This window comes from Mesorhizobium sp. CNPSo 4689 (assembly GCF_057784325.1).
In genome coordinates this window covers 1-108,277 of sequence record NZ_JBWLUZ010000018.1, presented here as the reverse complement: position 1 = coordinate 108,277, position 108,277 = coordinate 1, and the positions used below count along the sequence as shown (strand labels likewise).

The 108,277-nt window shown below is 61.5% G+C and carries 84 protein-coding genes, 2 tRNA genes and 5 pseudogenes; 34 read left to right on the top strand and 57 right to left on the bottom strand.

Features of this window, described 5'->3' with window-relative positions; all coding sequences use genetic code 11:
* From AC04SI_RS21530 to AC04SI_RS21515, 4 genes and pseudogenes are all read right to left on the bottom strand, one after another.
* Positions 1-1,393, bottom strand: a pseudogene (locus tag AC04SI_RS21530) (OmpA family protein); the annotation flags it as partial.
* Positions 1,394-1,400: 7 nt separating this feature from the next.
* The gene (locus AC04SI_RS21525; RefSeq protein WP_404282345.1) at positions 1,401-2,066 is read right to left on the bottom strand and encodes a hypothetical protein; all 666 of its coding nucleotides are present in this window, start codon (positions 2,064-2,066) and stop codon (positions 1,401-1,403) included.
* A 561-nt stretch (positions 2,067-2,627) separates the two neighbouring features.
* A complete protein-coding gene (locus AC04SI_RS21520) occupies positions 2,628-2,966 on the bottom strand; it encodes a hypothetical protein (protein ID WP_488474835.1) in 339 nt (112 codons plus the stop codon).
* Between the two features lie 46 nt (positions 2,967-3,012).
* The gene (locus AC04SI_RS21515) at positions 3,013-5,226 is read right to left on the bottom strand and encodes a mechanosensitive ion channel family protein (protein WP_404282343.1); all 2,214 of its coding nucleotides are present in this window, start codon (positions 5,224-5,226) and stop codon (positions 3,013-3,015) included.
* A 633-nt stretch (positions 5,227-5,859) separates the two neighbouring features.
* Here AC04SI_RS21515 and AC04SI_RS21510 point away from each other — a divergent pair.
* A complete protein-coding gene (locus tag AC04SI_RS21510; RefSeq protein WP_488474834.1) occupies positions 5,860-8,709 on the top strand; it encodes a trifunctional glycosyltransferase/class I SAM-dependent methyltransferase/polysaccharide deacetylase in 2,850 nt (949 codons plus the stop codon).
* A gap of 247 nt (positions 8,710-8,956) precedes the next feature.
* Here the strand turns inward: AC04SI_RS21510 and AC04SI_RS21505 are convergent, their stop codons facing one another.
* From AC04SI_RS21505 to AC04SI_RS21495, 3 genes are all read right to left on the bottom strand, one after another.
* Positions 8,957-9,637 (bottom strand): peroxiredoxin-like family protein, encoded by a 681-nt coding sequence (locus tag AC04SI_RS21505; RefSeq protein WP_120018102.1) that lies wholly within the window; start codon positions 9,635-9,637, stop codon positions 8,957-8,959.
* 18 nt (positions 9,638-9,655) lie between these two features.
* The gene (locus AC04SI_RS21500) at positions 9,656-12,955 is read right to left on the bottom strand and encodes an ATP-binding protein (protein ID WP_404282339.1); all 3,300 of its coding nucleotides are present in this window, start codon (positions 12,953-12,955) and stop codon (positions 9,656-9,658) included.
* A 513-nt stretch (positions 12,956-13,468) separates the two neighbouring features.
* Positions 13,469-14,851, bottom strand: coding sequence for an adenylate/guanylate cyclase domain-containing protein (locus tag AC04SI_RS21495; RefSeq protein WP_404282337.1), 1,383 nt, complete (start codon positions 14,849-14,851; stop codon positions 13,469-13,471).
* A 413-nt stretch (positions 14,852-15,264) separates the two neighbouring features.
* On the opposite strand from AC04SI_RS21495, the gene AC04SI_RS21490 reads away from it, so the two are divergent.
* Entirely contained in the window at positions 15,265-16,362 is a 1,098-nt protein-coding gene (locus tag AC04SI_RS21490; RefSeq protein ID WP_404282335.1) for a branched-chain amino acid ABC transporter substrate-binding protein, read from the top strand.
* Positions 16,363-16,443: 81 nt separating this feature from the next.
* Complete coding sequence (locus AC04SI_RS21485; RefSeq protein WP_404282356.1) at positions 16,444-18,912, top strand: adenylate/guanylate cyclase domain-containing protein; 2,469 nt, start codon at positions 16,444-16,446, stop codon at positions 18,910-18,912.
* A 17-nt stretch (positions 18,913-18,929) separates the two neighbouring features.
* Here the strand turns inward: AC04SI_RS21485 and AC04SI_RS21480 are convergent, their stop codons facing one another.
* The 3 genes from AC04SI_RS21480 to AC04SI_RS21470 form a co-directional block, all read right to left on the bottom strand.
* Positions 18,930-20,315, bottom strand: a complete 1,386-nt coding sequence (locus AC04SI_RS21480; protein ID WP_404282333.1) for a hypothetical protein — start codon at positions 20,313-20,315, stop codon at positions 18,930-18,932.
* The gene (locus AC04SI_RS21475; RefSeq protein ID WP_404282331.1) at positions 20,315-20,830 is read right to left on the bottom strand and encodes a GNAT family N-acetyltransferase; all 516 of its coding nucleotides are present in this window, start codon (positions 20,828-20,830) and stop codon (positions 20,315-20,317) included. Before AC04SI_RS21475 ends, AC04SI_RS21480 begins: the two co-directional genes overlap by 1 nt.
* 74 nt (positions 20,831-20,904) lie before the next feature.
* Positions 20,905-21,756, bottom strand: coding sequence for a hypothetical protein (locus AC04SI_RS21470; RefSeq protein WP_404282330.1), 852 nt, complete (start codon positions 21,754-21,756; stop codon positions 20,905-20,907).
* Positions 21,757-21,931: 175 nt separating this feature from the next.
* Between AC04SI_RS21470 and AC04SI_RS21465 the strand changes: the two are divergent.
* Positions 21,932-23,345 (top strand): annotated as a pseudogene (locus tag AC04SI_RS21465) (DUF5939 domain-containing protein).
* 37 nt (positions 23,346-23,382) lie between these two features.
* On the opposite strand, the gene AC04SI_RS21460 reads toward AC04SI_RS21465, so the two are convergent.
* The 8 genes from AC04SI_RS21460 to AC04SI_RS21425 form a co-directional block, all read right to left on the bottom strand.
* Positions 23,383-23,862, bottom strand: a complete 480-nt coding sequence (locus tag AC04SI_RS21460) for a class I SAM-dependent methyltransferase (RefSeq protein ID WP_404282326.1) — start codon at positions 23,860-23,862, stop codon at positions 23,383-23,385.
* Between the two features lie 211 nt (positions 23,863-24,073).
* The gene (locus tag AC04SI_RS21455) at positions 24,074-25,255 is read right to left on the bottom strand and encodes an ABC transporter permease (RefSeq protein WP_404282324.1); all 1,182 of its coding nucleotides are present in this window, start codon (positions 25,253-25,255) and stop codon (positions 24,074-24,076) included.
* Positions 25,252-26,250 carry an ABC transporter permease gene (locus tag AC04SI_RS21450; protein ID WP_404282322.1) on the bottom strand — a complete coding sequence of 333 codons (999 nt, stop codon included), beginning with the start codon at positions 26,248-26,250 and terminating at the stop codon, positions 25,252-25,254. The genes AC04SI_RS21455 and AC04SI_RS21450 overlap by 4 nt, the downstream gene beginning before the upstream one ends.
* Positions 26,251-26,252: 2 nt before the next feature.
* Positions 26,253-28,151: an ABC transporter substrate-binding protein gene (locus AC04SI_RS21445; protein WP_404282320.1), complete on the bottom strand. Its 1,899-nt coding sequence runs from the start codon at positions 28,149-28,151 to the stop codon at positions 26,253-26,255.
* Positions 28,148-30,043, bottom strand: a complete 1,896-nt coding sequence (locus AC04SI_RS21440; protein ID WP_404282318.1) for an ABC transporter ATP-binding protein — start codon at positions 30,041-30,043, stop codon at positions 28,148-28,150. The genes AC04SI_RS21445 and AC04SI_RS21440 overlap by 4 nt, the downstream gene beginning before the upstream one ends.
* Positions 30,044-30,199: 156 nt before the next feature.
* Positions 30,200-31,537: an adenylate/guanylate cyclase domain-containing protein gene (locus AC04SI_RS21435; RefSeq protein WP_488474837.1), complete on the bottom strand. Its 1,338-nt coding sequence runs from the start codon at positions 31,535-31,537 to the stop codon at positions 30,200-30,202.
* Between the two features lie 233 nt (positions 31,538-31,770).
* Positions 31,771-33,114, bottom strand: a complete 1,344-nt coding sequence (locus AC04SI_RS21430; RefSeq protein ID WP_404282316.1) for a nucleotide sugar dehydrogenase — start codon at positions 33,112-33,114, stop codon at positions 31,771-31,773.
* Positions 33,115-33,199: 85 nt separating this feature from the next.
* Positions 33,200-34,378, bottom strand: a complete 1,179-nt coding sequence (locus tag AC04SI_RS21425; protein ID WP_404282315.1) for a DUF3095 domain-containing protein — start codon at positions 34,376-34,378, stop codon at positions 33,200-33,202.
* A gap of 74 nt (positions 34,379-34,452) precedes the next feature.
* On the opposite strand from AC04SI_RS21425, the gene AC04SI_RS21420 reads away from it, so the two are divergent.
* Both AC04SI_RS21420 and AC04SI_RS21415 read left to right on the top strand, forming a co-directional pair.
* The gene (locus tag AC04SI_RS21420; RefSeq protein ID WP_404282313.1) at positions 34,453-35,541 is read left to right on the top strand and encodes a glycosyltransferase family 4 protein; all 1,089 of its coding nucleotides are present in this window, start codon (positions 34,453-34,455) and stop codon (positions 35,539-35,541) included.
* Positions 35,538-36,302 carry a polysaccharide deacetylase family protein gene (locus AC04SI_RS21415; protein WP_404282311.1) on the top strand — a complete coding sequence of 255 codons (765 nt, stop codon included), beginning with the start codon at positions 35,538-35,540 and terminating at the stop codon, positions 36,300-36,302. The genes AC04SI_RS21420 and AC04SI_RS21415 overlap by 4 nt, the downstream gene beginning before the upstream one ends.
* A 1-nt stretch (position 36,303) precedes the next feature.
* Here AC04SI_RS21415 and AC04SI_RS21410 read toward each other — a convergent pair whose 3' ends face one another.
* The 4 genes from AC04SI_RS21410 to AC04SI_RS21395 form a co-directional block, all read right to left on the bottom strand.
* A complete protein-coding gene (locus AC04SI_RS21410) occupies positions 36,304-37,158 on the bottom strand; it encodes an MBL fold metallo-hydrolase (protein ID WP_488474833.1) in 855 nt (284 codons plus the stop codon).
* Between the two features lie 75 nt (positions 37,159-37,233).
* Positions 37,234-37,683, bottom strand: a complete 450-nt coding sequence (locus AC04SI_RS21405) for a cyclic nucleotide-binding domain-containing protein (RefSeq protein WP_488474832.1) — start codon at positions 37,681-37,683, stop codon at positions 37,234-37,236.
* Between the two features lie 32 nt (positions 37,684-37,715).
* On the bottom strand, positions 37,716-40,430 hold the full coding sequence (locus tag AC04SI_RS21400) for an ABC transporter transmembrane domain-containing protein (protein WP_404282305.1): 2,715 nt from the start codon (positions 40,428-40,430) through the stop codon (positions 37,716-37,718).
* A gap of 17 nt (positions 40,431-40,447) precedes the next feature.
* Positions 40,448-40,711, bottom strand: a complete 264-nt coding sequence (locus AC04SI_RS21395) for a hypothetical protein (RefSeq protein ID WP_404282303.1) — start codon at positions 40,709-40,711, stop codon at positions 40,448-40,450.
* Positions 40,712-40,791: 80 nt separating this feature from the next.
* Between AC04SI_RS21395 and AC04SI_RS21390 the strand changes: the two genes are divergently transcribed.
* The gene (locus AC04SI_RS21390; RefSeq protein WP_404282302.1) at positions 40,792-41,466 is read left to right on the top strand and encodes a class I SAM-dependent methyltransferase; all 675 of its coding nucleotides are present in this window, start codon (positions 40,792-40,794) and stop codon (positions 41,464-41,466) included.
* A gap of 90 nt (positions 41,467-41,556) precedes the next feature.
* Here AC04SI_RS21390 and AC04SI_RS21385 read toward each other — a convergent pair whose 3' ends face one another.
* The 4 genes from AC04SI_RS21385 to AC04SI_RS21370 all read right to left on the bottom strand — a co-directional run bounded on the left by AC04SI_RS21385 (position 41,557) and on the right by AC04SI_RS21370 (position 47,288).
* Positions 41,557-42,699 carry a glycosyltransferase family protein gene (locus tag AC04SI_RS21385; protein ID WP_404282301.1) on the bottom strand — a complete coding sequence of 381 codons (1,143 nt, stop codon included), beginning with the start codon at positions 42,697-42,699 and terminating at the stop codon, positions 41,557-41,559.
* Complete coding sequence (locus AC04SI_RS21380; protein ID WP_488474831.1) at positions 42,696-43,940, bottom strand: glycosyltransferase; 1,245 nt, start codon at positions 43,938-43,940, stop codon at positions 42,696-42,698. The genes AC04SI_RS21385 and AC04SI_RS21380 overlap by 4 nt, the downstream gene beginning before the upstream one ends.
* Before the next feature lies 1 nt (position 43,941).
* Positions 43,942-45,156 (bottom strand): glycosyltransferase family protein, encoded by a 1,215-nt coding sequence (locus tag AC04SI_RS21375; protein ID WP_404282297.1) that lies wholly within the window; start codon positions 45,154-45,156, stop codon positions 43,942-43,944.
* A gap of 395 nt (positions 45,157-45,551) precedes the next feature.
* Positions 45,552-47,288 (bottom strand): adenylate/guanylate cyclase domain-containing protein, encoded by a 1,737-nt coding sequence (locus AC04SI_RS21370; RefSeq protein WP_404282295.1) that lies wholly within the window; start codon positions 47,286-47,288, stop codon positions 45,552-45,554.
* Between the two features lie 327 nt (positions 47,289-47,615).
* Between AC04SI_RS21370 and AC04SI_RS21365 the strand changes: the two genes are divergently transcribed.
* Both AC04SI_RS21365 and AC04SI_RS21360 read left to right on the top strand, forming a co-directional pair.
* Positions 47,616-48,503, top strand: coding sequence for a metal-dependent phosphohydrolase (locus tag AC04SI_RS21365; RefSeq protein ID WP_488474830.1), 888 nt, complete (start codon positions 47,616-47,618; stop codon positions 48,501-48,503).
* A gap of 711 nt (positions 48,504-49,214) precedes the next feature.
* The gene (locus tag AC04SI_RS21360; RefSeq protein WP_488474829.1) at positions 49,215-49,850 is read left to right on the top strand and encodes a hypothetical protein; all 636 of its coding nucleotides are present in this window, start codon (positions 49,215-49,217) and stop codon (positions 49,848-49,850) included.
* A 69-nt stretch (positions 49,851-49,919) separates the two neighbouring features.
* Here AC04SI_RS21360 and groL read toward each other — a convergent pair whose 3' ends face one another.
* The 3 genes from groL to AC04SI_RS21345 form a co-directional block, all read right to left on the bottom strand.
* Positions 49,920-51,566 carry a chaperonin GroEL gene (groL, locus tag AC04SI_RS21355; RefSeq protein ID WP_404282290.1) on the bottom strand — a complete coding sequence of 549 codons (1,647 nt, stop codon included), beginning with the start codon at positions 51,564-51,566 and terminating at the stop codon, positions 49,920-49,922.
* An 18-nt stretch (positions 51,567-51,584) separates the two neighbouring features.
* Positions 51,585-52,892, bottom strand: coding sequence for a 5-aminolevulinate synthase (hemA, locus tag AC04SI_RS21350; RefSeq protein WP_404282352.1), 1,308 nt, complete (start codon positions 52,890-52,892; stop codon positions 51,585-51,587).
* A gap of 105 nt (positions 52,893-52,997) precedes the next feature.
* Complete coding sequence (locus tag AC04SI_RS21345; protein WP_404282288.1) at positions 52,998-53,612, bottom strand: SCO family protein; 615 nt, start codon at positions 53,610-53,612, stop codon at positions 52,998-53,000.
* Positions 53,613-53,796: 184 nt separating this feature from the next.
* Here AC04SI_RS21345 and AC04SI_RS21340 point away from each other — a divergent pair, with 184 nt between their 5' ends.
* The 8 genes from AC04SI_RS21340 (at position 53,797) to AC04SI_RS21305 (ending at position 63,123) form a co-directional block, all read left to right on the top strand.
* On the top strand, positions 53,797-54,513 hold the full coding sequence (locus tag AC04SI_RS21340; protein WP_404282286.1) for a hypothetical protein: 717 nt from the start codon (positions 53,797-53,799) through the stop codon (positions 54,511-54,513).
* A gap of 90 nt (positions 54,514-54,603) precedes the next feature.
* A complete protein-coding gene (locus tag AC04SI_RS21335) occupies positions 54,604-55,740 on the top strand; it encodes a metallophosphoesterase family protein (RefSeq protein ID WP_404282284.1) in 1,137 nt (378 codons plus the stop codon).
* 22 nt (positions 55,741-55,762) lie between these two features.
* On the top strand, positions 55,763-56,233 hold the full coding sequence (locus AC04SI_RS21330) for a c-type cytochrome (RefSeq protein WP_488474828.1): 471 nt from the start codon (positions 55,763-55,765) through the stop codon (positions 56,231-56,233).
* A gap of 152 nt (positions 56,234-56,385) precedes the next feature.
* Complete coding sequence (locus AC04SI_RS21325; protein WP_404282280.1) at positions 56,386-57,822, top strand: cbb3-type cytochrome c oxidase subunit I; 1,437 nt, start codon at positions 56,386-56,388, stop codon at positions 57,820-57,822.
* A complete protein-coding gene (locus tag AC04SI_RS21320; protein WP_404282278.1) occupies positions 57,819-59,504 on the top strand; it encodes a cbb3-type cytochrome c oxidase subunit II in 1,686 nt (561 codons plus the stop codon). Before AC04SI_RS21325 ends, AC04SI_RS21320 begins: the two co-directional genes overlap by 4 nt.
* 3 nt (positions 59,505-59,507) lie before the next feature.
* A complete protein-coding gene (locus tag AC04SI_RS21315; RefSeq protein ID WP_404282276.1) occupies positions 59,508-59,684 on the top strand; it encodes a hypothetical protein in 177 nt (58 codons plus the stop codon).
* Positions 59,685-60,211: 527 nt separating this feature from the next.
* Positions 60,212-60,940, top strand: coding sequence for a sulfite exporter TauE/SafE family protein (locus AC04SI_RS21310; protein WP_404282274.1), 729 nt, complete (start codon positions 60,212-60,214; stop codon positions 60,938-60,940).
* Positions 60,937-63,123 carry a heavy metal translocating P-type ATPase gene (locus tag AC04SI_RS21305; RefSeq protein WP_404282272.1) on the top strand — a complete coding sequence of 729 codons (2,187 nt, stop codon included), beginning with the start codon at positions 60,937-60,939 and terminating at the stop codon, positions 63,121-63,123. The genes AC04SI_RS21310 and AC04SI_RS21305 overlap by 4 nt, the downstream gene beginning before the upstream one ends.
* 9 nt (positions 63,124-63,132) lie before the next feature.
* Here the strand turns inward: AC04SI_RS21305 and AC04SI_RS21300 are convergent, their stop codons facing one another.
* The 4 genes from AC04SI_RS21300 to AC04SI_RS21285 all read right to left on the bottom strand — a co-directional run bounded on the left by AC04SI_RS21300 (position 63,133) and on the right by AC04SI_RS21285 (position 65,600).
* Positions 63,133-64,401, bottom strand: coding sequence for an FAD-dependent oxidoreductase (locus AC04SI_RS21300; protein ID WP_404282270.1), 1,269 nt, complete (start codon positions 64,399-64,401; stop codon positions 63,133-63,135).
* Positions 64,398-64,715 carry a c-type cytochrome gene (locus AC04SI_RS21295; RefSeq protein WP_404282351.1) on the bottom strand — a complete coding sequence of 106 codons (318 nt, stop codon included), beginning with the start codon at positions 64,713-64,715 and terminating at the stop codon, positions 64,398-64,400. Before AC04SI_RS21295 ends, AC04SI_RS21300 begins: the two co-directional genes overlap by 4 nt.
* A gap of 94 nt (positions 64,716-64,809) precedes the next feature.
* Entirely contained in the window at positions 64,810-65,136 is a 327-nt protein-coding gene (gene soxZ / locus AC04SI_RS21290; protein WP_488474827.1) for a thiosulfate oxidation carrier complex protein SoxZ, read from the bottom strand.
* A gap of 17 nt (positions 65,137-65,153) precedes the next feature.
* A complete protein-coding gene (locus AC04SI_RS21285; protein WP_488474826.1) occupies positions 65,154-65,600 on the bottom strand; it encodes a thiosulfate oxidation carrier protein SoxY in 447 nt (148 codons plus the stop codon).
* 326 nt (positions 65,601-65,926) lie between these two features.
* Here AC04SI_RS21285 and AC04SI_RS21280 point away from each other — a divergent pair, with 326 nt between their 5' ends.
* The 4 genes and pseudogenes from AC04SI_RS21280 to AC04SI_RS21265 all read left to right on the top strand — a co-directional run bounded on the left by AC04SI_RS21280 (position 65,927) and on the right by AC04SI_RS21265 (position 69,573).
* Entirely contained in the window at positions 65,927-66,484 is a 558-nt protein-coding gene (locus AC04SI_RS21280) for a tetratricopeptide repeat protein (protein WP_404282264.1), read from the top strand.
* A gap of 213 nt (positions 66,485-66,697) precedes the next feature.
* A pseudogene (gene ccmE, locus AC04SI_RS21275) lies at positions 66,698-67,068 on the top strand (cytochrome c maturation protein CcmE).
* A gap of 35 nt (positions 67,069-67,103) precedes the next feature.
* Positions 67,104-69,095, top strand: coding sequence for a heme lyase CcmF/NrfE family subunit (locus AC04SI_RS21270; RefSeq protein WP_404282261.1), 1,992 nt, complete (start codon positions 67,104-67,106; stop codon positions 69,093-69,095).
* A pseudogene (locus tag AC04SI_RS21265) lies at positions 69,092-69,573 on the top strand (cytochrome c-type biogenesis protein). The gene AC04SI_RS21270 and the pseudogene AC04SI_RS21265 overlap by 4 nt, the downstream one beginning before the upstream one ends.
* A 950-nt stretch (positions 69,574-70,523) precedes the next feature.
* On the opposite strand, the gene AC04SI_RS21260 reads toward AC04SI_RS21265, so the two are convergent.
* From AC04SI_RS21260 to AC04SI_RS21210, 11 genes are all read right to left on the bottom strand, one after another.
* The gene (locus AC04SI_RS21260; protein ID WP_488474825.1) at positions 70,524-72,776 is read right to left on the bottom strand and encodes a hypothetical protein; all 2,253 of its coding nucleotides are present in this window, start codon (positions 72,774-72,776) and stop codon (positions 70,524-70,526) included.
* A gap of 1,151 nt (positions 72,777-73,927) precedes the next feature.
* Complete coding sequence (locus AC04SI_RS21255) at positions 73,928-74,302, bottom strand: hypothetical protein (protein WP_404282257.1); 375 nt, start codon at positions 74,300-74,302, stop codon at positions 73,928-73,930.
* 95 nt (positions 74,303-74,397) lie between these two features.
* On the bottom strand, positions 74,398-75,228 hold the full coding sequence (locus AC04SI_RS21250; protein ID WP_404282255.1) for a HEPN domain-containing protein: 831 nt from the start codon (positions 75,226-75,228) through the stop codon (positions 74,398-74,400).
* A 2-nt stretch (positions 75,229-75,230) separates the two neighbouring features.
* On the bottom strand, positions 75,231-75,368 hold the full coding sequence (locus AC04SI_RS21245) for a hypothetical protein (RefSeq protein WP_404282253.1): 138 nt from the start codon (positions 75,366-75,368) through the stop codon (positions 75,231-75,233).
* Between the two features lie 18 nt (positions 75,369-75,386).
* On the bottom strand, positions 75,387-76,013 hold the full coding sequence (locus tag AC04SI_RS21240) for a thermonuclease family protein (protein WP_488474824.1): 627 nt from the start codon (positions 76,011-76,013) through the stop codon (positions 75,387-75,389).
* Positions 76,014-76,181: 168 nt separating this feature from the next.
* Positions 76,182-77,231, bottom strand: coding sequence for an ABC transporter permease (locus AC04SI_RS21235; protein WP_404282250.1), 1,050 nt, complete (start codon positions 77,229-77,231; stop codon positions 76,182-76,184).
* Between the two features lie 11 nt (positions 77,232-77,242).
* Complete coding sequence (locus tag AC04SI_RS21230) at positions 77,243-78,772, bottom strand: sugar ABC transporter ATP-binding protein (RefSeq protein WP_404282248.1); 1,530 nt, start codon at positions 78,770-78,772, stop codon at positions 77,243-77,245.
* A gap of 113 nt (positions 78,773-78,885) precedes the next feature.
* The gene (locus AC04SI_RS21225; RefSeq protein WP_404282246.1) at positions 78,886-79,845 is read right to left on the bottom strand and encodes a substrate-binding domain-containing protein; all 960 of its coding nucleotides are present in this window, start codon (positions 79,843-79,845) and stop codon (positions 78,886-78,888) included.
* A gap of 633 nt (positions 79,846-80,478) precedes the next feature.
* Positions 80,479-80,574: transfer RNA gene (locus tag AC04SI_RS21220), tRNA-Glu, on the bottom strand.
* Positions 80,575-80,673: 99 nt separating this feature from the next.
* Positions 80,674-80,750: transfer RNA gene (locus AC04SI_RS21215), tRNA-Arg, on the bottom strand.
* A gap of 186 nt (positions 80,751-80,936) precedes the next feature.
* Positions 80,937-82,100, bottom strand: coding sequence for a M20 aminoacylase family protein (locus AC04SI_RS21210; protein WP_436247149.1), 1,164 nt, complete (start codon positions 82,098-82,100; stop codon positions 80,937-80,939).
* Between the two features lie 214 nt (positions 82,101-82,314).
* On the opposite strand from AC04SI_RS21210, the gene AC04SI_RS21205 reads away from it, so the two are divergent.
* On the top strand, positions 82,315-83,481 hold the full coding sequence (locus AC04SI_RS21205; RefSeq protein ID WP_404282242.1) for a D-alanyl-D-alanine carboxypeptidase family protein: 1,167 nt from the start codon (positions 82,315-82,317) through the stop codon (positions 83,479-83,481).
* 3 nt (positions 83,482-83,484) lie between these two features.
* Positions 83,485-84,603, top strand: a complete 1,119-nt coding sequence (locus tag AC04SI_RS21200) for a CobW family GTP-binding protein (protein WP_404282240.1) — start codon at positions 83,485-83,487, stop codon at positions 84,601-84,603.
* A 17-nt stretch (positions 84,604-84,620) separates the two neighbouring features.
* Here AC04SI_RS21200 and AC04SI_RS21195 read toward each other — a convergent pair whose 3' ends face one another.
* From AC04SI_RS21195 to AC04SI_RS21175, 5 genes are all read right to left on the bottom strand, one after another.
* Positions 84,621-84,896, bottom strand: a complete 276-nt coding sequence (locus AC04SI_RS21195; RefSeq protein WP_404282238.1) for a sulfurtransferase TusA family protein — start codon at positions 84,894-84,896, stop codon at positions 84,621-84,623.
* 51 nt (positions 84,897-84,947) lie between these two features.
* The gene (locus tag AC04SI_RS21190) at positions 84,948-86,243 is read right to left on the bottom strand and encodes a L,D-transpeptidase family protein (RefSeq protein ID WP_488474823.1); all 1,296 of its coding nucleotides are present in this window, start codon (positions 86,241-86,243) and stop codon (positions 84,948-84,950) included.
* Positions 86,244-86,456: 213 nt separating this feature from the next.
* On the bottom strand, positions 86,457-87,407 hold the full coding sequence (locus AC04SI_RS21185) for an acetyl-CoA carboxylase carboxyltransferase subunit alpha (protein WP_192182431.1): 951 nt from the start codon (positions 87,405-87,407) through the stop codon (positions 86,457-86,459).
* Between the two features lie 100 nt (positions 87,408-87,507).
* Entirely contained in the window at positions 87,508-88,425 is a 918-nt protein-coding gene (locus AC04SI_RS21180; protein ID WP_404282234.1) for a site-specific tyrosine recombinase XerD, read from the bottom strand.
* 27 nt (positions 88,426-88,452) lie between these two features.
* Entirely contained in the window at positions 88,453-88,605 is a 153-nt protein-coding gene (locus tag AC04SI_RS21175) for a histidine kinase (protein ID WP_404282349.1), read from the bottom strand.
* Positions 88,606-88,767: 162 nt separating this feature from the next.
* On the opposite strand from AC04SI_RS21175, the gene AC04SI_RS21170 reads away from it, so the two are divergent.
* The 3 genes from AC04SI_RS21170 to AC04SI_RS21160 are packed head-to-tail and all read left to right on the top strand — an operon-like array spanning position 88,768 to position 91,420.
* Positions 88,768-89,379: a shikimate kinase gene (locus tag AC04SI_RS21170; protein WP_404282232.1), complete on the top strand. Its 612-nt coding sequence runs from the start codon at positions 88,768-88,770 to the stop codon at positions 89,377-89,379.
* Positions 89,376-90,527 (top strand): 3-dehydroquinate synthase, encoded by a 1,152-nt coding sequence (gene aroB, locus AC04SI_RS21165; RefSeq protein WP_404282230.1) that lies wholly within the window; start codon positions 89,376-89,378, stop codon positions 90,525-90,527. The genes AC04SI_RS21170 and aroB overlap by 4 nt, the downstream gene beginning before the upstream one ends.
* Positions 90,527-91,420 carry an HlyC/CorC family transporter gene (locus AC04SI_RS21160; protein WP_488474836.1) on the top strand — a complete coding sequence of 298 codons (894 nt, stop codon included), beginning with the start codon at positions 90,527-90,529 and terminating at the stop codon, positions 91,418-91,420. Before aroB ends, AC04SI_RS21160 begins: the two co-directional genes overlap by 1 nt.
* A gap of 64 nt (positions 91,421-91,484) precedes the next feature.
* Here AC04SI_RS21160 and AC04SI_RS21155 read toward each other — a convergent pair whose 3' ends face one another.
* Genes AC04SI_RS21155 through AC04SI_RS21145 form a run of 3 tightly spaced genes read right to left on the bottom strand, consistent with a single transcriptional unit; the run spans position 91,485 to position 96,323 of the window.
* Positions 91,485-93,035, bottom strand: a complete 1,551-nt coding sequence (locus tag AC04SI_RS21155) for a SpoVR family protein (RefSeq protein ID WP_404282228.1) — start codon at positions 93,033-93,035, stop codon at positions 91,485-91,487.
* Positions 93,036-93,044: 9 nt separating this feature from the next.
* Positions 93,045-94,355, bottom strand: a complete 1,311-nt coding sequence (locus tag AC04SI_RS21150; protein ID WP_404282226.1) for a YeaH/YhbH family protein — start codon at positions 94,353-94,355, stop codon at positions 93,045-93,047.
* Between the two features lie 18 nt (positions 94,356-94,373).
* Positions 94,374-96,323: a PrkA family serine protein kinase gene (locus AC04SI_RS21145; protein ID WP_404282224.1), complete on the bottom strand. Its 1,950-nt coding sequence runs from the start codon at positions 96,321-96,323 to the stop codon at positions 94,374-94,376.
* A 294-nt stretch (positions 96,324-96,617) separates the two neighbouring features.
* On the opposite strand from AC04SI_RS21145, the gene AC04SI_RS21140 reads away from it, so the two are divergent.
* Positions 96,618-98,168 carry an acetolactate synthase large subunit gene (locus tag AC04SI_RS21140; RefSeq protein ID WP_488474822.1) on the top strand — a complete coding sequence of 517 codons (1,551 nt, stop codon included), beginning with the start codon at positions 96,618-96,620 and terminating at the stop codon, positions 98,166-98,168.
* Between the two features lie 62 nt (positions 98,169-98,230).
* Here the strand turns inward: AC04SI_RS21140 and AC04SI_RS21135 are convergent, their stop codons facing one another.
* The gene (locus AC04SI_RS21135; RefSeq protein WP_404282222.1) at positions 98,231-98,533 is read right to left on the bottom strand and encodes a BolA family protein; all 303 of its coding nucleotides are present in this window, start codon (positions 98,531-98,533) and stop codon (positions 98,231-98,233) included.
* Positions 98,534-98,764: 231 nt separating this feature from the next.
* Between AC04SI_RS21135 and AC04SI_RS21130 the strand changes: the two genes are divergently transcribed.
* The 4 genes from AC04SI_RS21130 (at position 98,765) to AC04SI_RS21115 (ending at position 103,433) form a co-directional block, all read left to right on the top strand.
* Positions 98,765-99,394 carry a J domain-containing protein gene (locus tag AC04SI_RS21130; RefSeq protein ID WP_040582048.1) on the top strand — a complete coding sequence of 210 codons (630 nt, stop codon included), beginning with the start codon at positions 98,765-98,767 and terminating at the stop codon, positions 99,392-99,394.
* 123 nt (positions 99,395-99,517) lie between these two features.
* Complete coding sequence (cobS, locus tag AC04SI_RS21125) at positions 99,518-100,504, top strand: cobaltochelatase subunit CobS (RefSeq protein ID WP_006200247.1); 987 nt, start codon at positions 99,518-99,520, stop codon at positions 100,502-100,504.
* 11 nt (positions 100,505-100,515) lie between these two features.
* Positions 100,516-102,414 carry a cobaltochelatase subunit CobT gene (gene cobT / locus AC04SI_RS21120; RefSeq protein WP_488474821.1) on the top strand — a complete coding sequence of 633 codons (1,899 nt, stop codon included), beginning with the start codon at positions 100,516-100,518 and terminating at the stop codon, positions 102,412-102,414.
* On the top strand, positions 102,411-103,433 hold the full coding sequence (locus tag AC04SI_RS21115; protein ID WP_404282217.1) for an esterase-like activity of phytase family protein: 1,023 nt from the start codon (positions 102,411-102,413) through the stop codon (positions 103,431-103,433). Before cobT ends, AC04SI_RS21115 begins: the two co-directional genes overlap by 4 nt.
* 42 nt (positions 103,434-103,475) lie before the next feature.
* Here AC04SI_RS21115 and AC04SI_RS21110 read toward each other — a convergent pair whose 3' ends face one another.
* The 3 genes from AC04SI_RS21110 to rpmB all read right to left on the bottom strand — a co-directional run bounded on the left by AC04SI_RS21110 (position 103,476) and on the right by rpmB (position 105,291).
* Positions 103,476-104,150 carry a spermidine synthase family protein gene (locus tag AC04SI_RS21110; protein ID WP_404282215.1) on the bottom strand — a complete coding sequence of 225 codons (675 nt, stop codon included), beginning with the start codon at positions 104,148-104,150 and terminating at the stop codon, positions 103,476-103,478.
* A gap of 28 nt (positions 104,151-104,178) precedes the next feature.
* Entirely contained in the window at positions 104,179-104,859 is a 681-nt protein-coding gene (locus tag AC04SI_RS21105) for a queuosine precursor transporter (RefSeq protein ID WP_404282213.1), read from the bottom strand.
* Positions 104,860-104,994: 135 nt separating this feature from the next.
* Positions 104,995-105,291 (bottom strand): 50S ribosomal protein L28, encoded by a 297-nt coding sequence (gene rpmB, locus AC04SI_RS21100; RefSeq protein ID WP_192182457.1) that lies wholly within the window; start codon positions 105,289-105,291, stop codon positions 104,995-104,997.
* 249 nt (positions 105,292-105,540) lie between these two features.
* On the opposite strand from rpmB, the gene AC04SI_RS21095 reads away from it, so the two are divergent.
* From AC04SI_RS21095 to AC04SI_RS21085, 3 genes are read left to right on the top strand one after another with little or no spacing between them, the layout of a single operon-like run.
* Entirely contained in the window at positions 105,541-106,329 is a 789-nt protein-coding gene (locus AC04SI_RS21095) for a DUF3108 domain-containing protein (RefSeq protein ID WP_404282211.1), read from the top strand.
* Between the two features lie 29 nt (positions 106,330-106,358).
* Positions 106,359-107,246: an aromatic amino acid exporter YddG gene (yddG, locus tag AC04SI_RS21090; RefSeq protein WP_404282209.1), complete on the top strand. Its 888-nt coding sequence runs from the start codon at positions 106,359-106,361 to the stop codon at positions 107,244-107,246.
* Positions 107,243-107,917 carry a lysoplasmalogenase family protein gene (locus AC04SI_RS21085; RefSeq protein ID WP_404282207.1) on the top strand — a complete coding sequence of 225 codons (675 nt, stop codon included), beginning with the start codon at positions 107,243-107,245 and terminating at the stop codon, positions 107,915-107,917. The genes yddG and AC04SI_RS21085 overlap by 4 nt, the downstream gene beginning before the upstream one ends.
* A gap of 115 nt (positions 107,918-108,032) precedes the next feature.
* Here the strand turns inward: AC04SI_RS21085 and AC04SI_RS21080 are convergent.
* A pseudogene (locus tag AC04SI_RS21080) lies at positions 108,033-108,277 on the bottom strand (IS5-like element ISNeu3 family transposase); the annotation flags it as partial.

Here is a 108,277-nt window from a genome sequence, read left to right as displayed (position 1 = left end):
CGGCGGCCCGCGCCCGGTCGATCCACGTGGCAGTAGCCTCACCCTCGGCAACGATGCGATCATCGACGATCGAAAGTCGTACTGAATCCGGCGGAGCCAGCGACGCCGTCAGCCGCTTCAACACGAACTCCGGCTCAAGGCTCTGATAGAATTGCCACTGTGAATGAACGCGAGCGGGATCGACCTGCGTTCCGGACAACAGCGACTGCGGGTCGGCGGAAAGCGGGTCTCTCAGGCCGGCAATATAGAATTGGCCATCGCGCACCTTTTGTTCGGCAACGATGATGCCCGGCTGGGTCCCCAATCGCGACACATAGGCCTGCCAGCGCTGCCCGGATTGCCAGGAAAGAAAAAACCAACCCCCTGCCGCAATCAAAACCAGCAGGACGGCGGCCATCACCAGCCACGGAAATCCCTGGTTTGAGTCCTCCTGCTTCAGTTCAACGCAGGTCTGCAACTGCGTCTCTACGCCGATCAACTGCGAACTGTCGCCGTCAAACTGCTCTAAAGCCTGTGAGCATTCATCATGGATGCGAAGCAACACATCGCGAACTATTTCATGTAATTCCTCTGGCGGATTCCCCCGGATCACCGCAACCAAGGTCGCAAACGGTCCAACTTCTGACCAGAGACGAAGCTCCCCAAAGCGGATAGTGTCCAGGCCGCTCTGTTCTTTCTCGTTAAATGAGTCTTTTACAAAATCTTGAATTGCACTAAGCATCGAAGAAATGAGTTGAGGGTCTTCGCTAGTTGCATTATCAGCTGTTACATGCGCTATCAAAAGCCCGGAATTGCGGTGAATGAGAAAGACATGTTCTACACGATACACAAGAGAATGCTTAAGAACAACCTCAGAGAAGCTTGCGCCTGTTCTCCAAGATTCAAATCTCCACTTTAGTCCATGCCAGGTAAATATATGTCTTAAAGTTTCATTCAGCGACTGAAAGGTCTGGTCGATCTTTTCCCCGATCGACTTGCGAATTGCCGGCAGAAATACCGGGTACAATATATCAGTAAGCGTACGCGGGCTCCTCTGGATGGACCGTTGCACAGCCCTCTCGACAGCTGGCGCAAGGGCCTCGCCGAGTTGCGCATGAGGCGCACGTGCGGCAGCACTGGGAAGAACGCCCCCCACTGCAGCCGCAAGCTGCTCAGGTTCATCGAGCAGGTCCGTAACTCGTGAAAGCTCCGAAATTTCGCGGCCGACCAGCAACTGGCGCAGCGTTTCCATGCGAGGATCGGCGGTTGGAACTCCGTCGAAACGCGCATGATAGTCCGGATCAACGTTCCGGGCAATTTCGACCAAAAGACGAGCCAGAGCTTCGCGATCAATCTCTGAATCGTTCGAAGCTGTTTTTTTAGGAAGGCTGATTGGGTCGACGGTCGACGTCAAGTTCCGATCAACTCACTTTCCAGCTACGCTCCGAGTTGCCCTTGCTGCCGACGGGATCCTGATTCAGACATTTTGCGACCTCGACAAACAGGCCGGCCAAAAGATTTCGGTCGGTCTTGACGTTGCTGAGATCGGAAAACACCTTCTCTATCAGCATCTGAACGCCTTCGTTCTTTTGCTTGATTTCCTCACGCAGCAAATGATCGTTTCGATTTATCCGGTCCGCAACTTCGCGCTCAAGCTCGCTCAATTGATCCGACAACGCGCGCACCTGCTTTTCAAGTGCCTGATTTTGCTCGCGAAGATTCCGGTCAATCTCCTTGTCGGCCTCGGCTCGTGCATCTTTTTCGTGCCGCAATTGCGTCGCAAGCGAATCAACCTGCTTCTTCGCATTTGACTCGTACATTTCAAGATTGCGCTTGGCCTCGGATTCGACATCCTTGAAGCGCTGCAAGACCCGTTCTTCAAGCTTGGAAAAGCGGCGGTCATAGTCCTGCATCTGGTTGCCGAACAGCAGATCGCGTATCTTGTCGACACCTACAGCATCGCCCGCGGCCCCGCCCTCGCGAGCCTGGCCCGCCATGAAGTTCAGCCCGTTTCCCTCTGCATTACCTATCAGATTTCCGTCCGCTTTATTTGCCGGAGAAGCGGTACTCGAAGATTCCTTGGCCATCCCTATGCCCCTTCATTTGAACAGCTGCCACAGTGCTAATTTTGAAACTGGTCAACTTGTCAGCAAAAGACCCGGCCCGCAAGCCGGACTTTTGGCCTAGGCCGATTCGTGCGTCCCTTTTACGTCTTTTAGACTAGCAAAAAATGAACAAGTTACGATTGACGTCACTCTAATGTCTATTCGTGATAGTGGTAATAACTGGATAATATAATCGACAACTTGATGCAATCTACTAGCAAAATGAGCTATACTATGTCAGACTATAGCTGCAGGAGTACGATTATGTTGCGAATACTCTTTAGACGCATTGCAATTCTCTTGTCTGGTGGCGCACATGTTGCCTCGCACCCGGCTGTATACTGCCACCTATCAGCCTTCCTTACCGGCGGGAACGAGCAAGCCGATCGTTTTCATGATTCCCCGGATCTGGTTGGAAGCTTTCGCGATCTTGTCGAGCGCGGCGGTCATGCGGTGTCACCGTCAACGCCCGCGTCAGTACAACCCTTCTGCAGGCCAGGTCAGGTTTGTTCATAAGGCGGGATGGCGGGAACCAGATGATCCTCACCCGAGTGGTGAAGAAATGCTCGAGCGGAAATGCCCCGGCGCATCGACCTCAGCTTTAAAGCCGTCGGGCATGAGCGCTTGCCATTTAAGCCTGTCTTCAAGTCTTTTTGCCCGCGTCCAATTCGCCCCGATCTTGAGAGAGCAGTGCTGCCATCCGATGCCGTCATCCGTTTTTGACATTCGCCGACTCTTGCCGAAGAAAACGAAAGCTCGGTGATCCAGGACAATGCTATCGGAGGCGTTGTGGTACCGATGTTCAATGCCGAGCAAACCATCGAGGCTCGTGACGGTACTTTTCGTCCTAAACGTTTGAAGATAAAAGAGTATCCCTGCCACGGGCGACCGCCAAGCCGCGCTGTGACCGGCAGCTGTCGCAGTTTTTCTACTCCGTTGTGCCGGCTTTTTTTCTGCGCCGATTGGTGTGCGACTGCGCGACGGCCATTTTTAACGCGGGTGTGATCTGCAACGGCGCATTCTCTGCCCCATGTGGGTTCTGTAGCCCCTCAACATGCACAGTCGGGAACGGCAGTTCGATGCCCTGCTCCTTGAAGACTTGGCGGATGCGTACATAGAATTTGCGTTTCATACCAAAGGCGCCTCCTGGTCGGGTTGTGGCCTTGAGTCTCAATACGATGCCGTACTCGCCGAACTCCTGTACGCCCTGCATCTTGATCGGCTCGAGCACCCAGTGTTTGAATTCGGGATCTTCCGCCAGTTCGAGGCCGATTCGCTTGATCAGCTTGCGAGCGAAGTCGATATCGGTGTCATAGCCAACGGTGATGTTGAATTTATCGATAACCCAGTCACGGCTCTGGTTCTGGACTGCCCCGAGTTCGCCGAACGGTACGGTGAAGAGCGGTCCACGATGGTGGCGCAGCTTGACCGAGCGCAGCGAAAAGCTCTCCACCGTACCCTTGTAATTGCCCGATGTAATGTATTCGCCGACACGAAACGCATCATCGAGTAGATAAAATACGCCTGAGATCACGTCCTTGACGATGGTCTGTGCGCCAAAACCCACGGCGACGCCAACGACGCCGGCGCCGGCGATCAGCGGGCCGATCTGGATACCCATTGAGGCGAGCATCATCAGCACCGCCATCACGACGATCACTGCAAGCAGAATGTTCTGGATGATCGGCAAGAGCGTGCGCAGCCGCGCCTGCTGCGGATCGAAGGTCGGGACGTCCTCCTCGCTGATCACCGCGTGCGGCATTTCGATGCCCAGCTTTCGTTCGATCAAGGCTTTAATGATCGACCAGCCGAAATCGGCGGCAAGCGCAATGACCATGACATTGATCAAGCCGCGCAAAATGAGCGTGGTGGTCGTATCGCTATCGCGCATGGACTGCATGTCCAGACCCCAGACACGCGCGAGAAGGTAAGCCGCCGCCAGGATCAAAATCATCCGGATTCCACGATCGATGACAGCGATCGTCACTGCCGGGATCGTAGGCCGGCCAGCATCTTCCGAACCCGGCCGCAGGACGAAATTAACCCCGCGCTGAGTCAGTACGATTGCCAAAGGCAGGACGAATGCGGCGAAGGTAAACCAGAACCATGTATACAGGCCGGCGATGCGCTGTAGGAACAGAACGACGAAATAAGCAGTCAACAACCATGTCGCTGCCGTGTGACCGTGCCCACCGCCCCGCCATGTTCTTGGCCGGCGCCAAACGGCAAGCAGCAGGAGCAGCAGCAGCACGAAATCGGCGCCCACCGACAGGACCATCATTCCGTCCCGATCGATGCCGAGACCCGGCAAAAGGATGAACGCGGCGGCGATGAATGCGAAGACGCCGACGATCCGAGGTATCCAATAGGACCAATGGTCAGCCGTTTCGTTGGTGACCGGCAAAGCACGAACCTCGACGGCGTTCTCGACGTGCATGAAGGAAGGGACGAGCAGGGCTGCGACGTACGTGCGCACACCCCATGTCGCGACTGCAGCCATCAGAAATGTCAGCACAATCTCGCGGATGAGCATCGGCCAATCGAACAACATGAACGCGCCGGCGCTGCCCAACGCGAACGAGACGATCAGCAGGCTGGAATAAAGCGTGCGGCCGCCAATCTTCTTGGCTCGCCCGATGGGCGTATCCTTCGGTTGCGCGATGATCCAAAGACGAAATGGGCGGGTCAACTTGTACGTTGCCCAAGTGAGCGCCAGGCCGGCAGCGATGAACATCGCAATCAGCACAAATACGCCGACAGGCCCCTTGCTGGACATATCCGCCATGGTCTCTGCCCGAACGCGCGCGAACTGGCCCGGCAGCAAGGGCAAGGTTCGCACGATTCTTTCGATATGATGCTTGATCCGATCGAGCGTCGAGGATGCCATCGTATTCATCTGGCCTGGCGCGACCACGGCGTCGGACGATGCGGCGGCCGGCGAAGCTCCTGCCCCGGCAGGCGCTTCCGTTGACCCGGCGCCCTGATTTCGTTGTTCGGCCACCCAGGCCTTCACCGACGGATCGTCGAGAAGCTCGAATAGCTGTTTGACCCTTTCAGGCGGGACGGTCGCCTGCGCCTGTGCCGGACCAGCCAACAACAGGGCGATCCCAAAGACGATCGGGCTGGCAACCAGGACAAACATCGCAGTCAGATATCCGGGATGTCGTGCCGGGCGCGCCAGATTCCTGGCTCCCAATCGTCCAATCATGCGTGGCATCGTGCTGTAACCTTCCAGTCAAATCGGCAAGCAACGACGTCTATGTCCGTTGTTGCCCTACCTTGAAGAAACCGATGTTGCGGTGCAAGACGTCATCGTTCCGACCCAGACCGTTTGCGCCGGGTACTTGGCGGTGTTTGTTTAGCCGCCAGGGGGTAGGACATTCCGACCTCGGCCCAGGCCTCCGGCCGTTCTATGAACTGGGCATCCGTGATGCTGGGCGCAGAACGCCCGGGACCAGGATCACAGGCCCATGCAACGAGGGCATGCGCGCTTGCTATTCAGCCTGCCCCGATCTTGACAGGGCAGTGCTGCCATCCGATGCCGTCATCCGTTTTTGACAATCGCCGACTCTTGCCGAAGAAAACGAAAGCTCGATGCTGGCAGACCTACCCGGCACTGGATATAGTCGTGGTGGACGATGGGTCGACGGACGGATCAGCGTCGAACAGCGTCCCTGAGGATCGTTTCCTTTGGCGGGAAATCGCCGGCCATGTTTCGGGACTTTTGTTCTACCTTCGAACCAGGCGCGAGTAAGACGGCGTGGCGCATAATCCCTTGGTTTCCATCGTGGTTCCTGCGCACAACGCGGAGGTAACGCTGGCGCGCGCACTCGATTGCCTTCTCGATCAGGAAATAGTGGATTGGGAGGCGATCATCGTCGACGACGCCTCCACGGACCGCACGCCCGCGATCATCACCGGCTATGTGGAGCGCGATACCCGATTTCGGACGTTGAGCCCTTGCGCGCATAGCGCCGCCGGCGCGCGCAATAGCGGGATTTCGACAGCGCGCGGCCGCTGGCTCATGTTTCTGGATGCGGACGATTGGGTGGATGCCAGCTTCCTTGCGAAAATGCTGGCCGCACTGAAAACCGCCCCCGATGCAGTGGCCGCCTATTGCGGTTCCCGGCACGTGATGCCCGATGGCGAACTCACCCCGTCGACCATCTCAACCGAGGTTGCGATCCAGCCCTTCGAAACATTCGCCCGCCGGTGCGCCATCCGCACTAACGCGCTGCTCGTCGACCGGGAGACAATTGTCGAGTTGGGGGGGTTCGATGTATCGCTGTGCACCTGCGAGGACTGGGATCTGTGGCAGCGCCTCGCACGTCTTGGCAAAGATTGGGTGATGGTCGACGAGCCGCTCGCCTTCTATCGGGCCAGCCCCAACTCGCTCACCCGCAACTCGACGCAGATGCTGGTAGATGCGGAAATCGTGATCGCCCGCGGCTTTTCTCCTGATCCCAGGGTCAAACACCCGGCATCGGCTCACGCCAATGGAGCGATCGAGGCGAACGGCACCGCTTCCGAAGCACTCGCGTGGTTCGCGTTGTGGAACGCCGCGTCGGATTGCGGCAGCGGCTCGCGCTCGATCGACCCGCAGTCCCTGCGCGCGCTGCCGGCAGGACGCAAGTGGGTGCGTAAGGCCGTCAAGGTGGTCTTCGATGGCCTTATGGTGGGAAGCCTGTCGGCGCCAGCGCAATTGGCTGCCGGATGGGACAGGTTCGGCGGCGCCATCACCGAGTTGATCATCGAACTCGGCAAGATCTGGGGCGATTCCGCAGCGGCCCGCCGCGTCCAGTATCACCTTGAGCAAATGCTTCTTGAGGCCGACGATCTTGCCGCGCCGCGCAGGCTGGCGCGGACACTTGGAATTCGCGTCGACGCTCGCAATCCGACCTCGATCGAACTCCCGGAAGGCATCGATCAAATTTATGCCTATCTGACGATGGATGGCCGGATCGAGGCTGTCGTGCAGTTCGGCGCACTCGGGACAGTGACAAGGCGTCATTGGATTGAAATGATCCAGAATGTCGTGCCCGCTGAGCGGCCTGTACGCCGGTCTGGTCGGGACAGCCACTTCGGCAAGCTCGCGCGATTGGCCGCGGAAGCGCAGGAACTGGTTCGGTCGAGCGCCGTGCCTACGGAACGTCCTGCGGCGTCGCGCCCTGCAAGGGCCGCGGATGGACATGACAAGGATCGCACCTCGTTCTGGAATCGCTATTTCGCGACCGAGGATCCCTGGAACTACAGTTCGTCCTATGAGCAGGAAAAATACGAGCGGCAACTCGAAATTCTGCCTGCCGGTCCTATCGGACGGGCGCTTGAGCTGGCCTGCGCGGAGGGCCACTTCACGCGGCAGCTGGCGCCGCGGGTGGGCCGTCTGATCGCAACCGACATCTCCGCCATAGCCATCGGGCGGGCGGAAGCGCGATGCAGCGACCAGCCGAATGTCGAGTTCGGCGTACTGGATTTCTCCGCGGATACACTGCCGGGTGAGATGGATCTGATCGTCTGTTCGGAAGTGTTCTACTACCTGGACGATCTCGCCGAGTTGCGGCGCATCGCCAAAAAAGTCGTTGAGGCGTTGGCGCTTGGCGGCAGTTTCATCAGCGCACACGCATTCGTGCTACGTGACAATCCTGAGAGAACGGGCTTCGACTGGAACACATTCGGTGCGCAAGCGATCTCGGAGACGCTGGCAGCGACCGAAGGCTTCGTCCTCGAGCAATCGATCCAGACCGAGCTCTATCGCATAGACCGCTTCCGCCGCATGTCACCGGGCGAGGTGGCGACGGAACCGATGATTGATCATGTGCCAATCCGCGCGCGCATCGAAATGGGGGTCGCGCGAAAAGTCGTATGGGGCGGGGCACGGGCCTTGCGCCGCGACGTCGCACGCAGCGAGCGGCGGCAGCGTATCCCGGTGCTCATGTATCACAGCGTTGCCGAAGACGGTCCGGCCGCGCTCGCCCGTTTTCGGTGCGCGCCCGCCCTATTCGGCAGCCAGATGGCATGGCTGCGCGCCAATGGCTTTCACGCGATTATGTCCGAGCAGCTGGAACGGTTCATCGCCAACGGTGAGCCCTTCGCTGGCCGCCCAGTGCTCATCACCTTCGATGACGGCTTCCAGAACTTTGCCGACCATGCCTGGCCGATCTTGCGCGCCAACGACCAGACCGCGGAAGTGTTCCTGGTGACGGACTTGGTGGGTAAAAGTGCGCAGTGGGACGCCGACAGCGGTCCGCCGACGCCGCTTATGGACGCCGGGACGGTGCGACGCCTCGCCGGCGAAGGTGCGTTCTTCGGCAGCCATATGGCGACGCATCGCGCCATCGATGGTCTGTCGACCTCTGAGCTGGCCGCCGAGCTCCTGCGCTCTCGCATGTTCATCGAACGGTGGACCGGCCGGCCTACCACGGCGTTCGCGGCACCCTTCTCTGTCACCGACCGACGGCTTGGCCGGCTGGCCAAGGAGTGCGGCTATCGGATCGGCTTCGGCTCCAGACACGGGCCGGCGGGCCTCGACTGCGATCCCATCGACCTTCCGCGCATCGAGATTCGCGGAGATCGCTCGCTCGATCACTTTGTTGCCACTGTCGAGGCCGTGCTCGAAGAGCGGTGAACTTGTCAGTGTCTCGACCAGACTGCCGCGATCACCGGATGTCACGCGGAGATCGACACGCGCGTGCGACTGATCGAGCGGGCAAACGCCGATGTGGCCGCCGCCTGCAATGCGTGTGTTGGCGAGCGGCGCGATCCAACCTAATCCCATTCGTCGATGCCGACGATCTTTGGGCGCCGATCAAGATCGAGCGTCCGCTGGCTCCGCTTTTTGTTCGGTGTCCCGCCCGTTTACCTCGTTCGCAAGTCTATTGGGCGACTTGGGACACGGCTGACATCAGCTCCTGCGGGTTTGGCGCCCCAAACATGTATCGCCCACCCTCTGGAACCTCCGTGAAGCTCCAGCGGACGATCCCCTGCCGGTCCAGCAGGAACTGACCGACCAGTTGTCCGTGTCCCGTTGCCATCATCTGCTCGTCGGCTTCGGTAAGTTCGTAATGGTCCTTCTTGTCGAGGATTTCGCCGGCCGCGATAGGATCCATAGGACCGGGCAACTCGCTTGGTATGTCGACCAGCATATCCTTTACCGCTGCCATCGAGACCTTGTACGGCCAGTTCGTCTCGTTTTGGGTGAATTCGAGATTGGGCAGTCCAAAAGCACGATGTGAAGCGCGTTCAGGGTCGGAGGCCGCAAGCAGATTCGGCATCGGGTGGTAGCGGAAATAGAGACGCGCCCGTTCGATCGGCGTGTTGACCACCGTCAGGCTCTCCACGCCCTTTTCGCGCAGCTCCGGATCAAGCCGCGCCTGGGCGGCGATATGGCGCCGGCAAAACGCACAATGCAGACCTCGAAACAGGCCGACCAGCACCGGTTTTTGCCCGCGAAAGTCGTCAAGCGCGATCTTGCCTTCCTGGGTAATGGCGTCGAGTACCAAGTTCGGCGCACGGTCACCCGGTTGAAGCGGTACCAAGTCACTACGCGCGGACATTTCCAACCTCCAACCCGGCTAGTCGAGAAAAGGCAGCACCACAAGCGCTTCCGGGTCGAGCCCGTGCTGGGCGCATATACCCTGCGCCAGGGAAAAGTAGCGTTCGGCCTCGGCCAGATTGTCGAGGTCGAGATTGAGCGTTGCAAGACCATCATAGCACGGAAACAGCAGTTGGGGCTCGCCCGTTTCGCGGGCCACGTCCAGCGCTTCGTGGAACAAGCCAAGCGCCAGTTCCGGGCGGCCGTTGCACTGGTGGATCTGCCCAAGCACGATTAACGGCACCGGCAAGTGCTCGCGCTGGTCGAGCGCCCGGTCGATCTCGATCGCCTTCTCGGCAGCAGGCACGCCCTCCGTTGGACAGCGATCCGTGAAAGTACAACAAGCGACTGCCAGATTGGCGAGGAGGCGCGCCTGGAATCCCAGATCACCAATATGGCGCGCCACTTCAAGACCGCGCCGACAGACATCCATCGCCTGTGCCGGATCGATGGTCGTGTAAAGCACGCCGAGATTGGTGTAGCCGCGGCAGGCCGCGCCCAGTAGACCGGCGGCTTCGGCCAATTCAATGCTGCGCTCAACCTGACGCACGGCTTCACGATTTCGCCCGAGGCGAGCCAGCGCAACAGCCTTGGTGTTGAGTGCCTCGGCGGTCACAAGAGTGGCATCACAAGCTACCTCGGAGACATGCTCCGTTGTCAGAGAGCCTACGCAATCCAGCGCCGCATCTGCCCATTTTGCCGCGAGAGCGTGATCTCCGCTACGGAACGCCTGTCGGCCACGTTCTTGCCACAGATGCGCCTGCTCGACCGGGGCATCCGCTCCATCGAGGAGCGCTGCCGCTTCAGCATAGCGGGATTCTGCGTTGTCCCGCTTGCCGACGTCCCAGAGCAGCCGACCGATCTTCCGCAAAACTCGCGCCGAAGCGACACGATTGGCCGACTCGCGGTATGCCTGCAACACCGTCTCGTAGTGGTGGTGCGCGATCTCGCGGCGGCCTAGCGGGCCGCTCAGATCGGCAATGCGCTCTGCAATTGCCAGTTTGAGCGGTGTTTGCCCGATCGTGCCCAGCGCTGTCAGTGCTCGCTCGTAGAAGCGAAGGGCGTCGTCGTTGGCGTATATCATGCGAGCGCGATCGCCCGCCGCCTGCAGGTAATGCGCGCCCCTCTCTCGCTCGGCGCTCTGTGCGAAATGATGACCGAGCACGGTCAAATCCTCGAGCCGTTCCGGCTTGTCGCCGCACAATTGCTCCAAAGCAGCACCGACCCGCCCGTGGATTTCGGTCCGGCGTTGCAGGAGCAGATTCTGGTAGATCACGTCCTGCAGCAATGTTTGCGTAAAGCGGTAGCTTTGCGACGAGACCGAGCCTGATCCAGCAACTTCCTCGATGATTTCCGCATCGCAAAGCAGTTCGCAGCCGGCTTCCAGCCGGCCGGGGTCGGCTGTCACGGTTTTCAGAAGTGTGGCATCGAAGCGTGGGCCGATTACCGCGGCTTCCTGGGCCAACCGGCGCACCTCTTGGGGCAGCCGGTCGACCCGAGCAAGCAACATTGCCTGGATAGTGGCGGGAATGCCGGTTGCGACTTCGCCCGCCACAGTCCGCCATCGCTGGCCCTCGCGCATCAGTACACCGCGATCGATAAGACCGCGAACGATCTCCTCTACAAAAAGGGGGTTGCCGCCCGCGCGCTCGAGGATCTGGTCGAGAAGCCCACCTGCGGAGTTTACCCAGCTCTCACCGAAAAACGCCGCCAGCAGGCTGCGTCCGTCATCACTGTTGAGCGGTGAAAGCCTAAGCGCTGTGTGACTGACCCGACTTGAGTCGAGCTGGTCGTTGTCCGGCGCCGGACGATGCGTGACCAGCAACATCAACCGCGTGCGTTCCAACCTGTCCATCACGAAACGCAGTGCCTCGAGCGACACGGCGTCGGCCCAGTGCAGGTCTTCGACGACAATCAACAGCGGCGACAATGCAAGCCGCCGTTCGATGATTGTGCGGACTGCGTAGAGAATTTGCCGCCGCAGCTGCTCGGGCTCGACATGCTGCAAGGTGGCATCGGGGTCGCCAAGGCCAAGCACATGGTAGAGCAAAGGCATCAGCCGCTTCGCCTCTTCGCCCTGCAGGCCGAGATCGGTAAGCAAGCCTGCGAGCTTCCCCCGCATTTCGTCCCCATTGTCGTTTTGCATCATCCCGGCAGCGCTGCGCACCACTGCGCCCAAGGCGCCAAATGACTGTTCGCCCAGCGGTGAGCACATGGCCTGCCGCACGGCGACGTTGCGAAAACGATCCTCGTCGCCGACGCGGGCGACGAACTCCTTCACCAGCCGCGATTTCCCGATACCGGCTTCTCCGACGAGGCGGACAAGTTGGGCCGAGCCGCCGCACGCCTGGTCAAGGCTCGCCAGCATTCTATGGAGCTCCGAACCACGACCTATCATCGGCGCGCTGAGGCCGAGCGCCTCGAGTCCACGCGCTGCACGCGGCGCCGCAAGCGGTGCATCCAGTCGATGGACGAGCACACTGCCAGCCTTGCCGCGAAGCACGACGTCACCCAGCGACTCGTAAGCGAAGGCATGCCGGGTCAGCCTGTGAGTGAGCTCACCTACCAGCACCTCACCCGGTGCGGCCAGCGATTGCAGGCGTTGCGCCGTATTCACTGTGTCGCCGGTCACCGAATAGGATTTGGCGGTGCCGATGCCCAATCCGCCAGTAACGACCGGACCAGTGTTTATGCCGATGTGGAGCAACAGAGGTGTGCCGGAGTGGGGGGCGCTTTCGCCGAGCCGCGCCGTCCGAGCGATCATGTCGAGGGCGGCGCGAAGCGCACGTTCCGGATCGTCCTCGTGCGCGACCGGCGCACCGAACAAAGCGAGCAGTGCATCGCCGATGAATTTGTCGACGAAACCACCAAAGTTTCGCACGGCCGCCGTCAATTCCTTGAACAGTTCGTTCTGCAGCGCTTGCATCACCTCGGGGTCGAGCTGCTCGCTGAGTGTCGTGAAGCCGCAAAGGTCGGCGAACAGAACCGTTACCGTTCGGCGATCGGCGTCAGAGACGGGATGCAGCCCATCTTCGCTTTCGATGTTCGGAAGCAGCGACGGAGTTCGAGAAGGCGGCACAATGGTCCGGCTTGGTGTCGGAGCAGGCCGTTCGACGGCTTTTGCGGGCGCACCGACGCTTGCCCCACATTTCGGACAGAACTCGAAATCAGGTGCGCAGGAGTAGCCGCAACTGGCGCATGGCACGGGCTGACGCCTGCCACACCTCGGACAGAAAGCGTACCCGCCCTCAACCTCGAAACCGCAGCCCGAGCAGTCCATCGAACAAGACCTCACCAGGGGCCGTGACGGCGTGATCTCGCTACGCACTTCACGGCCGGGTATTCACACAAGATGAACCGATAGCCGTCGACCAGCAAGCGGCAGCGCAAATGGGCATCGAGCGATCCGTGTGGGTCCGGTGGCAGAGCGCTGCGGATACGGGCGGCTGCGTGGCCGTCGTTTGCGTCGAAGGAGCGTTGACAGCCCTGTTCGAGGATATCAGCAAGCCATCCGCTATCGTTCTTCCTTGACCACAAGCGGACTTACTGCTTACGCCTAAAAGAAGACGCTCATTGTCTGGCGCTGAGCGTCGGCATTTGGCGCTGCTTGCTCGTTCCCATCGACCCGACGAACGGCACCATTCAACCCCCGTTGCGGACGCTCGTTCGCAAAAAGGCGTATGGTGAAGTTTAGCCCGATGCAGCCGTGCAGTCTCACGACCACGAAGGTCCGATAATGTGAGAAAAGGCGACATGGGATCGCGACGGAAAACTGAAATATCGGAAAGTCGCTTCACTCGAGCCCGATCCACACAAAGCCGTCCTGCTTTCGGCAGGGATATACGATCAGCTTTGCGCGGTTTTTCGAAATGTCACCTAAATATTCAAGGCCCGCCCTGGTACCATCGTGCTCCAACTTAGCCCACTCCCTGATTTCGCCGGTAAGAAGGTCGAAACAACTCTGATGCCAGCGGCAGACCAAGCCAAGATCTGCGGTGATCGTGCTCTCCGTGTGTGGGAGCTTCAGCACTTCGGCCTGAGCGGAACTTCGGCGTTCGTAGAGCGGCAGATGCAGATGCGGGCAGGCATTGTTGAAGGCGCAATAGTTGTCGGATCCGCGAACGACGACGATATCGTAATCTTCAAAATCAAGAATCCGGCGTTCATAGGGCTGAAGCTCGTCTTCGGCAAAAGCGCGAATCCACCTCCTGCCGCCCTGACGGATGGTTTCGCGAGGCCGTCTGGCATTCAGCTCGGCGTCAATTTCGGGCTTCAGCCTGACGATTTCGAACAGGCTTGTGCGCTCGCCGGTACCGCGAAGGCGCACCCTGACGAAGTCGCCGATTTCCACCTTGTCGGCGATCTGGTCGCGGAGGGCCTCGGATATCAGCAAGCGCGTACCGGCATCTTTGTTGGCCGCCTCGACCCGGCTGGCCAGATTCACCACATCGCCGATTGCCGTGAGACGTTCGTGTCCGGCGAAACCCAATGTGCCGATGACGGCTTCGCCATAGTTGAGGCCGATACGAATATCGAAATCGATGCCATACATCGAGCTAAAGAACGGCTTCAGACGATCGACTGTGGCGAGGGTCTGGAGCGCGGCGTTCACGGCGCGGAGCGGAGCGTCGGGCTGGTCGTCGATGCCGAATATTGCCATGAGCCCATCGCCGATGAGTTTGTCGATGAAACCGCCATTCTGCTCGATGATGTCGCCGACCTGGGCGAAGTAGCGATTGAGCAGATACATCACGTCGTAGGGCGAAAGCCGCTCAGACAGTGCCGTGAAATCGACAATGTCACTGAAGAAGACCGCAACATGCTTTGCTTCGCCGCAACGCGTCGCGGCAGAAACGCCAAGCTGGCTGGTGATCATCATGTCGGTTTCGTCCAGCACCAGGCGTCGAACGCGAAGCTCGCCTTCCGGCCTGAGCTGACAGGCCAGCCTAACTTCATCCGCCAATCTCAACCGGTCCGCCATCAGGGTTTCGGCCGGATTCCGGTCCGGGCAAGCCTCAAGGCCATCGAGCACCCAGACGCGGCATGTCGAGCATTTCGCCCGGCCGCCGCATGCATGGGCGAACGGCACGCCCGATCTGAGAGCCGCCTCGAGCAAGGTCTCATCGGCGGCCACGTTAAAATCGATCTGGTCAGGTAGAGCGGTTACTTTGGTCATATTCTTGAACAGAGGTCTGCGGCGTTGGCCGGCTCGCCAGTGTAGCACCAATCGGCTCAGGCAATCGAATAGTGATCGTTCGCCTAGCGGAAACACGAATGTCGGCTCGTGGCGCAATTTGCTTGTTCCAATCGACGAGGCCTGAGAACATTCGACCCCTTTGCGGACGGTCGTTCGCAGAAGGCGTACGATGAAGTTTGACCCAATCACGACGCTCACTCCGGTCAGTGGTAACGTCCGGATTTGGCGCGCGATTCCGACCTCAGCGAACGAAGTTATAACACGCCATTCCAGTGTATGATTGCTTCGCCAATTGGGTGTGCGCTGCAATAGCAGCCGAGATAGTCGCGCTTGCCGAAGGGGCTGTCGGCTCTGACGGGATTGGCGTAAGCTACAGTTAAGGGGGTGCACACATGCACCGCATCATCGCCATAGCGATCTTAGTTCTCGCGACCGCGTTCAGCTGCCCCGCGCGGGCGGACGTGCTGATTGGGGTTTCATCCGCGCTGACGGGACGGCTCGCCTGGTTCGGCGAGCAGGGGCAGCGTGGCGCAGAGATGGCCGTGGCCGACATCAATGCAACGGGTGGCGTACTCGGCCAGCAGATGCGACTCATCACGGCCGACGACTTCTGTGATCCCGAGCAAGCGGTCGCCGCAGCCCAGAAGCTGGTGGGTGACGGTGTGGTGCTCGTCGTAGGGCACTACTGCTCTGGAGCCTCGATCCCAGCATCGAAGGTGTACGAGGCGGCGGGCGTTTTGCAGATTTCACCAGGATCGACCAATCCGCTGTTGACTGAACAAGGCCGCGCCAACGTTTTTCGCGTCATTGGTCGCGACGACACGCAGGGGATCGTGGCCGGCAACTACCTGGCCGAAAATTGGAGCGACAAAAGGATTGCGATCCTTCACGACGGCACCACTTATGGAAGGGGTCTTGCCGACGAGACTCGAAAACAGCTGAACAAGCGCGGCGTAGTCGAAGCGATCTACGAGGAGTACACCCCCGCGAAGAACGATTATTCGGCCGAGATCGCTGCGCTAAAGGCTGCGAATATCGCCGTGGCATATGTCGGCGGATATCATGCCGAGGTCGCACTCATGGTTCGCGCCGCGCGCGACCGCAGCTATGCGGTTCAGCTAGTCTCAGGCGATGGCATGGCGACCGAGGAATTTGCTTTGATCGCCGGCCCCGCGGCCGAGGGGACCCTCTTCACGTTCCCGGCGGATGCTCGCCGAAATCCCGAAGCGGCCTCAGTCGTCGAGCGGTTCCGGGCTGAAAACTTCGAGCCCGCAGGCTACACGCTGCTCAGTTACGCCGCCGTCCAGGCCTGGTCGCAGGCGGTGGAGAAGGCCGGCTCACTAAAGCTCCAAGCTGTGATTGCGTCGCTGCGCGGCAATCAATTTGATACTGTGTTGGGCCGTATCGACTTTGACGACAAGGGCGACCTCACGACCCAAAACTGGGTTTGGTACGTCTGGCGCGGCGGAGAGTACGTGCCGGTTGAATAGGGTTCGCTGATCGCCGGCGTGCCGGCTGAGACGTCTAGTCTGATGCAGACCAGTGTGGCCGGACTGTTCCGACTCGCCGAGATGCTTGAACGCCTCGGCATACGGGGCCGGCTGTTGCTCGCCTTTTTCGGGATCAGCGCCCTTGCGGTGCTGGCAACCGCTGCGGCGCTTTATGCTTTCCTGCAGGTTGGCGACGTCGTCGACCGAATTACCACGGATCGAGTGCCGTCGGCGCTCGCCTCCCTCCAGCTGTCGCGCCAGGCCGAACGGGTCGCTGCTGCCGCGCCATCGGTGCTGGCAGCGACTAGCAGGGCTCAGCACAGCGAGGTCTCGGCTGCCGTCGCGCTCGAGATGTCCCGCCTCGAGGCCCTGCGCACGGACCTCCGGGATGCCACGTTAGGCACAGTGCCTTTGGCCGAGATCGAGGAAGCCGCGATTGTTCTGAGGCGCAACCTGAAGGAGCTCGACTCTCTAGTTGTCGCCCGGCTCGACGTGGTCGCCCGCAAGGAGGAGCTCCTGAACCGCCTCGCCGCGACGACGACCGGAAGCCAGCGCCTTGTCGCCACCGGCATCCTAGTGATGGATTCCAGGCTCCCGCAATGGCGGGCGGTCGCGGCCGACACGTCGCTGTCGCCCGATCGACGCGCAGCGGCGATGGCCGACCTGGTCCAGGCGATTGCGGCCTACATCCCCCAGCAGAAGGCGCAGCGGGAGATCTCGGCGGTCAACGACGCGCTGGTGAAGGTCGCGAACGCGCCGACGCCGGGCGACCTGGCGTTGATCCTTTTTCCGCTACGCCGTTCGCTCACTGCTCTTGAAAAGGCTTCCATGAAGATCGACGAAAAGCTGCGGACCCGCTTCCGGCAGCGTGTCGACGAATTCAAGGGTTTGACCGACGGCGAGGACAGCATCCCCAAGGCGCGGGAGGACGAGTTTGCTGTCCTGGCACAGGGCGAAAGGCTTCTCGCCGAGAACAATCGACTGTCGCGCAATCTCACCGCTGGCGTCGATCGCCTGGTCGCTACGGCAGACCAGGAGATCGCTGCGTCCGGTCGCGAAGCCGCGCTCGTCCAGCGCTACGGCACCGCGGTTGTGCTCGGCTCCGCCTTCCTCAGCCTCCTGAGTTCGGTTCTGGTTGTCTGGCTCTATGTCGACCGCAGCCTCCTCGCCCGACTGGGGGCCGTGAGCCAGGGCATGCTCGCGATTGCGGGGGGCAACCTTCGTGCGCCGCTGCCTGCCGCGGGCAGCGACGAAATCGGGCGCATGGCCGAAGCGCTGAGACTCTTCCGGGATACTGCTGTCGAGGTCGAGGAAAAGAACCTGCGCGACGTTGCGGAAGCTCGTCAGCGGCTCATCGATGCCATCGAAAGCATCTCCGAAGGATTCGCTCTGTACGACGGGGAGGACCGGCTCGTCCTCAGCAACAGCCGCTACCGCGAATTGCTCTACACCGGTCTGGAGACCGAACTGACGCCCGGCACGACATTCGAGCAAATCATTCGCCGATCCGCTGAGCGCGGCTACATCAGGGACGCCGAGGGGCGGGTCGAGGAGTGGGTCACCGAGCGCCTCTCGCGGCACCGCAACCCTGGCGAACCTTGGGTGCAGCGGCGAGGGGACGGGCGATGGGTCATGATCAGCGAGCGGCGGATCAGCGCCGGCGGAACGGTCGCCGTCTATTCGGACATCACTGAGCTGAAGCAAAGGGAGGAGAACCTTGCCGAGAAATCGGTGGTTCTGGAGGCGCTTTCCAGCAAGCTGGCGAAGTATCTGGCGCCCCAGGTGTATAGCTCGATATTCACCGGCCGCCAGGAGGTCAGGATCGCCAGCCAGCGGAAGAAACTGACAATATGCTTCTCCGATATCGCGGGCTTTACCGAGACCACTGACAAAATGGAATCCGAGGATCTCACCCAACTCCTCAATCACTATCTGACGGAAATGTCGAAAATTGCTTCGGATCACGGCGCGACGATCGACAAATATGTCGGCGACGCGATCCTGATGTTTTTCGGCGATCCCGAGACTCGCGGCGTCAAGGAGGACGCGCTGGCTTGCGCGCAGATGGCACTTGCAATGCAAAAGCGGATTAGCGAGCTTGCCGAAGTCTGGCGGGACATGGGGATCGAAACACCGCTGCGTTGTCGCATCGGCATCCATACCGACTACTGCACCGTCGGTAACTTCGGCAGCGAGGACCGAATGGACTACACGATAATCGGCGGCGCCGTGAATCTCGCCTCGCGCCTGGAGCAGGAGGCGCCGCCGGGGGCCATCCTCATTTCCTACGAGACGTTTGCGCAAGTGAAGGACTCAATCGACTGTGAGGAGCTGGGGCACGTCCAGGTCAAGGGGATCGCCTATCCCGTCGCCACCTACCGCGTCATCGATCTGAAGGCCAATCTGGCGGCCGCTCGTCGTGCCGTTCGAACCGAGCTGCCGCACTTCAGGCTGGAACTTGAACCGGAGCTGATGCCCACTGACGAGCGTGGCGATGCCGTCACTGCACTTCGAGACGCGCTGGATCGGCTTTGTCACAAGCCCGGGTAGTAGGGCAACCATAAGGCTCAGGTCGCCTTGATCTTTGCCTGGCCGATCTTGCGCCATCGGGCGTTTTCGCGAACCAGTTTCAGGTCGTCGGTCGTCTCGGCAAATGTCCGCAAACGGTATTGCCGGAGCAGGTCCGGGAAGAGCGCCCCGTCCGGCAGGCCGGCAAGCTGCTCGCGGACCGAGATCTTTTCATCGATGACCCCGGTGCCCCAGGCATTTTCCCGAACCTGCAGCTCCGCAGCCAGATCGCGCTCTTCCGGCGCGTTTTCATCTAGCACAGCCAGCAGGATCGAGTAGAAAAGCGCTACATAACCAATCTGTCTCAGGCCGCCCACAACCCGCACACGCGGCAATATGGCAAGGACGAGGAACATCAGGAACAAGTTCGGCAGCAGCACGCCGTCCAGCAGCGCCTGCTTGAGATGCGGCCGCTCGAACGGGATGGAAAGGCCGTGTAGCCTGTCAGGCTCGATCAGGCGCCCGTTCTCGAGGACGAGCTTGCGCACGCGCTCCTCGCGGATGCCCCAGAAATAGGCCGTGGCATTGGGCAGGAATGTGCCAAATGGGCTCGATGCGGCCTCTTGCAGGGCACGTTCGAGACGCTGGCGCCTTGCGGGCTCAATGAGCAGCCTGCAAAGAAGGCTGCCGTCATATTCCAGATGCCGCGCTACGACAGTCGCGGCGAGCCGATCATCGATGAAAACCGGCAGGGCCATGCCGGAACGATCCCAATCGGCGACCAGATCTTCGTTGAGGGCTGTCAGCGCATCGGCGGCGGTTCCAAACACCTTGTCCTGGCTGGCAAGCAGTGTGCCCAGCCAGCGGCTGGCATCCGTTTCGTCGCCCACCGCTTCGAGCGCGCGCTTGTTGAGGGTGACGGGACCGGCCGCGCAGGCGCTTTTGCGGCACAGTTTGTGGCGCCCCATGCCAAACAGGTTGACCTTGTCGTCGCCGACATCGAGCCATCCCGGCCCCTCCCGGCCAATTGTCTCCATGGTCATCGTCGTTCCCATGAAGCCGAAGAAGGCCGACAGCCCGTTTTCGATCGCGCCGAGCCAGGCAAGCAGGAAGGCATCGAAGGTGATCCGGTCCATCAGAAGCAGGCAGTGCAGGCCGGACTGAATCACCGGTCTGTGCTCGAACTCTTCGAGGGCCTTGCCGATCTCTTCAGGCTGCATGATCGCACCAAGGCGCTGATGCAGGACTTCGCGCAGGATCGAGCGGGCAGCGATCGCCGGGGCCGATGCAGGCCTTGCCACCGGCCGCCACAGATGGCGGGCGTAATCGGAAACCGGTGCATTCCAGTTCTGCTCGATGTCACGCACGACTTCCGGGCAGAGCAGCGACAGCGCAGCCAGAATTTCCACCGGAGGCTTAGGGGTTGGGTCAAAGACGGCGGTCATCAGAACCGCAGCCGGGCCATGCTCAGGAGGTCGTGGTACTGCCCGTCGGTAAAACCCGCCTTCACGTGGCGGCCTTCGACCTTGAAGCCGTGGCTTGTGTAGAGACGGACGGCCGGTTCGTTGTCGGCATAGACGGTCAATTCGACCCGCTTCAGGGCGCGCCAGTTGTCGGCCACGTCAAGCAGCGCGGCAAGTATGGCAGAGCCGATACCCTTGCCGACAAAGCCATCGTCAAGGCCGATATTGATCTCGCCGATATGCGAACGGCGCGGCGAACCCTGCACGACCAGGCTGCCATGGCCGACGACCTTGCCGTCCAGCTCCGCAACGATCCAGGTGGTTTCCTGGCCGGACTTGGCGATGCGCCGCTCCACCTGCTCCACCATCTCGAAGGGCATCCTGAGCGTGCCCCAGCGGAAGCCCGGCATGTTGAAGATAGCGCAAAGCGCCTCCGCATCGCTTGGCCGGACGGCCCGGAGCTGCGGCTGGATTTTGTCGGAGGAGGGCGAGGTCATGGCTTTCCCGGCAAAGGCAATCGGCCCGGCACGATGCACCGGACGTCACCCGAAAATCCAGCCGTCTCTGCAACCTATGCCGATTGCGCGCTAAAATACCTGGAGGCGGCGCAGAGTTTGAAGACGCCGCTGATGCCGATCCAGCCGAAAAGGGCGAGCCAGCACAATGTCCCGGTCGCCGTCCAGTTGATCCGGTGCACCGCAGCGTCGGTGATGACGAGGCCAAGGATGGCAAGCAGGCCAACCAGAAACTGCGCCAGGCCGAGCACCAGCAATTCCTCGCGCGGCGCGCTTCTCCAGACGAGATATGTGCCGCCGGCACCAGCGAGGAAGATGGCGCTGTAGACCTCAGCGTGGAAGGCATCGATCGGCCATGGCCAGAAGCCCCCGAATGTCAGGGGAAACAGCAACAGGCCGGCGCCATAGAGCCCGAGGATCGCCATTTCCATCGGCATGTAGGCGCGCCATGCGGGGTTTAAGATCACGCCTTTTGCAGAAGGGCGGGCCCTGGCCTGCCACAGGAACAGCCCGGATACCGCGGCCGAACCAAGATAGACCAGAAACCAGAGCCAGGGCGCTTTGCGCTCGAAGTTGAAATAGCCGAGATTGATGAACGACGCCGCCGACACGATGACGGTGAAGATGAAGGCCATGACGAGCACGAGCCTGCCGGGCGACCAGCGATTCCAGACCAGCAGCGCCGCCATCACGGCCATTTCGGCGGTGTAGAAGCCGCCGAGGAAGCGGGCATTGAACGGCGTGACGGCCCAGGGCCAGCGCGGCTTGACCAGCGCAGGCGCAAAAAACAGGCCGGCGCCGACGATCAGGACGATGATGACCGCCGCCGAGAAAAGCCGCAGGGCCGCGGGAAATGGCGGGTTGTCGGGTGTCGGCACGGGAGAAAGCCCCAAGGATGAATGCCCCATGGACCCATCATAGTGCCGCTTGCGGCCGGTGAAAATCCGCCGGATGGAAATTGAACCGTCACCAGGTCTATCCATTCGAATGGCTGTACCGTCCGTTTCGACGTAAGATGGAGCGCTCGGGCCGAAGATCGGTCCAGCCAACCCGTCTCGGGGCGCATTTTCCGGAGCCTGCACGATGACCGAAGCTCAGGATCTGTTCTCGCTTCTGCGGCAATCGACCGATGTCGATCCGCAGGCAATCGACGCGATCAAGCGAACCATCGCGGAGGGCATAGACCGCGAACTTTGCCGCATCAATGTGCCGGCCTTCGCCAGCAAGCATGGCCTCGACGAGGAACGCGCCATCAGCGCCTTTCTCCATGCGGCGCGGGTGGGCATCTTCGACATTTCCTGGAATGTTCTGTGCCCCGGCTGTGGCGGCGTGCTCGACACCAACGCCACGCTGAAAACCATGCAGAAGGACGAATACACCTGCGCATTGTGCTCCCAGGGCTATTCGCCGACGCTCGACGAGATGGTCGAGGTGACATTCACCGTCAGTCCCCGCGTGCGCAGGATTGCCGCCCACAATCCGCACGAACTGCCGTTGGTGGAATATTACCGCCAGATCTACTGGGCGTCCGGCGCCGATCTGCCGGACGAGGATTTGGCGACAAAGATGGAAGCGTTCTCGCTGGAGGATATCGAGCTTGCGCCCGGTGAAAAGGCGGTTCTGCACATACAGCTTCCGCCCCAATTCATCATCGTCTTCGAGCCGGTCACCCATTCGGCGCAATTCATCGACGCGAAGGGCGAACCAGCAACAGAGCGCCGAAGCCTCTCTTTGGTCTTCGACCGCGACCATGTCCAGAACCAGACGCTGGAGATGCAACCCGGCCCTTTGCGCATTTCGCTGGAAAACAGGACCGACACCCGCGTCCTGCCGACGGTCTTCATCGCCTGCCCGGTATTGCATGATTTCCTGGGCAAGCGCCGGCCCTTCCTGACCGCCAAGCGCCTGCTCACCAACCAGACGTTCCGCGATCTCTATCGCACGGATACGCTCGATATCGACCAACGCCTGAAGATCACCAGCCTGACCTTCCTGTTCACCGACCTGCGCGGATCGACCGAGCTTTACGAGCGGGTGGGCGATCTTTCAGCCTTCGATCTCGTACGTGAGCATTTCCAGGTTCTGCACGAGATCGTCGCGGCGGAGGCAGGCGCGGTGGTGAAGACGATCGGCGATGCGGTGATGGCGACCTTCGCGACGCCTGATCGTGCGATTGCTGCGGCCCTCAGGATGCGCGATGCCATGCGTGCGCTCAACGACAAGCGGGCGTGAGGATTTGCTGCTCAAGATCGGAGTCCATGCCGGCCCCTGCATCGCCGTGTCCATGAACGAGCGGCAGGACTATTTCGGCCAGACGGTCAACATTGCTTCGCGGGTCCAGAACCTCGCCAACGCACAGGCGATCTTCGCCACTCGTGCGGTGGTCGACGACAATCTCACTGCCGATCTGTTGCACAGGAACGCGCTGACCCCCGTGCCTCACGAGGTCTCGCTGCGCGGCATTGAGCGGGAGATAGCAGTCTATACGATCCCCTGACGATTTGGCCCCTGAAGATTGGGGTCGTCTCGGCCGCTCACACGCGCCTGGAGATAAAATAACGATCGGCGGGCACCGAAGGCGGCGGCGTGAGGCGTTGCAACAGCGGGTGATCGAGCGGCGTGCCGCTGACCGCGATGCCGCCGACGCGAAGCAGGCGCGCGATCAGATCGGGAAGCCAGGTAGAGGTCACTGCATCGCGATCGTCATAGCCGGTGCCGATGTCGGCATGAACAAGGACGGCGTCGATGCCAATGAACCTCTCCGCCGTCTCGCGTATTTCGCCGAGCACGAGGTCTTCAGCTTCGGGAATTGAGCTGGCGTGTGCGCCAAGTGCGCGGTCGAACACCACGATCCGGCGGCCGGGCAGGCGCTCGCGCAGATGGTGGAACGTCCGGCCATTGCCGAGGCCGAGCTCGAGCACGGGGCCCTCGATCTTCGCCACCTCCGCGCAGACTTGATCGAGAATGTCGCGCTGTGCGGTCATCCTGCTGATGAAATTCTCGAGGCGAGTCATATGCGTTTGTGTGTCCTGAATCAGCTCAAGAGATCGGCAATGCTCGCGACCAGAACGGTTCACGGGTGAAACCCGAAAGCGACGTGTTTAACCCCGATCGCGTCTCGCCACATATAGAGGCGAACGATGAACGCTGCAACAATCGAACAGGCTGCCGACAGGGATCATACTGGGTGGAGTCGGCTGCCCGGCGCGCGGCGCAATAGCGATCTCACTTGTAGGGGTCTGCGGCGTCCCGCAAGCCGTCGCCGAGGAAGTTGAACGCCATGATGACGAGAATGACGGGAAGCATCGGCAAAAGCAGCCATGGATAGAACGCGATCACGCTGACGCTGCGCGCCTCGGTGAGCAGGATGCCCCAGCTGGTTATTGGCGCCCTCAGGCCGAGCCCGAGGAAGCTCAGCGCGGTCTCGCCCAGGATCATGCCGGGTATGGAGATCGTCGCCGTCGCGATCAGATGCGACATGAAGCCGGGAATGAGGTGCCGCCCGATGATGCGGCTGCTCCTGGCGCCCATCAATTGCGCGGCCAGAACGTAGTCCTCCTCGCGCAAGGCCAGAAGCTTTGAGCGCACGGCCCGCGCCAGTCCGGTCCAGTCGAGTAGCCCGAGGATGACGGTGATGCCGAAATAGATCAGGATCGGACTCCAGGTTATCGGCATGATCGCCGCCAGAGCCAGCCATAGCGGAATGCTGGGAATCGATTGCAGAACTTCGATTATCCGTTGAACGATGAGGTCGAAGATACCGCCGTGGTAACCGGCCAGTCCGCCGATGACGATGCCGAGCAGGAAGCTGAAACTGATGCCGACGAGGCCGATCGTCAGTGAAATGCGTGCGCCATAGATGATGCGCGAGAGCACATCGCGCCCCAACCTGTCGGTGCCGGCCAGAAAGAGCTGGCCGTTTTCGGCAGGGCAGACAAAATGCCTGTCACCTTCGATCAGGCCCCAGAATCGGTAGCTGTCGCCCTTGCAGAAGAAACGGAGCCGCTGAACGTCATCCTTGTTCTCGATGTAGTTTCGCTTGAGCGTGTCCATGTCCAGCGTCATCTGGCGGCCATAGACGAACGGCCCGACGAACTGGCCGTCGTGGAACAGGTGCACCCGCTGCGGCGGCGAATAGATGTAGTCCATGTTGCGCGTGTGCAGATTGTAGGGCGCCAGGAACTCGCAGATCAGTATCCCGAAATAAAGCACCGCCAGGAACATGCCCGATACAAGGGCAAGCCGGTGCTTGCAGAATTTCCACCACATCAGCCGCAACTGCGACGCCTGGAAGACCTTCGACTGCTCCGGCGTCATCGCTTCGACCGACTGCAGGTCGAAGGGCGCGCTGGAAATGTAGTGTTGCAGTGGAGCACCCGGAGCGGGCAGCGGCGAATCCGTCTTCATTTGGTGCTACCGCCCTGCAAACGAATTCGTGGATCAAGCAGCGCCAGCGCCAGGTCGGAAATCAGGACACCGATGACCGTCAGGAAGGCGAGGAACATCAGGAACGACCCTGCCAGATACATGTCCTGGCTTTGCAGCGCCTTGATCAGCATCGGCCCGGTCGTTTCCAAAGACAGCACGATCGCCGTGATTTCGGCGCCTGAGATGATGGCCGGCAGGATAGAGCCGATGTCGGAAATGAAGAAATTGAGCGCCATGCGCAGCGGATATTTGACCAGGGCCTTGAAGGGATGAAGGCCTTTGGCGCGCGCGGTCACGACATATTGCTTGTGCAGCTCATCGAGCAGATTGGCGCGCAGCCGCCGGATCATGCTTGCCGTGCCGCCGGTGCCGATGATCAAGACCGGGATCCAGAGATGGGCAAGGATCGACTTCGCTTTGGCCCAGCTCATCGGCTCGGCGAGATATTGCTGGTCCATGAGATGGCCGATGGACGTGCCGAACCAGATGTTGGCGAAATACATCAGGATCAGCGCCAGCATGAAGTTCGGAATGGCAAGACCGAGAAGGCCTAAGAAAGTCAGGCCGTAGTCGCCCCAGCTGTATTGGCGCGTTGCGGAGTATATGCCGATCGGAAAGGCGATGAGCCATGTGAAGATGATCGTGACGAAGGAAACCAGCACGGTCAGCCACATCCGGTCCCCGACGACGTCGCGAACCGGCAGCTCATATTCGAAGGAATAGCCGAAATCGCCACGCAGCATCCCGCCGACCCAGTAGAAGTAGCGAATGATCGGCGGCTTGTCGAAACCATACTCCTTGCGCATCATCTCGATGCGATCGGAATCCACCCCTTCGCCCTGAGCCCGAAGCTCGGCGACATAGCTGTCGAAATAGTCGCCTGGGGGAAGTTCGATGATGGTGAACACCAGCGCCGATATGACCAGCAGCGTTGGAACCATCACAGTGATGCGCCAGACAATATATCGAAGCACGCTCAGGAGTCTCCAAGCCAGAATGTATCCGGCATGTAGACACCGAAATAGGCAGTCGGGTCGAAGCCGTAGAGTGCCTTGTCAGGCAGATTGCGCAGCCGCGAGGACGCCAGAACCGGCTGATGCGTTCCGTTCACCGTGCCGATCGAAAACACCTGATCGGTGTAGATCGACAGCATCGAATTCCAGATTTCGGCGCGCTCCGTGGCTTCGGTCGACGCGTTCCAGCGCTTGAGCAAGGCCATCAGCTCGACCACTTCGGGAAGATCGGGCGCCTCACCCATCTTGCCATGCGACAAGTAGTGAGCACCCCAGAGCGGCCATTGCAACTGGTCGTCGATGGTGGGGGCCAGCTGGCTCGGGTTCATGTCGGCGGTCGGCACGCCATTGTCGATGCCCGACCACATCGACATCATGATCTGGCCGCCAAGCGCGCGGCTGCGGAAGATGTCGCGCTGCGAAGTCCGGATGAACAGGGCGATGCCGATCTTGCGCCAGTGATCGGTGATGAGTTCGAGCGCGTCGGTTTCCAGCGTGCTTTCGCCGGCCGTTTCCACGATGATCTGCGCCGGGCGTCCATCGGCAAGTATCCGCAGGTCGTCATCGTCACGCGCCTGGAGCCCGACCTCGTCGAGCAGGGCATTGGCCTGGTCGGGATCATGGGCGACCCAGGCTTTCGCGAATTCCGGCCGGTAGAGCGGGCTCTCCGGCAGGACCGTATCGGCACTTTCCTGCGCCAATCCGTAGAACACAGCCATATTGATCTCGCGCCTGTCCACAGCGAGCGAAAGTGCGCGGCGCACGCGCACGTCACGCAAAAGGCCACGCCACACCTGGTCGGCACAATTCAGATTGGGCAGCAGCGCCAGCCGCGAACCCTGGGTGCGTTTCCACAGATGCATCTTCACCGGGTAGCGCTTCTCCGCATCCTTCAGGAAGGCGTAGTCGGCGAAGTCAATTCCCATGCCTTGCAGGTCGCTCTCGCCGGCACCGGTCTTGGCGGAAATGATCGCCGACGAGCTGACATTCATGATAATCCGGTCAACATAGGGCAGTTGCCGGCCATTCTCGTCTATTCGATGAAAGAACGGGTTGCGCTCGAAGACGAACTGCTCGGCCGGCGGCTTGGTCCGGTTCTGCCAGGGATCGAGCGTCGGCAGATCCGGGTTCTCCGGGCGATACTGCCGCGACATGCGGATATGCAGGAGCGTCCATTTCTTGGCCCGGTTCTCCTTCATCAGGCCGGCGAGCCGGAATGCATCCTGGTATTTCTTGTGGAACTGCTTGAGATAGGCGGCCGGCAGAACAAGCGATAGCGGCGAAGCAGCAGCGAGCTTGGGCAGGAAGTCGGGATTGGGCGCATCCCAGCTATAGCGGACCGTCAACGGATCGACGATCTCGAAACGTGGCGGCTTGCCGTCCGCCAGCAGGGCCGGGGCGAGCCCGCCTTGCGAAAGCTCATCGTTCAGCCAGACGTCTTCCCAGCAATAGCGAAAATCCTCCGGCGTCAGCAGGCTGCCGTCAGACCATTTATGCCCTTCCCGTATCTTGAAAGTGAAGACGCGATCATCCGCTACGTCGTAACTCTCGAGAATGTCGGGCTGCATGTTGAGCTTTTCGTCATAGCCGACCAGGCGAGAATACCCGTAGATCGTCATCATCCGGATATCTTTCTGGCTGCCGATGATCGTTCGCAGCGTGCCGCCATACTGGCCGGGCTGCCGGCCCATCGCAGCGAGATTCAACGCGCGCGGGCTCTTGGGCAGGCGCTCAGTGAGTGCCGGTAGCGCCTTGGCCTTCAGCTGCGGCTGAAGAAATTCCGGCTCCAGATCGTCGGCGCGCAACGTACCCGGCAGAAATGTCGAAGCCATGAGGCCAAGGACGGTGCGCCGGCTGATCAATGGCGTAGCTCGCTGACATCGGCCGAACGTCGGGCCAGCACGAGGTGGCCGCCGCCAAGATCGAGCGGCGACAGCATATCCTCGTCGCTCTCGTCGCGGAATTGCGGTCCCCATGCGCTGGTGTCGGAAGCGCCGCTGAGTTTCAGCGTCTTGAAATCCATCGGCCTGTCGAGATCGGGGAAAGGTACCGAGGCGACGAGTGAGCGCGTGTAGGGGTGGATCGGTTTCCTAAGCAGAATTTCGCGCGGCGCAAGCTCGACGATACGCCCGCCGCACATCACCGCGATGCGGTCTGCCATGTAGTCCACCACCGCCAAATTGTGGGATATGAACAGATAGGTCAGGCCCAGTTCCTTTTGCAGGTCCTTCAGAAGGTTCAGGATCTGCGCCTGGACAGAGACATCGAGCGCCGAAACCGGCTCGTCGCAGATCAGGAGTTCAGGCCCCAGCGCCAACGCACGCGCGATGCCGATACGCTGACGCTGCCCGCCGGAGAAACTGTGCGGATAACGCTTGATGAAGCGCGGATCGAGCCCGATAGCCTGCATCAGGCTCTTGACCGTGGCGAGTCGGGACGCGGCATTGCCACGTTGATGGATTTCCAGCGGCTCGCCCAAGATGTTCTCTACCGTCATGCGAGGTGAAAGCGACGAAACCGGATCCTGGAAGACCATCTGGATTTTCGCGCGCAGCATGCGCAGGGCTTCTCCCTCGGCTTCCAAGACGTCTATCGGTGCATCGCGGCCGTTGAAGATCACAGAGCCGCCGCTAGGGGTGACAGCCCGCATGAGGATCTTGCTGACGGTGGTTTTACCGCAGCCGCTTTCGCCGACCAGACCCAGGCACTCACCCCGCCTGATATCGAAGCTCACGCCGTCCACGGCGCGAACAGAGGTTTGATGACCCCCGCCGAACCATCCGGACTTGCGAGTGGTGAAGGTCTTTTTCAGATCTCTGACCGACAACAGGATGTCGTCCGGCCCCTTCGATGCCGGCGCCGTCTGCTTGCCGAGCAGGTTCTCGACATTCACCGGCACCTCGCGGAGCGCCTTTAGCCTTTCGCCAGGCTTCAGGTCGAAATGCGGAACGGCTGCCATCAGGCCCTTCAGGTAAGGGTGACCCGGCCGGCGGAATATCGCTTCGACAGGCCCCGCTTCCATGATCTCGCCATGGTAGATGACCACCACCTCGTCGGCGACATTGGCGACCACGCCGAGGTCGTGCGTGATTAGCAGCATCGCCATGTTCAGCTTGGTCTGAAGCCCGCGCAGCAATTGCAGGATTTGCGCCTGGATGGTGACGTCCAACGCCGTCGTCGGCTCGTCGGCGATCAGCAAAGCCGGCCGGCAGATAAGCGCCATGGCGATCATCGCGCGTTGACGCAATCCTCCCGAAAGTTCAAAGGGATACATGTCATAGGCGCGCTTGGGATTGGGAAAGCCGACAAGGCCGAGCATTTCCTCGGTCCGCGCCTTGCGCTCCGCCCGAGCCATGGGCGTATGAATCTGCAGCGATTCACTGACTTGGTTGCCGATCGTGTGCAGCGGCGACAGCGATGTCATCGGCTCCTGAAAGATCTTGCCGATGCGGCTGCCTCTCAACGCTCGGATTTCGGGCCCGTCACGCGGCATCTGCAGGATATCCTGCGTCGTGCCGGGCTTTTCAGGATCGGAAAACAGGATACGGCCGCGAACATGGGCTGTCTTCGGCAAAATGCCCATCACGGCCTGGCTGAGAACCGATTTTCCGGAACCGGACTCGCCCACAAGCGCAGTGACCTTGCCGGGCAGGACACGAAGATTTGCCCGTCTTACGGCATGCAACGGTCCCCCGATAATGGCAAAAGAGATGCCAACATCCTCGATCCGCAGCAGATCAACGCCCGAATTCATTTCTCACACCAGCCCACTCTGGCGGCCTGCCGGCCGGCAAGCCCAGAAGCGAGACTAGCGCATTGCCGGCCTAGAGCAACTTGGATTCGAAACGAGTTCCCCGGCGGAACCGGCGACCGGACTGCATACCAAGGCGTTCGGATCAGATCGTGGCAGTTACTGGAGCTTCCTTCGGTCGCCCGCCGACAGCCGCGCGGCATCGCGATGAAGCAGCATGACCTGCTCGGCGTCCGATATGCGGTCGTGAATCGGCGCAGCGTCTTCATCGAGTGCGAGAGCACCCGACAGATCGGGTGAAAGCACCGTCAGCTTCTGTTTGATACCCGCCAGTTCCTCCATGCCGAGCGTCAGCCAGCTATTGGCGCCGCAATAGCCGGCGAAGTCCTTGCTGGCGAGAACGCTGTGCGGATATTTCTTGGTCAGGGTCTGGAGGCGCTGGACCTCGTTTACAGCCGAGCCGAAGACAGAGAATGTGAGCCGGTCTGTAAGCCCGACATTGCCGAACATCACATTGCCGACATGCAGGCCGATACCAAATTTTATGTCGCCCAACCCCTGCTCCTTTCTGCGCAGATTGAGGTCCATCATGCGCGACACGGTGGCCTTGTGCGCTGCCGCAAGAGCAGCCTGGCAGGCGATCTCGGACTGCGACCGGTGCCTTTCGCAAGGGTAGACGGCAATGAAGCCATCCCCTATGAAACTCATGATCTGCCCGCCTTTGCGATTGAAAGGGGCGGCAACGGCGTCGAAAAATTGGTTCAGCGTATCGATATAGATTTCGCGGCCGGAGGTTTCGGCAAGTCTTGACGACCCGCGCATATCGCCCATGACCAGCGCGGCCCGGATTGTATCACCCTCGCCGCGCTTGATCTGGCCGTCGAGCACGCGCCTGCCGGCGTCGCCGCCGAGATAAGTGGTCATCATGTTGTCGGCGAGCTTGGTGAGTACCGCCATCTTGGTTGCGATAGCGAGATGGTTCTGGATGCGCAGCAGCGCCGAAATCATGCTGTCGCTGAAGCCTGCAGCACTGTCGGTGGACCAGGACCCTAGCATGCCCTGACTGGTGTTGCCGCTGAAGGGATGGACGAAAGCCATGTAATCGGTGACGCCCATAAGCCTGAGTTCATCGAAAACAGGAAACTCCGACGGCACCGACGCGTTCAACCGGCGCCGCAGATGGTCGAGCTTGTTGGTGAGCAGATGGTAGTATGGGCTGGTCAGGAATCTGTCAGACTGCACGCCGCCCTCATTGCGGAAGCCTTCCATTTCCATCCCCTGGCCGCGAAGCCAGGTGAAGCCAAGCGCGTCATAAAGCGGATGAAGCATCGAAAAGCTCAAATGCACCCGCTTCAGTGGCAGGCCGGCAGCAGCCAGCCGTTCACAAAAGCCCTTTACCAATGTTTCCAGGTCGTTGCCGGCCAGCGCCGATTGGGTCAGCCAATCGGCAACCTTATCCATGAGAATGGTGGAAATTTCTACTTGCGCTGTGCTCATGCTATCTCGAAACCCGTCGAAGACGAGCCATCTCCTTTGATCCGCCACACCCTCGAAGTCAATGAAGCCGGCTTCGGCGGCAAAAGCCGGCGAAGAATGTCCCGAATGACTGTCCTTGCAGGCAAGGAGCAGGCGTAACTGCATCTATCTCCTGGGGCACATATGTGGCGAGGCTGCCGGCGGAGTGCAATCACGATCCTGACATCGGGCAAAATTCACCGGCTCAGACGCCGTCAGGCCTTCACCACCGTCTCTCGGGCTAGCCCGAGGCGGCCAAAAACATTGCGTGTGTCGACGATCAGAAGAGCGTGATCAGCGATCGCCTGATAGTCGATCGCGTCGTGGTCGGTTGCAACGACGACAGCATCGAAATCCTTCAAGGCCGCCTCGGTCAATTCGACCGAGCAACGCCCCTTGATCGCCATATGCTCCCGTGTGGTCGGGATTTCGGTAACATGCGGATCGTGGAATTCCGCCTTGCCGCCCCATTCCTCGATGAGTTCAATGAGCCGCAATGAAGGGCTTTCGCGGATGTCGGGCACATTCTTCTTATAGGCGAGCCCGATGATGAGAATGCGCGAGCGGCTGAGCGCCTTGCCGCAGCGCCGGTCCAGCGCCTTCGCCAGTTCATCGACCACATGACGCGGCATGGCCGTGTTGATCTCTGCCGCCAGCTCGATGAAGCGGGTCGGCAGTTCGTATTCGCGCGCCTTCCACGTCAGGTAGAAGGGATCGATCGGAACGCAGTGCCCGCCAAGTCCAGGGCCAGGATAGAAAGGCATGTAGCCGAAGGGCTTGCTCTTTGCCGCCTCGATCACCTCCCAGATGTCGATGCCCATCGCCCCGAGCACGACCTTCAACTCGTTGACCAGGGCTATGTTGACCGAGCGGAAGATGTTTTCCGTCAGCTTGACCGCCTCGGCGGTCGCCGTGGTGGAAACCGGAACGACGGTCTTGACCACGCCTTGGTAGAAAGCCTGCACGAGCGTCGCCGCTTCAACGCTGTCGCCTGCCACGACCTTGGGGATCGTCGCGACTTCAAAACTGCGGTTGCCGGGATCCTCGCGTTCGGGCGAGTAGCCGAGGAAGAAGTCTATCTTCGACTGCAAGCCGGTTTCTTCCAACATGGGTTTGATCACGTCGTCGGTGGTGCCCGGATAGGTGGTCGATTCCAGCACGATCAGCTGGCCGCGACGCAGATGCTTCGCGATGGTGCCTGCCGTGTTCCTGACAAAGGAGAGGTCCGGCTCACGGTTTTTCGTCAGCGGTGTGGGAACGCAGATGATGATGACATCGCAGACGGCCAGTTCGGCAAAATCCGCAGTGGCGCGGAACCGTCCGCTCGCCACCTGGCCGGCAAGGGCTGTCGACGTCACCGCCTCAATGTAGGATTGGCCGTTGTTCAGGCTCTCGACCTTCTGGGCTTCGATATCGAAGCCGGAAACCGGGAAGCCGGCGCGTGCGATCGCAACCGCCAGCGGCAACCCGACATAGCCTAGTCCGATCACCCCGACTTGCGCGGCGCGCGCCGAAATCCGGTTCAGAAGACGGTCATATGTCGATCGTGAGGCGTCCAAAAATCTGCTTTCCCGTCAATTCGGACAGGCTGTCCGCTCCCATGGCCGAGGCATATTGCGGAAAATAGATTTCCGCAAGCCGTCGTCAGACCGGCACCTTCGCCTTCAGGCTTGCGGCAGCCATCGCATAGCCGCCGTCGGCGCCATCGATGAAATGAACGTGATCGGGCTGCAGCGGCGAGATGACGAGGCATGTCATCAAGGCCGATTTCTGGCGGTGCAGGCCATAGTTGCAGATGCCCGCTTCTTCCGCCTGTTTCAGCCGGCTCTCGATCCGTTGCAACACATCCGCGTCAACGTCGATGGTCATCTTCAAGCCGTCGTCGAACTTCCGGAAATCCGAATTGCTGGCCACCTCGCGTTTATAGACCTTCGGATCGAAACGGCCGATCGTCCAGCCAAATCTATCGGTGACGGCCGTAAGCGTCATCAGGAACATCACCCACAGCTTCGCCAGCCACCGCCGCCCTGGCGGCGCCGTGGCCCGCGCCTCGACATCGAGGCCGGCGGGCAGAAGACTGTAGGCCGGCCCGTCTACCGGCACCGGGTGGCCATCGCGTTCCTGCCTGCCGGCAAGGGCGATGATGTCGGAAGCCAGAAACTGAAAACCGCGCAAGTCTCGCGAAGCCCCTGGTATGGCTATGATCGAGACAATTTCGCCGTGCCGGGCTTCGATCGGGTTCCAGCGGCAGGAGAGGCCGGTCAGATCCGGCCGCGCGCCGGCCGGCGCAGGATCGATGCGGTAGCGCCCCGCTTTCATCTCGGCTTCCGCCCAACTGCCGCCACCGCCGGCGAACATGGCATAGAAGGCCGCTTCGGAGGCCTGGAACCTCGCCACGCGAACGTCGAGGCCTTGCGCTCTTATATCCTTTATCGGCACGATTGCCGCACGCAAGGTCAGGTCCAGTTCGTCCGCCACCCATCTCTGGACAGCCGCCAGCGCGTTACGGGCGATCTCCAGCGCCGAGCCGGGAAACGCCACGAGTGCGCCGTCGCCGCCGAAGACATAGGGAAGATCTTGCCGACCCAGCGCATTGAGCAGCGCCGAAATGACGCTGGCGCCGGCCATATTGACGGTTTTATAGCGCCCGGCCCCGATCGCCTTGGTCGAGCCGACAATGTCGGCGGTGGCCAGCGCCCAGCCATCGGGGAGAGGCCGATAGTTATCGATATCGGCAACGCTTTCGAACTTTGCGAAGACCGGCAAAGAAGCGACAAACGGGTCGGACGCGACGGCTGTTTCCATGAGCATCAGATAGCACATTCCAGCGCTTGAAGGTGAAGTCGATCATGCGTCGAAATTGACTTGCGCAAGCTTTGCGATGATAGGATCGCGCGATGCGAATTGCCTTCTACGCGCCGCTGAAGTCGCCCAATCATCCCGTTGTCTCCGGCGACCGCCAGATGGCACGGATGCTGGTCAAGGCGCTGCAGCATGGCGGGCATAGCGTCGAACTGGCATCGGAGTTGCGCTTCTATCTACGCCAGCCGGAGCTGGAAAGTTTCGATGCGCTCAAGATCGAGGCTCGGGACGAAGCCGCGCGGCTGACAAGGCTTTGGGACCGTGACGGCAAGCCCGATCTCTGGTTCTCCTATCATCCCTATTACAAGGCGCCCGACCTGATCGGGCCCGAGCTGGCGTCGGCCTTTGCTGTCCCCTATGTGACAGCGGAAGCCTCCTATTCCAGGCGGCGCAACGCCGGCTTGTGGGCCGATACGCAAGCGTTGGTGGTGCGAGCCATCGAACAGGCAGCGCTGAACATCTGTTTCACGCAAAGGGATCGTCAGGGACTGACAGACGCGATTCCCGACGCCGCTCTGGGTATGCTTTCGCCCTTTATCGACACATCGGTATTCCAGGAATTGCCGGCACAGGGTTGTCCGACGCGCCTCGTTACCGTCGCCATGATGCGCTCGGGCGACAAAGTCGAAAGCTATCGCATGCTGGCGCAAGCGCTCGGTCGGATCGGCCACCTGCCCTGGACCATGTCGGTCGTCGGCGACGGGCCTGCCCGTGACGAGGTCAAAGCGCAATTCGCCGGCTTGCCAGCCGACCGTATCGAATGGCTTGGTGCGATTGAGCCAGCCGCCGTGCCAGATGTCCTCTACGGTGGGGGAATTTACCTCTGGCCGGGTTACGGCGAGGCCTATGGCGTGGCCTATCTTGAAGCACAGGCTGCCGGCCTTCCGGTGGTGGCTCAGGACATCGCCGGCGTGCCGGAGGTCCTGCGGAATGGCCAGACCGGGTTTCTCACTCCGCCGGGCGATGTGGCGGCATTCGCTTCTGCCATTGAAAGGCTTCTGGCCCATAACGACGAAAGAACCATGATGGCCGCAGAAGCCAGGCGTTTCGTCCTCGAAGAGCGCTCCCTCGGTGGTGCAGCGGCGCGTCTGGCCGAACTTCTCAAGAAGATCCCGGTTCCATGACATCCGATCCGATCTGGCAGCCCTTGGTGAAAGAGCTGGCGCGCCGGCAAAGGGCGGGCCGCAAGGCAGAGTTCTGGCTGCGCGACGATGACGCCGTGGATCCGACGCCTGCGCTGGATCGGCTGCTCGACCTCACCGGTGAATTCGCGGTTCCGGTCACTCTGGCCGTCATTCCGGCCCTGACCGACGAGAAGCTTGTCGTCGCGCTTGACGAGGCGCCACATGCCACGGTCGCCATCCATGGCTGGGCGCACCGAAATCATGCGCCCGAGGACCAGAAGAAGCAGGAGCTCGGCGCGCATCGGCCACGCGAGGCGGTGCTCGATGATCTGGCTCGCGGGCTGTCGCACGTAATCGGCCTGCACGGCGCACGTGCCGTTCCGATGCTGGTGCCACCCTGGAACAGGATTGACGCCGGCTTGGTATCCGACCTTGGATCGATAGGATTTTCGGCATTGTCGGTCTTTGGGCCGCCGAAACCGGCTTCACTGGCGGTCATCAACAGCAATGTCGACATCATGGATTGGCACGGCACGCGCGGCTGCCGCGATCATGGCCTATTGGTTCAGGCTATCATCGCGCAATTGCAGCATGCAGTCGACGGCGGCGAACCGGTTGGCCTGCTCACCCACCATCTCGTACATGATGAATCGGCCTGGCTTTTCCTCGAACGGCTGTTCACAGTCACCGCACGGACTGAAGCCTGCGCATGGCTTCCGATCAGGACATTGATCGGGCGCAGCGCCGGTAGAGGAAAATAGCTCAGCGCTTTTTGTGCAATGAGACTGGAAATTTGAGCGCCTGGCCATCCCGCGCGGCAAAAGCGCCGGCAAACCTGTCTTTGGCCAGTTTCTCGATCTCGTCCAGTTCCTCGTCGGTGCGTGTCGGATCGTGGTGAAACAGCGCAAGCCCCCGCGCACCGGCCGCCTCACAGAGCTTGACGCCCTGTTGCCATGTCGAGTGTCCGTTACCGCGGCGGCGTTCCATTTCATCCTCGGTGTAGGCGCAATCGTAAATGACGAGGTCGGCATCTTTGATCAGGCCGAGCACCGCCTGATCGAGTTTGTCCGGCTCGTGCTCAGTGTCTGTGATCACCGCCACGACGCGGCCGCCCCATTCGACCCGGTAGCCCACGCAGCCGCCCGGATGGTTAAGACTGCCGGTTCGGACCACCACCCCTTCGCGCGGCCGAAGCACGTCTCCGGATACGAAATCGCGACAGTCGATGCTTGCCTTGCAGATATCGAGTTTCACCGGAAACCACGGCGGCTGCATGAACTCATCGACCATCTGCCGGGTCGTCATGCGTCCTGCAAGATGCCCGGACCAGAGCCTGACCTTGACGCTCCGGTCATAGATCGGCTTGAAAGCCGGCAGCCCGATGATGTGATCGTAATGGCAATGGGTGAAAAACAGGTCGAAATCGGTCACGCCCGACGCCCGAAGCGCCCAGCCGGCAGGCCGTAGGCCAGAGCCCGCGTCGAACAGAAGCGTATGCTTACCGCATCGCATCTCAATGCAGATTGTGTTGCCGCCATAGCGAGAGAATTCTGGCCCCGATACCGAAATGCTGCCGCGCACGCCCCAAAACCTGACCAGGAAAACGTCGTCGTCCATGCTACCCCTTCGCAGTCCAGTCGCCTATGGTAGCCAGTGCCATCACGACGGCGAGGATTAAGCGCACGTTACTCGTTACTTGGCGCTTCGTGCGTCGATCAGATCCGCGGTCGTATGGCTTAGGCGATCGGCAAGAACCCGCACCATCTCGATGGTCATTTCCGGGAACTCCTTCATAAGCCTCAGGAAATGATCCTTGCGGATTCTCAAGGCTTCCAGCGGACTTGCGGCTCTGACGGTGGCCGTGCGGGAGCTGTTGCACAATATGGCGATCTCGCCAACAATCGAATTTGGCACCAGTTCGGCAACTTTTATCGGTCCGCTGTCGGAATCGACCAGAATATCCGCCCTGCCTGAGAGGATGACATAGGCGGCGTCTGCCTCGTCGCCCTGTCGGAAAAGGATCTGGCCGGCGCTGTAGCTCACGCGATCGGATGTGAACGCAAGCAGCTTGAGCTTTGTCGGCTCTATGCCGGAGAACAAGGGAACGCGTTGCAGCATTCCAACCTCATCCTTGAGCAGCATTGTCGCAAACCTTCCCAAAATTCACGTCTGCTCTATGACAGCAGTTCCTTGAAGATACCGCTTCCCGCCAAAAGTGTCTCGTGTGTTCCGTCTTCCACCAATTGACCCGAGTCGAAGACGATAACGCGATCGAACATCATCGCCATTGCCGGATTCGTCACGACCCACACAATTGCCGGTGAATGGCCGTCGCGTCTGGCTTCCTCGAGCACGTTTCGCAGCACCTTATCCTGCATGCGCTGGTCGAGCGCCGACAGCGGCCGGTTGAGAATGAGAAAATCAGGACGCTTGAGCAGGGCCCGGGCAACATCGAGCTTCTGTCGCTGTCCACCGGTCAGCCGCCTGCCGCCGGCGCCGACGTTGAAGTCCAGGCCGACATCCAGAAGTTCGGCATAAAGCCCCAGTTCGTCAAGAATGTCATAGACGATGGAGCGTATGCGGTCCGGCGCGTCGGGATGGTTGTTGCCCACACGCCCGAACAGGACATTGTCCATGACGGTGGCCGCGGCAATGTATTTGGCAGGATCATACCGTTCGACCGCATTTTGCAGCTCGGGCGGCAGGTTTTCATAGAACCGGTTGCGTGCAGCGACGATCTTGCTCATCAGCTCGTCGCTCAGCAGGCCGAAGCGGTGCCGGGGCTCGATATAGGCAAAGCTCAAGGTGACGATCATGGCGCGGTCGGTCTCCGAAACCGCCTCGTGGGGACGGTTCTTGAGCCGTTGCAGCAAGGTTTCGTAGGCGGGAATCTCCTCGGCGCTCATGAAGGCGAGCTGCTGGAAGAACTGGTGATCGGGCGGCAGGTCGGCAAACAGCTCGATCGCCTGTTCGGCGATCTCCATGCCCATTTCGTAGAGGGTGCGGTCGAGGCCGGCTTGCTTTAGCACAGAAGCAAAATAGGGATTGGCCGCCAGAGCCCTGTCGGCAAGTTCGGGGCCGGCGGCAGCGCCGAAGAGCAGGTTTTGGCCGATCGTTGCTTCCTTGTTGTAGGCGCCCGGCTCGAAAGGAGCCACCAGTCCGCTCAGCCCTTCGTGTTCCAGCCGGGTTCGCAGCGCCGCACGCAGTTCGACGATCCGCCTGGCAAGCTCCGTGTGACGCGTGAGGTCGGCCGAAGAGCGCAAGCCAAGGTCCAGAATGTCGCGCGACAGAACAACCGCGTCGAGCACCCGGCGCACGGCTTCAAAGAGGTCGTGCGGGCCGGTAGCGCCGGCGGAAGCGTAGTTGATCCAGTCGCTGTGGATATCATGCTCCGGATTGCCCGACCGGCGCGCCTCGTCGACGTTCCAGCGGCGCTGGTCTGCCGCAGCACCGTCATAAGGCACCGATGTCAGCGGCGCATGCTTCAACCCGTAGAGCAGGTTATCGCGGAGGCTTGCCTGGAACAGGAAAACATCCGACGAGGCATAGGACATGCGCCGGCCGGTCACTGCTTCGGGGAGTTCAAGCAGGTCGTCGGCGCCCGAAGCGATCCTTCCGCTGTCCGGCCAGTTCAGCCGCGCGAAGGCTTCTGCAAGCGCCTCCGCTCCACCTGTCGCGGTACTGACCAGCGCCACCGTCTGACCCGGCTTGACCTGGAGGGAGATACGATTAAGGAGCATTGCACCGCCATCGTCTGCTATGGACAGATTGATCGCCGACAGCGGGTTGGTCATCGGAGCGGGATCGTCGATCGTCAATGCCCCGATTCTCGGCGCAATGAGATCCTCAACGGTAAACTGTTCAACGACCTGCTGATATTTGACCTGGACATCCTGCCGCGCCTGATCCCAGTCGATCAGTTCCTTCATCGGTCCGGGCAGGTCCTTGTAGGCGCCGATCACGGCCACGAGCTGGCCGACGTCCAGCCGCCCCTGGATGACTAGGTACCCGCCGATCATGTAGAACAGAAAGGGCGTGACCTGCGCGAGAAAATTGTTGAGGAACTTCACCATGAATTTCCATTGGTAAAGATCGAAGCGGATCTTGAAGATGAGCCCGAGCCGGGCAGCTATGTCGGCGCGCTCGTAGTTTGATGTATCGTGGATGTGAACCGCGCCGATGCCGTCGACGATTTCGCCAACCCGGCCCGAAAGCGCGCGCGCCGTCAACTGCCGCTCGCGTCCAAGCACGATCAGCCGCCGCCGCATTCGCGGGATGAGCACGATCTGGATCCCCACAATCACGGCCGCTATCATTCCGAGCCAGACGTTCTGGACCATGATGAACAGCATGGCCGTCAGCGCCTGGCCGCCGAGCAGTACCGGCTGCACGAAGGCATCGCCGATGAAGCCCCCCAGCGGCTCCACCTCGTCCTTCACCATGGTCGCCACTTCGGCGGATTTCACCCGCTTGAAGTAAACCGGCGGAAACCGCAGCACACGATCGACCAGATCGAAACGGATACGCCTCAGCATGCGTTCGCCGAGGCGGCCCTTGTAGGTGTTGATGTAGAGTTTGAACAGGCCGTTGATGACGACCAGCAAGAGGAACACAAGGCTCAGGGCAAACAACGTCGCCGTGCGGTCGAGCTGAAAACCGGAGAAGAACAGGACCTCTCCAATGAACGGCAGGTTATAGTGTAGCCTCATGAATGGCTGGGTCGCGCCCGGTTGCTCGAAGCCGCCACCTTGGATCGGGCCGTTGACGATCAGCTTCGGCAGGTCGAAGGACATGAAATACGGGATCATCGAAAGCACGACGATCATCAATATCCCGACCTGCTGCTTCTTGGTGTGCGTCCAGATATAGCGGGCTAGGCTGGGTTCCATATGCGGCTGTGGACCCTTCAGTTGGAAGGATGCAGGATGTAAAAGCACCTGCTGGCGAATGGCGTATCGGCAATTTCCTTGTCGCCGACGACAAGCTCGAAGCTGCAGTGCACGGAGATTGTCCTGCGCTCAAACGCTTCGCGGCTTCCGTAGGGTTTTGGCGAATAGCCAAGCACGAGACCGCAGCTGCGTGGCTGGTGCTGGCGGATGGACGCCGATGGTCCGGACAGATGCACGCGGCTCTCTCCGGCACCGGGCAATGGCGAAGCGGCTTGCAGCATAATCACGTCCGCGGATCAAACAGCCTTGCGGGGGGCAAGATTGCGTTGTGTCGCCCGAAATCCCACCATACAAGACGAATATGATGGATGTCACGCAACCACGCAATGCCGGCATGGACGGGCACGAGCAAACCCTGGACCTCACGCGGGGAATTGCTGCCTATGTCGACCGCCCTCTCGTGGCAGGGCTGGCGCGCGTCATCGCCAAGCATCCGCAGGCCGATATCGCCAACGCTTTTAACCACAAGCAGGTCGCCTGCAAGATGTGGGCGCTCGACAGGCTGTTCGAAAGCTGCGGCGGCCGGTTCGGGCGCATATGGGTCCTGGGTGGATGGTACGGCGTATTGCCGGCAATGCTTTTCAACGACGCCCGCTTCGACATCGCGGCGGTCGATAGCATCGACATCGATCCCGAAGTCGCGCCGGTCGCCCGGACCCTCAACCGGGAAGCCGGCGACCGGTTCCGGGCGCTGACGGCAGATATGTACGCACTCGACTATGCGGCCGGGCGGCCCGACCTGACGGTCAATACGAGCTGCGAACACATAGCCGATCTGCGCGCCTGGCTTGCTCTGCTTCCGCGGGGTACGAATGTGCTGCTGCAATCGAACGATTATTTCAGCGAGCCGACGCACATCAACTGCGTGGCCTCACTTGCAGCCTTCGAAACAATGGCGGCGCTACGGGAGGTGCGGTTCTCCGGCGAACTGCCGACAAAAAAATATACGCGCTTCATGCTGATCGGAACGGTTTGAAGCGCGTTACGCGAATCTCATCCAGACACGACGCGCGTTAGGATCCATCGTCTGTTTGATCATGAACTTTTTCGAAACCGGGCTCCACTTTTAGGGACCATGTCGATACCGCTCGCGCAGGATTTGCGCCGAGCGACGCGCGCCTTCCAGATCGAGACGATGCGCGGATGGCGTCGGTCCCACAAGCGCCTGTTCGATCGCTTGTGCCAAATCTTCAGGCGTTAGGTCCTTTTCCATCAGCACCGTTGCAAGACCGAGTTTTTCGAGCCTCAGGGTGCGAAACGTCTGTTCGGTTTCCCCGCCGGCTGCAAATGGAACGAGCAGGGAGCGACAACCCGCGCGCAGGACATCGCAGACCGTGTTGTAACCCGCCTGCGAGACTGACAGGCGGGCGCCGGTCAGCAGGCTGGCGAAATCCTCGCGGAACCGGAAGATGGACAGACCCGGCGTGGCATCGCGTGCAATCGCGTCAAACTCGTCTTTCGGCAGGTTTGGGCCGGTGATCAAACACCATTTCCAAGCGTTGTTGGCATTCCGCGCCGCTGCGATGGTGGATCTGACAAGGCTCTTTCCGGCAGCCCCGCCGCCAACCGACACCAGAACGTCGAAGCGCTCGGAAGCCGCGGGCGATGGCGGCCCGGCAACGAGCCCTGTGTAGGTGATCTCGGCCCTGATCGCCCCGGCCAGTGGAAATGTCTTGTCGATGGTTGCGAAAGCCGGGTCGCCGTGGACCATAACCAGGTCGAAATGCCTGTTGATGAGATCGACCGTTTCCTCGTCTCGGCCCGGCTTGACGCGCTCCTGAAGGATATCGCGGACGGACGTCGCCAGCAGCGGCCTGGGCGACGCCGCGTCGATGGCCTCGATCAGCGGCAAGAGTTCGAAGCGCATCTGCCGACGTCCAAATGGAAACGCCTCGACAATGACGATATCAGGCCTGCAATCCCGGAATGCCTGCAGCAGCATCTCTGAACGCGATTTCTTGAAATCATCGTCGATGGGTTTGCCCTGTAGGTCGACAAGACCGGAAAATCCTTCATCACCGGAGGTGACAGGTGGCAGGGTTACAGATTTTACACCTGGTCCCGGAAACCCCGCGATCGGCGCTCCGCCGGTCACGACGGTTACGTCAAACCCGTCATCGACCAGAGCCGCCGCAATGCGGCTGGCGCGCGCGAGATGGCCGATACCGAGCAGGTGTTGGACATAGAAGAAAGCGCGCAGCCGCTTCATTCGGCGGCCCGCCACTCCCGCTCGAACAGTTCCTTGAGCTGTCCAATGCTTGCCATATGATCGAAATTGCTGCGCACGCGCCGCTCTGCGGCGTCGCCGAGGCGGGCGCGCAGCACGGGATCACGGATCAGGCGCTCCAGCGCCTGTGCCAGGGCAATTGGGTTTTCCATCGGAACCAGCAGCCCGGTTTCATCCGGCGATAAAAGCTCCGGCACGCCGGAAATATCGGTCGACACGCATGCAAGCCGCTGGCTAGCTGCCTCCACCAGAACATTCGGCAGACCGTCCCGGTCGCCATTTGCGGTGATCCTGCAGGCCAGGGCGAAGATGTCGGCGCAGCGGTAGTGCTCAAGCACCTCCTGCTGCGCAAGCGCGCCTTTCCAAGAGACGCGACCATCCAGGCCGAGCTTTTGCGCCAGCGCCTTGAACCGCTCCAATTCCTCACCGCCGCCGATATGCTCGAAACGCCACGCCAAATCACCAGGCAAGAGGGCAAGGGCCTCCAGCAAGGTATCGTAACCTTTCTTTTCAACGGCGCGCCCGACACTCAGAACGATAACCGGTTCGTCCGGCGCCGAGCCGTCATGCTGTTTTCGCGCCTCGCCGAAACTGCCGAAGCGATCAAGGTCGAGCCCATGATAGCTCAGATGCACGGACGAGTTGCCGTTAGCGAGTTTTTTCAGACGGTCGAAGCCGGTTTTCGTGCAAGTGACCGTCCAGCGCGCCGAGGAAAGCTTGCCAGCCAGATCCCAGTCCGCCGAAGTCCAGATGTCCTTGGCATGGGCCGAGCAGCTCCAGGGCAGGCCACGAAGCTGGCTGGCATAGCGCGTCACCGATGCCGGTGTGTGCGCGAAATGTGCATGCAGCCAACCCGCGTCTTCCGGCCATTCGGCCGCCAGCACGAGCGCTTGCCCGAAGCGGCGCACGCGATTACGCGTAAAGTCGCGGGGGATATCGGCAGCCAGCGATCCGAGCGCGCGCCAGAAGCCCGGCCGCAGCAGATAAGCAAACAGCGAGCGAACCACGCGCAGCGGCTCTTCATGCAGATATTCCGGCAGGTAATGGACGGGCGCTTTGATCTCGTCATGCAAGGGGTGGCGTTTTGCGTCGGTCGGCCGCCTGAGCGCGACGAGCATCAGCTCGAACCCCGCACGCTCCAGACCGAGCAGTTCCTGCGCGATGAAGGTTTCCGACAGCCGCGGATAGCCCTTCAGAACCACGACGATCTTGCGACGTTGCAACTCAGTTCATGCCTTCAATGACCGAAAGGTGATGGCCGGCCCGCCGGTCGAACAGTTCCGCGACGATTTCGGAAATATGAGGCAGCCCTTCCAGCGTCAGATGGGGATTGCTCTGCGATGGACGGGGCCGGTCCGGCAGCACCTTCAGTGCATCGGCAAACCGCAGGGAATCCTCGGCTTCTTCCGGCAAAAGCATCTCGATGAGGCCGAGTTCGCCTGCGCGCCGTGCTCGGATCAGTTGTTCCTCGCGAGGCTTGACGCGCGGCACGATCAGCGCCGGCTTGTCGAAAGACAGTATCTCGCAATAGGTGTTGTAACCGCCCATCGCCACTACCGCCTTGGCGCCGGCAATCAGCTCTTCCATGCGATTGTCGAACTCGATCATTTTGATATAGGGGATCTTGGACCCTTTCTTGAGCAGCTTGTTGCGCTTGCGCGCCGGCATGTAAGGCCCAAGCACGATCAGCGCCCTATGCCGCAACTGCGGATCCTGCTGATAGGCATCGATGACGTTGTGGATCAGTTCGGCGCCGTCACCGCCGCCACCGGTGGTAACGAGGATATAGTCGCCCTCGGGCCGGTGGCCGGGCAACTCGTTCTTCTGCAGGCTCCGTTGCAGGAAACCGACGAACTTCATCTTTGCCCTGACAGCCGGCGGCACATCCAGGCCGGTCAACGGATCGTAGAAATCCGGCGGACCATAGGCCCAGACCTTGTCGTAGAACAGGCCAATCTTGCGCATTACATCCCTGCGTGCCCACTCTGCTTCGAGCAGATGCGGCGCGTCCATCACCTCGCGCAGGCCTAGCACGAGCGTGGTGCCCCGCGTCTTGAGGTAGGACAGCGTGTCCTCGATCTCACCGCGCAGGCCGAGCGGTTCCTTGTCGACGATGAAGATATCCGGCCGGAAGGTCTCGGCTGTGTGGCGGATGATCGACTGGCGCATCCTCAGCGTCTCATGCAGATCGATATCCTTTTCCAGCGAGGTATACTCGCCGTTGCGCAACTTGATGACGCTGGGGATCTTCACGAAGTCGACACGGGCGCGGTAGTCGAAGGCGCCAGCGATAGGCGCACCCGAAATGATAAGCACCTGAAGTCCGCGGAAATCCTCGACCAGCGAATGCGCGATCGTCCGGCAGCGCTGCAAGTGGCCGAGCCCGAACGTGTCGTGGCTGTACATTAGAATTCGCGCGTCTTGTACGTGATGGGTCATTGTTGAACGTCTTTTAGAATTCTCGCCTCGAGGACCGTGGGCCGCAGGGTTCGAACCATCCTCGCGGGTTTACCGACCTGTTTTGGAACATGAGGGCGCAATTTTCAATTTATATTACCCAAGAGGGTCCATATGCCGAAACCAGGAAGCTGCGTCTGCTAAGCGGCCCGCCTGCCACGTGGCCCAGAAGCACCTGCATCATTTCACTGGTATTGATCCTCGCCGACGCAGATCCGTTTGCTTGGCCAGCTTGCAGAGGCCTTGTCGATCGACCGGTCCCCCATTGGCCGGTAACACCTTCGTAACTGAGCGTCCAGCCAGTGCGGTTGCCGATTTGATCGTTCGAACCGCTCGAAGATCATTTGGGCCGTCGCACGAGGCCAGCGAACCTATGCCTAGAACTGAGCGGATTCGGCAGTTTTTAGCCCATCAACCAAATGCTGAAGGTCCGCGTTGTTCGCGTAGTGCAGGGTGGCGACCAACGTGTCGATCGTGAACTCCGAATCGAGCTTGCCTATTTTAGCGTAGTGCGCGGCCGCAGCAGTCCGATCACCCAGCCAGCCATAGGCGGCCGCAACAAAGGCATGCTGGCTGGCATCCATCTTCGACAGATGCATGAAGGCCTCGACGGCTTCCGAGTATTCCCGGGCTGCGAAATGCGCTTTCCCGAGATGGCTCCAGAAGCGCTCCGGGTGGTGAGGGTTCAGCTGCATGGCCTTGCGAATCCAGTCGGCCCCTTCCTTGGGGCGGCCGAGCCAAGTCAGAAGCTCGCCCTGCTGGACCACCACGAGATCGTAGTTCGGATTGAGCGCGAGGGCGCGTTCCTGGTGGTGGCGGGCCTTGGTCAGGTCGTTGCGGCTGATGTTGATTGCCGCCAGGATTCGTTGGACGTCTGCATCGTTGGCGTCCAGCGCCTGTGCCGACTCCACCTCGCGGACAACCTCGTCGAAGGTCGCGTCCTTGTCGGCACACCAGCCGTAGCCCCAGGCTTGCCCCAGGATGCAGCCCTTCCAGGCGTGGGCATGCGCGTAGTCGGGGTCGAGCTCTACTGCCCGCGTTATCAGTTTCAGCGCCTCCTCGTTCTCGGCGCGATTGCTGCGATGGTGGCGGACCTTGGCCGCCAGCACACATTCGTAAGCGGCCATGCTGGCCGGCGTCTTGCGCGCGACCAGATCCTGTTGCGCGGCCTCGAGGCGCCCCGGCAGCGTGGCCACGATTGCCGCTGTCAGCTCATCCTGGATGGCGAACACGTCGTCCAGCTTGCGATCGTATCGCTCGGCCCAAATATGTGTGTCGCTTGCTGTGTCGATCAGCTGGGCGGTGACCCTGAGTTGCCCGCCCGATTTGCGGACGCTGCCCTCCACCAGATATTGCGCGCCCAGCTTCTGGGCGATTTCGCGCAGATTCACCGACTGCCCCTTGTAGACGAAGGTGGAGTTGCGCGAGATCACGAAAAGCTCATGCCGGCGCGAAAGTTCCGTGATGATGTCCTCGGTCAGGCCATCGACGAAAAATTCCTGTTCGGAATCGCCGCTCATATTGGCGAAGGGCAGGACGGCGATCGAGGGCTTGATGACGCCACGTCGGGCGGCGCCGATACCCACCGCCGAAGCAGCATCCTCGAGTATCGCACGCCAGACCCGCACCGGGCGTAAAATGTTCTTCAGCGACTTCTCGCCCAGATCCTCGAACTTGACTTCAATGCGATCGGAGACCTGTTCGTAAACGGCCTGGGTGACGCATACCCCGCCGACATCAGCGAGCTGCTCCAGTCTCGCCGCAACGTTGACGCCGTCGCCGTAGATGTCGCCTTCATCGAAGATGATATCACCAAGGTTGATGCCAATGCGAAACTGGATACGACGGTCCTCCGGCACGTCGGTGTTGCGGCGGCGCATGCGAATCTGCATCTCTGCGGCGCAGCGTACGGCGTCCACCACGCTTTGGAACTCGACCAGCATGCCATCGCCTGTGGTCTTGATAATTCGGCCCTGATTCTTGGCGATTGCCGGATCGATGAGCTCGATCCGGTGGGTTCTTAGCCGGGCGAGCGTGCCCTGCTCGTCGGCTTCCATGAGCCGAGAGTATCCTGCCATGTCGGCTGCAAGCACTGCAGCGAGCCTGCGTTCCATACTTCAGCCTCAAAAAGACACGCAACTTTAACATAGAGTCGCTGGAATCAAAGGCTCAGTGGGCCTGGAGCATGGTTCGGGATTTTCGCCTTGCGCCGCATCCGAGACACTGGAGGTGCGAAGCCTAGGTCGCGCCGGGTTCGTATACCTGGAAAACTGCCTGTCGCGATTGGTGCGAGGCTGTTCGTCGAGTGAGCGACAGAATAGCCGTCCTTCAAGACGTTTGAGATAGGTGCCGCTGTAGATAAGATCTAGGCCAAAACCGTGCTAGGATGGCAGCAGCGCGGCGCGACATGTCGTGCTTCAAAGCGGTCAGCAACGCTTGTCATGCTCAATCCAATCTCCATCATGGCCGACCGGCTCGGCGACTATCTGTCAGAACTCTATCTCCAGTATTTCTCGCATCGCAATTCGGAATATGCGAGCTACATAGGCGGCGCGGCCCGCCTAGTCCTGGAGCGCATCGGCAATTCGAACGCCCTCTATCACAACATCGAGCACACGCTGATGGTTACGCTCGCTGGCCAGCAGATCATCCGCGGCCGGCTGCTTTCGGAATCCCTGACCCCCGATGACTGGCTGCATTATACCTGCGCGCTGCTTGTCCACGACATTGGCATGGTGCATGGCGTGTGCCAGGGCGACACCGAGGACAGCTTCGTCATTAACGAGGCCGGCGACCGCCATACGCCACCGCGCGGCGCCTCCGACGCGGTACTTGTGCCCTATCATATCGAGCGCGCCAAGATCTATACGCGCCAACGTTTTGCTTCCTCGAAGTTCATCAACGAGGAGCGCATTGTCGAGGCGATCGAGATGACGCGCTTTCCAGTGCCGAACGATCCGGCATATCAGGTCACCAACACCGAGCCGGCGCTGGTCAGGGCCGCGGACCTGATCGGCCAGCTCGCTGATCCCTTCTACCACCGCAAGCTGCCGGCGCTGTTTGCCGAGTTCTCTGAGATCGGGATGGTGGAAAAACTCGGCTGCAAGACCGCCGCCGATCTCGGCGCCATCTTCACCGATTTCTTCACGGTGCAGGTCGAGCCCTATATCGGTGACGCGATCCGCTATCTGGAGCTGACGACGGAAGGCAAGCAGTGGATCGCCAACCTCCACAGCAACCTCTTCCAGTCCGGGCATCGCCCGGCCAGGATCGGGCCGTTCCCCGGCGTGTTGCAGCCGACCTCGGCGAGCCTTTCCGTGGTAACCTAAGAGCCGAGGATTGTTTCCTTTTCCGCCGGTGCCAAGCAGGCTACTGTGCGGCTATGATAGCGTAGACAAACCGACAGATCGGGCCAGATCGAACATCGCGCATTTGCCGTACTAATGCCGTGCTAATTTCATGACGCACCTTCGACTCGCCCTCACCGACCGCGCCGTCGCAAGCCTCCCCTCCCGGCCGCGCCAGATAATTCAGGCTGACCAAATCCAGTCCGTTACAAGGGTGCCCGACAGCCGATCAGTTGCGTCCCGTGCCGCCGCTACTGCATCTTTATGAATATCTGCTGGCCAGTGGCTTCCTGGTTGCGCTGCCTCCCAGCTAGCGATGGTATGTCGTGCAAACTTCTCAACACTCCCACTTTGCTACGATGAAACCACTACTGTCGAAGGGCCATTTTCGGTTGGCAGCGTACTTGCATACGGTGAGGCGTTCAAATAGAGAGCTGATGAGATGTTGGTTTTCCGAAAATCGAGCAGAAGAAAGCCCACAGAAAACGCCGGATAAGCAGCGCAAATCAGACCTACGAGATCGGCCTGGTCGTTGCGCTCTGGGCCGACAAGTTTCAGTGCGCTCGGACCCCGCGCGGGCAAAGGGCGGGGCAAAAAAGCTTGAATTGTTCGACGGTCGGACGCTGGATAGCGAGACAGCGGCCGACGAGCGACCGCCGGAACTGGCTTCCGAGGCGCTGAAGGGGGGAAATCGTGGACACGACGGCGGAAACAGACGTTACTTCGTTGATTACGGGCTTCGAACAGCTCGCCGAGCGTTTCGTCTCCGGACTGTTCGCGCGGTTTGCCGCTTTGAGCGACGTCCCCGTCGAGCTTGAAAACCTGAGGGCCTCGCTTGCGGCCGGGGGAACATCTCTCCTTGCGCTCCTGTTCGAGATTGTGTTGGTTGTTGCGCTCGTCGCGAGCGTGTTCATCCTGCTCGCCCGGCGGTTCAAGAAGGCGAGTGCCACAAGTAGTGCATGGCGCAGATTCTTCGCGGGCGTGGCGGCTACTGTGGTGGCGCTGGTGATCGGTTTCATTGCTGCGCGGCTGCTGGCCGGTTCTGGCGTGCCTTTGCAAACCCTTCGCCTTTGGACGGTGGCGACCGTGCTCGGCTTCATCATCCTCGCCGCCGTCAGATCGCTCTTGATGGCATTGCGGCGAACCGAGTTCGCGGAGCGCTCCGTCCATCTGGTGGCGCTCGTGCGCGACCAGTTGCGAGCGTCGCATGACGCGATCTTGACCCGTTGCTGCCCTTCGCACCGCCGATCACCAATGTCTGTTCTCGGCGAGAGCAAAAGCGAGAAAGCGAGCTTCGAACAGCCCAACCTCTGGGCAGCAACGACCTAAGCAGGCCGGCCACCCATCAGCGCGGCGATCCAGTCCGGACACCTCCTGCCTCCGGTGGCCGCAAGCCGCTCAGAAATCCATATCCATAGCGTGATGATCATGATGATCGTGGCCGGGAAGTTCCGGCGGCGGCGGCCCCGGCACCTCGACCACCGTGGCTTCCGTCATGATGAGGATGCCCGCCACCGAGGCTGCGCCCTGCAGCGTCGTGCGCACCACCTTGGCGGGGTCGATGATGCCCTTCGACACCAGATCCCCGTACTCGCCCGATTGCGCATCGTAGCCATAGGCGTGGTTGTCGTTTTCGAGGATCCTGGCGATGACGACCGAACCTTCCGCGCCGGCATTGATCGCGATCTGCCGGGCCGGCCAGGTGACCGCCTTCCTGACGATCGCGATGCCGGCGTTCTGGTCGGGGTTGTCGCCCTTGAGCGTCTTGAGTGCCCTACCGGCGCGCAACAAGGCGACCCCGCCGCCCGGCAGGATGCCCTCCTCGACCGCGGCTCTGGTCGCGTTCATCGCGTCGTCGATGCGGTCCTTCCTCTCCCTGACCTCGACTTCGGTGGCGCCGCCGACGCGGATCACGGCGACGCCGCCGGCCAGCCTGGCCAGCCGTTCCTGGAGCTTCTCGCGGTCGTAGTCGGAGGTGGTTTCGGCAAGCCCGTGCTTGATCTCGGCGATGCGGGCCTCGATGCTTGCCCGCGTTCCGGCGCCGCCGACGATCGTGGTGTTTGCCTTGTCGATCGTCAACTTCCTGGTGCGCCCGAGCGCATCGAGGGAAACCGTCTCGAGCTTGAGGCCCAAATCCTCCGAGATCACCGTTCCGCCGGTCATCAGCGCAATATCCTGCAGCATCGCCTTGCGGCGGTCGCCATAGGCTGGCGCCTTCACCGCGGCGACCTTGAGAGCGCCGCGCAACTTGTTGACCACCAGCGCCGCCATCACCTCAGCTTCGATATCCTCGGCGATGACGAGCAGCGGCTTGGCAGACTGGACCACCTTCTCCAGCAGCGGCAGTATTTCGTTCAGGCTGGACAGCTTCTTCTCGCTGATGAGGATGTAGGCATCCCGCATCTCGACGCTCATCTTGTCGCGGTCGGTGATGAAACGCGGCGAAATGTAGCCGCGATCGAATTGCATGCCCTCGACGATCTCGAGCTCGGTCTCCAGCGACGTCCCTTCCTCGACGGTGATCACGCCGTCGGCGCCGACCCTTTCCATGGCTTCGGCAAGCGTGCGCCCGATCTCCGCGTCGCCGTTGGCCGAGATGGTGCCGATTTGCGCGATCTCGACATTGGAGGTGATTTTTCTTGCGTTCTTCTCGATTTCCGCGACGACGGCTTCGACCGCCAGATCGATGCCGCGCCTCAGGTCCATGGGATTCATGCCTGCAGCCACCGCTTTGGCGCCCTCCCGGACGATCGCATGCGCGAGCACGACCGCGGTGGTCGTGCCGTCGCCGGCCTGGTAGGAGGCTCTTGTTGCGATCTCGCGCACCATCTGGGCGCCCATGTTCTCGAACTTGTCGTCGAGTTCGATTTCCCTGGCGACGGTCACGCCGTCCTTGGTGACCCGCGGCGCGCCGTGCTCGCCGCCGATTGCCACGTTGCGCCCCCGCGGGCCAAGCGTGACCCGCACCGCATTCGCCAGGGTGTCGATGCCGCGCAGCATTCGGTCGCGCGCCTCGAACGAGAACATGATTTGCTTGGCGGTCATTTTCTTTGATCCTTAAGACTAATATCTTCGAGGAATCGTGTCGGGCGACGACGCGGCTTCATTCGGCCGCTCAGGCGAAATCGTCCCTTGGAGCCCCAGCCGATTCCAGACGTCGTCCAGAGCCGCAGCGAGGCGATCGATCATGATGTCGTCATGGCAAGGTGTGGGCGTGATGCGCAGCCGCTCGGTTCCCTTGGCAACGGTCGGATAGTTGATCGGCTGGATATAGATGCCGTGCTCGTTCAGGAGAAGGTCGCTCGCCGCTTTGCACTTCGCCGGATCGCCGACCGCCACGGGAACGATGTGTGTGTCGCTCAGCATGAGCGGCAGCGCCGTCGCACCCAGCACCGCCTTAACCCGTCGGGCGCGATCCTGCTGGCGCTTGCGTTCCTCCTCAGAGGTTTTCAGATGCCGGATCGCCGCGGTGGCGGCGGCGCAGATAGCCGGTGGCAACGCGGTGGTGAAGATGAAACCTGGAGCATAGGAACGGACCGCATCGATCAGCGCAGCACTTCCCGTGATATAGCCGCCGAGGCAGCCGAAGGCCTTGGCGAGCGTGCCTTCGATCACGTCTATCCGGTTCATGGCGCCGTCGCGCGCGGCGATGCCGGCGCCGCGAGGGCCGTACATGCCCACGGCATGGACCTCGTCGAGATAGGTCATTGCGCCGTAACGATCGGCGATATCGCAAATGCGATTGATTGGCGCGACGTCGCCGCCCATCGAATACAGACTTTCGAAGACGATGAGTTTTGAACGATCCGGACCCGCCGTCTTCAACAATTCCTCGAGATGATCGACGTCGTTGTGGCGGAAGATGCATTTCTCCGTGCCGGACTGGCGGATGCCCTCGATCATCGAATTGTGGTTGAGAGCATCGGACAGGATCAGACAATTGGGGACCAGCTTGGCGATGGTCGAGATGCCGGTCTGGTTCGAGACATAGCCGGACGTGAAGACCAGCGCCGCCTCCTTGCCGTGGAGATCAGCAAGCTCGCCCTCGAGCTCAACCAGCGGATGGTTGGTGCCAGCGATGTTGCGCGTGCCCCCGGCCCCGGTCCCCATCCGGGTCGCCGCTTCGATCATGGCTGCGACGACCCTCGGGTGTTGTCCCATCCCGAGATAGTCGTTGGAGCACCAGATGATGACGTCCTTCGGTCCTTGCGGGGAGTGCCACACGGCGTGGGGGAATCGGCCTGCGATCCGCTCGAGGTCCGCGAACACCCGGTAGCGTCGCTCCTCCTGCAGCCGCGCGATGGCGTCGGCAAAGAACCCGTCATAACTCGTGACGCCGGCCTCCCGGGACTGCCATCGGCTATCGCTCATGCTTCCCCCAATTTCCGGTCGCCGCAGATCTCGATCTCTCCATCGCGCCGACCTTTGGTTACACCTCACAATTTGCCTTATCTGCAACTCTAGCTAAGGCTTCCTTCATTCATCGGGCTGCGCCATGATTTTGCGCAGCGTATCGGCAATGAGACTGGCCGGCGTGTCGAAGTCCAGGCCTCGGACGAATTTGCCCTGAGGATCCATAATGTAGATGTAAGTACTATGGTCGACGACGTAGTCTTCGGCGCCCGCTTCAGTTTTGTGGCGCGCGCTATAGGCGCCATATCCCTGGGCAACCGCGGCGATCTGTTGCGGGCTGCCGGTGAGTCCGACGATCCTTGGATCGATCGCCCCGGTGTATTTCCCTATCACTTCAGGTGTGTCGCGTTCAGGATCGACGGTGATAAAGATCGGTTGCAGTTTGGCGGCGTCGGGGCCGAGTTCCTCAATCGCCACGGCGATTTCGGACAGTGTCGCCGGACAGACGTCGGGACAAGAAGTATAGCCGAAGAAAACCAGCAGCCATTTGCCGCGATAAGTCTCATCGGTGACCGTCGTTCCGTCCGGCGCCGTGAGCGTGAATGAGCCACCGACCGTCACAGGCGTGTCAGCCCGCGCCAGCAGGGGGCAGATCGACAGGGCCGCTGCGAATATGATGGAGAAGAGGGTATGCGGACCGTAGGCCCAGGGGCGGAGGAGTCCATGCCGTCGCTTCATCAAGTACCTCCGGTACCTCGAGAATGACGTTCCAGGTTCCCGAGTACGACGTTTCGGTCGTAGCAACCTCGCCTGGCTGCACTGATCTTATCTTATTTTGTTGCTGACTGACTAGGCTAGGCGTGGTAGCTTCCTCCGCTAATTAGTCCCTCATAGGTGGCCCCTCACGAAGGAGGCGGCTTCGATGAAGATTGCTGAGCTGATCAGCGGGCTAGCGGCGATCACTTTCGTTGCGACGATATCGGCGCCTGCGCAAGCTTACGAAGAAGGTCCGGTCACGGGAGGCGGAACGATCGAGGGTACGATCGTCTACCGCGGCGACGTGCCGACAACAAAGATCATCCCCACCAAGGATGTCGAGGTGTGCGGGGGCATCCGCGAGGAGCCGCTGATCGAGGTCGGCGGCGATCAGGCCGTGCTGAACGCGGTGGTGTATCTGGTCGACGTGGCCAAGGGAAAGGCCTGGCCGGAGCCCGGCAAGCCGCCGGAGCTTGACAACATCAAATGCCGTTTTGTGCCCGCGGTTCAGGTGATCCCGGCCGGTTCGCTGGAGGTCGTCAACGGCGACCCAGTGCTCCACAACACCCACGGCTACTATGGCAAGCGCACCGCCTTCAACCTGGCGCTGCCCAATAAGGGACAGCGCATACCCGTCGAACTGAAGCGCGCCGGCACTGTCCGCATCGACTGCGACGCGCATGGCTGGATGGAAGGCTGGGTCTATGTGGTGGACAATCCCTACTACGCAATCACCGGCGCCGATGGGAAGTTCAGCATCCCCGATGTGCCGCCCGGCGACTACACGCTCGTGACGATCCACTCCTTCACCGGACCTATAGAGCAGCCCGTAACAGTAAAGGAGAATCAGCCTACCAGCCTGACGATTGAACTGAAAAAATAAGAAAATGGGCGACCCACTGACCCAACAGGGTCGCGTTCCTATGAAAAGACCGACGCTTTAAGAAACGGTCTGCACTGAGGAGGAACCCTGATGTCTGACGAGCTTGACCGCATTCGGCGCGAAATGCGTGCGGTGCTGCAGCAGCCTGGCGTACGCCCCGACGACTCGCTCCAAATCACCCGTCGCACCTTCATTCACAGATCGCTGCTGTTCGGCGCCGCTTCCGTCGGCCAGACCTTCGCGTGGTGGCCGTTGCTCAACACTATCGACGTCGCTCACGCCGCCGAAGCGCCCTTCAAGTTTGCCTGGATTTCGGACACCCATCTCTACCAGAAATCCCTCAACACGCGCTTCGTCGACAAGGTGGTGCGCGCCGTGCAAGAGGTCCAGGCCATGGATCCGCCGGCCGACTTCCTGATCTTCGGCGGCGACCTGGCCCAGCTCGGAAAGATCGAGGAACTCGAGCTTGGCGTCGATCTCCTCAAGGATCTGACGATCAAGAAGTACTACATCCCGGGCGAGCACGACTGGTATCTGGATATGGGCAAGAAGTGGGGCGAATTGTTCGGCCAGCCCAACTGGACCTTCGACCACAAGGGTGTGCGCTTCATTGGGCTCGATACGGTCAGCCGGGGACCGGACTACTGGACAGTGAAGAAGATGACGCCAGAGGAGCGCATGGGCCATATGGCGACCCTCGACGGCACGGTCGCCGGCGCGTGGGCCGGCGTCGGCCGCGACCAGCTCGACTGGATGCAGAAGATACTCGCCGACTGGGATAAGTCCAAACCGATCGTCATCTTCAGCCACAATCCGCTCTACGAGTACTACCCGCCCTGGAACTTCTGGGTGCGCGACTGGCGCGAAGTGAATGACGTGCTGAAGCCTTATACCAAGGTCACCAATATCCACGGTCACGTCCACCAGGTGCTCTACAACGAGATCGGCAGCATGCGCTCGATCGGCATGCTGGCGACCTCCTGGCCGTGGCCCTATGCCCCGGAAGGCGTGCCCAAGCTGACCAAGCCGATGATCCGGGTCGACCCCGGCGATACCTACGATGGGGTCGGCTGGGAAACCGTGAACGTCAACGCCGAAGACAAGGTCGACGTCGAGTACATCATGTGGGGCCGCAAGGAGGTGTTCGTTCAGTCAGACCCGGATTCCTCGCTTAGTCAGCCCGAGAAGTTGCGACCGCGAATGGCCGACAATATGTGGCCATACTAAGGGTGGCCATACCAAAGGAGGAATGGCTATGACAATCAGAGCGACAGTTCTCGGCACGTTGTGCCGTCCGTCCTTCGTCGTAGCGATTGCGGCGGTCGCCGTCTTCGTCGGTCCCACCAGTGCCCACAAGGCACCGCACACACCGGAGCAGTTGAAACAATACGAAGACGTGCTCATGGAGGAGGTCAGGAAGGGCGACCTCTTGTTCCACGGTGATGCGGCGACCGCCAAACAGATGAACGTCGTCCTCTCCACCACGGGAATGGCCTGCGCAATGTGCCATCCCATGGCCTCGGACACCCACCCGCAGTCCTACCCGAAGTTCCAGGTAGAAACGAGCAAATTCGCGACGCTGCGCGACATGATCAACTGGTGCATCGAGAAGCCTAACCAGGGCGAAAAGATCGAGATCGATTCGGAGGCGATGAAGGCCTTGGAAGCATACATCACCTGGTCGAACTCCGGCTCGGTGTTGGTCCCAGGCAAGCATTAGTTGTTTTCGGCTTGGAGCGGGCTGCTTAGGGACGACTTGGGCCGATATCTGAAACCGGCAACCGGCATCGGGTGGTTCTCGATGCCGGTAAAATTGGAGTTGAGCCCTGAAAAGTCGCGCGGCTCAAGCGCGCGTGATGGGAGAGGAGCGCCGTGGCAGAGACATTGCGTGGCAGATTCGCCGGCATCGACCTGGATGAACTGGTCGACTGGCCGGTTGTGCGAACTTGGCTTTATTGGGGCATGTTCTGGCTCTTGGTCGCACCTTCGGTCGGTGTGGCACTGTCGGGCCTCTTCAATTATCCCGATTATCTAGGCACTACCAACCTGGGACTGACCTTCGGGAGGTTACGGCCGGTCCACGTCAACGGCGTCATCTTTGGCGCGTTTTCCTCCCTCTTCATCGGCGAATGCTACTACCTGGTGCCCCGCCTCTGCGGTGTGCGGGTGCCCTGGCCGCAATGGGGCGTACCGCTGGCCTGGCTGTGGAATGTCTCCGTGGCGGCGGCGCTCATCTCGTTGCCGTTCGGCACAAACCATGGCCTCGAAGCGGGCGAGTTCCCGCTGTTTGCGAAAATCCCGATCTTCCTCGTTGTCGCCACGGCGACCGCACAGTTCCTGATCACCATTGCCCGACGTCTCGAGCCACCACTCTATGTCGCACTCTGGTATCTGATCGGGGCTTTCGTCTGGACGACGATGAATCTCCTACTGGGCATGATCCTGCCCTACACGATTTCTGGCATAAACAGCGCGGCCTTCCACGGCCTCTACCTTCACTACATCGTCGGATTGTGGATCACGCCAGCGGGTTACGTGCTGATCTACAATTTTTTGCCGATCAGCGTGGGCAATCCGATCTATGGCCACAAGCTCTCGCTTGTCGGCTTCTGGTCCCTCGCCCTGTTCTACCCCTTTGTCGGCATCCATCATTATCTTTACAGCCCGATCGCAGATTGGGCCGAGACGATCGCGATCGTCACTTCCATGCTGCTGATCATTCCGGTTTGGACGGTGCTGGTGAACTTCTTCGGCACGGTGATGGGCCGCTGGGACGCCTTCGGCAAGAATCTCCCGGCGAAATTCCTCATAACGGGCTCGCTGATGTATCTGGTCGGGTGCTTTCAGGGCTCGACGGAAGCCTTGCGTTCGATCCAGCAGCCGACCCATTTCACCGATTTCGTCATCTCGCACTCGCACCTCACTGTGTTCGGGACGTTCGTGGTCTGGGCAATGGGCGGCCTGGTCTATGTCTGGCCGCGGGCCTGTGGGCGCGAGCTTTGGTCGTTTACGATGGGCAATTGGGCATTCTGGCTGATTACCGTCGGTATCTCCACCATGGGCCTGGTGCTGACCGCCGCTGGGCTCCAGCAAGGCTTCCAGTGGATGGCCGGCACTGAGTGGCTCGACACGGTGATCTCGATGCGGCCCTATTGGCTGGTGCGGACTGTTGCTGGCGTCAGCATGGATATCGGGATGACGCTTCTCGTCATCAATATGATGATGACGGCGCTGACCCGGCCCGCCGAAGCGGCGGAAGGTGCGGTATTCGGCGCGGCCCCGGTTCCGGCTGGTGGGGCGGGGCGATGAGTGCGCGGTTTGTTATCCTGGTGGCCGGCATCTTTTGCTTCTTCGCCGCCCTCATCACCCAGGGTTTCCTGCCATTTTTCGAACCCTCGGCGCGAACCAACCGGGTTACTGCCGTGGTCCGCACCGATTTCGGCCAGCTCAAATGGATGATAACCGAGGCCACTGATTACACGCCGCTGCAAAAGCTCGGTCGCGCCGTGTATCTGCGCGAAGGTTGCTGGTATTGTCATTCCCAGTACGTGCGCCCAGTGACCGGCGAGACGCGCCGCTGGGGTCCGGTGACGGAGTCAGGCGAATTCGCCTACGACGTGCCGCATCTGTTCGGCACGCGGCGCATCGGACCCGATCTGATGCGGGTCGGACTTAAGTTCGGCGACGAGTGGCATTTTGCCCATTTCTGGAATCCGCGCATGCTCTCCCCGGATTCGATCATGGCGCCCTATCGGGGACTCTTCGATACGCCGGAGCAGCCGGTCAAGATCGTCGACGACGGAGCCGGCAATCGTACGCTGGAAAGGACGTCGGTTTCCGAGGGGCTCTTCGACTTCGCGAGCAAGGAGCAGATCAAGCTCACGCCCAATGCCGACGGGCTGCTGTTCGTGCCCATGCAGGCGCGCGGCAAGGCCCCAGTCATTGTGATACCGAACGAGGAGTACAAAGGCGACGCGGTCAAGATCGCCGCCGAGACGAAAGACCTGGAAGCCCTGATCGCTTATATCCAGAAGCTCGGCATGGATCGCGGCAAATGGCGCGATCTTTTTGAACCACAGCAGCTTGAAGTCACGGAAGCCACATTTCCGCGCTCGAGCGAGTGGATCGCCCATGGCCGGGAGGTCTATGAGCGGCGATGCATCGGTTGCCACGGCGTGAATGGAGACGGCAATGGACCTGCCGCGACCTTCCTTTACAAGCAGCGCCCGCGAAGCTTCGCGGCGGCTGTGTTCAAGTTCCGGCTGACCAAGGAGCCGCTACCGACCGACGGTGACCTATTGCGCACGATCACCCGTGGGGTACGCGGCACGGCGATGCCCGCCTGGTATGAACTGCCTCTCACGGATCGGCTCGCTGTCATCCAGTACATCAAGTATGAGCTGGCCGTGGACCGCTCCAATCCGGCCCAGCCTTATGCATTCTTCATCGAGGAGCCACCTGGCCCTCCGCTCTACATCGGAAAGCCGCCCACCGTTTCCCAGGCAGTCCTCGAGCGCGGCAAGGAAGTGTGGAAGATCGCGAAATGCTGGGAGTGCCATGGCATGACCGGAAAGGGCGATGGCCAGAAGGCTGCCGGGCTGAAGGACGATCTCGGTTTTGGCATTGTGCCGGCCGACCTCACCAGCGGCCAGTTCAAGTCGGGGACAGCGGTCGAAGACATATTCCGCACCATGACGACCGGATTGAGCGGCACGCCCATGCCCTCCTATCGGGATTCATTGCCTGAAGAGGACCGCTGGGCGCTCTCGTACTACGTCCTCGCACTTTCCGCCTATAAGGACCCGCTTGCGGGCGCACCGCTGGCGATCGCCGATAAGGATCGCGCGGCGCTCAACGAGCTCACTCTGGAGGCGGGTTCTCCGGACAAGGCCTATGTTCCGGGCGGGGTGCCGGCGCAGGACACTTCTGAACTCGGCGAACGTAACGGCGGATCGGTGACCGAGAAACAAAATGCTGCCGAAGGAGGCTGAGTTATGCTCGGATTTGAGGTCACCGGACCCTACGTGAGCGCGTTGCTTATGAGCCTTGGTGCGCTCTGTGTCTTTATTTGGGGCGTGCTTTCAGGCGCCTTCCACGGCGCCGATGAAGCGGCCACCAGATTCTACGAAAGGGAAGCGGAGAATGACAACGCCAAGCACACCGCAGAATGACGGTCCGTCTCACGGTTCGGACCCCGACCACGAGATGGAGGAGTACGCCGGCGGCACGGTCCAGTCGCGACACGGGTATATCCCGATATGGCTGCTGGTCGTCTACGCGGTTCTTTTCGTCTGGGGTCTCTACTACGCCTACCTTTATTGGGGCGGGGTCGGGCCGGGAAGGATTGGTTAGGAGCACGGTCGCGCACGCTAGGTGATGCCGACGAGTTGAGAGAAGGAGCAGGAGATGCTCGTAGCTAAGATCGTAATGGGTTTGGCGATTCTGAATCTTTTCCTGCTGCTCTCCGCGCTCGCCATGAACGTTGCCCTTGTTTATTTCGGCTGACCAGGAGGAGGCGTATGCTTGCAGACACCGTTTTCTCGTTCGCAAATGCAAGTCCGTACCAAACGATCGCCTTGGTCGGCGGCGCGATAGCGCACATCGCCTTCTTCGTGTGGGTGGCTTACCTCGTACGCCATTAGCGGCGCAGAGCAACACTTCTCGTTGAACGTGCGGCGCGTCGACAGGAGGTCTGCTAATGACCTACTACCTCGTGATCTTCGCCGCAGGGTTCGCGGGCAGCTTTCACTGCATCGGCATGTGCGGCGGCTTTGCCTGCGCGCTGGGCCGTGATCAGCGGGGGGGAGGCGTAACCGTCCTTCGCCACCTGCTCTATAATACTGGCCGATTGACAACCTATTGCTTTTTGGGCGGGCTCGCGGGCGCGCTCGGTCAAGTCATATGCACCACGCAAGGTTCGATGGCGGCGCCGCTCTTGAACGGCTCCCTCGACATCGCCCAGCGAATTCTCGCGATTGTCGCTGGCCTGCTCATGATCGCCATGGCATTGCAGTTCTTCGGCCTGCTGCAGGTCTTTCATCGCCTTGCGATCGGATTCGGCGGCAGTACGTTTGCCATGTCTCTACGCAGCCTGCTGACGGCCCGCAGCAGCGCTGCGCCGCTCGCCTTTGGTGTGTTCAACGGCTTCCTGCCATGTCCCCTCGTCTACGCCTTCGCTGCCCAGGCGGCCAGCACCGCCGGAGCGCTTCCCGGGGTTCTCGTCATGGCGTCGTTCGGACTGGGAACCTTTCCCGCAATGTTGATGATGGGCGGCGTCGGCCGGATACTCGGGCCGGCCTGGCGGCGGCGTGGCGTACGGCTGGCCGGCGGCTTTATTCTTTTGCTCGGTCTCATCACGCTCAGCCGTGGTCTCGTGCCTTCCGACGCGCATATCGGCCTTGCCTGGCTGGGCGGACATCCCGCATGACTGCGCATGGCGATATCCTCTGTAGCCATTGCTCGCTGCCCGTCGGCCGGCGCCCGATGGAGCGCAGGCTCAACGGTGAGGCTTGCGTCTTCTGCTGCTACGGCTGCTGCATCGCCTTTCAGGTGAAGAGCGGCAGACACGAAGAGTGGGAAGCCGCCTGGCTTCTGATCCAGCTCGGCGTGGGCGGCTTTCTCTCCATGAATATCATGATGTTCAGCCTCCTCCTCTATTCGGACGCGTTCACCGGCGTCGATGCGGGCGTGCTGCCGTGGATTCACCTTTTGCTCTGGATTTTCGCGACGCCGGCGGTGGTGATTCTCGGCGGACCCTATCTGCGCGACATGTGGCTCGATGTCATTCAGGGACGCGTGACGTCGTCGGCGCTCATCGTGCTCGGCGTCGCTGCCGCCTATCTTTATTCGGTGTTTGCCGTGTTCGAGGGCAGCACGCATGTCTATTTCGACACCGCCGTGATGGTGCTGATGCTGTTCACCGTTGGCCGCTATCTCGAGGCCGTTGGCCGCGCCAGGGCGGCGCGCGACCTCGAACCTCTCCTGGCCGCCGAAAGCGAGAGCGCAACTGTTGTCGATGGCGCGGCAGAGATCCGCCGCCCAGTGCGAGAGGTGACGGCCGGCATGCTGGTGCGGGTCCGGCCAGGCGAGCGCATTCCGGTCGACGGCGTGGTTGTCGAGGGGGAATCGAACGCCGATGAAGCCGTGATCACCGGGGAAAGCCGGCAAGTGACCAAGGGCGCCGGCTGTACGGTGATTGCCGGCAGTATCAATATCGACGGCCCGCTCCTGATCCAGAGCAGCGGTGACGGAACCGCAACGCGCTGGGCACAGATTTGCCGGTCGGTGCGCGAGGCGCTCAGCCGTCGCAGTCCAACCCAGCGCCTTGCCGATCGCGTCGTTGGCGTGTCCGTGCCGCTCGTCCTCACCCTCGGCGCGCTGACGTTCGTTTACTGGGCGCAGTCGTTGCCGTTCGATCGGGCGTTGCTGATTGGCCTCTCGGTACTGGTGGTTGCCTGTCCGTGCGCCGTCGGCCTCGCCGCTCCAATGGCGACCTCGCTCGGCATCGGCCGGCTGGCGCGACACGGCTGCCTCGTCCGCACCCCCGGTGTGCTCGAGACCCTCGCGCATGTGCGGTTACTCGCCTTCGACAAGACCGGCACTTTGACGACGGGCAAAGCACGTCTCGTCGGCATCGACCGTGACGGGGTTGACAGCGAGAACGTGCTGGCACGCGCCGCCGGTCTGGAGCGCCAGTCCGAGCATGGTTTGGCGCGAGCCATCGCGGCGGCAGCCGCTGCGCGCGGCATCACGCCGCTCGCGACCCGTGATGTCCGGACGGTTCCCGGCCGTGGCATCCGCGGCAGCGCCGAAGGCCGGCTCGTGGCGGCCGGGAGCAGCAGTTTGATGAATGATTTGGGCTGGTCGCTCCCGCCAACGCTGGCCGAGCCTGCGCGGTCGAGGGAGGCGAGCGGTCATTCGGTGGTTTATGTTGGTTGGGGAGAGCGGGTTCATGCTGTGCTGTCGCTTGACGATTCGCCGCTTCCCGAGGCGCAGGCGACGATCACAGCGCTGCGTGAGCGTGGGCTCAACGTGACGCTGTTGACCGGCGACCTGGCGCCGGCTGCTGAGCGGATCGCGGCCATGGTCGGGATCAAGGCGGTGCAAGCGGGTCTTTCGCCGGAAGCCAAACGGGCGGCCCTCGATCGGCTCCGCCACGACTATGATGTGGTGGCGATGGTCGGCGATGGCCTCAACGACGGCCCGGTCCTGGCGGCGGCGGATGTCGGTATCGCCGTCGGCTCCGCCACCGATCTTGCCCGCGAGACCGCAGCGCTCGTGCTGCCTGCGGACGGATTATGGATGCTGCCCTGGGTCGTCGACGTGGCCCGCGCGGTTCGCAGGACCATCTTGACCAACCTTATGTGGGCTTTCGGTTACAATCTCGTCGCCCTGACTTTCGCAGCATTCGGACTTCTGCAGCCAATCCTTGCAGCGGCGGTCATGGCCGGCTCGAGCATCCTCGTGGTGGTGAATTCGCTGCGGCTGGAGCGGTTGCCCGATCCTGTTCCATCGCTGATCCCCGAGCAACGATCCGGCGCTGAGGCAGAGAGCGCCCGGCATGACGTGGGCGTTTCGATGATAGTCGCCCCGGAGATCGAGCGGAGCTGAGCCTCGCCTTCAGCCGAACACGTCGTGCGTGAAGGCGTCGTACCAGCCGTTCGCGGTGCGCACCACCTGGCGGCGGAGTTCGGCATCCTCCCCGACCGCGCTGAGCAAGATTTCGCTGATCTTGATGGTCTCTGCCGTGGCCTTGAAGCTGATGGCATCGCTCACCGCATCGTCGGCGGCGAGAAAGGTGAAGCAGGTGTTGAACAGGTGAGGTTCGATGGCCTCGGAGCCGGCGAGCGCGGTGGCGATGGCGAAGGCGCAAACCTTGGCCTGGCTGTTCGTGACGAAAGCCGATTTCGGCATGTCGCCGGCGCTGGTCGCGTCGCCCACCACGTAAATTCCCGGCTGCAGCTTCGACTCGAACGTCAGCGGATCGATCGGACACCAGCCCGACTGATCGACGAGGCCCGCCCGCCGCGCCAGCTCGCCGGCCATCTGCGGCGGGATGATATTGGCGACGGCGGCCTTGAATGTGCCGCCCGCGGTCTTGACGGCACGGCCCTTCACGTCGACCGCCTGGATGCCGCCGGTGAATTGACCGGGCAGCCATTCTATCATGCCTGGATAGTGGCGGCTCCAGCCGTCCTGGAACAGATCCTGCTCGAAGAAACTGTCCTTGGAATCGAGAATCAGGATTTTCGCCCGCGGCTTGAACTGCTTGAAATAGTAGGCGATCAGAGATGCGCGCTCGTAGGGACCAGGCGGGCAGCGGAATGGATTAGGGGGGGCGGTGATCACGAATACGCCGCCATTCTCCATGCTTTCGAGCTGTTCACGCAGCAGCTTGGTCTGCGGCCCGGCATTCCAGGCATGCGGCAGGCTCTCCGTTGCGGCCTCGTCATAGCCCTCGATGTCGCTATATCTGAAAGCGATGCCCGGGGCGACGACGGCGCGGTCGTAGCTGAGCTTGGTTCCGTTCTTCAGCGCGACGACCTTGGCCACCGGGTCGACCGCTTCGGCCGTGTCGTGAATGACGGTGATGCCGTATTTCTGCGCCAGCGTTGCATAAGAATGCGTGAGCGATTCGAGCGAGCGAAGCCCGGCGAGATAAAGGTTGCTGAAGAAGCAGGTCGTGTAGCTCGGCTTCGGTTCGACCAAGGTGACATCGAGGCCTTTTTCGCTCGCCGCCAAATATTTGGCGACGGTCGCGCCACCGACGCCGCCGCCGACGACGACGACTCGCGCCTTGGCTTGGCCTCTTGCGACGCGTGGACCGAACGGAACGAGACAAGCCGCTCCCGCAAGGTGAGTGAACTTGCGACGTGTCCAGCGGTTCATGGCTGCGTCGTTTCCTTTCCCAGCGTCGAGAGATAGCGCGCCACCGTCGCGACCTCCTCGTCAGTGAGCGAGCGGACCATGATGTACATGATCTGGCTCGGCCGCTCGCCCGACTTGAAGGCTTGCATCGCGCTGACAAGTTTGTCCTGATCCACTCCGGCGATCGGCGGAATGGCCATGTCCCGGCCGTCGAGGCGATGGCAGGAAGCGCAGGCCGCGGTGAGCTGCGCGCCCTGATCGGCGCCCGCCGCACCGGATTGGCTGACGAGCAGGACGAACCCTGCGGCGATCGCGGATCGCGTAACGGGGCGCATGCTCAACGCCCCTCCGTCTCGGAGTTTTCCCGTCACGTTTCTCCCCCTCAACTCCTACCAACGCAATTCACGGCAGCTCGATGGCCTCGCCATCTCAAGCCACGGTGACATGGTGCGACAACGCATAGACGGCGCCCCCATCTTCTTCCCACACGAAATCGAGCCGGCCGCTCTCTGTCGCGCGCAGGGAAAATTCGAAGAAAGGGTTGGCGGCAATCGCCTCGTGAAGATCGACGCTGAACACCATGGCGTCGTTATAGCGGCAGACAAATCTGTTGATGATCTTGCGCGGGATCACATTGCCTCGATCATCGTGGCGCAGCCCTGTTTCCATCTCATGGCTGATGATGGTTTTGACCTGAAAGACTTCGCCCTTCACCGCAGCGCTTGGTACGACCACGCGTGGTGTGGGGGTGATCACTGTCTCTCTCCCGTATCTCAGGCGCAGCCATTCGTGGCGACACGGACCCAGGCCTTGGTCATCAGCAAAACGCCGTCATTCATCTCGGCGACAGCTACGACATGCTGCGGTTTGGCAAGGCGGATGCGTGTCGATACGCGGGCTATGCTGCGTTGGGGAACGAAATGGAAACTGGCGACTTCGATGATCGGGTTCTGCGGCGCGAACACGCGGATTTGCCTCACATGGTCGGTCTCGGTCATGGGGCTGTCGATGTCAAGGCTCATCGGCACGGTGTAGCCGGTTGGGAAGACCGCCGGCATTATCAGGTGAAGGCGATCCGATGCGATGGCCGTCCGCCCGGTGAGCTGCTTGACGAGTTCCAGCGCTTCATCGCTCGCACGCGCGCCCCGCGGCGAGAAGAGCACGACCCCGGCAAACCCCGCAATCCCGGCGATCAAGACATCGCGGCGCGTCAAGCTCATCGTCCCGGTCTCCAAACCCTGCCACCGCACTACGCCACTCCGAACACATATCGGCGGCAGCAGGCAGCGCACTCGGGCACCTCAGCGCGACAACTTTTCAGAAGGAAACCTTAACACTGACAACCGCCCTGAGCAATCTCGCGGAAGCGTCCAAGGTTTCTTCGGCGCCCTCGAAACCTCACGCATTGGTTTCTTTCTAACCTGACCGATTTCAACGACTTTATTTTCACGTTCGGTGCGGTTTCGTGGTACTTTCTTGAGGATCGGAGACTTTGGCCAAGCCCCTCTATCTTGTTGTCCACGGCAAGAACCAAAGCTGAAGCGCAATGTCCAAGTTCCGCAATGCGATCAGGCTCGACGGCGCGACAGCCGCCCGCGAGTCCGGGCTCGGCGAAGCAATTGTGGCCGGGGCTGGCGGTACCGTTTCCGCTGACGCTCAGGCCGCGTTCGAGCGAGCGCTGGAGCTTGACTCCGGCAATCCGAAGGCTCGTTTCTTCCTGGCGACGGCGCAAGCGCAGGAAGGCCGCGTTGCCGATGCCGCCGTTGCCTGGCAGGCGATGCTTGCGGATATTCCCGCCGATTCCCCCTGGCGCGGTGCTGTCGAACAGGTGCTTACGGAAGCCGCAGAGCACGTGGCAACTGCGCCGCCAGAGAGCGCACAACCGAGCCCCAGCCAGCAAGATATCGACGCTGTCGCCGAGATGACACCGACGGATCGCAACGCGATGATCGAAACAATGGTCGTCGGACTCGACAGGCGGCTGCGCGAATACCCGCAGGACCGGGAAGGATGGAGGCGTCTTGTGCGTTCGTACATTGCCCTCGACAGGGCAGCGGATGCCCGTGAAGCGCTCGGTCGCGGGGTTCGTTCACTCCGGCGCTGAAACCGGCACGGCCAGGGAGCTCGAAGCCTTCGCGACCTCGCTTGGACTTTCGGGGACGGAGTGACGGCATGACGCGCAAACAGAAAAGACTGTCGGTTATCGGCGGCGCTTTGGCGTTTCTGGGCGCGGCGACGATGCTGACATGCGTCGCGCTTGGCCAGAAGACGACTGTCGGTTATCGGCGGCGCTTTGGCGTTTCTGGGCGCGGCGACGATGCTGACATTCGTCGCGCTTGGCCAGAAGACGTCGTACTTCTATATGCCTGCCGACCTCAATGAGAACGCAGTCGCCCCCGGCGAGCGCATCCGTCTCGGCGGACTTGTCGAGAAAGGCTCGATCGTGCGCGGCGGGGGCACCAAGGTGGCGTTTGGCGTCACCGACAAAGACCAATCCGTGAAGGTGGGGTCTACACCGGCAGCAGGCCCGATCTCTTCCGCGAGGAGCAGGGCGTCGTAACAGAAGGGACATTCCGCGAGGACGGGGTTTTCGTGGTCGACGGCGTTCTGGCCAAGCACGATGAAAACTACATTCCGAAAGAAGTAGCCGACAGCCTGAAAGCGAAAGGCGTATGGCAGGAGAATTGATGCCATTTAGTCGGACGTTGCTCTAGGATAGCGTCATGGTTGAAACCGGTCACTTCGCGCTTGTACTTGCCTTCGCGCTGGCGCTCGTCCAGTCGGTGCTTCCTCTGGTTGGCGCGCGAACCGGCAACGAGCGGATGATGGCCGTCGGCGGGCCGGTTGCCGTTACAGGGTTTGCGCTGACGGCCGTCTCGTTCGTCGCGCTCACCATCGCCTATATTCACTCGGATTTTTCGGTCTTGAATGTCTGGCAAAATTCCCATTCGCAGCAGCCGCTGCTCTACCGGATCACCGGAACCTGGGGCAATCACGAAGGATCGATGCTCCTTTGGGTCTTGATCCTCACCCTGTTCGGGGCGCTGGTGGCGGTGTTCGGCAACAACCTTCCGGCATCGCTGCGCGCCAATGTCCTGGCTGTTCAGGGCTGGATCGGCGCGGCTTTCCTTCTCTTCACCCTTGTGACGTCAAATCCCTTCACCCGTCTGACACCAGCCCCGAGCGAGGGGCGCGAGTTGAACCCTGTGCTTCAGGATATCGGTCTCGCCATCCATCCGCCGCTTCTCTATCTCGGCTATGTCGGCTTTTCGGTCTGCTTTTCGTTTGCCGTCGCGGCGCTGATGGATGGCCGCATCGACGCGGCCTGGGCGCGTTGGGTGCGTCCCTGGACGCTGGCCGCATGGATGTTCCTCACCGGCGGCGTCGCCATGGGGTCCTACTGGGCCTACTATGAACTCGGCTGGGGCGGCTTCTGGTTCTGGGACCCGGTCGAGAACGCCTCGTTCATGCCGTGGCTCGCTGGCACGGCGCTGCTGCACTCCGCCATCGTCATGGAAAAGCGGTCGGCCCTGAAGATCTGGACGCTGCTTCTGGCGATCCTGACCTTTTCGTTGTCCTTGCTCGGCACGTTTCTGGTCCGCTCAGGCGTGTTGACGTCGGTCCACGCCTTCGCGACGGATCCGACGCGCGGCGTGTTCATTCTCGCCATCCTAATGATCTTCATCGGCGGGTCGCTGACACTTTTCGCCTATCGGGTCTCGACGCTGGCCGCCGGAGGCCTGTTCCATCCCATATCGCGCGAGGGCGCGCTGGTTCTCAACAATCTTTTCCTGACGACCGCTGCCGCGACCGTTCTGGTCGGTACGCTTTACCCCCTGCTGGTCGAGGTTATCGCCGGCGACAAGATCTCTGTCGGCGCGCCTTTCTTCAACCTGACCTTCGCTCCATTGATGGTACCGCTTCTGGCCGTCGTGCCCTTCGGTCCGCTTCTCACCTGGAAGCGCGGCGATCTCTACGCGGTTGCGCAGCGCCTCGTTTTTGCCTTTGGCGCCGCGCTCGTCGCGATCATGGTGACGTTGTTCTTCGTCGACGGCACGTCGGTTCTGGCCGCGCTCGGTGTCGGCCTCGCTTTCTGGCTGATCATCGGGACACTGACGGATATCGCCTTGAAATCGGGGGTCGGCAGCGCGACCCCCGCCGTGGCGCTGCGCCGTTTCGCCGGCTTGCCGCGCTCGGTCTACGGCACGTCGCTCGCCCATATGGGCCTCGGCCTGACCACGCTCGGCATTGTCGCCGTGGGCTTTCTGGAGACCGAAAGGATCGTCACGATGCGTCCCGGAGAAACGCTCGAAATTTCCGGCTACACGCTCCGCTACGACGGCATTCATCCGCTCACGGGACCAAACTATACCGAAGGCCGCGGACGGTTCGTGTATTTTGACTCGAGCGGCAAGGTTTTGGGCGAAATCGTTTCGTCGAAGCGATTCTACACCGCGCGTCAGATGCCCACGACCGAGGCGGGGATCGCGACGCGCGGTTTCAGCCAGATTTATGTTTCGCTCGGCGATTCCACGCCCGATGGTGCCATCGTCGTGCGCGTCTGGTGGAAACCTGTTGTCACCCTTATCTGGATCGGTGCGTTGGTGATGATGACCGGCGGTGCGGTCTCGCTCTTCGACCGGCGACTTAGGGTCGGTGCGCCGTCGCGCCGGAAACTCCCCATCTCGGATGTTGCAAATCCGAGTGCGCCATGATCGCCAACCACATCGCAATCGGCGTGATCGCTCTGACAATGGCCTTGGCGATGGCCGCAGCGACCGCGCCCGCCCATGCGGTTCAGCCGCAAGAAGTGCTTGCCGATCCGGGGCTCGAAAAACGTGCGCGCGCCCTGTCGGTGAAACTCAGATGCATGGTCTGCCAGAACCAGTCGATCGACGATTCGAATGCCGAACTCGCCGGCGATCTGCGTGTGCTTGTCCGCGAACGGCTCGTGGCCGGCGATACCGACGGCGAGGTCATTGATTTCGTGGTGTCGCGCTATGCGAATTCGTACTCCTGAAGCCGCGGTTTAGCGCGCGCAATGCACTGTTATGGGCGACACCGGTGATCCTGCTTCTTGGCGGCGGCGCATCTATCGTCTTCAATGCCCGAAACCGCAGGCGTGACGAGGTCGCAGTCCTTACCGCAGAGGAAAGAGCGGCGCTGGGGACGATCCTTCAGGATCGCGATTGACGGGTTTGACGGGCAGGCTTTGAACCGCTGGATAGAGGGCAAAGGCCGGGCGTTACACTTCTTGTTCGCCTGCTCGATTGGCCAGCCCTTCGGGTGGTCTGGGGTGAATGCTAGCACTGAGCACGCAGAGAACGCAGGCACCCCACAGCGTCGACAACGCTCACAACCGAGCTGACGCCCTTGACCCATTAGAGAACAAGATCGGTCGCGATGTGATATTTATGCTCGTGTCCGTGAAGGTCCGCAAATGGCGCAACGTGCTCGTTCCGGTCGACGAAACGTACGGCAGGAAACCATCTATCTCGGCTGTTGGCGGCAGCCAGCTGATAGAGTTTTGACCCTAGCACTACTTTGGCAGATTTTTAGCAAGGCGAGCATTTTGAGGATTCCCGAGAGGCGTCTTCGGTGATTCATAGGAGGTCGGCTTTTTGGAGGGGCCGGCCATGGATGGGGACTGGCAAGCTGATTTGGAGCGCTGGCTCGCGCCGTTTGTTGCGGCGCTGAGGCACAAGACGAGAGCACGGATGTGCCCGGCGTATGTCGCGGGATTGAACGCGCAAAAAAGCGCCACAAGCAGTCATTCTGCGTTTTCACCATTCCTTGTTCGGACCTTGGTCGTGAATCCACCGCACGTTTGGCATAGGTAGTGTCGTCGCTGCGCTAGCGTCTACGGTCCTAGATCGAGCGTGTTCTTGATAACGCGATCGATTTGAAGGGTACCGTGCTCGGCTCTAAGTCTCTCGATGACACGCGCCCGATTTTCCAAATGTTTAACCTGTGCTTCCCAACCTTCGTCTGGCTCTCGCAAGCTCAAGCATGTCGAGTCAAAGTCAAACGGGAACGGATGATAGCGGCGCATGCCCCGATCAGCGAGGCATGGACGCCCGTCATGTTGATAGACCCCTTGGTCAAATCAACGATGGTCACACGAGACTGTACTTCCTCGGCCACTACAGGAGGCCTGCCTTCCGCCTGCGCGACTTAACCTTTGTGGCAGGCGCTTTGGCTGGTTTCTTTGAAGCGGAGCGCCTACTTCTGACCTTCTTCTTGGCAACATCTGCCTTCTTGGCAACGGCTGCGGGCCTGGAGAGATCAAGGACCACCACATCGATGAGCCCATCAAGCTCCTTTGCCATTTTGCCGACAATCTGGTTCCTAAGCTGTTCTGGCGATGTAATCGACGGTTCCCACTTGCCCGCGACAGTCTCGCCATTGCCAAACCATAGCACCAGATAGACCCCCTGCCGGGCCGCGTCGGGATGGATTGCGTATCTCTCATCAAGCTGCGCTGCCGCCGCCGTGAATAGATGCGTGTTCCATTGGCCTTTCACTTCGACCACGAGCAAGGACCGGGCGCCAGAGACCGTTGCAGCCGCGGTGAAGTCGCAACGGTTTCCGGCCGCCATGTGGTGTTCGATCACCACCGAGAGCCCGAGCGCGGTCATCCGCCCATTGAGCCTGTCGACGATGCGATTGCGCGCTGTATTCTCGTCGACGTGTTTACCGCTCTCGTAGAAAGTGTCGAGTGGGTCAGTCTCCGAACCCTTCAGCCACTTCTGGACTTCCACCAGTTCTTCTACGAGGAGCGCTCGCAGGTCTTCGACCGTTGCAATATCGTTCTTCTCGAGAAGTGCGGATATGTCGGAAGGTGCGGGCGCGCGGAAATCCTGAAGCGCGAGCTGCCGTTTGGCTTCGGCGCGGACTGTCAGCAGGATATCCCGGAAGGTTTCAAAGCGAGGATCGGCAAGCATTCGCTCCAACACCGGAAGCCTGCGATCCGGCAAGTCATTGGCGATTCTCCAGCCGCAGTCATGAAGAAAACGATAGGCTTTTTCATTTGGCGGGTCTCCCGAACCGAAAGAGCTTGGAAGGTGAACCTTTGGCCAGACCGTCACGAAGGCATCGAATATCTTGTAGATGGCCTCTGCAGTGAGAGGCGGCCAGAACGCTCCCTCACTTCTTCCGAAACGCCCGGTTCTATCCTCGATTGCAAATATCGTGTCGGAATCGGCGCGAAGCTCAGCCCATGACTCGTTTGCCTTCCCCGTGCTGAAAAAGAAGGAGTTGAGCAGCCAGAATTTGCGTCGCGCCCGGCCGCGTTTGTCCGCGTCTGTGTGGCTGCCGCTGTCGGCCACAGGGTCGGCCAGCCGCGCGTCGATCAGCTGGGCGAGTTGCGTGCGATCGGCATGTACAGCCGCCAGTTCAAAAAGTTGCCTCACCGCTTCGAGAGGCATGAAGGGGAACCGGCCCAGCCACTCGAGTGGCAACGTTGCCCGCAGGTGCTGAAACGCAGTTTTGCGTTCGAGCCAGTCGACGCGGGTTGGAGTCTCTTCGCTCGAAGCGAGCTGCACCTCCAGAAACCGCCTCGCAAAGTCCTCCGCTGCGCCCGACTCGGCGAACAGAATATGATCCAGCTCATCCTCGAATGCCCTCTCTTCGCCTTCTTCGAGTGTGGGATACGAACTCATTTCCGCCTTGACCGCGGCCAGGATGGAACTGTCGATGGTGTCCAGCGACTCGCCGTCCCTAAAGCGCGCCAGACAGGCGGCCAGCAGAATGTCCGCGACGACGACTCCTTGGCGCCTACCGAGTGCTTCCAGCGCCGGAACTTTGTCCTTTAACTCGGTGAGACTGTTGCGGAGGGCGCGAATGGGCGTCTCACCGTAATCCGGGTTCTTGGTTAGTTTTTCCGGCTCGAAAAGGTAGTTTTGCCCGAATTCGGCCAACCAGCCCCCGTGCCTTCCCGCCTCAATCAGCTCGCGGTTCTCTAAGAGGTGGGCGCGGTTCTCATCCTTGATCAGAGCATCGCGGCGCTCGTATCGCCCTTTCCGGTAGCGAACGCGATTCCTCCGATCACGCAGCATCTTCTGCCACGCATGCTGGCGCTTAGACCAGTTGGCGAGAAACCGACTGTCCGATCCAGCCTGCTGGCGCTGAAGGGCACGAAGCTCATTCCTGCCCTTTGCCTCTTCATCCGGATTGTGAGGCGACCAGAATGCTGACCAGAGTTCGACGTTTGCGGTCTCAAATGAGTGCACCGTCATCGCGCGCGAGTCTTCATGGCGCAACCGCAAGCCGGAATGGGTTGTACTGGAGAAGAGACGACTGGCGGCCTCCTGTATCTGGCCGGGGTCGCTGATACCCCCGAAGGCGAGTCTTTGCACCGCTTGGCGCAATCCCGCATCGGCTGCCAGTGTTTTCACGGTCGGGCCGCTGTCTGCGAGGATGCGCCCGAAATACAGTCCCCTGGCCCACTGCCAGATGCGTTCGGGGTGGTGCGGTCCGACCGCCAGAGTGAAATAGCGTAGGCTTCAGCAACCTGGTATCGGGAAGGAATTGCACTTTGTGAGGAAGGGTGGGTGCAAGCCCTGGGAGGTACGGATAGTCGCGATCACTGAGCGCTTCGGTCGTGCTCACGCCCGTCGCGCCGGAAAGCATCAGCTTGGCGAACACCTGGCCCGCAAGGTCGATGATCTCCGCGATCGAGGGTCTGGCCTGACGGCCGAGGTTTTCATTGGCTTCGTGCGCCAGCCGGCGCACGGCATCCGAGAAGATCTTCGGCTTCGACGTGAAGACTCGACCGCTTTCGAAAAACGCTTCGCCGAGAAGCTGCAAAAACTGGGGATTGCCAAGAAGGGGCAGCAGCTCGAACCGGCTGACCTCGTTCGAGAATGCCGCAAAGTCTTCAGCGGGGAAGCTCGCCTCGAAAAGCTGCCGCTGTTCAGCTTCGCTGAAAGGCTCTAGCTTCACGATGATCGGATCTACGCCGAAACACTCCTTGACATAGGTTGTTCGCGCGAGGTCCCACTCGCTGGATCGCCCGGCAAAGATCACCGTCCCGCAGTTGGCCTCGCTCGCCCGGACAACGATAGTGTCCATGGCCAGCTTGTCGATGCGAGCGACCTCGTCCATCGCATCGATGACCAGGGCCTCCACCGGAGTTCCCGGCAAGCGGTTCCGGAAGACGCTAGCCCGCACCGGAGTGACGGAAAGTAGCCTGCCCAATTGGACCAGAAGCTCTGTTTTCCCTGCTCCTGGTTCGGCAAGCACAATGATAGTGGAACCCTGCTGAAGCAGTTGCTCTTCAGTTAAGGTATGTTGGCCGACTATCAGGGTTCTGGGAATATACAAGCCTTGCACCGGCACATCGTATCAATCGTTGCCCATGGCGTGCCATAGGTTTGAGATTTTATCCCCCGTGCATCCACTTTGGACATGTTGGGCGGTCGTCCGCTTATGGCCCGGTTCAAGTCGATCGCCCAGCGGCTCAATCTCGGTCCCTAAACAGCGTTTTACGGCAGCCATCAGTGCGCAAGGTTCCGAGGTGAAGGCGCCTGACCGCTTATCAGATTTGCTACAAGCAGTGATCGATTGGCGATCCGCACGCGGGCATGTCCGGCAGGCCAGTGCAAATGGTGCATGAGGAGGGCGCCGGCGGATTGGCAGCCGCTGCCAGCGGACTACAGGGCGGCCGCAGAGCGCGCCTGGCAGGAATGGCGGGCACTGCTACTCCTGAGGCGGCCCAAAAGCGAATGACCCCAATGATTAACAACAGGCTGACAACGAGACCCAGAACGGGAGGCAGGAACGTCCATAGCGAAATCGGTGTTCCGACGATGCCAATGGACAGTACGGGAACGATCACGCCGGTCGCGAGCGCCACGATGCCCATGCTGTTGAAATAGTTTGCTGACATTTTGACGCACTCGTTGTGAATCAACTGGCTCATTCGATCCCCCAATCTGAGCCGGTCAGCAAATCACTGAACAGACAGCCTGTCGAGATACGCGGCAGAGCCGACATAGCGGCCGTGTGAGGCCGAGACTACTGCTCGGCGCCATCTAACTTAGGGTCGAAGGCGCCATCTGGGAACGGCCCTGGATAGATCACAATACCGCTGAACAGCCGCTTGGCTGGAATTTTCTTTAGTGCAGCGTCTATTACCAGAAGCGCACTTCGATACGAGAGAAGAACCTCATCGACCGAGGTGGCGATCTCGCCATAGCGAGCCTTGCTCGAACAAACGACATTCGCAATAACGGTGCTGCTTATCGTTCCTTTCAGGCGACCCGATAGATTGACGAGGTCATCCAGCTTGTGGCCAGTTTTCGGGTATTCCACTCCCTCGAACTTCAGCAGGGCCTTGACGGACTTTTCCGCAGCCTGATGAAAACACCACCGCGCATGGCCAAGAGAGATCCCATTCATCAGCGCGGAGACGCCGGCATCAATGTCGACAGATGCTTCGGCAACCAACGGCACGTCATGGTGTGCCATCATTTCGTTGTAGACCATGACGATCCGCCCGAACTGATCACTCAGATCGACATATAGCCGTGTTGGGATGCTGTCGGCATAAGCCTGAGTCAGGTTTTCCAAGCTTTGTAGCAGGTTCATCTTTGGGAACCTGCCTTTGACCAATCGGCTATATTTGAAACCCAGGCGCTCCGGATTTATTTCGACGTTAACCTGGCCATAGATTATCGACACCGACAGCAAAAAGAGATCGCCGTCGATGTCAATGATGCCCGTCGCAGGCGCATAGACGATGTTCAATTTCTTGCCATAGCGATCGTCGAACCGGGCAAAGATGTGGGCCGAGAGCGCTCCGTAGGACAGATCATCAGGGGAAGGATTCCTTATGGGCGATGGCATAGTCAGCCCCAAGCCCCTTTGGGACGAGAAGCGTTGCCATCCTTTAGGTCCCGCCCGGTGAACTTGACGCGTTCTCGGCGCAACTCCTCGTCGATCAGCGCGAGCTCCGCATGCGTCGAGCGACCGAAGAGGACGTCCATCCATAGCGGGTCCATTGCCTATCGTTTTGATCGCCGCCAACCTGCGGCTCGCGCCTCGGCTTCGGAGCAAAACCACCTTTCGCCCTTAGCGGCAGAGATCTTCGTTGCCGAATAAAACTTCTGTCCAGGCAGGTGATAGATGCGCTCACCTTCAACTGAGATGTTCCCCTTGATGTTGCAGCCAGAGCCAAGCAGACCGAAGCCGGCTGACGGTTCGCTGACGACTTCCGCCTTTTCAGCATTGGCCGCCCGCCAGTCCCATGGCTGATCAAATCGGCCCTGCCAGACGCCCCGATGTGCTGATCGAGCAGACTCCTGCGCGGCGGCGAAAGCTCCACCTGAATAGCGTGGCCAATCAAGGGCCCGACCCTTCTCGACTAGCCACTGTTGGGCGCTGCGGCCATCGGCCCGCGCACAATTCCCGACAATATACCGATCTCTGTCGATGAAGCTGCAGTACAAGGGTCTCGAAGCCGCCAGGAACTCATCAAGGGCTTGGGCAGCCCGGCGCCCGCATGGATATTCGAAGCCCTTGGCGTCATCGCAATATTGTCTGCTCACGGGTGCATCGATGCCATTGAAGCGGATGCGCTGGCCTTCGATTTCAACGGTGTCGCCATCTATGACTGAGGCGCGGCCCTGCATCGGACCCGGCAGCGGCTTACCCAGCCCGATATCGTGCTCTGAAGGCCTTCAATGATATTGCTGACCACTTGCTGGCTCGATCCCTTCAACACTAGGGAAATACCGGGAGCCGCTGTCAGCGATTTTGCCTTGGGTCTTTCCGCCATGGACCGGCAGCCTCGGCGGCGCTCATCGCGTCCGTCGTCGCGACTTCGCGAACGTGTCGAAGGAGACGGCAAGAACGATGATTACGCCGATGATGATCTGCTGGATGTAGGATGACACATTCATCAGCACGAGGCCATTGAGCAGCACGCCGATGAGAATCGTACCGATGACGGTACCGAAGATCGTCCCGACGCCGCCGAAGAGGCTGGTGCCGCCGATCACCACCGATGCAATGACGGTCAGCTCGTAGCCGGTGCCGGCAACGGCCTCCGCCGAGTTGAGTCGGGCGGCAAGGACAAAAGCGCCGAGGCCGGCGAAGAACCCCATGATCACATACACGCTGCTGACCACGGCGCGGACATTTAGCCCGGAGAGCCGCGCGGCCTCGGGATTGCCGCCGACCGCATAGACCTGCCGGCCATAGCGTGTATAGCGAAGCACGATATGGGCGAGAATGGCAAAGACCAGGAAGATGATGACAGGGATTGGGATTTGCCATCCGAGGATAGGCAAGGGGCCGATCTTGCCCTGTCCCCACCACACCAGGTCGGGCTCGAATCCGCTGATCGGGCCACCTGCCGCGAACAACAGCGCGGCGCCGCGAAACGCCGACATTCCGCCAAGCGTCACCACGAAGGGCGGCACCTTCAAACGGGTAATGGCAAAGCCCTGCAGGTAGCCGCCCACCATGCCGAGCGCGATCGCCGCGAGTGCCGCCAGGTACCATGCATTGCCGATTGCGTCCTGTCCCTCTCCGACGGTGAACCGGTTGGAGAGGCCGCCCTTGGAGACGGCGGCGGCGACCAGACCGGCAAACGCCAGCAGCGAGCCGATCGAAAGGTCGATGCCGGCCGTCAGGATGACGAAGGTCATGCCGATCGCCAGCAGCCCGACGATCGACACCTGGCGCATGACGTTGAAAAGATTGATCGACGACAGGAAGCGGGGTTCCATGATCGCGAACGCAGCCATCAGCACCAGCAGGAAGATCAGCGGCGCAAAGCGGGCAAGGAAACCGAACGGGTCGATCTTGGCCGGCGTGGCCGGTGCAGATGGCTTCACGTCAACCAAGGGGTCCTCTCCTAACTCGTCAGGGCGGCGCTACGCGTCATCATCGACATCAGGACTTCCTCGCTGGCCTCGCTGCGGGAAATCTCGCCCGTCACCCGCCCCTCGCGCATGGTGACGATGCGGTCGCTGATCACCAGGATCTCCGGCAGTTCGGAGGAGATGGCGATGACGGCAATCCCCGATCGCGCCAGCTCGAACAACAGGTTGTGCACCTCGACCTTTGCCCCGACGTCGATGCCGCGCGTCGGCTCGTCGACGATCAGCACCTTGGGCCGCAGCGCCAGCCAGCGCGCCAGAACGACTTTCTGCTGGTTGCCGCCGGACAGGTCGACCACGAGCTGCTCCGGGCTCGCCATGCGGATGTTGAGCGCGCGGCGGAAGTCGCCGACCAGCTTCTTCTCGGCCGGCTCGTCAACGAAGAACAGCCAGCGCTTAAGCTGGTCGAGAGAGGCCACGCTGACATTCATCCTAATGGCGAGCGACAGGAAGAGCGCCTGCTGCTTGCGGTCCTCGGGGACAAGCCCAATGCCGTGGCGGATGGCTTCCCGCGGCGAGCGGATGTCGACAGCCTTGCCGTCGACGAGAATGCGTCCGTCGTCGAACGGGTCGGCGCCGAATATCGCCCTGGCCATTTCCGTGCGACCGGCCCCGACCAGCCCCGCAATCCCCAGAATCTCGCCGTGGCGCACCGAGAGCGACACATCTTCGAGCACGGTTGCGTGCGGGTCGCGAGCGTTGCCGCGGCGGGTAAGGCCTTCGACGGCCAGCGCGATCTCGCCCGGCTCGCCTGCCTCGCGACGCTCGAAAAGGGCGCTGGCGACGCGGCCGACCATCATGCGGATGATGCCGTCGACATTCGTTTCGGCGACGGCGCCGCTGCCCACCTGGCGGCCATCGCGCAGCACCGTGTAGCGGTCGCAAATCTCGAACACTTCTTCCAGCCGGTGCGTGACGAAGATGATGCTGAGGCCCTGCGCCTTCAGGTCCCGGACGATGCGGAACAACTTGTCGACCTCGGTCGAGCTCAATGCCGATGTGGGCTCATCCATGATGATCAAGCGCGAGCGCATCGACAGCGCCCGCGCAATCTCCACCATCTGTTGCTCGGCGACGGAGAGATCGCTGACCCGCGACATTGGGTTCAGATCGAGCCCGATGCGCTGCGTTATCAATCGGGTCTCGGCCGCCATCTCCTTCCAGTTGACGAAGAAACCGGACCCCGGCTCGCGGCCGATAAAGACGTTCTCGGCGATCGTCATGTTCGGAGCGAGCGTGAACTCCTGATAAATCGTGACGATGCCGAGCAGTTGCGCGTCGTGAGGGTGAGAAAGCGCCAGCGGCTTTCCGGCGAAGGAGATGGCGCCGGCGTCCGGACCTTGGGCTCCCGAAAGGATCTTGAGCAGGGTCGACTTGCCCGCGCCGTTCTCGCCGAGCAGGGCGTGGATTTCTCCGGAAGCGACCTCCAGATCGACGTCTTCGAGCGCCTGGACCCCGGGGAAGCCCTTGCTGATCTTGGTCACCCGCAGGAGTGGTTCTGTCATGTCGGGTGCAGTCAGGATGAGTGCGCAAGAGGAAGGGCGCGAGAGACCCGCCCGGTGATTTGGTCGTACGGGACGCCACGGCAGTCGCGTGGCGTCCTCAGGCGATCAGACTGCTACTTCACCTCGCCCATGCGCTCGGCATCCTTGAGGTTGTCCTTGGTGATGGCGATCGGCGTCAGCAGCGTGACCTTCTTGGCCGGCTGCTTTCCCTCACGCAGGAAGCTGACCAGCGTGTCCACGGCCAGACGGCTCTGGCCGCCCGGCATCTGTTCGATCGTCGCGGTGAGCGTGCCGTCGCGGATCTGCGCCAGCGCTTCTGGCAGCGCGTCGAAACCGATGGTCGCGACCTTGCCGAGGTTGCGCGCCTTCAGAGCCTCGAGCGCGCCGAGGATCATGTCGTCGTTCGCGGCGACGATCACGTCGGGCGGCGTCGGCATGCCGGCGAGCGCGGATTCGGTGACCGACAGGCCCTTGGCCCGGTCGAAGCCGGCGGTCTGCTCGAACACGATCTTGTACTTGTCGGCAGCCTTGTCGAGGACGTTATGGAGCCCCTTGTTGCGGTCGATGGCGGGGCTGGCTCCGGACTGGCCCTGCAGGTTCATGACCGTAGCGCCGTTCGGGAAGAGCTTCATCACCAGCTCGCCCTGGGCCTCGCCGCCCTTGACGTTGTCGGCGCCGACATGGGCGAGGATGCCCGGAACCTTGTCGACGCGGCGGTCGATGGTGACGACCGGTATCTTGGCATCGACGGCTTCCTGCAGCGCCGGCGCCATGGCGTCGACCTCGTTCGGGCTGATGACGATGCCGTCGACGCCCTGGGTGATGGCGGCCTCGATGTCGGCGGTCTGCTTGGGCGAGGAGACCTGGCCGTCGCTCTCGATCACAGTGATCCCGCCGAGCTTCTCGGCCTCGGCCTTCATCTGGTTCATCATGTGGACGAAGAACGGGAAGGTCAGTCCCGGTACCGATTCCATGATCGTTAGAGGCTTGTCCTCGGCATGCGCCGGAAGCAAAAGCCCGAATGCAATGCTCACTGCGCCGGCAAGCGCCAGCGTCTTCCTGATCACCGTCATGTCTTCTCCTCCCAAAGAGCCCGAACGCTAGTCGGACGCCCGGATAGTGTCAAATGGTCTGACCACTTACAAGGCGTCAGGAACGATCGGTCTGGCGGAGGATGGCGGTCGCCGTCAGGGGCTTGTCCCGCCAAGGGATCGGCTGATGCGAACAATGCCGTCAAGAGAGGGCAACAAAGTCATGACCTGACGGCTTGGATGGTGGGCGTGACGCCGTCTCCGAACTGCGTGACCTCTATCTTGAGGCGGCCCGTGCTGGGCAGGTCCTGACTCGGTTTGGGCGGCCAAAGATGCTATCCACGCTCGCGATCGACGTTGGTCGGATAGAACGACATATCAAGCCCCTCTTGGGTCGCTTGCTCGGCGCGAGACATCGGTGCGGGAGACGTGCAGCGCATGGCAAATGACTTCGCCGCTGGCAAAACAGCCGGCACGATCAAAACGGGAAGGCGTGGCAAAGCAGTCGTAAAGGACGGCGGCCCGTGTCGTTGAACTGCTGGGTGGCGCCAGGCGAGAGGAAACCGGTCCGTAGACCGTCCTTTGGGTCACATTCAGTAATGAGTTTTGAGGGTGCTTTTCGGGTCTCTTATCGGGACCGAAGGTCTCGGACTAGCGTCAAGCCATTGAAAAGTCTGGTACGCCCAAGGGGAATCGAACCCCTGTTCCCGCCGTGAGAGGGCAATCGGACTTTTGCAGATGTTTCATGTCGCGTCCATGTCGCATGGACCTGCCGACAGCTTCTGTAAGTCATTAAAAATAAACGGTAGCCATTTGCAACATGATGCGACATGAAAAGAACATCGGTGGCATTTAAGCAATTGATTTTATTGGTGATCCCGACAGGAATCGAACCTGTGACCTACAGATTAGGAATCTGCCGCTCTATCCTACTGAGCTACGGGACCACGCGGCCCGACACATAGCCGCTTCGGATCGTTTCGCCAAGAGGAAGGTTCAAAGCGCCGAGTGGATACGCCAAGGCGTGGCGCGGCCTTGAATTCCAAGGCCTGCCCTGACAAGCCCGCAATCTCGTCGTGCCCGTGCCCGTGCCCGAACGCCGGCGCCGCATGCGGACCCGGAGCCAAAGTCCGTCAGGCGGCCAGCGCGGTTTCGGCCAGCTTCACCCAATAGCTCATGCCGTGCGGGATAACCTCGTCGTTGAAGTCGTAGGCCGGGTGGTGGAGGCCGGCGGTGTCGCCATTGCCGATGAAGATGAAGGCGCCGGGGCGGGCTTCCAGCATGTAGGAGAAATCCTCGCCGCCCATCACCGGCTGGATGGCGCGGTGCACCTGGGCGTTGCCCGCGACATCGGCCGCGATATCGCCGGCAAAGACCGTCTCTTCGGCGTGATTGAAGGTGACGGGATAGTTGGCGTTGTAGTCGACCTCGATCGTCGCGCCGAAGGCGGTGGCCAGCCCCTGGCAAATGGTGCGGATGCGCTCCTCCGCCTTTTTTGCGACTTCCTTCTTCAGTGAGCGCACGGTGCCGGCGATCTCGGCGCTTTCGGGAATGACGTTATAGGCGTCGCCGGCGTGGAACTTCGTCACCGACACCACCACCGCCTCGACCGGGTCGGTGCTGCGCGAGGCGACCGTCTGCAATGCGCCGACCAGCTGGCTGGTGATGACGATCGGATCGATGGTGCCGTGTGGCATCGCCGCATGGCCGCCGCGGCCCTTGACGGTGATGGTGAATTCGGCGGTCGCCGCCATGATCGGGCCCGGCCGGATGGCAAACTGGCCGACCGGCAGGCCCGGCATATTGTGCATGCCGAACACTTTGGAGATGGCGAAGCGGTCCATCATGCCGTCCTTGACCATCTCATTGCCGCCGCCTCCGCCTTCCTCGGCCGGCTGGAAGATCACAGCCACGGAACCGCTGAAATTGCGGGTCTCGCTCAGGTATTTGGCCGCGCCCAGCAGCATCGCCGTGTGGCCGTCATGGCCGCAGGCATGCATTTTGCCGGGAATGGTGGACGCATAGGGCTTGCCGGTGATCTCGTTGATCGGCAGCGCGTCCATGTCGGCGCGCAGCCCAATGGTCGTGCCGTCGCCCTTGCGGCCGTGGATGATGCCGACCACGCCGGTCTTGCCGAGGCCTGTCACCACCTCGTCGCAGCCGAATGCCTTCAGCTTCTCGGTGACGAAAGCGGCGGTCTGGAAGACGTCGAAGTTCAGTTCCGGCGTCTGATGCAGGTGTCGTCGCCAGCCGGCAACCTCTTCTTGCATCTCGGCGGCGCGATTCAGGATTGGCATGATCGGTCCATTTCGCTGTTGGGGCAGCCGGGTTGCGTCTGCTCAATTGCAATCGTGATTGTCCGGCACTTTGCCATGTTGGCGTCACATAGGGTAAATAGCACCGCAGCAAAGCGGTCCGGGGATGAGGGTCGGACCAATATGCTGGCGACCGTGTAATGAAATCTTACGGAGCCAGAGGCGACTACGGCAAGAGGCGATTTCGGATTCCATGATGCGGTACAGGCATTTTCTCAAATTGTTGCTGGCGGGCGCAGTTGCGCTGCCCGCCTTCGCGACATCGGTTCTCGCCAATCCGCTGGTCCTGTTCGACCTGCAGACGGGCAAGATCCTCGAGCATCAGGACGCCTTCAAGCGCTGGTATCCGGCCTCGCTGACCAAGCTGATGACCGCCTATGTGGCGTTCCGGGCGATTGCGGCGGGCGAGGTCCAGCTCGATTCGCCGATCAAGGTGACGAAGCATTCCGCCGGCGAGCCGCCGAGCAAGATGGGCTTCAAGCCTGGCTCGGTGATGCGGCTCGACAATGCGCTGAAGATGATGCTGGTCAAATCGGCCAACGACATTGCCATGGCCGTGGGCGAGAATGTCGGCGGCTCGCAGGCCGCGTTCGCCGAACGCATGAATGCCGAGGCACGCCGACTCGGCATGATCGGAACGCATTTCGTCAATCCGAACGGGCTTTATTCGCCCGACCAGTACACGACGGCGCGCGACCTCGCCTTGCTGGTGATGGCGATCCGCAGCGAATTCCCGCAATACGCGCCCTGGTTCTCGATCGAGGGGCTGGCGGTCGGCAAGAAGGCGATCTCGAACTACAATCTCCTGATCGGCCGCTATCCCGGCGCCGACGGCATGAAGACCGGTTTCGTCTGTCCTTCGGGCTTCAACATGATCGGTTCGGCAACGCGCAACGGCCGTACGCTGGTGGCGGTGGTGCTTGGCGAAAAATCCGCGGTAAGCCGGGCCGAGACGGCGGCACGCCTCCTCGACCAGGGTTTTGACGCGCCGGCGACCGGCTCGACCACCATCGCCGCCTTGCCGTCCTATGGCGACACGCTCTCGGCCAACGACATGAATGACGAAATCTGCAAGAAAAAGACGAAGGTGGAGCAATCGGAAGCACCGCCCGCCGTTGCCGCCAAGGATGCGCCGAAATCGCCCTATCAGGAAAAGCTCGACCACGTGCCGACCCTGGTTGCCGTCGGCCTCGGCGGCGCCACCGGACCGACGCCGAAGGCGATGCTCGACGAGACCGGCCAGGAATTTGCCGATGTACCGTTGCCGACCTGGCGACCCGACCGGCCAGCACCGGCCGGCGCCACCGTGGTTGGGTCGGCCGCCGTACAGGGCGACCAGCCGGTCAAGGCCGCGAAGAACTAGGCAATGGCAGGCTTCCCTATCCCCGTGTCGGTGCTCACCGGTTTCCTCGGCGCCGGCAAGACGACGCTGCTCAACCGGCTGCTCAAGGATCCCACGCTCGCCGACACCGCCGTCATCATCAACGAGTTCGGCGAGGTGGCGATCGACCATCTGCTGGTCGAGCAGGCCTCCGACGGCATCATCCAGCTCTCCGACGGCTGCCTCTGCTGCACGGTGCGCGGCGAACTGGTCGACACGCTGGCCGATCTCGTCGACCGGCTGCAGACCGGCCGCATCGCCAAACTGGCCCGCGTCGTCGTCGAGACAACGGGTCTCGCCGACCCGTCGCCGGTGCTGCAATCGATCATGGCGCATCCGGCACTGGTCCAGGCTTTCCGGCTCGACGGCGTCATCACTTTGGTCGACGCGGTCAACGGCAATGCGACGCTCGATGCCCATGTCGAGGCGGTAAAACAGGCGGCCGTCGCCGACCGCATCGTGCTGACCAAGACCGACCTGGTGACTGAATCAGGCGATCTCGATGCCTTGCGGACCCGGCTGCGGCAGATCAATCCGGGTGCGGCGCTGCTCGAGGCGGGCGACAGGAGCACGGGCGCGGCGGCGCTGTTCGACTGCGGTCTCTACAATCCGGCGACGAAATCCGCCGACGTGCAGCGCTGGCTCGGCGAAGAAGCCGGCCATGATCATGGCGATCACCATCATGGCGATCACCATCAGGGCGATCACGACCATCACCACGGCCATCGCCACGATTCACGTGTGCGGTCCTATTCGCTCGTACATGACGGTCCGGTGCCGTTTTCGGCGATCGAGATGTTCCTCGACCTGTTGCGTTCCACGCATGGCGAGCGCCTGCTGCGCATGAAGGGCGTCATCGAGTTGCAGGAGGACCCGTCGCGGCCGCTGATCGTGCACGGCGTGCAGAAGATCCTGCATCCGCCGGCGCGGCTGTCGTCCTGGCCCGACGGCCAGCGTGGCACAAGGCTGGTGCTGATCACGCTCGACATGCCGGAGGATTATGTGCGCCGGCTGTTTGCCGCCTTCACCAACCGGCCGTCGATCGACACGCCCGACCGCGCGGCGCTGGAAGACAATCCGCTGGCCATCGCCGGGCGGCGTTAGCTCGCGAAGGTGGCAGATTACCGCAAGATTTCCACGGTGCCGCCACGCTCAACCAGAAAACGATGGCCGCCGGATACCGCCGCCGTTTCGATCAGCTGGTGGCCGGCGTCGGAGCAGAAGGCGGGAATGTCGATGACCGCCAGCGGGTCGGTGGTCTCAAGCCACAGCCGGCTGCCCGGCCGCATCGCGGCCAGCCGCTTCTTCGCCTTCAGCACGGGAAGCGGGCAGTTCAGCCCCTTGAGGTCATAGACAGCGTCAGGATCGACCAAGGGCCTATCTTGTTGTTCAAGCATGATCTTTTTCCGAAAACCGGCTTCCACTTTTCGGGATCATGCTGCGGAACCTCAGCCGCCGAACATGCCGAGCAGCTTCTTCTTCAGCTTCGTCACCGTGCCGTCGCCGGCGTCAGCCGCCTGCGTCTCTGCCGGTGCGGCCTCGGCGGGCTGCGCGATGGTCGCGGTGGCGACCGGCTGCTGTGCCGCGGCCTTCTCGGCCTCTTTCTCGGCCAGTGCCTGCGCCTTTGCGGCCTCTTTCGCAGCCTTCGCTGCCTCTATGGCTGCCAGCCGCTGCTCCTCGGCCTTCTTCTTGGCCGCCTTCTCCGCGTCGAGCGCGGCCATCTTGCGGCCGGCTGGCGAATCGATGCGGCCCATGCGCGCCGTCTCGGTCACCGTACCGTTGGAGTTGAGCGACGGCGGATCGATCGGCACGCGCTCGCCGCGGGCGCGGCGCTTCGACCAGTCGGAAACGATGCTGGCTTCCTTGATGCCGGCAATCGTCGGCTTGGGCGCCGGCACGCTGGACTTGACCGCGCCGCTGAACGCCGCTTCGTAAGTGCTCTGGTAGGCGTTGTAGGCGCTCTTCAGCGAATCCGGCTGCGTGCTGGCGGGGCAGGGCCCGGTCGGATCGAAGGTCGTGCCTTCCGGAGCCACCTGGTTGAAGACGTAGCGCTTCTCGCAGACGTCGACCTTCGGCGGCACCTTGGTGATCTCGAAATTGTCGTAGCCGACCTTCAGCATCTTCCAGAAGTCGTAGTTCGGGTCGTTGCGGTAGCGCGCCATGTTGGCGGGGGTCATGCGGAACGGAAAGGCCTCGATCTGGAACTCGGTCTGGCCGCCCTGGAAGGCGTCGCGGCCGAAGGCATAGATCTGCTCGATCTGCGCGTCCGTCATCGAATAGCAGCCCGAGGACGAGCAGGCGCCGTGCACCATCAAATTGGAGCCGGTGCGGCCGTTGGCGCGATCATAGGCGTTGGGATAGCCGACGTTGAAGGACAGATGGTAATTCGAGCGCGGGTTCATCTGCTGGGGACGAACCGTGTAGAACCCTTCCGGTGCCTGGCGATCGCCCTCGGTGAATTTGGGCCCGAGCTTGCCCGACCATTTGCAGATGTCGTAGCTGGCGACCAGATCGTAGCGGCCGTTGGTCTTGGCCTTCCAGATCTCCAGTTTGCCCTCTTCCTTGAAGATACGAGCCATCACCGAGGAGGTGCGGACCATGCCCTTGGCCTTCATGTCGGCCAGGATCTTGTCCGGCAGCGGCTTGTTGGCCTCCGGGGCGAAATCCTTCATCGAGGAATCGTTGCAGCCGGCCACGCCTATCGCGGCGATCAGGACTCCAGTGCGGGAAAGCTTGGCAAACATGGGTACGGCTACGTCTTTTCTCTCGGGCGACAGATTTCGGCCCCGCCGGCCCACACGCTAAACATTAGCGGACCGTAAGCCCGTTAACCTTGAAAAATCCTTACCGCAAGCTTCGGATCACCCCTCACGGCAATTTCATTGACCCGAATGCGGCGGCATTTTTGTGGCGAAATTGCGCAATTCCGCCACTTTGCGGCGTGTTGCCGGCCCAGCCTAGAGGCTACGGCCCATGGCCAGGTATTTCTCGCGGCGCTGCTCGCGGAAATCGGTGTTGGCGCCGGCAAAGTCCTTCATCGTCCTGGCGATGAGGTCGCCGGTGGCGGCGATCACCGTTTCCGGGGCGCGATGGGCGCCGCCGAGCGGTTCGGGGACAATGGCGTCGATGATCTTCATTTCGTAAAGATCCTGGGCTGTGATCTTCATGTTGGTCGCCGCATCCTTCGAGCGGGTGGTGTCGCGCCACAGGATCGAGGCCGCACCTTCCGGCGAGATCACCGAATAGATGGCGTGCTCCAGCATGTAGACCCGGTTGGCCGTGGCGATGGCAATGGCGCCACCAGAGCCGCCTTCGCCAATGACGACCGAGATCGACGGCACCTTGAGGCCAAGGCAGGCCGAGGTCGAGCGGGCGATGGCTTCGGCCTGGCCGCGTTCCTCGGCGCCGACGCCGGGATAGGCACCGGCGGTGTCGACCAGGGTCAACAGCGGGATCTTGAAGCGGTCGGCGAGCTCCATCAACCGCACCGCCTTGCGGTAGCCTTCGGGGCGCACCGAGCCGAAATTATGCTTGAGACGGCTCGCCGTGTCCGAGCCCTTCTCCTGGCCGAGCACCGCCACCGGCTCGCCGCGAAAGCGGGCGAAGCCGCCGACGATCGCCTGGTCCTCACCGTAATTGCGGTCGCCGGCCAGCGGCGTGAAATCGCTGAGCAGGCCCTTGATGTAGTCGACACAATGCGGCCGGTCGGGATGGCGCGCTACCTGCACCTTCTGCCACGGCGTCAGTGCCTTGTAGGCATCGCGCAGTGCATCGCGCGAGCGTTTCTCCAGCCGGCTGATCTCGTCGCCGACATCGACGGCCTCGCCGTTCTCGGCAAGCTTCTTCAGCTCAAGGATCTTGCCTTCGAGATCCTGCACCGGCTTTTCGAAATCGAGGTAATTGTACATTCTTGAGCGGACCGGCAATTCGGAAGGCAATGGCTGGCGAAACCCTCGAAAACGGAGGCTCCGGGCGGTGGAACGTCGCCCTCACATAGCGATATGAGGCCTAGTCGGCAAGCGGATGATGATCATTGACCAGCCGCACCAGCCGCTCCTCCAGCACATGGGTGTAAATCTGCGTGGTCGAGATGTCGGAATGGCCGAGCAACTGCTGCACCGCCCGGAGGTCGGCGCCGTTCTGCAAGAGATGGCTGGCGAAAGCATGGCGAAGCACATGCGGCGAGATCTTCGCCGCGGTGATGCCGGCCCTGGCGGCGAGCCCCTTCAGGTCGCGGCCAAACACCTGCCGGGAGAGATGACCGGTGTCGGACGCGGCCGGAAACAGGAACATGCTGTCGCCAAAAGCAGGCACGGTGGCTCTGGCGGTGAGCCAGGCCCGCATCGCGGTGCGCGCCTTGGCCGACAGCGGCACCATGCGCTCCTTGTCGCCCTTGCCGCGCACCATGAAGAAGCGGTCGTCGCGCAAGGCTACCGTCACCGGCAAGCCGACCAGTTCGGATACGCGCAGGCCGGTGGCGTAGAGCACTTCGACCAGGGCATGCAGGCGCAGAGCCGCCAGGCTGTCGCCATCGTTCTGCGAGGTATCACCTGCTTCCAGGGCCGCACGGTCGATCAGCCGGCCGGTCTCGGCCTCGCTCATCGTCTTCGGCAGCGGACGGCCCTTCTTCGGACTGTCCAGCGTGCCCGTCGGGTCGTCGCCGCGCAGGCCTTCGGCGTAGAGGAACTTGAAGAACTGGCGGATCGCCGACAGTTTTCGCGCCTGCGATGTCGGCGCAAAGCCGCGTTCGGCGATGTCATCAAGATAGGAGCGGATTTCGGAGGCGCCGGCACCGGCAAGCCCGCCGTCTATCTCCTGCGAAGCGTCCTCGAGGTCGCGGCGATAGGAGGAGAGCGTGTTTTCGGCGGCACCCCGCTCGGCGCTCATCATTTCGAGAAAGGCTTCGATGCGAGCCGCGCTGTTCATTCTTCTGGATCAGTTTTTCTTTTTTGATCAGTTCTTCTTGGGATTCAGCTTTTCCGGCGGGATGCGCACGCTCATCTCGGCCTTTTTCGGTTCGACGAACATCGCCAGGGCAAACATCGTACCATAGGCAATGCCGGCAAGAATCATCACCGTCACGACAAAGCGAAACAGAGTCGGCATCAATCTTCGCCCGTCTTCTTGTTCTGCATTTCCAAACCCTGTGCCCTTATGGGACGCCAATCCGGCCAATTCAAGGACGAAGCTCGCGTGCCCCCTGCTTGACGCAAACAGGCTTTTGATGTCGATACGCCGGCAAAGAGGGCCTAGAAACATCATGGTCTCATGAACGCGTTGCCAGCAAATCCTCCAGGCGAAGGCCATGCCGAGCTGCTCGAGCGGCTGGGCAAGCGCTCGATCGTCTTTGTCGGCCTGATGGGTGCCGGCAAGACGGCGATCGGCCGCAAGGTGGCGGCGATGCTGGCACTGCCCTTCATCGACAGCGACCAGGAGATCGAAAGCGTCTCGCGCATGACCGTGCCGGAGCTGTTCGAGCGCTATGGCGAGACGGAATTCCGCGCGCTGGAGCAGCGTGTCATCCTGCGCCTGCTGGAAAACGGCCCGCAGGTGCTGTCGACCGGCGGCGGCGCCTTCATGAATGCGCAGACGCGCGAGGCGATCGCCGGCCACGGCGTCTCGGTATGGCTGAAGGCCGAACTCGACCTTCTAATGGAGCGCGTGTCCAAGAAGCAGAACCGGCCGCTGCTCAAGAACCCCGATCCGCGCGCCGTGCTCGAGCGGCTGATGACCGAGCGCTATCCGGTCTACGCCACATCCGACGTCACCGTGCCGACCCGCGACGACCGCAAGGAGGTCATCGCGGCCGAGGTGGTGAATGCGCTTTGCCGACATTTCGGCGTTGCTGAAATTGTCGCGGGTGGCGAGGTGCGTTCATGAGCGGCGATATGCCAATCGGGGAGACAGTCACCGTCGAGGTCGGGCTCGGCGAGCGTGCCTACGACATATTGATCGGCTCCGGCCTTTTGTCGCGCGCGGGCGCCGAGATTTCGCGCCGCTTGCCCGGCACGCGCGCGGCCGTCGTCACCGACGACAATGTCGCCGCTGCCCATCTCGAGACTCTGAAGGCCGGCCTGAAGCAGGACGGCATCCAGCCTGCCGTCATCACTCTTCCGGCCGGCGAAAAGATCAAGAGCTTTGCCCATCTCGAAGAGGTGGTGGACGGCGTGCTTGCCGCGAAGCTGGAGCGCGGCGACGTCGTCATCGCGCTCGGCGGCGGCGTCATCGGCGACCTTGCCGGCTTTGCCGCCGGGATCGTGCGGCGCGGCATGAATTTCGTGCAGATCCCGACGTCACTGCTGGCGCAGGTCGATTCCTCGGTCGGCGGCAAGACCGGCATCAACAGCGCACGAGGCAAGAACCTGGTCGGCGTTTTCCATCAGCCGAAGCTGGTGCTCGCCGACACCGGGGTGCTCGACACGCTGCCGATCCGGGAATTCCGCGCCGGCTATGCCGAGCTCGCCAAATACGGATTGATCGACCGTCCGGCCTTCTTTGCCTGGCTGGAAGAAAACTGGCGCGAGGTCTTTGACGGTGGCCCGGCGCGGGCGAAGGCAATAGCCGAGGCCTGCCGCGCCAAGGCCGATGTCGTCGCGCGCGACGAGTTCGAGACCGGCGACCGCGCGTTGCTCAATCTCGGCCACACGTTCGGCCACGCGCTCGAAGCTGCCACCCGCTATGACGGCGCCCGCCTCGTCCATGGCGAGGGCGTCGCCATCGGCATGGCGCTGGCGCATCGCTTTTCCTCGAGGCTCAATTTGGCGAGCCCGGACGATGCGGCACGCGTCGAGGCGCATCTCAGCGCCGTCGGCCTGCCCTGGCGCATGGCCGACATTCCCGGCGAACTGCCCGACGCCGAAGCGCTGTTTTCGTTCATCACTCAGGACAAGAAAGTGTCGCGCGGCGCGCTGACCTTCATCCTGACGCGCGGCATCGGCCAGTCCTTCATCGCCAGGGATGTGCCGGCCTCGGAAGTCTTGTCGTTCCTGAAAGAGAGCCACCCGGGTCAGGAAAGCCGACCTGGATGATGAACGAGCCCGGGTGGATCGCCGCCGCCGTCCTTGCCGGCCTTGGCCTGCTGGTCCTTCTCTTGCGCACGCGCTTGCTTGCCCTCTTTGGCTACGAGTTGCAGCCGATCGAGCCGCAGCGTTCGAGCCATGACGAATTGCGTGGCGCGGTCGACGATTTCCGCCGTGACGGCCAGATTGTGCGCGAGGATCGCGACCGTGTCGGCGGCCTGTTCGACCTCGAGGAGCTCGAAGTGTCCGACATCATGGTCCACCGCACCAATATGCGCTCCGTCAATGCCGAAAATCAGCCGGAAGCCGTGGTGCGCGAGATCCTTCAGAGCCCGCACACGCGCATGCCCTTGTGGAAGGGCTCGCTCGACAACATTGTTGGCGTGCTGCATGCCAAGGACCTGCTCAGGGCGCTCAACGAGGTCGGCAACGACTTTTCCAGGATCGACGTGATGAAGATCGCGTCGAAACCATGGTTCGTGCCCGACACCACGACGCTGCAGGAACAGCTCAACGCGTTTTTGCGCCGCAAGGCGCATTTCGCCATCGTCGTCGATGAGTATGGCGAGGTCGAAGGGCTGGTGACGCTGGAGGACATCATCGAGGAGATCGTCGGTGAGATCGCCGACGAGCATGATATCGAGATCCAAGGCGTCAAGCAGGAGGCCGACGGTTCCGTCGTCGTCGACGGCACCGTGCCGATCCGCGACCTCAACCGCGCACTCGACTGGAACCTGCCGGACGAAGAGGCCACCACCATTGCCGGCCTTGTCATCCACGAGACGCAGTCGATCCCCGACGAGAAGCAGGCCTTCACCTTCCACGGCATGCGCTTCGTCGTCATGAAGCGCGACAAGAACCGGATCGCCAGGCTGAGGATCAAGCCTGCCGGCGAAGCCTGATTGGCCCGGAAGTCGCCTCCAGCCATGCCATTGAAGGCCTCAGAAGCAGACGCAATGCTAAGCCTCACTCCGCGATCTGGCGGGTCGAGCGCTCGTTGAGTGTCGCACCGGTCTGGGCATCGACCGCCGCCAGGCTGACCTCGTAGCCCCAGAGCTTTCGGATGTGGTGCAGCGTCGCGTCGCGGCTGGCCTCATCGAGGACGACGCCGTCTTTGACCTTGTGCTGCAGCCGCAAATGCCGGTCGCCAAGCAGGTCGACATCCACGGCCTGGATGTCGGGCCGGTTTACTCCGACATCGTAGCTGTGAGCCAGCGCGGCGCGGATCTTCCTGTAGCCACGCTCGTTGTGGATCGAGGCGACTTGATAATGCGGTTCGTCGGCTGCGTCGCCAAGGACAAAGAACCGCCATTTCCGGATCAAGGTTGGGCTGAGGTACTGGCGGATGAAGGACTCGTCGCGATGGTTCGCCCAGGCGTCGAGCAGGATCTCGCGCCAGTCGCCGTGGCCCGCGATGTCGGGAAACCAGTCGCGATCCTCCGCCGTCGGCTCGGTCGCGATGCGCTGTATGTCCTGCATCATATCGAGGCCAAGCGCGTAGGGATTGACGCCGGAATAGCGCGGATCGTCGAAGGCCGGCTGGAAGATCACGTTCGAATGGTTGCGCAGGATTTCGAGCATGGCGCCTTCGTTGATCTGGCCCCGGTCGAACAGCATGTTCATGAGCGTATAATGCACGAAGGTGGCACAGCCCTCGTTCATCACCTGCGTTTGGCGCTGCGGATAGAAATACTGCGCAATGATACGCACGATCCTGATGAGTTCGCGCTGCCAGGGCTCAAGGACGAGACTGTTCTTTTCCAGGAAGTACAGCAGGTTTTCCTCCGGCAGGTTGAGCGATTTCTTCGGATCGGCCATGCCCCGGTCCCTGTCGTCGATCTTCTTGTTTCCCTGCGTGGGCGGCAGTGTGCGCCACAAATCGTTGTAGGAGCGCTCTTCGTATTCCAGGCGCTCACGCAGTCCCTCGCGCTGCCGTTCCGAGGACAATTTCGGCGGACGACGATAGCGAAATACGCCCTGTTCCATCAGCGCATGCGCCGCGTCGAGAACCGCCTCCACCGCGGCAAGGCCATGCCGCTCCTCGCAGCGGGTTATGTAGCCCTTGGCGAAGTCCAGATAGCTCAGGATCGCCCCGGCATCCGTCCATTGCCTGAACAAATGATTGTTCTTGAAGAAATGGTTATGTCCGAGTGCCGCATGCGCCGTCACCAGAGCCTGCAAGGCCATGGTGTTTTCCTCCATCAGGTAGACGATGCAGGGGTTTGAGTTGATGACGAGTTCATAGGCCAAGCCGCGCCCGCCCTTGCGATAGAGCAGTTCCTCGTAGAGGAAATGCTTGCCGAACGACCAGTGACGATACATCAGCGGCATGCCGACCGATGAATAGGCGTCGAGCATCTGTTGAGAGGATATGATCTCCATCTGCACCGGATAGGTATCGAGATGCAGCTCTTCGATCGCGAGGGCCTCGATCGCCTCGTGGGCCCGCGACAATTTCCCAAAATCCCAGTCGGATCCTGAAAACAGCAGACCCGGTTTGGTGGCTTGTCTGGCCATCGGCCCTCCTCAGGCGCTCTTGCGGGCAGGAGCCGGTTGCCTAGCGAAGAGCCGGCGAAAGACCGGGTATATATCTGCCGGAGTGGCAATACGGCTCATCTGGAAGTTGGGCCATTTCAGGTCGACCCTGCTGTAGGCGCGCCAAAGCGACGTCCCGTTTTCGGTGGCGCCGAATATATGGGTTTCTCGTTCGTCGATGATCTCTACATAGGCGAAGTACTGGCAAAGGCGCATAAGCCTGCGGTCCAGAAACTCTATGCATCGCTCGGAATCGGTGGCGAAATTGTCGCCGTCCGAGGCCTGCGCGGCATAGATGTTCCACTCGTTGGCCGGATAGCGCTGTTCGATGATGCGGTGCATTTCGTCAAGCGCGGTGGAGACGATCGTACCGCCGCTCTGCGTGTTGTAGAAGAACGTGTCCTCATCCACTTCGTGCGCCTCGTGCGTGTGGCGGATGAAGACGATCTCCGTGCGTTCGTAGCGCCGCTTCAAGAACAGGTGCAGCAGCACGAAGAAACGTTTGGCCAGGTCCTTCTCGCGTTCGCCCATCGATCCGGAAACGTCCATCAGGCAGAACATGACGGCTTTGGCATTCGGTATGGGCCGGGCGTCGAAGCGGTTGAACCGGATATCGACCGGATCAACAAAGGCAATTCGCCTGCGCCGACGTTCCAGCCGGTCAAGCTCCTCACGCAATCCTGCAATGCGCTGGCGCGTCGCCGCGCCGGCTGGTGCCGACTCAAGCGTGGCGATTTCCTGGAGGATCGCATCCAGTTCCGCCTGCTTCGGGCGCCTCAGCGCAATGCGCCGGCCGTGGCTGTTGCGCATGGTGCGACCGACATTGACGTTGGTCGGCGAACCGGTCGCGGCGAAGCCGGCCCTGCGCGGCTTGAAGGCAAGGATCTCCTTGAGATTGAGCTTGACCAGGTCGGGCAGTTCGAGATCCTCGAAAAAGAGCTCGAGCACCTCCTCGCGCGACAGCACGAAACGAAAATCGTCTTCCGACACCTTGTTCCCCGGGGCCCCTGCGCCGCTGCCCTGACCGGGCTTGGGGATCAGGTCTCCAGGGGAAAAATGCCTGTTGCCAGGAAGGATGTGCTGGCGCCGGCCGCTGGTCTTGTCATCGTTGAAGCTCGGCTCGGCCGTTCCCCTTTCGGGCATGGGCACGGTGTGCTCGGCATCCACGTCGGCGATCCTGCCGCTGCGGATCTGATCGCGGATGCTTCGTTTCAATTCCTCGCGAGCACGCCTTAGGAAGCGCTGTCGATTGCCGAGGCTCTTGTCCTTCGGGTTCAGGCGACGGTCGATGAAGATCGGCATGGAACCATCCGGGCCCTATCAACCCGCCTTGTTCACCCGCATGTACCAGTCCACCAGCCGGCGCACCTGCCGTTCGGTATAGCCGCGCTCGACCATTCGCTGCACAAATTCGTTGTGGCGTTTTTCCGTAACGCTGTCCTGCTTGGAGCCGAAGCTGATCACCGGCAGGAGATCCTCGACCTGCCCGAACATCCGCTTCTCGATGACCTCGCGCAGTTTTTCGTAACTCGTCCATGACGGGTTGCGGCCGTGATTTTTTGCCCTGGCGCGCAGCGTGAACTTCACCACCTCGTTGCGGAAGTCCTTGGGATTGGCGATGCCTGCCGGCTTTTCGACCTGGGACAGTTCGTTGTCCAGGACCTCCCGGTTGAGGATCTGGCCGGTGTCGGGGTCCTTGTAGTCCTGGTCCTCGATCCAGGCGTCGGCATAGGCGATGTAGCGGTCGAAAAGGTTCTGGCCATACTCGCTGTAGGATTCGAGATAGGCTTTCTGGATTTCGTGGCCGATGAACTCAGCGTAACGCGCGGCGAGCTCCGATTTGATGAATTCGAGATAGGCCGCTTCCGTTTCCTTCGGGAACTGCTCCCGCTTGATCGCCTCCTCCAGAATGTACATCAGATGCACGGGATCGGCGGCCACTTCCTTGGTGTCGTAGTTGAATGTCTGCGACAGGATCTTGAAAGCAAAGCGCGTGCTGACCCCCGTCATGCCTTCATCGACGCCGGCGGCGTCGCGATACTCCTGTACCGACTTCGCCCTGGGGTCGACCTCCTTCAGGTTCTCGCCGTCATAGGCGCGCATTTTGGTGTAGAGCGGCGAGTTGGAGTGCTCCGCCAGGCGGGTCGAAACAGTGAAGCGGCTTAGAATGTCCAGCACTTCAGGGGCACAGGGGCTTGCTGCCAGCTCGCTCTCGCGCAGCAGCTTTTCATAGATCTGCCTCTCTTCGGTGATGCGCAGGCAGTACGGCACCTTGACCACGAGGATGCGGTCGAGAAAGGCCTCGTTGTTCTTGTTGTTCTTGAACTGCTGCCATTCCGACTCGTTGGAATGGGCGACGATGATCCCCTGGTAGGGAAAGGCGCCGAAATTTTCGGTGCCGTTGTAGCTGCCTTCCTGGGTCGCGGTCAGCAGCGGATGCAGGACCTTGATCGGCGCCTTGAACATCTCGACGAATTCGAGCAGGCCTTGCGTGGTCCGGTTCAGTCCGCCGCTAAAGGAATAGGCGTCCGGGTCGGACTGACTGAAATTTTCCAATTGCCTGATGTCGACCTTGCCGACCAGGGCCGAGACATCCTGATTGTTCTCATCGCCTGGCTCGGTCTTGGCAATGCCGATCTGGCGCAGTCGCGACGGCACCAGTTTGACCACGCTGAACTTGGAGATATCGCCGGACAATTCATCGAGGCGCTTGGATGCCCAGGGCGAGATGAGCCCGTTGAGGCGCCGCCGCGCTATGCCATATTTGTCCTCCAGCAGATCGCCCATGCGATCGGGATGAAACAGGCCAAGCGGCGATTCGAAAACCGGGCTGATCTGGTTGCCGACCTTCAGCGTGTAGATCGGGCGCTGCTCCATCAGTTTCTTCAGCCGTTCGGCAAGGGACGACTTGCCGCCGCCGACCGGACCGAGGAGGTAGAGGATCTGCTTGCGCTCCTCCAGCCCTTGGGAGGCATAGCGGAAATAGCCCGCAATGCGCTCGATCGTGTCCTCCATGCCGTAAAAGTCGGAGAAGGAGGGATAAACCTTGACCGTTCGGTTTGAGAAAATGCGGCCAAGCCGCTCGTCCTTGCTGGTGTCGACAAGATTTGGCTCGCCGATCGCCTCGACCATCCGTTCGGGTGCCGAGGCATACATCGACCTGTCTTCCCGGCAGGCAAGAAGGTACTGCTGGATGCTGATCTCTTCCTGCGCTGCGTTCGTGTAAATCTCAGAAAACAGGTCGAAAACGTCAGACTGGTTCTCGCGCATGATATTTCGCCCTCAGAGCCGCCCGACTGGCTGCTGGACGGACCATCTGCGTATTCAACTGTTGGAGGAGCGTTGTGGTTCCCTTCTCCTAAAGGAGAACGGCTGCAATCAGGCATTGAGGCGATGGGGAACATATCTGAATGGCTGGGATGCCTCGCCGACGGTTCCTTCGATCCGGCGATGCGCGACCATGTCGGACGGCGAAGATGGTGGATCACGCCAAAATTGATGGCGGGATATTGCCGTGCGGGCGCTGGCAGGATCAATTGTCCTGCGCCAACCGGGGAGGGATTCATGAACGGAGCCGACGTCCTGTGTGATGTGCTTCTGGCAAATGGCGTGACGGTCTGCTTCGCAAATCCCGGCACATCGGAGATGCATTTCGTTGCCGCACTCGACCGTAAGCCGCAGATGCGTTGCGTGCTGGGCCTCTTCGAAGGCGTGGTGACAGGTGCAGCCGACGGTTACGCGCGGATGACCGATCGACCGGCCGCGACGCTGCTGCACACCGGGCCCGGACTGGCCAACGGATTGGCCAACATCCACAACGCCAAGCGCGCCTTGAGCCCGATGATCAACATTGTCGGCGAGCACGCCTCCTATCATCTGGCGCTCGATGCACCGCTTACCAGCGATATCGAGAGCCTCGCTTCGCCGATGTCGAACTGGGTTCGCCGTATCGAAGGTCCCGCCGATGTCGCGGCGGCCACCGAGGCGGCCTTCCGCGCTTCCCTTTCACCGCCGGGCATCGCTACCCTGATCCTGCCGGCGGACGCGGCATGGGGCGAGGCTCCTATGGTTTCGGCCCGCAAGGTGGAACTCGCGCAGCCCACCGTCGATATGGGCGCTGTGCAAAATGCAGCCGAGGCGATCCGTGGCGCCCCAGGCCGTGCCGGTATCATCGTTCGCGGACGCGCGGCGCGAGCCGACGCGCTGGCGATCGCCGGTCAAATCTCGGCAGCGCAGGATGTCCGCTTGTTCAGCGAGGTTCTGGTGGCGCGGATGGAGCGCGGTCGCGGGCGGGTCGCGCCCACGCGCATCCCCTATCCGATCGATGCCGCAACGGCGCTGCTGAGCGATATCGACGTGCTGATCCTGGTCGGGGCGAAGGAGCCTGTTGCCTTCTTCGCCTATCCGGGAAAGCCGGGACGGCTGGTTCGAGACGGTTGCGAGGTGCGTTCGCTGGCAGCGCACGGCGAGGATTTGAAGGCGGCACTGGAGGCGCTTCGCGACGAACTCGGCATCAGGTCGACGCAGCAATTCTCCGCAGCAACGGGCTTTCCCGACGAGCCGGTGCCGCGCGGCAAGCTGACCGACGATGCGATCGCCCTTTCAGTGGCGCGGAAACTTCCTGCCAATGCCATCGTCTGCGACGAGGCGGTCACGTCGGCCCGGCGCTATTTCGCCCTGTCGGCCTTTGCCGCGCCGCACGACTACATGATGACGACAGGCGGATCGATCGGCGAAGGCATCCCGTTGGCAACAGGGGCAGCGATCGCGTGTCCCGATCGCAAGGTGATCAATCTCCAAGCCGACGGCAGCGGCATGTACACCGTGCAGGGTTTGTGGACCCAGGCGCGGGAAAATCTCGACGTGGTCACGATCGTCTTTTCCAACCGGACCTACGCAATCCTGCATGGCGAGATGAAGAATGTCGGGGTGGGCGCGATCGGCGAGAATGCCAGGCGTATGCTCGATCTCGACCAGCCCGCGCTGGACTGGGTATCGCTGGCGAAGGGCATGGGCGTGGAGGCGGCCCGCGCCGACACGTGCGAGCGGTTCGATGCCCTGCTGGACAGCACCCTATCGCGCCACGGGCCGTTTCTCATCGAAGCGGTAATCTAACCGTTTTTCCCCGCGGCGTTTCCAGGGAGCCGGGTTGAGCGGCATCGGTCGACGGGCAGTGCCTACCAGCGCGTCTGTTCGCCGGGTGCCGCCGGTTCGATCGCCAACGCGTGGACGCCGGCTTTCAGTTCGTCGGCCAGCAATTCGTTGACGGCGCGGTGGCGCTCGATGCGGCTCATGCCGGCAAAGACGGGCGAAACGATGCGAACGCGAAAATGCGTCTCGCCGGTACCGTAATAGGCGCCATGATGGTCCGAGCCGTGATGGTGGTGGCCGGCGTGGAGATGGCTTTCGTTGATAATGACCAGCCGTTCCGGCGAAAACGCCTTGTTCAGCTTGCCTTCCATCGTCGCCTGTATGGACATCGGAACTTCCCTTCACCACATCTAGAGCGTGTTCCATCCCGATGGAAACGGGATGGGGCTCTATCATTTTGTTCGAGCATGATCTTTTCCGAAAACCGGATTCCACTTTCGGATCATGCTCTGGCATCGCCGCAAAATTCGTCATTTGCCCGCTTTAAGCCGCGATTCAGCGGTTAGGGCGATGATCGCCGAAATGTCAATTCTTGTTTCGCAATAGCGAACAGCCCATAAATGGGTGAGATGAAACCGTATCCCAAATATTTTGAGAAGATCCGCATCCGGCCGGAGAAGGACGCGGAGCTGAAGTCGCGCTCGCCGATCTGCCAGTGGGACGGTTGCAAGGAGGCCGGCACCCATCGCGCGCCGGTCGGACGCATGAAGGAAGGCGAGTATTTCCAGTTCTGCTTCGATCATGTGCGCGAGTACAACAAGGGCTTCAACTATTTCTCCGGCGTGCCGGACAGCGAGATAGCCCGTTTCCAGAAGGAAGCGATGACCGGCCACCGGCCGACGTGGAAGATGGGCATCAATGGCGCTTCGACGCGATCCTCGCCTGACTTCGCCCAGCAGCGTTCCGGCCGCGCCGGCTACTACAACCGCATGCGCGATCCGTTCGACCTGTTCAAAGGTCCGAAGGATCCGCGCGAGGCGCGCGAGCGCAAGGCCAAGCCGCTTGAGGCCAAGGCACTGGAAACGCTTGGCCTTGATACAAAGGCGACTGGCAAGGATATCAAGGCACGCTATAAGGAACTGGTGAAGCGCCACCATCCGGATGCGAATGGCGGCGACAGAGGTTCGGAAGACCGGTTCCGCGATGTGCTGCAGGCCTATCGCGTGCTCAAGCAGGCGGGATTGTGCTGAGCGACCATACGGTTCGTGTCGTTTTCCAACTTTCATAAGGTTGGAAAAGGCTCTAAGACCGCCCCCGGACAAAATCGATTGCCGGCGAAATCAGGCGTTTCGCCCGTGGAGACGTTGATAGAGATGAACAAGGTCGATCGCGACATCGCCAACCTGCCCGACACGACGGTGTCGGTGAAGGACAAATTCGGCTTCGACTCCAAGATGGTGGTACCGGCCTATTCGGTGACCAGCGAGCATGTGCCCGACGTTGATCCCGACTATCTGTTCGACAAGAACACGACGATGGCGATCCTGGCCGGCTTTGCCTACAACCGCCGCGTCATGGTGTCGGGCTATCACGGCACCGGCAAGTCGACGCATATCGAACAGGTCGCCGCTCGCCTCAACTGGCCCTGCGTGCGCGTCAACCTCGACAGCCATGTCAGCCGTATCGACCTCGTCGGCAAGGATGCCATCGTCGTCAAGGACGGGCTGCAGATCACCGAATTCCGCGACGGCATCCTGCCCTGGGCCTACCAGCACAATGTCGCGTTGTGCTTCGACGAATATGATGCCGGCCGTCCGGATGTGATGTTCGTCATCCAGCGCGTGCTGGAATCGTCGGGCCGGCTGACGCTGCTCGACCAGAGCCGGGTCATCCGCCCGCATCCGGCCTTTCGGCTGTTCTCGACCGCCAACACGGTTGGGCTCGGCGACACCACCGGCCTCTATCACGGCACCCAGCAGATCAACCAGGCACAGATGGACCGCTGGTCGATCGTCACCACGCTGAATTATCTGCCGCACGACAATGAGGTGAACATCGTGCTGGCCAAGGCCAAGCACTATCGCGACAGCAAGGGCAAGGACATCGTCAACAAGATGGTGCGCGTCGCCGACATGACGCGCTCTGCCTTCATCAATGGCGACCTGTCGACCGTCATGAGCCCGCGCACGGTGATCACCTGGGCCGAGAATGCCGAGATCTTCGGCGATATCGGCATGGCGTTCCGGCTGACCTTCCTCAACAAATGCGACGAACTCGAGCGCTCGGTGGTCGCGGAGTTCTACCAGCGCGCCTTCGGCGAAGATTTGCCCGAATCGGCCGCCAATGTGGTGCTGGGCTAAACAGAGTCTCCATGGCGGGTCCGGGCGACAACACGCGCAACAAGTCGAAGACGGGGTCTGAAGCTGACAGCTTCAAGCGCTCGGTGACCGTCTGCATGCGCGCGATCGCCGGCGACAAGGATCTCGAAGTCGGCTTCGCCAAGGACAGGCCCGCACTTGCCGGCAGCCGCGCCCGCCTACCCGAACTGCCAAAGAAAGCCTCCAGGACCGATATCGCGATCACCCGCGGTCTCGGCGATTCCATGGCGCTGAAGCGCGCCTGCCATGATGCACGCATCCACAGCAAGCTGGCGCCGGAAGGCAAGCTGGCGCGCTCGATCTACGATGCGGTCGAGCAGGCCCGCGTCGAGGCGATCGGCAGCCGCGCCATGCAGGGCGTCGCCGACAACATCGGCTCGATGCTTGAGGACAAATACGCCAGGGCCAACCTCATCGACGTCAAAGACAAGGCCGACGCGCCGATCGAGGAGGCGCTGGCGCTGATGGTTCGCGAGAAGCTGACCGGCCGCGCCGTGCCGAAGAGCGGCGAGCGGCTGGTCGACCTCTGGCGCCCCTGGGTCGAGGAGAAAGCAAGCGCAGACCTCGACGGGCTGTCGGCCAAGCTCGACGACCAGCAGGCCTTCGCCCGCGTCGTGCGCGACATGCTGGTTTCCATGGAAATGGCCGAGGAGCTCGGCGACGACCAGGAGACCGAAGACTCCGAGGACAATGACGATAACCAGCCGCAAGGCGAAGAGCAAAGCGAGGAGGGCGGCGAGGACGATTCCGGCTCCGAGCAGTCGCAGTCCGATGATGCCGAAGCGTCGGCCGACGATGAGCAGTCGGCCGAGACGGAGGCGTCCGACGCAACCGCCGACGATCTCTCCGACGAGGACGATTCCGACGCGGAGACGCCCGGCGAGGCTCGACGCAACGACAATCCCTTTACCAATCTGCCGAAAGAGATCGACTACAAGGTTTTCACGACAGCCTTCGACGAGACTGTTGGCGCCGAGGAGCTTTGCGAAGAGGAAGAACTCGATCGGCTGCGCGCCTTCCTCGACAAGCAACTGGCGAACCTTTCAGGTGTCGTCGGCCGGCTGGCCAACCGGCTGCAGCGCCGCCTGATGGCGCAGCAGAACCGCTCCTGGGATTTCGACCTCGAAGAGGGCTATCTCGATCCGGCCCGGCTGGTGCGCGTCGTCATCGACCCGATGCAGCCGCTGTCTTTCAAGCAGGAGCGCGACACCAAATTCCGGGACACGGTGGTGACGCTGGTGCTCGACAATTCGGGCTCGATGCGTGGCCGGCCGATCACCGTCGCCGCCACCTGCGCCGATATCCTTGCGCGCACGCTGGAGCGCTGCGGCGTCTCGGTCGAGATTCTCGGCTTCACCACCCGCGCCTGGAAGGGTGGGCAGGCGCGCGAGAAGTGGCTGAAGGACGGCAAGCCGCCGAATCCCGGCCGGCTCAACGATCTGCGCCACATCATCTACAAATCCGCCGACCATCCGTGGCGGCGGGCGCGCCGCAACCTCGGCCTGATGATGCGCGAGGGGCTGCTGAAGGAAAACATCGACGGCGAGGCGCTGCTTTGGGCGCACAACCGTCTGATCGCCCGGCCGGAGCAGAGAAAAATCCTGATGATGATCTCGGACGGCGCGCCGGTCGACGATTCGACGCTGTCGGTCAACCCAGGCAATTATCTTGAGCGGCATCTGCGTGCCATCATCGAACTGATCGAAACGCGCTCGCCGGTGGAACTCTTGGCCATCGGCATCGGCCACGACGTCACCCGCTACTACAGGCGCGCCGTCACCATCGTCGATGCCGAGGAACTGGCCGGCGCCATGACCGAGCAGCTTGCCTCTCTGTTTGGCGAGGAAAGCGCACGCGAGACGCGCCGCGGCGGCCTGCGGCGCGCCGGATGAGCTTTTCGGGCGGGGGCCTCAGGCACACGATTTTTGCTGCTTGCATGCTGGCCGGCATGCTGTCGCCAGCGGTTGCCGCCGGCCCGGACTCCGTCGAGCCGGTCGAAATCACGGCGCGACCGATAGGCCAATTCCGCATCGGCCATGACGACAAGCAGTTCGGGCCGCTCGAATTCGTCGGCGGACTGGAAATGACCTCGGCATCGCGCGATTTCGGCGCGCTGTCGGCCTTTCGCTTCCTGAAACCCGGCAGCGACTTCATCGGCGTCGCCGACACCGGCTTCTGGTTCTTCGGCAGCGTGACCCACGATGCCGACAAGCGTCCTTCGGGCATCCAGAATTTCCGCATGCAGCAGATGGTCGATGAGGCAGGCCAGCCGATCGACAAGAAGTGGCAGGTCGATGCCGAAGGCCTGGCGGTCAAGGACGGCATCGCCACGGTCGGCTTCGAACGCAACCAGCGTGTCGCCCAGTTCAAGATCGATCCGGACGGCATGAAGGCGCCGTTCAAGCAATTGGATTTTCAGGTTCCGGCCAAGGAGTTGCGGCAGAACCGCGGCTTCGAGACGGTCACCCACGCCCATCCTTATGGTCAGCATGAGGGTGGGCTGGTGGTGGTGTCGGAAAAGAGCCTCGACAAGGCCGGCAACATCTATGCGGCAATCATCGAAGGGCCACACAAGGGCGTCTTCACCGTCAAGCGCAATGGCGATTTCGACATCACCGACGGCGCCTTCCTGCCGGACGGCGATCTTTTGCTGCTCGAGCGCAGCTTCTCGATGGCCGGCGGGGTGAAGATGCGGCTGCGGCGCATCTATGGCGAGAGCGTCGAGAAGGGCGCCGTCGCCGACGGGCCGGTGCTGCTGGAAGCCGACATGGGCTACCAGATCGACAATATGGAAGGTCTGGATGTCTGGACCCGTGACGACGGCGCGCTGATGGTGTCGCTGATGTCAGACGATAACCATTCGATCCTGCAGCGCAACCTCTATCTGGAATTTGTTCTGCACGAGGATTGAGGCCGCCGGTCAAAACGAGCCCGCGATTTCGAGCCAGCAGGCCTATTTCCCGTTGGTCGCGATCCAGATGACGTGGCGCGCGCCGCGCTTGCCGTTGGCGCGGGTGTTGACCTCCTCGACCGCGAAGCCCGCCTGCTTGAGCCTGCGCGCAAAACCGCTGTCCGGCCCTTGCGACCACACCGCCAGCACGCCGCCGGGCTTGAGCGCGGCACGGGCGGCACCGAGGCCGGCCGCGCCATAGAGCGCGTCGTTGCCCTTATGGACGATGCCTTCCGGGCCGTTGTCGACATCGAGCAGGATGGCGTCCCAGGCCGACTGGTCGGAGCTGATGATGTGACCGACTTCGGCCTCCAAAATGGTGACGCGGGGATCGTCGAGGCAGTTCTTGAAGATTTCGGCCATCGGGCCGCGCGCCCAGGCGACGACTGCGGGAACGAGTTCGGCGACGGTGATGCTGGCATCGCCGCCGAGTTCGGCAAGGGCGGCGCGCAGCGTAAAGCCCATGCCAAGGCCGCCGATCAGAATTTTGGGCTGCTTGCGGCCGGCAATCTTTTCACAGGAGAGACTGGCCAGTGCTTCCTCGGAGCCGCTGAGACGGCTGTTCATCAGCTCGTTGGTGCCGAGCATGATCGAGAATTCAGTGCCGCGCCGCTTCAGGCGAAGTTCTTGCCCGCCGTCCGGCGTCTTTGCCGAGTCCAGTTGGACCCAGGGGATCACGGCCTGTTTCCACTTTCTGGAATCATGGCTATGTCGCCAGCGCCGGTTGACTCCAGTGGGCGGCGAGCAGCCGGTAGGGGATCAGCGCTACCACGGCGATGATCAGCTTCACCGAGAGGTCGCCCATTGCCCAGGATACCCAGCGCATGGTTTCGACCGGCAGCACGCCCAGCAGCGGCGCCGCTTCGAGCGCGAAACTGTCGTTCGGGCCGGCAAAAGCGAAGGCAGCCGAGAAGGCGACGCTGAAGAACACGACGGTGTCGAACACCGAGCCGACCAGCGTGCCGACGATCGGCGCGCGCCACCAGCTCTGCCGGCGCAGCCGGTTGAACACGGTGACGTCGAGCAGTTGCGCCGTCAGGAAGGCCGCGCCGGAAGCCGCCGCGATGCGCACCAGCCGGTCGGCGGCGGTCTCGAACTCGATCAGGCCGTGACGGAACAGGAAGGGCGGGATCAGGATCGAGCAGATCACTGCCGTCATGAAGCCGACAAAGACGATCCGGCGCGCCACGACCGGGCCGTAGCGGCGATTGGCGAGGTCGGTGACCAGGAAGGAGAAGGGATAGGTGAAGGCTCCCCAGGTCAGGATGTCGGCCAGCGACAGGCCGCCGATCTGGCCCTGCATCGGGAACTGCACGAGGATGTTCGACGCCACGACGACAAGCGCCATGGCGGCCACGAAGGGCAGGTATCGCGAGAAGGAATTCATTTTTTTATCCTGGGTAATGGAACCAGCAAAGCGCCACCCAATCCGGACGGCGCTGCATTGCTCAGATGTCTAGCCGAAAACCGCTTCGCGCCTTTCGGCTCAACGGCTCGGACGGTATTCCGTCCGAAAACCGTCTCAGGCTGCCGGCTGCTCGGCGAGCTTCTTGGCGATCTGCTTCTTCAGCAGGCGGGCGCGCTGCGACAATTCCTTGGCGTCGGCCTTGGCCAGGAACGCATCAAGGCCGCCGCGATGCTCGACCGAACGCAGTGCGTTGGCCGAAACGCGCAGGCGCACGTTCTGGTTCAGCACTTCGGAAATCAGCGTCACATTGACCAGGTTCGGCAGGAAGCGGCGCTTGGTCTTGTTGTTGGCGTGGCTCACATTGTTGCCGGTCATGACGGCCTTGGCAGTGAGTTCGCAGGTGCGGGACATGGTTCTAACCTTCAGTTCTCGGTCTGACCAAACCATTCAACCCGCGCCGGGTGGCGCGCGGTCTCGGTCAGGCGGCCTTATGGAAAAAGTTGGCGTTCCATAGTTGCATTTCGCTGGCGCGTCAAGCTCCGGCATGCCCAGCGCCTGTTTCATATAAAGGCCGGATTCTGGCCTATAAGCGGTCGCAAAGGGACATGCCAGCCTGAAGTTGCCCGCCTTCCGGCTGAAATCGAGGATCGATCCGCCGTCATGCTTCGTTCGTCATATGCCCTATCAGCCTTGCTTGCCATTGCCCTGCCTGATGCAGCCGCCGCAGCCGCGCCGCAGTCCTTCAAGGGCGAATATACGGTGTCGTTCCTCGGTCTTTCGGTGGCCAGGGCGACGTTCTCAAGCAGCTATCAGGGCGATACCTATTCGATCAACGGCACGGTCTCCGCCGCGGGCCTTGCCAAGCTGTTCGACGACACGAAGGGCACCATCTCGTCGAAAGGCACGATTTCCGGCAAGAAGATGCAGCCGCAGGCCTTCCGCGCCGATTACACGTCGGGCAAGAAGGCATCGGTGGTCGACATCCGCTTCGCCAATGGCGCCGTCACCGCCACCAAAGTCGTCCCCGCGCCAGGCAAGCGCGATCCCAAAAGCTGGGTGCCGCTGGGCAGCGGCGACCTGACATCGGTGCTCGATCCGATGGCCGCCACCGTCATCCATGCCGACAGTCTCGACAATGTCTGCGGGCGCACGGTGAAATTCTACGACGGCGAGATGCGCGCTAACCTGACGTTGACCTACGCCTCCAAGGGATCGATCTCGGTGCAAGGCTACAAAGGTGACACGGTGACCTGCCGCATGGGCTTCGAGCCAGTGGCGGGTTATCGCAAAGGCCGCAAGGCTTTGAATTACCTGAAGAACCGCAGCAAGATGATGGTGACGTTTGCGCCAGTCGGCCAAAGCGGGGTATATGCGCCGATCCGCGCCACGGTCGGCACACAGATCGGCACACTGACCATCAGCGCCGGGCGGTTCGAGGCAATCAACTAGGCGCCGTCGCGCGCCGCCGGAGACGGGGTATGGGGCGCGCAACACTGATCGGGTTCTCGGCAGTCGCCATGTGGGCGCTGCTGGCGCTGCTCACCGACGCGTCCGGGCAGGTGCCGCCCTTCCTGTTGTCGGCCATCACCTTCGCGATCGGCACCTGCGTCGGGCTGGGCGCGCGGATGGTGATGCCGGCCTCCGGAAAGGTCGAGAAAATCCCGCCGCAAGTGTGGGTGATCGGCATTGTGGGCCTGTTCGGATACCACTTCTTCTACTTCACCGCGCTGCGCAACGCGCCGGCGGTGGAGGCGAGCCTGATCGCCTATCTGTGGCCGCTGCTGATCGTGCTCGGCTCGGCGCTGATGCCGGGCGAGCGGCTGGCCTGGAACCATGTCGTCGGCGCGCTGCTGGGGCTTGCCGGCACCGTCCTCATCGTCACCAAGGGCGGCGGGCTCGCCTTCGACGCGCGCTATGCTTTCGGCTATGCGATGGCCGGCGTCTGCGCGCTTTTGTGGTCGGCCTATTCGCTGCTGTCGCGGCGGTTCCCGTCGGTACCGACCAGCATCGTCACCTGGTTCTGCGCGGCGACTTCGGCGCTTTCGCTGGTCTGCCACCTCTTGCTGGAAAAGACAGTGCTGCCTGACGGCGCCGGCCAGTGGCTGGCCGTGATCGGTCTCGGGCTGATGCCGGTGGGTGCGGCCTTCTATGCCTGGGACATCGGCGTCAAGCGCGGCAATATCCAGGTGCTGGGGGCGGCAAGCTATGCCGCGCCGCTTTTGTCGACGCTGGTGCTGATCGCGGCCGGCGTCGCCGAGCCGTCGCTGCGTATCCTCGCCGCCTGCGTGCTCATCACCGGCGGCGCGGCACTGGCGGCAAAATCGCTGTTCATGCGCAAGCCGGCGGCAGGCGAGGCCAGCGTATGACGATGCCGTTCCCCGGCGGCATCGACGCCAACGCCAATGCGACACTGGTGTTCTCGCTGGTGGCGGCGGTGATCTATGCCTTCACGCTCGGCATGCCGCCGCGGCTCGCGCGCTCGGCGGCTAAGACGCTTGCCGTGGCGATGCTGGCGGTGCTTGCCTTCATGCAAGGCGGGCCGTGGCTGCTCGTCGCGGCGCTGGCGCTGAGTGCAGTCGGCGACGCCTTCCTGTCGCGCGGCGGCGAAAAGGCCTTTCTCGGCGGGTTGGGTAGTTTTTTCGCAGCGCACATCCTTTATGTCCCGCTGTTCCTGCGCAGCGGCGGCGGGATGGGGCTGCTCGGCGCAGAGTCATGGCGCGGGGCGATCGCGCTGGCGATGGCGGCATTCGCGCTCGTCATGCTGGCTGCACTCTGGCGCCGTGTCGGCCCTACTTTGCGTCTCCCGATCGGCGTCTATGTCGCCGCGATCCTCGCCATGGGGATATCGGCGCTCACCACCAGCAATAGCCTGGTGATCGGCGGCGCCATTCTGTTCATGGCGTCGGACGGGCTGCTCGCCACCGAACAGTTCCTGCTTGCCGCCATCTCGCCGCATCGCATCTGGATGCGCTACGCGGTCTGGGCGCTTTACTACGTCGCCCAGCTAGTCATCACCTTGGGATTCCTGCTCGCCTAGAGCGGTTCAGCTTTTGATAGAATCGCTGCCCCGCTCTAAGTATTTGTTTTTACGCAATTCCGGACGGAAAACCGATACGCACTTTTCCTGGAATTGCTCTAGGCTGAATCGACATTCACCGCATCCATAGCATTGCGCAAGCGAGTTGGACGAAACTGAGGAAGCATAGGGCACGCCGGTCGTATCGAGTGGCTATGCGTCTGAAGTGCTCGAGCTTGTTGAAGCAGCGTTCGATCAGGTTGCGCGCCTTATAGGCTTCGAAGTCGTAGGGTATCAGGATCTTTCGGGTCGGGTTGCAGGGGATGACGGCCTCAGCTCCCATATCGGCGACAATGGCGCGCAGGGCGTTGCTGTCATAAG

What these genes read in the sequence shown, in the direction of transcription:
- AC04SI_RS21115 (WP_404282217.1), top strand. Translation starts at nt 102,411, where the DNA reads ATGAGCTTTTCGGGCGGGGGCCTCAGGCACACGATTTTTGCTGCTTGC.
- AC04SI_RS21205 (WP_404282242.1), top strand. Translation starts at nt 82,315, where the DNA reads ATGCGGTACAGGCATTTTCTCAAATTGTTGCTGGCGGGCGCAGTTGCG.
- AC04SI_RS21225 (WP_404282246.1), bottom strand. Translation starts at nt 79,845, where the DNA reads ATGACGGTGATCAGGAAGACGCTGGCGCTTGCCGGCGCAGTGAGCATT.
- AC04SI_RS21490 (WP_404282335.1), top strand. Translation starts at nt 15,265, where the DNA reads ATGCACCGCATCATCGCCATAGCGATCTTAGTTCTCGCGACCGCGTTC.
- AC04SI_RS21455 (WP_404282324.1), bottom strand. Translation starts at nt 25,255, where the DNA reads ATGAAGACGGATTCGCCGCTGCCCGCTCCGGGTGCTCCACTGCAACAC.
- AC04SI_RS21425 (WP_404282315.1), bottom strand. Translation starts at nt 34,378, where the DNA reads ATGTGCTATCTGATGCTCATGGAAACAGCCGTCGCGTCCGACCCGTTT.
- AC04SI_RS21150 (WP_404282226.1), bottom strand. Translation starts at nt 94,355, where the DNA reads ATGCCGATCTTCATCGACCGTCGCCTGAACCCGAAGGACAAGAGCCTC.
- AC04SI_RS21160 (WP_488474836.1), top strand. Translation starts at nt 90,527, where the DNA reads ATGAACGAGCCCGGGTGGATCGCCGCCGCCGTCCTTGCCGGCCTTGGC.
- AC04SI_RS21515 (WP_404282343.1), bottom strand. Translation starts at nt 5,226, where the DNA reads ATGTTTGTCCTGGTTGCCAGCCCGATCGTCTTTGGGATCGCCCTGTTG.
- rpmB (WP_192182457.1), bottom strand. Translation starts at nt 105,291, where the DNA reads ATGTCCCGCACCTGCGAACTCACTGCCAAGGCCGTCATGACCGGCAAC.
- AC04SI_RS21385 (WP_404282301.1), bottom strand. Translation starts at nt 42,699, where the DNA reads ATGAAGCGGCTGCGCGCTTTCTTCTATGTCCAACACCTGCTCGGTATC.
- AC04SI_RS21285 (WP_488474826.1), bottom strand. Translation starts at nt 65,600, where the DNA reads ATGAGCTTGACGCGCCGCGATGTCTTGATCGCCGGGATTGCGGGGTTT.
- AC04SI_RS21415 (WP_404282311.1), top strand. Translation starts at nt 35,538, where the DNA reads ATGACATCCGATCCGATCTGGCAGCCCTTGGTGAAAGAGCTGGCGCGC.
- groL (WP_404282290.1), bottom strand. Translation starts at nt 51,566, where the DNA reads ATGACCGCCAAGCAAATCATGTTCTCGTTCGAGGCGCGCGACCGAATG.
- AC04SI_RS21400 (WP_404282305.1), bottom strand. Translation starts at nt 40,430, where the DNA reads ATGGAACCCAGCCTAGCCCGCTATATCTGGACGCACACCAAGAAGCAG.
- AC04SI_RS21270 (WP_404282261.1), top strand. Translation starts at nt 67,104, where the DNA reads ATGGTTGAAACCGGTCACTTCGCGCTTGTACTTGCCTTCGCGCTGGCG.
- AC04SI_RS21410 (WP_488474833.1), bottom strand. Translation starts at nt 37,158, where the DNA reads ATGGACGACGACGTTTTCCTGGTCAGGTTTTGGGGCGTGCGCGGCAGC.
- AC04SI_RS21335 (WP_404282284.1), top strand. Translation starts at nt 54,604, where the DNA reads ATGTCTGACGAGCTTGACCGCATTCGGCGCGAAATGCGTGCGGTGCTG.
- AC04SI_RS21240 (WP_488474824.1), bottom strand. Translation starts at nt 76,013, where the DNA reads ATGCAGGGCCGCGCCTCAGTCATAGATGGCGACACCGTTGAAATCGAA.
- AC04SI_RS21305 (WP_404282272.1), top strand. Translation starts at nt 60,937, where the DNA reads ATGACTGCGCATGGCGATATCCTCTGTAGCCATTGCTCGCTGCCCGTC.
- AC04SI_RS21250 (WP_404282255.1), bottom strand. Translation starts at nt 75,228, where the DNA reads ATGCCATCGCCCATAAGGAATCCTTCCCCTGATGATCTGTCCTACGGA.
- AC04SI_RS21095 (WP_404282211.1), top strand. Translation starts at nt 105,541, where the DNA reads ATGCTTCGTTCGTCATATGCCCTATCAGCCTTGCTTGCCATTGCCCTG.
- AC04SI_RS21190 (WP_488474823.1), bottom strand. Translation starts at nt 86,243, where the DNA reads ATGTTTGCCAAGCTTTCCCGCACTGGAGTCCTGATCGCCGCGATAGGC.
- AC04SI_RS21230 (WP_404282248.1), bottom strand. Translation starts at nt 78,772, where the DNA reads ATGACAGAACCACTCCTGCGGGTGACCAAGATCAGCAAGGGCTTCCCC.
- AC04SI_RS21505 (WP_120018102.1), bottom strand. Translation starts at nt 9,637, where the DNA reads ATGTCCGCGCGTAGTGACTTGGTACCGCTTCAACCGGGTGACCGTGCG.
- AC04SI_RS21330 (WP_488474828.1), top strand. Translation starts at nt 55,763, where the DNA reads ATGGCTATGACAATCAGAGCGACAGTTCTCGGCACGTTGTGCCGTCCG.
- AC04SI_RS21210 (WP_436247149.1), bottom strand. Translation starts at nt 82,100, where the DNA reads ATGCCAATCCTGAATCGCGCCGCCGAGATGCAAGAAGAGGTTGCCGGC.
- AC04SI_RS21420 (WP_404282313.1), top strand. Translation starts at nt 34,453, where the DNA reads ATGCGAATTGCCTTCTACGCGCCGCTGAAGTCGCCCAATCATCCCGTT.
- AC04SI_RS21345 (WP_404282288.1), bottom strand. Translation starts at nt 53,612, where the DNA reads ATGAAGCGACGGCATGGACTCCTCCGCCCCTGGGCCTACGGTCCGCAT.
- hemA (WP_404282352.1), bottom strand. Translation starts at nt 52,892, where the DNA reads ATGAGCGATAGCCGATGGCAGTCCCGGGAGGCCGGCGTCACGAGTTAT.
- AC04SI_RS21145 (WP_404282224.1), bottom strand. Translation starts at nt 96,323, where the DNA reads ATGCGCGAGAACCAGTCTGACGTTTTCGACCTGTTTTCTGAGATTTAC.
- AC04SI_RS21365 (WP_488474830.1), top strand. Translation starts at nt 47,616, where the DNA reads ATGCTCAATCCAATCTCCATCATGGCCGACCGGCTCGGCGACTATCTG.
- AC04SI_RS21140 (WP_488474822.1), top strand. Translation starts at nt 96,618, where the DNA reads ATGAACGGAGCCGACGTCCTGTGTGATGTGCTTCTGGCAAATGGCGTG.
- AC04SI_RS21295 (WP_404282351.1), bottom strand. Translation starts at nt 64,715, where the DNA reads ATGCGCCCCGTTACGCGATCCGCGATCGCCGCAGGGTTCGTCCTGCTC.
- AC04SI_RS21175 (WP_404282349.1), bottom strand. Translation starts at nt 88,605, where the DNA reads ATGCCGACTCTGTTTCGCTTTGTCGTGACGGTGATGATTCTTGCCGGC.
- AC04SI_RS21105 (WP_404282213.1), bottom strand. Translation starts at nt 104,859, where the DNA reads ATGAATTCCTTCTCGCGATACCTGCCCTTCGTGGCCGCCATGGCGCTT.
- AC04SI_RS21395 (WP_404282303.1), bottom strand. Translation starts at nt 40,711, where the DNA reads ATGCTGCAAGCCGCTTCGCCATTGCCCGGTGCCGGAGAGAGCCGCGTG.
- AC04SI_RS21135 (WP_404282222.1), bottom strand. Translation starts at nt 98,533, where the DNA reads ATGTCCATACAGGCGACGATGGAAGGCAAGCTGAACAAGGCGTTTTCG.
- AC04SI_RS21390 (WP_404282302.1), top strand. Translation starts at nt 40,792, where the DNA reads ATGATGGATGTCACGCAACCACGCAATGCCGGCATGGACGGGCACGAG.
- AC04SI_RS21130 (WP_040582048.1), top strand. Translation starts at nt 98,765, where the DNA reads ATGGGTGAGATGAAACCGTATCCCAAATATTTTGAGAAGATCCGCATC.
- AC04SI_RS21155 (WP_404282228.1), bottom strand. Translation starts at nt 93,035, where the DNA reads ATGGCCAGACAAGCCACCAAACCGGGTCTGCTGTTTTCAGGATCCGAC.
- AC04SI_RS21310 (WP_404282274.1), top strand. Translation starts at nt 60,212, where the DNA reads ATGACCTACTACCTCGTGATCTTCGCCGCAGGGTTCGCGGGCAGCTTT.
- aroB (WP_404282230.1), top strand. Translation starts at nt 89,376, where the DNA reads ATGAGCGGCGATATGCCAATCGGGGAGACAGTCACCGTCGAGGTCGGG.
- AC04SI_RS21375 (WP_404282297.1), bottom strand. Translation starts at nt 45,156, where the DNA reads ATGACCCATCACGTACAAGACGCGCGAATTCTAATGTACAGCCACGAC.
- AC04SI_RS21475 (WP_404282331.1), bottom strand. Translation starts at nt 20,830, where the DNA reads ATGACCTCGCCCTCCTCCGACAAAATCCAGCCGCAGCTCCGGGCCGTC.
- AC04SI_RS21485 (WP_404282356.1), top strand. Translation starts at nt 16,444, where the DNA reads ATGCTTGAACGCCTCGGCATACGGGGCCGGCTGTTGCTCGCCTTTTTC.
- cobS (WP_006200247.1), top strand. Translation starts at nt 99,518, where the DNA reads ATGAACAAGGTCGATCGCGACATCGCCAACCTGCCCGACACGACGGTG.
- AC04SI_RS21460 (WP_404282326.1), bottom strand. Translation starts at nt 23,862, where the DNA reads ATGACTCGCCTCGAGAATTTCATCAGCAGGATGACCGCACAGCGCGAC.
- AC04SI_RS21370 (WP_404282295.1), bottom strand. Translation starts at nt 47,288, where the DNA reads ATGGAACGCAGGCTCGCTGCAGTGCTTGCAGCCGACATGGCAGGATAC.
- AC04SI_RS21185 (WP_192182431.1), bottom strand. Translation starts at nt 87,407, where the DNA reads ATGTACAATTACCTCGATTTCGAAAAGCCGGTGCAGGATCTCGAAGGC.
- AC04SI_RS21470 (WP_404282330.1), bottom strand. Translation starts at nt 21,756, where the DNA reads ATGGGGCATTCATCCTTGGGGCTTTCTCCCGTGCCGACACCCGACAAC.
- AC04SI_RS21480 (WP_404282333.1), bottom strand. Translation starts at nt 20,315, where the DNA reads ATGACCGCCGTCTTTGACCCAACCCCTAAGCCTCCGGTGGAAATTCTG.
- AC04SI_RS21405 (WP_488474832.1), bottom strand. Translation starts at nt 37,683, where the DNA reads ATGCTGCTCAAGGATGAGGTTGGAATGCTGCAACGCGTTCCCTTGTTC.
- AC04SI_RS21280 (WP_404282264.1), top strand. Translation starts at nt 65,927, where the DNA reads ATGTCCAAGTTCCGCAATGCGATCAGGCTCGACGGCGCGACAGCCGCC.
- AC04SI_RS21500 (WP_404282339.1), bottom strand. Translation starts at nt 12,955, where the DNA reads ATGGACTGCTCGGGCTGCGGTTTCGAGGTTGAGGGCGGGTACGCTTTC.
- AC04SI_RS21300 (WP_404282270.1), bottom strand. Translation starts at nt 64,401, where the DNA reads ATGAACCGCTGGACACGTCGCAAGTTCACTCACCTTGCGGGAGCGGCT.
- AC04SI_RS21195 (WP_404282238.1), bottom strand. Translation starts at nt 84,896, where the DNA reads ATGCTTGAACAACAAGATAGGCCCTTGGTCGATCCTGACGCTGTCTAT.
- AC04SI_RS21200 (WP_404282240.1), top strand. Translation starts at nt 83,485, where the DNA reads ATGGCAGGCTTCCCTATCCCCGTGTCGGTGCTCACCGGTTTCCTCGGC.
- AC04SI_RS21340 (WP_404282286.1), top strand. Translation starts at nt 53,797, where the DNA reads ATGAAGATTGCTGAGCTGATCAGCGGGCTAGCGGCGATCACTTTCGTT.
- AC04SI_RS21085 (WP_404282207.1), top strand. Translation starts at nt 107,243, where the DNA reads ATGACGATGCCGTTCCCCGGCGGCATCGACGCCAACGCCAATGCGACA.
- AC04SI_RS21440 (WP_404282318.1), bottom strand. Translation starts at nt 30,043, where the DNA reads ATGAATTCGGGCGTTGATCTGCTGCGGATCGAGGATGTTGGCATCTCT.
- yddG (WP_404282209.1), top strand. Translation starts at nt 106,359, where the DNA reads ATGGGGCGCGCAACACTGATCGGGTTCTCGGCAGTCGCCATGTGGGCG.
- cobT (WP_488474821.1), top strand. Translation starts at nt 100,516, where the DNA reads ATGGCGGGTCCGGGCGACAACACGCGCAACAAGTCGAAGACGGGGTCT.
- AC04SI_RS21435 (WP_488474837.1), bottom strand. Translation starts at nt 31,537, where the DNA reads ATGAGCACAGCGCAAGTAGAAATTTCCACCATTCTCATGGATAAGGTT.
- AC04SI_RS21245 (WP_404282253.1), bottom strand. Translation starts at nt 75,368, where the DNA reads ATGGACGTCCTCTTCGGTCGCTCGACGCATGCGGAGCTCGCGCTGATC.
- AC04SI_RS21320 (WP_404282278.1), top strand. Translation starts at nt 57,819, where the DNA reads ATGAGTGCGCGGTTTGTTATCCTGGTGGCCGGCATCTTTTGCTTCTTC.
- AC04SI_RS21495 (WP_404282337.1), bottom strand. Translation starts at nt 14,851, where the DNA reads ATGACCAAAGTAACCGCTCTACCTGACCAGATCGATTTTAACGTGGCC.
- AC04SI_RS21525 (WP_404282345.1), bottom strand. Translation starts at nt 2,066, where the DNA reads ATGGCCAAGGAATCTTCGAGTACCGCTTCTCCGGCAAATAAAGCGGAC.
- AC04SI_RS21180 (WP_404282234.1), bottom strand. Translation starts at nt 88,425, where the DNA reads ATGAACAGCGCGGCTCGCATCGAAGCCTTTCTCGAAATGATGAGCGCC.
- AC04SI_RS21170 (WP_404282232.1), top strand. Translation starts at nt 88,768, where the DNA reads ATGAACGCGTTGCCAGCAAATCCTCCAGGCGAAGGCCATGCCGAGCTG.
- AC04SI_RS21255 (WP_404282257.1), bottom strand. Translation starts at nt 74,302, where the DNA reads ATGAGCCAGTTGATTCACAACGAGTGCGTCAAAATGTCAGCAAACTAT.
- AC04SI_RS21315 (WP_404282276.1), top strand. Translation starts at nt 59,508, where the DNA reads ATGCTCGGATTTGAGGTCACCGGACCCTACGTGAGCGCGTTGCTTATG.